General features: G+C 33.2%; 119 protein-coding genes and 1 tRNA gene (2 of these 120 running past the window's edge). 40 read left to right on the top strand and 80 right to left on the bottom strand.

All coding sequences use genetic code 11. The features are described 5' to 3' along the window. Nucleotides 1-113 carry the final stretch of a DUF481 domain-containing protein gene (locus Q0876_RS10780; RefSeq protein ID WP_299227598.1) on the top strand. It extends 640 nt beyond the left edge of the window, so only the last 113 of its 753 coding nucleotides appear in the window; its start codon lies off the left edge, out of view; its stop codon occupies nt 111-113. Between the two features lie 11 nt (nt 114-124). Here Q0876_RS10780 and eno read toward each other — a convergent pair whose 3' ends face one another. The 35 genes from eno to rpsL form a co-directional block, all read right to left on the bottom strand. After that, complete coding sequence (eno, locus tag Q0876_RS10775; protein ID WP_299227595.1) at nt 125-1,417, bottom strand: phosphopyruvate hydratase; 1,293 nt, start codon at nt 1,415-1,417, stop codon at nt 125-127. Between the two features lie 157 nt (nt 1,418-1,574). Beyond that, the gene (gene carA, locus Q0876_RS10770; protein WP_299227592.1) at nt 1,575-2,678 is read right to left on the bottom strand and encodes a glutamine-hydrolyzing carbamoyl-phosphate synthase small subunit; all 1,104 of its coding nucleotides are present in this window, start codon (nt 2,676-2,678) and stop codon (nt 1,575-1,577) included. Nucleotides 2,679-2,760: 82 nt separating this feature from the next. Then, nucleotides 2,761-3,471 carry a hypothetical protein gene (locus Q0876_RS10765; protein WP_299227589.1) on the bottom strand — a complete coding sequence of 237 codons (711 nt, stop codon included), beginning with the start codon at nt 3,469-3,471 and terminating at the stop codon, nt 2,761-2,763. A 91-nt stretch (nt 3,472-3,562) separates the two neighbouring features. Continuing rightward, nucleotides 3,563-4,036, bottom strand: coding sequence for a 50S ribosomal protein L17 (gene rplQ / locus Q0876_RS10760; protein ID WP_299227587.1), 474 nt, complete (start codon nt 4,034-4,036; stop codon nt 3,563-3,565). A gap of 60 nt (nt 4,037-4,096) precedes the next feature. Next, complete coding sequence (locus Q0876_RS10755; RefSeq protein ID WP_299227545.1) at nt 4,097-5,089, bottom strand: DNA-directed RNA polymerase subunit alpha; 993 nt, start codon at nt 5,087-5,089, stop codon at nt 4,097-4,099. Nucleotides 5,090-5,183: 94 nt separating this feature from the next. After that, the gene (gene rpsD, locus Q0876_RS10750; RefSeq protein WP_299227542.1) at nt 5,184-5,789 is read right to left on the bottom strand and encodes a 30S ribosomal protein S4; all 606 of its coding nucleotides are present in this window, start codon (nt 5,787-5,789) and stop codon (nt 5,184-5,186) included. 171 nt (nt 5,790-5,960) lie between these two features. Further along, nucleotides 5,961-6,344, bottom strand: a complete 384-nt coding sequence (rpsK, locus tag Q0876_RS10745) for a 30S ribosomal protein S11 (protein ID WP_040248564.1) — start codon at nt 6,342-6,344, stop codon at nt 5,961-5,963. An 8-nt stretch (nt 6,345-6,352) separates the two neighbouring features. Beyond that, nucleotides 6,353-6,727, bottom strand: coding sequence for a 30S ribosomal protein S13 (gene rpsM / locus Q0876_RS10740; protein WP_299227535.1), 375 nt, complete (start codon nt 6,725-6,727; stop codon nt 6,353-6,355). A gap of 2 nt (nt 6,728-6,729) precedes the next feature. Further along, complete coding sequence (gene ykgO, locus Q0876_RS10735) at nt 6,730-6,846, bottom strand: type B 50S ribosomal protein L36 (protein ID WP_008269159.1); 117 nt, start codon at nt 6,844-6,846, stop codon at nt 6,730-6,732. Nucleotides 6,847-6,903: 57 nt separating this feature from the next. Then, the gene (gene infA / locus Q0876_RS10730) at nt 6,904-7,119 is read right to left on the bottom strand and encodes a translation initiation factor IF-1 (RefSeq protein WP_026753784.1); all 216 of its coding nucleotides are present in this window, start codon (nt 7,117-7,119) and stop codon (nt 6,904-6,906) included. Nucleotides 7,120-7,127: 8 nt separating this feature from the next. Next, nucleotides 7,128-8,477, bottom strand: coding sequence for a preprotein translocase subunit SecY (secY, locus tag Q0876_RS10725; protein WP_299227531.1), 1,350 nt, complete (start codon nt 8,475-8,477; stop codon nt 7,128-7,130). 13 nt (nt 8,478-8,490) lie between these two features. Next, complete coding sequence (rplO, locus tag Q0876_RS10720; RefSeq protein ID WP_299227528.1) at nt 8,491-8,943, bottom strand: 50S ribosomal protein L15; 453 nt, start codon at nt 8,941-8,943, stop codon at nt 8,491-8,493. A gap of 9 nt (nt 8,944-8,952) precedes the next feature. Next, nucleotides 8,953-9,135, bottom strand: a complete 183-nt coding sequence (gene rpmD / locus Q0876_RS10715) for a 50S ribosomal protein L30 (RefSeq protein WP_299227525.1) — start codon at nt 9,133-9,135, stop codon at nt 8,953-8,955. 11 nt (nt 9,136-9,146) lie between these two features. Further along, a complete protein-coding gene (gene rpsE / locus Q0876_RS10710; protein WP_299227522.1) occupies nt 9,147-9,671 on the bottom strand; it encodes a 30S ribosomal protein S5 in 525 nt (174 codons plus the stop codon). Between the two features lie 6 nt (nt 9,672-9,677). Then, nucleotides 9,678-10,034, bottom strand: coding sequence for a 50S ribosomal protein L18 (gene rplR / locus Q0876_RS10705; protein ID WP_299227519.1), 357 nt, complete (start codon nt 10,032-10,034; stop codon nt 9,678-9,680). A gap of 10 nt (nt 10,035-10,044) precedes the next feature. Then, nucleotides 10,045-10,587: a 50S ribosomal protein L6 gene (gene rplF, locus Q0876_RS10700; RefSeq protein WP_299227516.1), complete on the bottom strand. Its 543-nt coding sequence runs from the start codon at nt 10,585-10,587 to the stop codon at nt 10,045-10,047. 17 nt (nt 10,588-10,604) lie between these two features. Then, nucleotides 10,605-11,003, bottom strand: a complete 399-nt coding sequence (gene rpsH / locus Q0876_RS10695; protein WP_299227513.1) for a 30S ribosomal protein S8 — start codon at nt 11,001-11,003, stop codon at nt 10,605-10,607. A gap of 88 nt (nt 11,004-11,091) precedes the next feature. Further along, the gene (gene rpsN, locus Q0876_RS10690; protein WP_299227510.1) at nt 11,092-11,361 is read right to left on the bottom strand and encodes a 30S ribosomal protein S14; all 270 of its coding nucleotides are present in this window, start codon (nt 11,359-11,361) and stop codon (nt 11,092-11,094) included. Nucleotides 11,362-11,364: 3 nt separating this feature from the next. Then, on the bottom strand, nt 11,365-11,916 hold the full coding sequence (gene rplE / locus Q0876_RS10685; protein ID WP_299227507.1) for a 50S ribosomal protein L5: 552 nt from the start codon (nt 11,914-11,916) through the stop codon (nt 11,365-11,367). Nucleotides 11,917-11,918: 2 nt separating this feature from the next. After that, entirely contained in the window at nt 11,919-12,230 is a 312-nt protein-coding gene (rplX, locus tag Q0876_RS10680; RefSeq protein WP_299227504.1) for a 50S ribosomal protein L24, read from the bottom strand. An 11-nt stretch (nt 12,231-12,241) separates the two neighbouring features. Then, nucleotides 12,242-12,610 (bottom strand): 50S ribosomal protein L14, encoded by a 369-nt coding sequence (gene rplN / locus Q0876_RS10675; RefSeq protein ID WP_040248536.1) that lies wholly within the window; start codon nt 12,608-12,610, stop codon nt 12,242-12,244. A gap of 2 nt (nt 12,611-12,612) precedes the next feature. Then, a complete protein-coding gene (gene rpsQ / locus Q0876_RS10670) occupies nt 12,613-12,870 on the bottom strand; it encodes a 30S ribosomal protein S17 (RefSeq protein WP_299227495.1) in 258 nt (85 codons plus the stop codon). An 18-nt stretch (nt 12,871-12,888) separates the two neighbouring features. After that, entirely contained in the window at nt 12,889-13,080 is a 192-nt protein-coding gene (gene rpmC, locus Q0876_RS10665) for a 50S ribosomal protein L29 (protein WP_299227492.1), read from the bottom strand. A gap of 11 nt (nt 13,081-13,091) precedes the next feature. Further along, nucleotides 13,092-13,517 (bottom strand): 50S ribosomal protein L16, encoded by a 426-nt coding sequence (gene rplP, locus Q0876_RS10660; protein ID WP_299227489.1) that lies wholly within the window; start codon nt 13,515-13,517, stop codon nt 13,092-13,094. An 18-nt stretch (nt 13,518-13,535) separates the two neighbouring features. Continuing rightward, on the bottom strand, nt 13,536-14,255 hold the full coding sequence (gene rpsC, locus Q0876_RS10655; RefSeq protein WP_299227487.1) for a 30S ribosomal protein S3: 720 nt from the start codon (nt 14,253-14,255) through the stop codon (nt 13,536-13,538). A 9-nt stretch (nt 14,256-14,264) separates the two neighbouring features. Further along, nucleotides 14,265-14,672: a 50S ribosomal protein L22 gene (gene rplV, locus Q0876_RS10650; protein WP_299227484.1), complete on the bottom strand. Its 408-nt coding sequence runs from the start codon at nt 14,670-14,672 to the stop codon at nt 14,265-14,267. 8 nt (nt 14,673-14,680) lie between these two features. Next, complete coding sequence (gene rpsS / locus Q0876_RS10645; protein ID WP_299227481.1) at nt 14,681-14,959, bottom strand: 30S ribosomal protein S19; 279 nt, start codon at nt 14,957-14,959, stop codon at nt 14,681-14,683. 10 nt (nt 14,960-14,969) lie between these two features. Next, nucleotides 14,970-15,797, bottom strand: coding sequence for a 50S ribosomal protein L2 (gene rplB, locus Q0876_RS10640; RefSeq protein WP_299227478.1), 828 nt, complete (start codon nt 15,795-15,797; stop codon nt 14,970-14,972). 10 nt (nt 15,798-15,807) lie between these two features. Further along, nucleotides 15,808-16,098, bottom strand: coding sequence for a 50S ribosomal protein L23 (rplW, locus tag Q0876_RS10635; protein ID WP_299227475.1), 291 nt, complete (start codon nt 16,096-16,098; stop codon nt 15,808-15,810). A gap of 6 nt (nt 16,099-16,104) precedes the next feature. Beyond that, nucleotides 16,105-16,734: a 50S ribosomal protein L4 gene (gene rplD, locus Q0876_RS10630; protein WP_299227472.1), complete on the bottom strand. Its 630-nt coding sequence runs from the start codon at nt 16,732-16,734 to the stop codon at nt 16,105-16,107. After that, nucleotides 16,734-17,351, bottom strand: a complete 618-nt coding sequence (rplC, locus tag Q0876_RS10625) for a 50S ribosomal protein L3 (protein ID WP_299227469.1) — start codon at nt 17,349-17,351, stop codon at nt 16,734-16,736. The genes rplD and rplC overlap by 1 nt, the downstream gene beginning before the upstream one ends. A gap of 141 nt (nt 17,352-17,492) precedes the next feature. Beyond that, complete coding sequence (gene rpsJ, locus Q0876_RS10620; protein ID WP_007650482.1) at nt 17,493-17,798, bottom strand: 30S ribosomal protein S10; 306 nt, start codon at nt 17,796-17,798, stop codon at nt 17,493-17,495. 12 nt (nt 17,799-17,810) lie between these two features. Beyond that, a complete protein-coding gene (fusA, locus tag Q0876_RS10615; protein WP_299227465.1) occupies nt 17,811-19,937 on the bottom strand; it encodes an elongation factor G in 2,127 nt (708 codons plus the stop codon). An 8-nt stretch (nt 19,938-19,945) separates the two neighbouring features. Continuing rightward, the gene (gene rpsG / locus Q0876_RS10610) at nt 19,946-20,422 is read right to left on the bottom strand and encodes a 30S ribosomal protein S7 (RefSeq protein ID WP_299227462.1); all 477 of its coding nucleotides are present in this window, start codon (nt 20,420-20,422) and stop codon (nt 19,946-19,948) included. A 22-nt stretch (nt 20,423-20,444) separates the two neighbouring features. Beyond that, on the bottom strand, nt 20,445-20,819 hold the full coding sequence (gene rpsL / locus Q0876_RS10605; protein ID WP_008269190.1) for a 30S ribosomal protein S12: 375 nt from the start codon (nt 20,817-20,819) through the stop codon (nt 20,445-20,447). Nucleotides 20,820-20,991: 172 nt separating this feature from the next. Here rpsL and Q0876_RS10600 point away from each other — a divergent pair, with 172 nt between their 5' ends. The 5 genes from Q0876_RS10600 to Q0876_RS10580 all read left to right on the top strand — a co-directional run bounded on the left by Q0876_RS10600 (nt 20,992) and on the right by Q0876_RS10580 (nt 30,336). Further along, nucleotides 20,992-22,680: a POTRA domain-containing protein gene (locus Q0876_RS10600; RefSeq protein ID WP_299227458.1), complete on the top strand. Its 1,689-nt coding sequence runs from the start codon at nt 20,992-20,994 to the stop codon at nt 22,678-22,680. A 158-nt stretch (nt 22,681-22,838) separates the two neighbouring features. Further along, a complete protein-coding gene (locus Q0876_RS10595; protein WP_299227455.1) occupies nt 22,839-26,054 on the top strand; it encodes a SusC/RagA family TonB-linked outer membrane protein in 3,216 nt (1,071 codons plus the stop codon). Between the two features lie 18 nt (nt 26,055-26,072). Beyond that, nucleotides 26,073-27,692, top strand: coding sequence for a SusD/RagB family nutrient-binding outer membrane lipoprotein (locus Q0876_RS10590; protein ID WP_299227452.1), 1,620 nt, complete (start codon nt 26,073-26,075; stop codon nt 27,690-27,692). A gap of 16 nt (nt 27,693-27,708) precedes the next feature. Beyond that, nucleotides 27,709-28,581: a hypothetical protein gene (locus Q0876_RS10585; RefSeq protein ID WP_299227450.1), complete on the top strand. Its 873-nt coding sequence runs from the start codon at nt 27,709-27,711 to the stop codon at nt 28,579-28,581. 114 nt (nt 28,582-28,695) lie between these two features. Further along, nucleotides 28,696-30,336 carry an aryl-sulfate sulfotransferase gene (locus Q0876_RS10580; RefSeq protein WP_299227447.1) on the top strand — a complete coding sequence of 547 codons (1,641 nt, stop codon included), beginning with the start codon at nt 28,696-28,698 and terminating at the stop codon, nt 30,334-30,336. A 20-nt stretch (nt 30,337-30,356) separates the two neighbouring features. On the opposite strand, the gene Q0876_RS10575 is transcribed toward Q0876_RS10580, so the two are convergent. Continuing rightward, entirely contained in the window at nt 30,357-32,099 is a 1,743-nt protein-coding gene (locus Q0876_RS10575) for an FG-GAP-like repeat-containing protein (protein ID WP_299227444.1), read from the bottom strand. Between the two features lie 83 nt (nt 32,100-32,182). Between Q0876_RS10575 and rlmB the strand changes: the two genes are divergently transcribed. Further along, nucleotides 32,183-32,917 carry a 23S rRNA (guanosine(2251)-2'-O)-methyltransferase RlmB gene (rlmB, locus tag Q0876_RS10570; protein ID WP_299227442.1) on the top strand — a complete coding sequence of 245 codons (735 nt, stop codon included), beginning with the start codon at nt 32,183-32,185 and terminating at the stop codon, nt 32,915-32,917. Here rlmB and Q0876_RS10565 read toward each other — a convergent pair. Beyond that, entirely contained in the window at nt 32,914-33,669 is a 756-nt protein-coding gene (locus tag Q0876_RS10565; RefSeq protein WP_299227440.1) for a rhomboid family intramembrane serine protease, read from the bottom strand. The two genes, rlmB and Q0876_RS10565, sit on opposite strands and share 4 nt — an antisense overlap. A gap of 88 nt (nt 33,670-33,757) precedes the next feature. On the opposite strand from Q0876_RS10565, the gene Q0876_RS10560 reads away from it, so the two are divergent. After that, nucleotides 33,758-35,038: a replication-associated recombination protein A gene (locus Q0876_RS10560; RefSeq protein WP_299227438.1), complete on the top strand. Its 1,281-nt coding sequence runs from the start codon at nt 33,758-33,760 to the stop codon at nt 35,036-35,038. Nucleotides 35,039-35,062: 24 nt separating this feature from the next. Here the strand turns inward: Q0876_RS10560 and Q0876_RS10555 are convergent, their stop codons facing one another. Genes Q0876_RS10555 through radC form a run of 4 tightly spaced genes read right to left on the bottom strand, consistent with a single transcriptional unit; the run spans nt 35,063 to nt 38,694 of the window. Continuing rightward, nucleotides 35,063-35,947, bottom strand: coding sequence for a hypothetical protein (locus Q0876_RS10555; protein ID WP_299227437.1), 885 nt, complete (start codon nt 35,945-35,947; stop codon nt 35,063-35,065). 43 nt (nt 35,948-35,990) lie between these two features. After that, a complete protein-coding gene (locus Q0876_RS10550; protein WP_299227435.1) occupies nt 35,991-36,680 on the bottom strand; it encodes a YjjG family noncanonical pyrimidine nucleotidase in 690 nt (229 codons plus the stop codon). After that, entirely contained in the window at nt 36,670-37,971 is a 1,302-nt protein-coding gene (locus tag Q0876_RS10545) for a polysaccharide deacetylase family protein (RefSeq protein ID WP_299227431.1), read from the bottom strand. Before Q0876_RS10545 ends, Q0876_RS10550 begins: the two co-directional genes overlap by 11 nt. 24 nt (nt 37,972-37,995) lie before the next feature. After that, nucleotides 37,996-38,694 carry a DNA repair protein RadC gene (gene radC / locus Q0876_RS10540; RefSeq protein ID WP_299227428.1) on the bottom strand — a complete coding sequence of 233 codons (699 nt, stop codon included), beginning with the start codon at nt 38,692-38,694 and terminating at the stop codon, nt 37,996-37,998. 77 nt (nt 38,695-38,771) lie between these two features. Here radC and Q0876_RS10535 point away from each other — a divergent pair, with 77 nt between their 5' ends. Then, nucleotides 38,772-39,365 (top strand): FMN-binding negative transcriptional regulator, encoded by a 594-nt coding sequence (locus tag Q0876_RS10535; protein WP_299227422.1) that lies wholly within the window; start codon nt 38,772-38,774, stop codon nt 39,363-39,365. On the opposite strand, the gene murC is transcribed toward Q0876_RS10535, so the two are convergent. Further along, nucleotides 39,362-40,717 carry a Mur ligase family protein gene (murC, locus tag Q0876_RS10530; RefSeq protein ID WP_299227419.1) on the bottom strand — a complete coding sequence of 452 codons (1,356 nt, stop codon included), beginning with the start codon at nt 40,715-40,717 and terminating at the stop codon, nt 39,362-39,364. The two genes, Q0876_RS10535 and murC, sit on opposite strands and share 4 nt — an antisense overlap. Nucleotides 40,718-40,739: 22 nt before the next feature. Beyond that, nucleotides 40,740-43,355, bottom strand: a complete 2,616-nt coding sequence (gene alaS, locus Q0876_RS10525) for an alanine--tRNA ligase (protein ID WP_299227417.1) — start codon at nt 43,353-43,355, stop codon at nt 40,740-40,742. Nucleotides 43,356-43,507: 152 nt separating this feature from the next. Here alaS and Q0876_RS10520 point away from each other — a divergent pair, with 152 nt between their 5' ends. The 5 genes from Q0876_RS10520 to Q0876_RS10500 are packed head-to-tail and all read left to right on the top strand — an operon-like array spanning nt 43,508 to nt 46,720. Continuing rightward, on the top strand, nt 43,508-44,479 hold the full coding sequence (locus tag Q0876_RS10520) for a M23 family metallopeptidase (RefSeq protein WP_299227414.1): 972 nt from the start codon (nt 43,508-43,510) through the stop codon (nt 44,477-44,479). Beyond that, nucleotides 44,479-44,808, top strand: a complete 330-nt coding sequence (locus tag Q0876_RS10515) for a MerR family transcriptional regulator (protein ID WP_299227411.1) — start codon at nt 44,479-44,481, stop codon at nt 44,806-44,808. The genes Q0876_RS10520 and Q0876_RS10515 overlap by 1 nt, the downstream gene beginning before the upstream one ends. 13 nt (nt 44,809-44,821) lie before the next feature. Continuing rightward, nucleotides 44,822-45,424, top strand: a complete 603-nt coding sequence (locus tag Q0876_RS10510; RefSeq protein ID WP_299227408.1) for a LemA family protein — start codon at nt 44,822-44,824, stop codon at nt 45,422-45,424. 2 nt (nt 45,425-45,426) lie between these two features. Next, complete coding sequence (locus Q0876_RS10505) at nt 45,427-45,864, top strand: TPM domain-containing protein (protein ID WP_299227405.1); 438 nt, start codon at nt 45,427-45,429, stop codon at nt 45,862-45,864. Between the two features lie 34 nt (nt 45,865-45,898). Continuing rightward, nucleotides 45,899-46,720, top strand: coding sequence for a YgcG family protein (locus Q0876_RS10500; protein ID WP_299227403.1), 822 nt, complete (start codon nt 45,899-45,901; stop codon nt 46,718-46,720). Between the two features lie 4 nt (nt 46,721-46,724). Here the strand turns inward: Q0876_RS10500 and Q0876_RS10495 are convergent, their stop codons facing one another. The 4 genes from Q0876_RS10495 to der form a co-directional block, all read right to left on the bottom strand. Beyond that, a complete protein-coding gene (locus Q0876_RS10495) occupies nt 46,725-49,505 on the bottom strand; it encodes an outer membrane beta-barrel protein (RefSeq protein ID WP_299227400.1) in 2,781 nt (926 codons plus the stop codon). Nucleotides 49,506-49,580: 75 nt separating this feature from the next. After that, nucleotides 49,581-49,781: a helix-turn-helix transcriptional regulator gene (locus Q0876_RS10490; RefSeq protein ID WP_299227398.1), complete on the bottom strand. Its 201-nt coding sequence runs from the start codon at nt 49,779-49,781 to the stop codon at nt 49,581-49,583. A 1-nt stretch (nt 49,782) separates the two neighbouring features. Then, the gene (locus tag Q0876_RS10485) at nt 49,783-50,256 is read right to left on the bottom strand and encodes a hypothetical protein (protein ID WP_299227396.1); all 474 of its coding nucleotides are present in this window, start codon (nt 50,254-50,256) and stop codon (nt 49,783-49,785) included. A 225-nt stretch (nt 50,257-50,481) separates the two neighbouring features. Next, on the bottom strand, nt 50,482-51,789 hold the full coding sequence (der, locus tag Q0876_RS10480) for a ribosome biogenesis GTPase Der (RefSeq protein WP_299227394.1): 1,308 nt from the start codon (nt 51,787-51,789) through the stop codon (nt 50,482-50,484). A gap of 133 nt (nt 51,790-51,922) precedes the next feature. Here der and Q0876_RS10475 point away from each other — a divergent pair, with 133 nt between their 5' ends. Beyond that, nucleotides 51,923-52,435 (top strand): GTP-binding protein, encoded by a 513-nt coding sequence (locus Q0876_RS10475; protein WP_299227391.1) that lies wholly within the window; start codon nt 51,923-51,925, stop codon nt 52,433-52,435. Between the two features lie 103 nt (nt 52,436-52,538). Here the strand turns inward: Q0876_RS10475 and era are convergent, their stop codons facing one another. The 3 genes from era to Q0876_RS10460 are packed head-to-tail and all read right to left on the bottom strand — an operon-like array spanning nt 52,539 to nt 55,816. Continuing rightward, complete coding sequence (gene era / locus Q0876_RS10470) at nt 52,539-53,423, bottom strand: GTPase Era (protein ID WP_299227389.1); 885 nt, start codon at nt 53,421-53,423, stop codon at nt 52,539-52,541. 27 nt (nt 53,424-53,450) lie between these two features. Next, nucleotides 53,451-53,909: an RNA methyltransferase gene (locus Q0876_RS10465; protein ID WP_299227387.1), complete on the bottom strand. Its 459-nt coding sequence runs from the start codon at nt 53,907-53,909 to the stop codon at nt 53,451-53,453. A gap of 50 nt (nt 53,910-53,959) precedes the next feature. Continuing rightward, the gene (locus tag Q0876_RS10460; RefSeq protein WP_299227384.1) at nt 53,960-55,816 is read right to left on the bottom strand and encodes an alpha/beta fold hydrolase; all 1,857 of its coding nucleotides are present in this window, start codon (nt 55,814-55,816) and stop codon (nt 53,960-53,962) included. An 82-nt stretch (nt 55,817-55,898) separates the two neighbouring features. On the opposite strand from Q0876_RS10460, the gene Q0876_RS10455 reads away from it, so the two are divergent. The 5 genes from Q0876_RS10455 (at nt 55,899) to Q0876_RS10435 (ending at nt 59,570) form a co-directional block, all read left to right on the top strand. Continuing rightward, nucleotides 55,899-56,330 (top strand): YciI family protein, encoded by a 432-nt coding sequence (locus Q0876_RS10455; protein WP_299227381.1) that lies wholly within the window; start codon nt 55,899-55,901, stop codon nt 56,328-56,330. A 108-nt stretch (nt 56,331-56,438) separates the two neighbouring features. Continuing rightward, nucleotides 56,439-57,629 (top strand): hypothetical protein, encoded by a 1,191-nt coding sequence (locus Q0876_RS10450; RefSeq protein WP_299227378.1) that lies wholly within the window; start codon nt 56,439-56,441, stop codon nt 57,627-57,629. 30 nt (nt 57,630-57,659) lie between these two features. Continuing rightward, nucleotides 57,660-58,004, top strand: coding sequence for a nuclear transport factor 2 family protein (locus Q0876_RS10445; RefSeq protein ID WP_299227375.1), 345 nt, complete (start codon nt 57,660-57,662; stop codon nt 58,002-58,004). 4 nt (nt 58,005-58,008) lie between these two features. Then, nucleotides 58,009-58,599: a DinB family protein gene (locus Q0876_RS10440; RefSeq protein ID WP_299227372.1), complete on the top strand. Its 591-nt coding sequence runs from the start codon at nt 58,009-58,011 to the stop codon at nt 58,597-58,599. Nucleotides 58,600-58,685: 86 nt separating this feature from the next. After that, nucleotides 58,686-59,570, top strand: a complete 885-nt coding sequence (locus tag Q0876_RS10435; protein ID WP_299227369.1) for a hypothetical protein — start codon at nt 58,686-58,688, stop codon at nt 59,568-59,570. A gap of 86 nt (nt 59,571-59,656) precedes the next feature. Here the strand turns inward: Q0876_RS10435 and Q0876_RS10430 are convergent, their stop codons facing one another. From Q0876_RS10430 to Q0876_RS10420, 3 genes are read right to left on the bottom strand one after another with little or no spacing between them, the layout of a single operon-like run. Next, nucleotides 59,657-60,535 (bottom strand): hypothetical protein, encoded by an 879-nt coding sequence (locus Q0876_RS10430; RefSeq protein ID WP_299227366.1) that lies wholly within the window; start codon nt 60,533-60,535, stop codon nt 59,657-59,659. A gap of 11 nt (nt 60,536-60,546) precedes the next feature. Next, nucleotides 60,547-62,163, bottom strand: coding sequence for a SusD/RagB family nutrient-binding outer membrane lipoprotein (locus Q0876_RS10425; RefSeq protein ID WP_299227363.1), 1,617 nt, complete (start codon nt 62,161-62,163; stop codon nt 60,547-60,549). Between the two features lie 11 nt (nt 62,164-62,174). Further along, the gene (locus Q0876_RS10420; RefSeq protein ID WP_299227360.1) at nt 62,175-65,402 is read right to left on the bottom strand and encodes a SusC/RagA family TonB-linked outer membrane protein; all 3,228 of its coding nucleotides are present in this window, start codon (nt 65,400-65,402) and stop codon (nt 62,175-62,177) included. Nucleotides 65,403-65,862: 460 nt separating this feature from the next. Between Q0876_RS10420 and Q0876_RS10415 the strand changes: the two genes are divergently transcribed. The 4 genes from Q0876_RS10415 to Q0876_RS10400 all read left to right on the top strand — a co-directional run bounded on the left by Q0876_RS10415 (nt 65,863) and on the right by Q0876_RS10400 (nt 69,591). Next, nucleotides 65,863-66,639, top strand: coding sequence for a LytTR family DNA-binding domain-containing protein (locus Q0876_RS10415; protein WP_299227357.1), 777 nt, complete (start codon nt 65,863-65,865; stop codon nt 66,637-66,639). 1 nt (nt 66,640) lies between these two features. Further along, nucleotides 66,641-67,783 carry a sensor histidine kinase gene (locus tag Q0876_RS10410; RefSeq protein ID WP_299227354.1) on the top strand — a complete coding sequence of 381 codons (1,143 nt, stop codon included), beginning with the start codon at nt 66,641-66,643 and terminating at the stop codon, nt 67,781-67,783. Between the two features lie 285 nt (nt 67,784-68,068). Beyond that, complete coding sequence (locus Q0876_RS10405; protein ID WP_299227352.1) at nt 68,069-68,554, top strand: carboxypeptidase-like regulatory domain-containing protein; 486 nt, start codon at nt 68,069-68,071, stop codon at nt 68,552-68,554. Between the two features lie 17 nt (nt 68,555-68,571). Next, on the top strand, nt 68,572-69,591 hold the full coding sequence (locus tag Q0876_RS10400; RefSeq protein ID WP_299227349.1) for a transglutaminase domain-containing protein: 1,020 nt from the start codon (nt 68,572-68,574) through the stop codon (nt 69,589-69,591). A 163-nt stretch (nt 69,592-69,754) separates the two neighbouring features. Here Q0876_RS10400 and Q0876_RS10395 read toward each other — a convergent pair whose 3' ends face one another. The 9 genes from Q0876_RS10395 to Q0876_RS10355 form a co-directional block, all read right to left on the bottom strand. Further along, on the bottom strand, nt 69,755-70,243 hold the full coding sequence (locus Q0876_RS10395) for a hypothetical protein (protein ID WP_299227346.1): 489 nt from the start codon (nt 70,241-70,243) through the stop codon (nt 69,755-69,757). A gap of 19 nt (nt 70,244-70,262) precedes the next feature. Next, on the bottom strand, nt 70,263-70,808 hold the full coding sequence (locus tag Q0876_RS10390) for a hypothetical protein (protein ID WP_299227344.1): 546 nt from the start codon (nt 70,806-70,808) through the stop codon (nt 70,263-70,265). A 262-nt stretch (nt 70,809-71,070) separates the two neighbouring features. Further along, nucleotides 71,071-71,841 carry a sterol desaturase family protein gene (locus Q0876_RS10385; protein WP_299227341.1) on the bottom strand — a complete coding sequence of 257 codons (771 nt, stop codon included), beginning with the start codon at nt 71,839-71,841 and terminating at the stop codon, nt 71,071-71,073. Nucleotides 71,842-72,132: 291 nt separating this feature from the next. Beyond that, on the bottom strand, nt 72,133-73,791 hold the full coding sequence (locus Q0876_RS10380; RefSeq protein WP_299227338.1) for a tetratricopeptide repeat protein: 1,659 nt from the start codon (nt 73,789-73,791) through the stop codon (nt 72,133-72,135). A 190-nt stretch (nt 73,792-73,981) separates the two neighbouring features. Continuing rightward, entirely contained in the window at nt 73,982-74,722 is a 741-nt protein-coding gene (locus tag Q0876_RS10375; RefSeq protein WP_299227333.1) for a hypothetical protein, read from the bottom strand. A gap of 467 nt (nt 74,723-75,189) precedes the next feature. Then, nucleotides 75,190-75,262: transfer RNA gene (locus Q0876_RS10370), tRNA-Met, on the bottom strand. 111 nt (nt 75,263-75,373) lie between these two features. After that, nucleotides 75,374-76,279, bottom strand: coding sequence for a Two component regulator three Y domain protein (locus Q0876_RS10365; RefSeq protein WP_299227330.1), 906 nt, complete (start codon nt 76,277-76,279; stop codon nt 75,374-75,376). A gap of 143 nt (nt 76,280-76,422) precedes the next feature. Further along, on the bottom strand, nt 76,423-76,605 hold the full coding sequence (locus Q0876_RS10360; RefSeq protein ID WP_299227327.1) for a CPXCG motif-containing cysteine-rich protein: 183 nt from the start codon (nt 76,603-76,605) through the stop codon (nt 76,423-76,425). Between the two features lie 17 nt (nt 76,606-76,622). Further along, nucleotides 76,623-78,530: an ATP-binding cassette domain-containing protein gene (locus Q0876_RS10355; RefSeq protein ID WP_299227324.1), complete on the bottom strand. Its 1,908-nt coding sequence runs from the start codon at nt 78,528-78,530 to the stop codon at nt 76,623-76,625. 112 nt (nt 78,531-78,642) lie between these two features. Between Q0876_RS10355 and Q0876_RS10350 the strand changes: the two genes are divergently transcribed. Continuing rightward, nucleotides 78,643-79,035, top strand: coding sequence for a DUF983 domain-containing protein (locus tag Q0876_RS10350; RefSeq protein ID WP_299227320.1), 393 nt, complete (start codon nt 78,643-78,645; stop codon nt 79,033-79,035). Here the strand turns inward: Q0876_RS10350 and Q0876_RS10345 are convergent. From Q0876_RS10345 to Q0876_RS10305, 9 genes are all read right to left on the bottom strand, one after another. After that, on the bottom strand, nt 79,032-80,081 hold the full coding sequence (locus Q0876_RS10345) for an FAD-binding oxidoreductase (protein ID WP_299227317.1): 1,050 nt from the start codon (nt 80,079-80,081) through the stop codon (nt 79,032-79,034). The two genes, Q0876_RS10350 and Q0876_RS10345, sit on opposite strands and share 4 nt — an antisense overlap. Nucleotides 80,082-80,150: 69 nt before the next feature. After that, nucleotides 80,151-81,050 (bottom strand): gliding motility protein GldN, encoded by a 900-nt coding sequence (gldN, locus tag Q0876_RS10340; protein ID WP_299227314.1) that lies wholly within the window; start codon nt 81,048-81,050, stop codon nt 80,151-80,153. A 41-nt stretch (nt 81,051-81,091) separates the two neighbouring features. Next, nucleotides 81,092-82,654, bottom strand: coding sequence for a gliding motility protein GldM (gldM, locus tag Q0876_RS10335; protein WP_299227311.1), 1,563 nt, complete (start codon nt 82,652-82,654; stop codon nt 81,092-81,094). A gap of 51 nt (nt 82,655-82,705) precedes the next feature. After that, nucleotides 82,706-83,338, bottom strand: coding sequence for a gliding motility protein GldL (gene gldL / locus Q0876_RS10330; protein ID WP_299227309.1), 633 nt, complete (start codon nt 83,336-83,338; stop codon nt 82,706-82,708). Between the two features lie 72 nt (nt 83,339-83,410). After that, a complete protein-coding gene (gene gldK / locus Q0876_RS10325; RefSeq protein ID WP_299227307.1) occupies nt 83,411-84,781 on the bottom strand; it encodes a gliding motility lipoprotein GldK in 1,371 nt (456 codons plus the stop codon). A 175-nt stretch (nt 84,782-84,956) separates the two neighbouring features. Next, nucleotides 84,957-86,123 (bottom strand): formimidoylglutamase, encoded by a 1,167-nt coding sequence (locus tag Q0876_RS10320; RefSeq protein WP_299227304.1) that lies wholly within the window; start codon nt 86,121-86,123, stop codon nt 84,957-84,959. Between the two features lie 6 nt (nt 86,124-86,129). Beyond that, the gene (topA, locus tag Q0876_RS10315) at nt 86,130-88,634 is read right to left on the bottom strand and encodes a type I DNA topoisomerase (protein ID WP_299227301.1); all 2,505 of its coding nucleotides are present in this window, start codon (nt 88,632-88,634) and stop codon (nt 86,130-86,132) included. 153 nt (nt 88,635-88,787) lie between these two features. Next, on the bottom strand, nt 88,788-89,228 hold the full coding sequence (locus Q0876_RS10310) for a hypothetical protein (RefSeq protein ID WP_299227299.1): 441 nt from the start codon (nt 89,226-89,228) through the stop codon (nt 88,788-88,790). 50 nt (nt 89,229-89,278) lie between these two features. After that, nucleotides 89,279-90,037 carry a hypothetical protein gene (locus Q0876_RS10305; protein ID WP_299227296.1) on the bottom strand — a complete coding sequence of 253 codons (759 nt, stop codon included), beginning with the start codon at nt 90,035-90,037 and terminating at the stop codon, nt 89,279-89,281. Between the two features lie 167 nt (nt 90,038-90,204). Between Q0876_RS10305 and miaB the strand changes: the two genes are divergently transcribed. The 9 genes from miaB (at nt 90,205) to Q0876_RS10260 (ending at nt 99,667) form a co-directional block, all read left to right on the top strand. After that, the gene (gene miaB / locus Q0876_RS10300; RefSeq protein ID WP_299227293.1) at nt 90,205-91,650 is read left to right on the top strand and encodes a tRNA (N6-isopentenyl adenosine(37)-C2)-methylthiotransferase MiaB; all 1,446 of its coding nucleotides are present in this window, start codon (nt 90,205-90,207) and stop codon (nt 91,648-91,650) included. A gap of 22 nt (nt 91,651-91,672) precedes the next feature. Continuing rightward, complete coding sequence (locus tag Q0876_RS10295) at nt 91,673-92,938, top strand: sigma-54-dependent Fis family transcriptional regulator (protein ID WP_299227290.1); 1,266 nt, start codon at nt 91,673-91,675, stop codon at nt 92,936-92,938. A 9-nt stretch (nt 92,939-92,947) separates the two neighbouring features. Continuing rightward, the gene (locus Q0876_RS10290; RefSeq protein ID WP_299227287.1) at nt 92,948-93,139 is read left to right on the top strand and encodes a hypothetical protein; all 192 of its coding nucleotides are present in this window, start codon (nt 92,948-92,950) and stop codon (nt 93,137-93,139) included. Next, nucleotides 93,139-93,645 (top strand): LptE family protein, encoded by a 507-nt coding sequence (locus Q0876_RS10285; protein WP_299227284.1) that lies wholly within the window; start codon nt 93,139-93,141, stop codon nt 93,643-93,645. The genes Q0876_RS10290 and Q0876_RS10285 overlap by 1 nt, the downstream gene beginning before the upstream one ends. Nucleotides 93,646-93,652: 7 nt before the next feature. After that, entirely contained in the window at nt 93,653-94,609 is a 957-nt protein-coding gene (locus tag Q0876_RS10280) for a hypothetical protein (RefSeq protein ID WP_299227281.1), read from the top strand. After that, nucleotides 94,609-94,962 (top strand): preprotein translocase subunit SecG, encoded by a 354-nt coding sequence (gene secG / locus Q0876_RS10275; protein WP_299227278.1) that lies wholly within the window; start codon nt 94,609-94,611, stop codon nt 94,960-94,962. Before Q0876_RS10280 ends, secG begins: the two co-directional genes overlap by 1 nt. Before the next feature lie 150 nt (nt 94,963-95,112). Then, nucleotides 95,113-95,388 carry a co-chaperone GroES gene (groES, locus tag Q0876_RS10270; protein ID WP_299227275.1) on the top strand — a complete coding sequence of 92 codons (276 nt, stop codon included), beginning with the start codon at nt 95,113-95,115 and terminating at the stop codon, nt 95,386-95,388. Nucleotides 95,389-95,407: 19 nt separating this feature from the next. After that, entirely contained in the window at nt 95,408-97,042 is a 1,635-nt protein-coding gene (gene groL / locus Q0876_RS10265; RefSeq protein ID WP_299227272.1) for a chaperonin GroEL, read from the top strand. A gap of 204 nt (nt 97,043-97,246) precedes the next feature. After that, nucleotides 97,247-99,667, top strand: a complete 2,421-nt coding sequence (locus Q0876_RS10260) for a hypothetical protein (protein WP_299227269.1) — start codon at nt 97,247-97,249, stop codon at nt 99,665-99,667. A gap of 103 nt (nt 99,668-99,770) precedes the next feature. Here Q0876_RS10260 and Q0876_RS10255 read toward each other — a convergent pair whose 3' ends face one another. The 6 genes from Q0876_RS10255 to xrtF all read right to left on the bottom strand — a co-directional run bounded on the left by Q0876_RS10255 (nt 99,771) and on the right by xrtF (nt 104,653). Next, complete coding sequence (locus tag Q0876_RS10255; protein WP_299227266.1) at nt 99,771-100,124, bottom strand: heavy-metal-associated domain-containing protein; 354 nt, start codon at nt 100,122-100,124, stop codon at nt 99,771-99,773. A gap of 25 nt (nt 100,125-100,149) precedes the next feature. Beyond that, entirely contained in the window at nt 100,150-102,390 is a 2,241-nt protein-coding gene (locus Q0876_RS10250) for a TonB-dependent siderophore receptor (protein ID WP_299227264.1), read from the bottom strand. A gap of 1 nt (nt 102,391) precedes the next feature. Continuing rightward, nucleotides 102,392-103,123, bottom strand: coding sequence for a heavy-metal-associated domain-containing protein (locus Q0876_RS10245; protein ID WP_299227261.1), 732 nt, complete (start codon nt 103,121-103,123; stop codon nt 102,392-102,394). 75 nt (nt 103,124-103,198) lie between these two features. Then, complete coding sequence (locus tag Q0876_RS10240) at nt 103,199-103,588, bottom strand: hypothetical protein (RefSeq protein ID WP_299227258.1); 390 nt, start codon at nt 103,586-103,588, stop codon at nt 103,199-103,201. Nucleotides 103,589-103,680: 92 nt separating this feature from the next. Then, complete coding sequence (locus Q0876_RS10235; protein WP_299227256.1) at nt 103,681-104,109, bottom strand: exosortase F system-associated protein; 429 nt, start codon at nt 104,107-104,109, stop codon at nt 103,681-103,683. Continuing rightward, nucleotides 104,102-104,653 carry an exosortase family protein XrtF gene (gene xrtF, locus Q0876_RS10230; protein WP_299227253.1) on the bottom strand — a complete coding sequence of 184 codons (552 nt, stop codon included), beginning with the start codon at nt 104,651-104,653 and terminating at the stop codon, nt 104,102-104,104. Before xrtF ends, Q0876_RS10235 begins: the two co-directional genes overlap by 8 nt. 88 nt (nt 104,654-104,741) lie before the next feature. Here xrtF and Q0876_RS10225 point away from each other — a divergent pair, with 88 nt between their 5' ends. Next, nucleotides 104,742-105,206, top strand: a complete 465-nt coding sequence (locus Q0876_RS10225; protein WP_299227251.1) for a GAF domain-containing protein — start codon at nt 104,742-104,744, stop codon at nt 105,204-105,206. A gap of 10 nt (nt 105,207-105,216) precedes the next feature. On the opposite strand, the gene Q0876_RS10220 is transcribed toward Q0876_RS10225, so the two are convergent. After that, nucleotides 105,217-106,470 carry an ABC transporter permease gene (locus tag Q0876_RS10220; protein WP_299227248.1) on the bottom strand — a complete coding sequence of 418 codons (1,254 nt, stop codon included), beginning with the start codon at nt 106,468-106,470 and terminating at the stop codon, nt 105,217-105,219. Between the two features lie 178 nt (nt 106,471-106,648). Between Q0876_RS10220 and purH the strand changes: the two genes are divergently transcribed. The 3 genes from purH to mreC all read left to right on the top strand — a co-directional run bounded on the left by purH (nt 106,649) and on the right by mreC (nt 110,272). Continuing rightward, nucleotides 106,649-108,181 (top strand): bifunctional phosphoribosylaminoimidazolecarboxamide formyltransferase/IMP cyclohydrolase, encoded by a 1,533-nt coding sequence (purH, locus tag Q0876_RS10215; protein ID WP_299227245.1) that lies wholly within the window; start codon nt 106,649-106,651, stop codon nt 108,179-108,181. Between the two features lie 215 nt (nt 108,182-108,396). Then, entirely contained in the window at nt 108,397-109,425 is a 1,029-nt protein-coding gene (locus Q0876_RS10210) for a rod shape-determining protein (RefSeq protein WP_033960946.1), read from the top strand. Between the two features lie 19 nt (nt 109,426-109,444). Then, nucleotides 109,445-110,272, top strand: coding sequence for a rod shape-determining protein MreC (mreC, locus tag Q0876_RS10205; RefSeq protein WP_299227228.1), 828 nt, complete (start codon nt 109,445-109,447; stop codon nt 110,270-110,272). Nucleotides 110,273-110,371: 99 nt separating this feature from the next. Here the strand turns inward: mreC and Q0876_RS15690 are convergent, their stop codons facing one another. Beyond that, a complete protein-coding gene (locus Q0876_RS15690; protein WP_367276650.1) occupies nt 110,372-110,515 on the bottom strand; it encodes a hypothetical protein in 144 nt (47 codons plus the stop codon). Nucleotides 110,516-110,767: 252 nt separating this feature from the next. Between Q0876_RS15690 and mrdA the strand changes: the two genes are divergently transcribed. Further along, the gene (mrdA, locus tag Q0876_RS10195; RefSeq protein WP_299227222.1) at nt 110,768-112,756 is read left to right on the top strand and encodes a penicillin-binding protein 2; all 1,989 of its coding nucleotides are present in this window, start codon (nt 110,768-110,770) and stop codon (nt 112,754-112,756) included. Nucleotides 112,757-112,758: 2 nt separating this feature from the next. Continuing rightward, the gene (rodA, locus tag Q0876_RS10190; RefSeq protein WP_299227219.1) at nt 112,759-114,039 is read left to right on the top strand and encodes a rod shape-determining protein RodA; all 1,281 of its coding nucleotides are present in this window, start codon (nt 112,759-112,761) and stop codon (nt 114,037-114,039) included. A gap of 243 nt (nt 114,040-114,282) precedes the next feature. Here rodA and Q0876_RS10185 read toward each other — a convergent pair whose 3' ends face one another. Further along, on the bottom strand, nt 114,283-115,343 hold the 3' portion of the coding sequence (locus Q0876_RS10185) for an NADP-dependent isocitrate dehydrogenase (RefSeq protein ID WP_299227216.1). 376 nt of this gene lie beyond the right edge of the window; 1,061 of the gene's 1,437 nt are visible here — the last part of the coding sequence; its start codon lies beyond the right edge, outside the window — the gene reads right to left on this strand; its stop codon occupies nt 114,283-114,285.

Here is a 115,343-nt window from a genome sequence, read left to right as displayed (position 1 = left end):
AAGACTTGGCTTTTAAAACGAATTTCAATTATTTCTTTGATGCGTTTCCAATAAGTCCAGAACTACCAAAAACCCAATTCGAACTAACGAATGGGCTTTTGTATACCTTTTGAATAAAAACCTTTTAGTTTACTTTAAACGCTTTTTCTTGTGGATAAAAAGCTACGGCATCTAATTCTTCTTCTATACGAAGTAACTGGTTGTATTTAGCCATACGGTCGCTACGGGATGCCGAACCGGTTTTAATTTGGCCTGTATTCAATGCTACCGCTAAATCTGCAATAGTATTGTCTTCAGTCTCACCTGAACGATGAGACATCACTGAAGTATACCCAGCGTTGTGAGCCATATTCACTGCCGAAATAGTTTCAGTCAAGGTTCCTATTTGGTTAACTTTAATTAAAATAGAATTTGCAATACCATTATCAATTCCTCTTGACAAGCGCTCAACATTAGTTACGAATAAATCATCGCCTACTAATTGCACAGTATCACCAATTTTTTCAGTAAGGTATTTCCACCCTTCCCAATCGTTTTCATCCATCCCATCTTCAATAGAGATAATTGGATATTTATCTGCAAGTGTAGCTAAGTAATCTGCTTGTTCTTTACTAGTTCTTACCATACCTGAATCACCTTCAAAAATAGTATAATCATACTTGCCATCTTTGTAAAACTCAGCAGCTGCGCAATCTAATGCAATCATTACATCATCACCTAAATTATAACCTGCATTACTAACAGCTTTAGCAATTGTTTCTAAAGCATCCTCTGTTCCACCTTCTAAATTAGGTGCAAAACCGCCTTCATCTCCAACAGCTGTACTCAAACCTCTATCATGCAGCACTTTTTTAAGGTTATGGAAAATTTCAGTTCCCATTTGCATTGCATGTGTAAAATTCTTTGCTTTAACTGGCATTACCATAAACTCTTGAAAAGCAATAGGTGCATCACTATGTGAACCTCCATTAATAATATTCATCATTGGTACTGGTAACGTATTCGCAGAGACACCACCAACATATCTATACAACGGCATACCAAGTTCATTGGCGGCTGCTTTTGCAACGGCAAGTGAGACACCCAGAATAGCGTTTGCACCAAGCTTAGACTTATTTGGTGTACCATCTAGACGTATCATGAGTTGATCTATTCTATTTTGATTAAATACAGACTCGCCAAGTAATTCTTGAGCAATTATAGCATTTACATTCTCTACAGCTTTAGATACACCTTTTCCCATATAACTATCACCTCCATCACGAAGTTCGACAGCCTCGTGTTCTCCTGTTGATGCTCCAGAAGGAACAGCAGCTCTACCCATAACTCCATTTTCTGTAATAACATCTACTTCAACTGTTGGATTACCTCTTGAATCTAAAATTTGTCTTGCATGAATATTGATTATAATGCTCATTATGTTCGGTTTAAATTATTAATGTTTAAAGTTCAAATTTACAAAATAGTTCACCTAAAATGAATTCATTAAATACAGAATTATAGATTATCTCAACTACAATGTTTTCGTAAAATAAAAAAAGCAATGAATTTTCAGTTTCATTGCTTTTTTACTATTAGTTTCGTTTCAGATTTTGAATAAACTCATCAAATAAATAGGTAGAATCATTTGGTCCAGGGCTAGCTTCAGGGTGATATTGTACTGAAAAACAGTTTTTATTTTTCATTTTAATTCCTGCTACCGTATCATCATTAAGGTGTATATGAGTAATCTCAATATCTGGATGTTTTTCGGTTTCTTCTCTATTAATTGCAAAACCATGGTTTTGAGATGTAATTTCGCCTTTTGTAGTAAGCAAATTTTTCACAGGATGATTAATTCCCCTATGACCATTATGCATTTTATACGTTGAAATCCCATTAGCTAATGCAATAACTTGATGCCCAAGGCAAATCCCAAATAATGGCAAATCTCTTTTAATAATTTCTTTTGCCACAGTTTGAGCTTCAATTAAAGGTTCTGGATCACCTGGTCCATTTGATAAAAAATACCCATCTGGTTTAAAGGCTTCTAAATCTTCAAACTTTGAATTGTAGGGAAACACCTTGATATATGCATCTCTTTTGGCAAGATTTCGTAAAATATTCTTTTTTATTCCAATATCTAATGCAGCAATTTTGTAGGTAGCATTTTCATCGCCAAAGTAATAGGGTGTTTTAGTAGAAACTTTTGAAGCAAGTTCTAAACCTTCCATACTTGGCACATCAGCTAGTTGCGTTTTTAGTTCTTCAATATTTTCGACTTCTGTAGAAATAACGGCATTCATTGCGCCATAGTCTCTAATATGGCTAACCAGTGCTCTTGTATCTACATCTGAAATTGCCAAAAGATTATGATCTTCAAAAAAGGCTTCTAAAGATTTATCTCCTGCTGGTCGCGAATAATTAAAACTAAAATTTTTACAAATCAATCCTGAAATTTTGATAGAGTCTGACTCTATTTCATCGGCTTTGGTTCCATAATTACCAATATGCGCATTTGTAGTGACCATTAATTGACCATAATACGATGGATCAGTAAATATCTCTTGATAACCAGTTGTACCAGTATTGAAGCAAACCTCACCAAAAGCAGTACCTTCTTTACCTATTGATTTTCCATAAAAAATTGTTCCGTCTGCGAGTAAGATTAGGGCTTTTTTGCGTCTTAAGTATGTCATTTTTTCGAAAAGTTTTACAAAATTGCATAAAAAAAAGGACAAACTAAAATAGTTTGCCCTATAAATATCAAATCCGTTTATTTTATAAAGTTTTAGACTTGAAATAAATCATTTTTAAATTTTCATCTCTTGCATACGATAACTTGTTTTCCTTTACATAAGTTTCTAATGCTTCTTTGTTTTCTGGAAAAAGATTAAGAATATATTTTTTGTTTAATTTGAATTTTTCAAGGTTTTCACCTTTTTTAATAAAATACCTAGAGCTAACAATAAACTCATTGGTGTTAGGTTTCAACATTAGTGGATCTGGATTATTTACTCGTAATTCAGATTTGTACACCTTATATATAGTAAAATTTTCATCCTCTAATACAACTTCACAAATTTTATCTTGTTGGTATTTTTCGATATAGACATTCTTAAACTTTCTATTATTAATAAGGAAATAATCAATTGAATGCGCATCGAACTTAAATATTGAATCTTGATTGATTCTTGCTTCAAAAAAATTGTCCTTTATATTAACATTAATATTACTTATCTTAAATTTTGACCCTTCACTTCCGTAAATAAACCCTTTATTATCCCAGTTATCGAAAACATAATACGATCCTTTAACTTGACGAGGTTGGTGCTTAATAAAACTGGCAATAGACTGCTGTTTACCTGTATTCATGGACTCTATAGCATTAATTAATTGATAGGAATTATTGTCAAGACCTACATTTTGAGCAAATGAAAATTGGACTATTGCGAAAAGAATGAGACTATAAACTATTGATATCCACTTCATAATAATAATTTATTGTTTCTATAAAGTTAATAAAAAAAATGGGTAACCTTTAAAAGGTTACCCATTTTTACTCACTTGAATCCTATCAGTTCTATTCTTCTTCGTTAGTTGCTTTAGTTTCAACCGGAGCAGCAGCTGCTGGCTTAGAACCACCTCTTCTACTTCTACGTGTTGATTTTTTAGCTGGCTTATTAGCGTTGTATAATTCGTTATAGTCAACTAACTCTATCATCGCCATATCTGCGTTATCACCAAGTCTATTTCCTAATTTGATGATTCTTGTATAACCACCTGGACGATCTCCAACTTTAGGAGCCACGTCTCTAAATAATTCAGCAACAGCATCTTTTTGTCTCAATTTAGAGAACACAATACGTCTGTTGTGGGTTGTATCTTCTTTAGATTTTGTGATCATTGGCTCAACGAACTGTTTTAAAGCTTTTGCTTTAGCAACTGTTGTGTTGATACGCTTGTGTTCTATTAACGAACATGCCATATTAGCTAACATCGCTTTTCTATGAGCGGTTTGTCTTCCTAAATGGTTAAATTTCTTTCCGTGTCTCATGACATTTTGTTTTAATCATCATCTTGCTACGACCCTTTTTGAGGAGCAAAATATGACGTATTAATCTTTATCTAATTTGTATTTTGCCAAATCCATTCCGAAGTTAAGACCTTTAACATTTACAAGCTCTTCGAGCTCAGTTAAAGATTTCTTACCAAAATTACGGAATTTCATTAAGTCATTTTTATTGAAAGATACTAAATCTCCTAGAGTATCTACTTCTGCAGCTTTTAAACAGTTTAAGGCACGTACAGAGAGATCCATATCTACTAATTTAGTTTTCAATAATTGCCTCATGTGAAGTGATTCTTCATCATAAGTTTCTGTCTGTGCAATTTCATCAGCTTCTAAAGTAATACGCTCGTCTGAGAATAACATGAAGTGGTGAATTAATATTTTAGCGGCTTCAGTTAAAGCATCTTTTGGGTGTATAGAACCATCTGTGATGATCTCAAAAACTAATTTTTCATAATCAGTTTTTTGTTCAACACGAAAGTTCTCAATACTATACTTTACGTTTTTAATTGGCGTGTAAATTGAATCCGTAAAGATCGTTCCGATTGGAGCAGAAGCTTTTTTGTTTTCTTCAGCAGGAACATAACCTCTACCTTTTTCAATAGTAATCTCCATATTGATATTTACCTTAGGATCCAAATTACAGATCACTAAGTCTTTGTTCAATACTTGAAAACCAGAGATGAATTTTTGAAAATCTCCAGCTGTGATTTGGTCTTGACCAGAAATTGAGATTGAAACAGATTCATTATCTACTTCATCAATTTGACGCTTAAAATTAACTTGCTTTAAGTTCAAGATCATTTCTGTTACATCTTCAACAACACCAGCTATAGTAGAGAATTCATGGTCTACACCTTCAATTCTTACTGATGTTATTGCAAAACCTTCTAAAGAAGATAATAACACACGTCTAAGCGCATTACCAACAGTTAATCCATATCCTGGCTCTAAAGGTCTAAATTCAAATTTACCTTCGAACTCAGTTGAATCAATCATGATTACTTTATCTGGTTTCTGAAAATTTAATATTGCCATACTTTTCTTCGTTTTAATTGTTATTTAGTTGCGCGATTTAAAAGTTTGAAGAAGACTAATAAATCCTTTGGCTAAATACCAACATGATTAATTATTATTTAGAGTATAATTCGACAATGAATTGCTCATTGATATTTTCTGGAATTTGGATTCTTTCAGGAATAGAAACATAAGTTCCTTCCTTCTTATCGTTATTCCAAGTAATCCACTCATATACATTACTTGAGTTTGCTAATGAATTTTGAATAGATTCTAAAGATTTAGATTTTTCTCTAACAGCCACAACATCGCCTGCCTTCAATTGGTAAGAAGGTATATTTACAATTTCACCATTAACAGTTATATGTCTATGAGATACTAATTGTCTAGCTCCACTACGTGAAGGAGATAATCCCATTCTGTAAGCTACATTATCTAAACGAGACTCACATAATTGTAACAATACTTCACCTGTAATACCTTGTGCAGCAGTTGCTTTTTTAAACATGTTTCTGAATTGCTTTTCTAATATACCATATGTATATTTTGCCTTTTGCTTTTCCATTAATTGGATTGCATATTCAGATTTTTTTCCACGTCTTCTGTTGTTTCCGTGTTGACCTGGAGGATAATTTCTTTTTTCAAAAGCTTTATCATCTCCAAAAATAGCTTCACCAAATTTACGAGCTATTTTAGTTTTAGGACCAGTATATCTTGCCATTTTAAAATTTGTTTTGAGAGTGTTTATGAATTAAGGTCTTAATCTTATCCTTCGATAAACGTCAATCTCTCGTTGATACTTGTTTGTTATTTTTTCAGTTTGCAAATTTACATATAAAAAACCAATATCAACCGTAAAAACGGTTGATATTAATTTCAATATATCATTTACTTAAACTCTTCTTCGTTTTGGAGGGCGACATCCATTGTGTGGTAAAGGTGTAACATCAATGATTTCTGTTACTTCGATACCTGCATTATGGATAGATCTAATAGCAGATTCTCTACCATTACCTGGACCTTTTACGTAAACTTTTACTTTTTTAAGCCCAGCTTCTTTAGCTACTCCAGCCGCATCTTCTGCTGCTAACTGAGCAGCATAAGGTGTGTTCTTCTTAGATCCTCTAAAACCCATTTTTCCAGCAGACGACCATGAGATAACGTCTCCTTTTTTATTAGTTAAAGAGATAATAATATTGTTAAAAGAAGCCGCTACGTGTGCTTCACCAATAGCATCTACTATTACTTTACGTTTTTTAGTACTTGACTTTGCCATACTATTTATTATTTAGTTGCTTTTTTCTTATTAGCAACTGTTTTTCTTCTACCTTTTCTAGTTCTAGAGTTGTTCTTTGTACGCTGACCTCTTAAAGGCAATCCAGCTCTATGACGAATACCTCTGTAACATCCTATATCCATTAAACGCTTAATGTTTATTTGTGTTTCAGAACGTAATTCACCTTCAATAGTGTAAGATCCAACTGCCTCACGAATATTACCTATTTGTTCATCAGTCCAATCTTGAACTTTAATGCTTTCGTCAACTTTAGCTGTTGCTAAAATTTCTTTAGCTCTACTTCTACCTACTCCGTAGATATAAGTTAAAGAGATTACTCCTCTTTTGTTTTTTGGTATGTCTACACCTGCAATTCTTGCCATAATTACCCTTGTCTTTGTTTGAATCTAGGATTCTTTTTGTTAATGACGTAAAGTCTACCTTTTCTACGCACTAATTTACAATCAGCGCTTCTTTTTTTAACTGATGCTCTTACTTTCATCTTGTCGTTTTTATTAACTACCAATGGAAGATGTAACCTTACGGTTTCATCATCATATTAGTATCTATAAGTTATTCGAGCCTTAGTTAAATCGTAAGGACTCATTTCTAATTTTACTTTATCACCTGGTAATAATTTTATATAATGCATACGCATTTTACCAGATATATGTGCAGTCACAATGTGACCATTTTCTAGTTCTACACGGAACATCGCATTTGATAATGCCTCAATAATTGATCCGTCTTGCTCTATTGCTGCTTGTTTTGCCATAGTATAAATTAAGCTACTGCTTTTCTATTTTTACCTGTTTTCATCAAACCATCGTAATGTTTGTTAAGCAGGTATGAATTAACTTGCTGCATCGTATCTATTGCAACTCCAACCATAATTAATAGTGATGTACCACCAAAGAATAATGCCCAACCAGCTTGAACATCCATAAGCTTTACAATAAATGCTGGGAACACAGCTATTAATGCTAAGAATATAGAACCTGGCAATGTTATTTGAGACATTATTTTATCTAAATATTCTGAAGTCTCTGTTCCTGGTCTGATCCCAGGAATAAAACCACCACTACGTTTTAAATCGTCTGCCATTTTATTGGTAGGAACCGTAATAGCAGTATAGAAATAAGTGAATATAATAATCAATAATGCAAATACAACATTATACCAGAACCCAAAGATATCTGTGAATTGTGCTTGTATCCATTGACCGGCTTCACTAGACCCTAATGATTTTCCAATCAAACTGGGAACAAACATAATTGCCTGGGCAAAGATAATTGGCATAACACCAGATGCGTTTAACTTTAATGGTAAAAACTGTCTCGATCCAAATACATTCTTCTCATAACCACCAGAAGCAGTTCTTCTTGCATATTGTACAGCAATCTTACGAACTGCCATTACTAACATTACAGAAGCCATAATTATGACGAACCAAATCACTAATTCAATTAAAATCATCATTAATCCACCATTTCCTCCTCCATCTAAACGTGAAGCTGCGTTTTGAATGAATGATAATGGTAAGGTTGCAATAATACCAACCATAATTAATAATGAAATACCATTACCAATTCCTTTATCTGTAATCTTTTCACCTAGCCACATTGCAAAGATACATCCCGTTACTAGTATAATAACTGAAGATATATAGAATGTTGGCCCAGTTCCTAATAGAAATGCTGAGGCTGGAATACCAAATGCAGGTTGCAAACTAGCTAAATAGCCTGGTGCTTGAAACAAACAAATGATAATTGTTAACCAGCGTGTTATTTGTGTAATCTTCTTTTGACCACTAGCACCTTCTTTTTGAAGCTTTTGTAGGTAAGGAATCGCAATTCCCATCAATTGTACTACAATAGAAGCAGAAATATAAGGCATTATACCAAGTGCAAATACCGAAGCATTTGCAAAAGCACCACCTGTAAACATGTTTAGTATTCCTAAGATACCATCACCAGCACCAGCTTGCAAATTTCCTAATTGAGAGGCGTCAATACCTGGAAGTACAACTTGTGCACCAAAACGGTATACCAAAAGTAAACCAAGTGTTAAGACGATTCTGTCTTTTAGTTCGGTAATTTTCCAAACATTTTTTAATGTCTCTATAAATTTCATACTCTATGTTTGTCTATAAAGTTACAACTTCACCTCCTGCTGCTTCAATTGCAGCTTTTGCAGAAGCAGTAAATTTATGAGCTGATACTTTTAATTTTGATTTTAATTCACCGCGTCCAAGAATCTTTACTAAATCATTCTTTCCTGCTAAACGTAAATCAATTAACGTTTCAAAATCAACTGCATCTTTTATTTTCTTGTCATCAACCAACTGTTGTAATGTATCAAGATTTACACCTTGGTATTCAACACGGTTAATGTTTGTAAATCCAAATTTTGGCACACGTCTTTGAAGTGGCATTTGACCACCTTCAAAACCTAATTTTTTAGAATAACCAGAACGTGATTTAGCTCCTTTGTGACCACGTGTTGCAGTACCACCTTTTCCAGAACCTTGTCCTCGACCTACTCTTTTACCTTGATTCTTTACAGAACCTTCTGCTGGTTTTAAATTACTTAAGTCCATTCTATATCGTTATTTTGTTTCTTCAACAGAAACTAAATGTGAAACTTTATTTACCATACCAAGAATACTTGGTGAAGCATCGTGCTCTATTGTTTGACCAATTCGTTTAAGTCCAAGAGCTTCTAATGTTCTTTTTTGAGTTTGAGTACGATTGATCGCACTCTTCACCTTTGTTACTTTAATCTTTCCCATTCTTGTAATGATTAACCGTTAAACACTTTTTCAAGAGAGACACCTCTTTCTTTAGCTATTGTTTGAGCACTTCTTAACTGAAGTAAAGCATCAAAAGTTGCTTTAACTACGTTATGTGGGTTAGATGATCCTTGAGATTTTGATAATACATCATGTACACCAACTGCTTCTAGAACTGTTCTTACTGCTCCACCAGCAATAACTCCTGTACCAGCCGCAGCAGGAATAATATTTACTCGAGCTCCACCATATTTACCTTTTTGTTCGTGAGGTAATGTTCCTTTAACAATAGGAATTCTTACAAGATTTTTCTTAGCATCTTCAACTGCTTTTGCAATTGCAGTAGCAACATCTTTAGACTTTCCTAAACCGTGACCTACAACTCCAGCTTCATCACCAACAACTACGATTGCTGAAAAACCAAAAGCTCTACCACCTTTTGTTACTTTAGTAACTCTTTGTACACCAACTAAACGATCTTTAAGATCTAATCCACTTGGTTTTACTAATTCTGCGTTTTTATATTTTTGATACATAATGTCTTAGAATTTAAGTCCGCCTTCTCTAGCACCTTCTGCTAATGATTTTACTCTTCCGTGATATTGGTAACCACCTCTATCAAAAGATATAGTATTGATACCTGCTTTTATTGCTTTTTCGGCAACAGCTTTACCAACTAAGGCTGCTTTTTCTGTTTTTGTTCCTTTTGCTGAAGCAACGTCTTTATCTCTAGAAGATGCAGCTACTATGGTTTTACCTGTAACATCGTCTACAACTTGAGCATAAATTTCTTTATTACTTCTGAAAACAGCTAAACGAGGTCTTGCTTCTGTACCAGAAACTACCTTACGTATTCTGCTTTTTATTCTTAGTCTTTTTTCGTTCTTTGTTAATGCCATAACTAATTTTTTAAGCTGATTTACCTGCTTTTCTTCTTAATTCTTCACCAACAAACTTGATCCCTTTTCCTTTGTAAGGTTCTGGTTTTCTGAATCCGCGAATTTTCGCAGCTACTTGTCCAACTAATTGTTTATCGTGAGATGTTAATTTAACTATTGGGTTTTTACCCTTTTCTGAAACGGTTTCAATTTTCACTTCTGGTGCTATATCCATAACAATGTTATGAGAAAAACCTAGAGCCAAATCTAATTTTTGCCCTTGATTAGTTGCTCTGTAACCTACACCAACGAGTTCTAACTCTTTAGTCCAACCTTTAGATACGCCTTCGATCATGTTATTTACTAAAGACCTGTATAAACCATGTTTAGATTTTTGCTCTTTATTATCTGCAGATCGAGCTACTAATACGTTTCCGTCTTCTACTTTTACTTCTACAGCGTCATAGCTTTGAGTTAATTCACCCAATTTACCTTTTACTGTGATTACGTTGTCTTTTACTTCAACTGTAACTCCCTCTGGGATTGCTACTGGATTATTTCCTATTCTTGACATGTTCTTTCTGCTTTAAATTAGTAAACGTAACACAATAATTCACCACCAACGTTTTCTCTTTGCGCTTGCTTACCTGTAATTACACCGTGAGATGTAGAAACTATGGCAATACCTAAACCGTTTAAGATTCTTGGCATTTCATTTGCGCCAGCATACTTACGTAGACCTGGTGTGCTTATTCTTTGTATCTTCTTTATTACCGACTCTTTAGTATCTTTGTTGTACTTCAAAGCAATTTTAATTGTTCCTTGCACAGTAGAGTCGTCAAACTTATAACTTAAAATATATCCTTGATCGAATAATATTTTAGTTATTTCTTTCTTTAGGTTTGATGCAGGAATTTCTACCACTCTGTGATTAGCTTTTACTGCATTTCTGATTCTTGTTAAGTAATCAGCAATTGGATCTGTATTCATTTATATTAATTTGCGGTAACGGTTTTCGATACATCTCGAACCTGAGACCAATTTATAATTCTTATATTTTCGCTTTAGCGATGGTATGTTACCAAGATGCTTTTTTAACACCTGGAATCAAACCTTGATTTGCCATTTCACGAAATGTTACACGTGAAATACCAAAAATTCTCATGTACCCTTTAGGTCGTCCTGTCAACTTACAACGGTTATGTTGTCTAACTGGAGAAGCATTTTTTGGTAACTTTTGTAATGCTTCATAATCTCCAGCTTCTTTTAAAGCTTTACGTTTTTCAGCATACTTAGCAACCGTTTTTGCTCTTTTGACCTCACGGGCTTTCATTGATTCTTTAGCCATATCTTAGTTCTTTTGAAAAGGTAAACCCAATTCAGTTAATAACGATTTTGCTTCTTTATCTGTGTCTGCGGTTGTTACAAAGGTAATATCCATACCAGATATTTTATTGATCTTATCAATATCTATTTCTGGGAATATGATTTGTTCTGTAACACCTAAGTTATAATTTCCTCGTCCATCAAAACCTGTTGCTTTGATACCATTAAAATCTCTAACGCGTGGTAAAGCTGAAGTAACTAAACGGTCTAAAAACTCATACATTTGCTCACCTCTCAACGTAACTCTTGCTCCAATTGGCATTCCTTTACGAAGTTTAAATGATGCAACGTCTTTTTTAGACATAGTCGCTACTGCTTTTTGACCAGAAATTTTAGTTAACTCATCAACTGCATGATCAATTAATTTCTTATCAGCAACTGCAGCTCCAACACCTTTAGATATTACTATCTTAGTCAATTTTGGAACTTGCATTACGTTTTTATATCCGAATTCTTCTGTAAGAGCAGAAACTACTTTGTCCTTGTACTCTTGTTTTAATCTTGGAATATAAGCCATAACTATATTACTTCATTTGATTTTTTAGAAAATCTCACTTTATTATCACCTTCCATTTTATAACCAACTCTTGTTGCTTCACCATTTGAAGTTAGCAATGATAAGTTAGATATATGAATTGGTGCTTCTTTCTCTACAATACCACCTTGAGGATTTTGTGCACTTGGTTTCATATGTTTTTTAACCATATTTGCACCTTCAACGATGGCTTTGTTTTTATCTACAAATACTTTAAGTACTTTACCTTCTGTCCCTTTATGGTCTCCAGCAATTACTCGAACTGTATCTCCTGATTTAATTTTAAGCTTTGTCATTTTTTTAGTCATTAAAGCACTTCTGGTGCTAATGATACAATTTTCATGAACTGTTTGTCACGAAGTTCTCTAGCTACTGGTCCAAATACACGTGTTCCTCTCATTTCTCCTGTAGGATTTAAAAGCACACAAGCATTATCATCAAAACGAATATAAGATCCATCTGGACGTCTTACTTCTTTTTTAGTACGAACCACAACTGCTGTTGAAACTGCTCCTTTTTTAATGTTTCCATTAGGTGTTGCATCTTTAACAGATACTACTATTTTATCACCAATAGAAGCATATCTTCTTTTTGTACCACCAAGAACACGTATTGTTAATACTTCTTTTGCTCCTGTGTTATCAGCTACCTTTAATCTAGATTCTTGTTGTACCATAATTATTTAGCTCTTTCAATTATTTCTACTAATCTCCAACATTTAGATTTACTCATAGGTCGTGTTTCCATGATCTTTACAGTATCTCCAATATTGCAGTCATTTGTTTCGTCATGAGCAACATATTTTTTTGTTTTCAAAACGAATTTTCCATACATAGGGTGTTTCACTTTTTTAACTTCAGAAACCACAATTGATTTCATCATTTTGTTACTTGTAACAACTCCTATACGTTCTTTTCTTAAGTTTCTTTTTTCCATCTTTCAGCCAGAATACAATTATTGTATATCTCTTTTAGTTAATTCTGTTGCAATTCTTGCTACTGAACGTCTAACGTTACGTAACTGAATTGGATTCTCTAATGGAGAGATTGCATGAGCCATTTTTAGGTCTGCATAACTCTTTTTGGTCTCGCTAAGTTTTTCTTGCAACTCAGCTACTGATAGCTGTTTAATTTCTGCTTGCTTCATAATTATTTATTTTAAGCTTCGCCTTCGTAATCACGAGCGATTAAAAACTTAGTTTTAACTGGTAATTTTTGAGCTGCTAAACGTAAAGCTTCTTTTGCAACATCCATTGGTACTCCACCAACTTCGAAAAGAATTCTTCCTGGTTTAACTACAGCTACCCAATACTCAACAGCTCCTTTTCCTTTACCCATACGAACCTCTAGAGGCTTTTTGGTAATTGGCTTGTCTGGGAATATTTTAATCCATAATTGTCCTTCTCTCTTCATGTAACGTGTCGCTGCAATACGAGCTGCTTCGATTTGACGTGATGTTAAGAAGTTAGACTCTAAAGATTTTATACCAAACATACCATAAGACAACTGATGTCCTCTTCCGGTATTTCCTTTCATACGTCCTTTTTGGACTTTACGAAATTTTGTTCTTTTAGGTTGTAACATTTTTCTTTGTCTTTAAAATTACTTTCTGCGACGAGATTTATTGTTCCCACCACGCCCTCCAGACTTGCCACCTTGTTTCTTAGACAAGCCAACTAATGGAGAAAGTTCTCTTTTACCATACACTTCACCTTTCATGATCCATACTTTTACACCTAATCTACCATAAGTAGTATGTGCCTCAACCAAAGCATAATCAATATCGGCTCTAAATGTTGATAATGGAATACGTCCTTCTTTGTAATGCTCGCTACGTGCCATTTCAGCACCATTTAAACGACCACTAATCTGAATTTTTATTCCTTCAGCATTCATACGCATAGCAGCAGCAATTGCCATTTTAATTGCTCGTCTATAAGAAATACGATTTTCTATTTGACGTGCAACACTAGATGCTACTAAATATGCATCAAGTTCAGGTCTTTTTATTTCAAAGATGTTTAACTGAACTTCTTTACCTGTAATTTTCTTAAGCTCTTCTTTTAACTTGTCTACCTCTTGGCCGCCTTTTCCGATAATAATACCAGGTCTAGCGGTAGTGATAGTAACGGTTACAAGTTTAAGTGTGCGCTCAATAATTACTCTAGACACACTTGCTTTAGATAAACGAGCGTGAACGTACTTTCTAATCTTATCGTCTTCTGCTAGTTTATCACCATAATCGTTTCCACCATACCAGTTCGATTCCCATCCTCTGATAATACCTAAACGATTTCCGATTGGATTTGTCTTTTGTCCCATATCTCTATCTTAGCTTTGTGTGTTATTTTTAGCTCCAATCACAACTGTAACATGATTAGATCTTTTTCTAATTCTATGTGCTCTACCTTGAGGAGCTGGACGCAATCTCTTTAACATTGATCCACCATCAACTCTAATCTCTTGTACGAATAAGTCTGCATCTTCAATAGAAGCATCTTCATTTTTTGCTTGCCAGTTAGAAATTGCTGATAATAACAATTTTTCTAATCGACGAGATGCTTCTTTAGGACTAAACCTTAAGATTTGAAGTGCTGCTTCAGCTTCTTTCCCTCTAACTAAATCAGCAACTAAACGCATTTTTCTTGGTGAGGTAGGACAGTTATTAAGCTTTGCAAAAGCAGTGTGCTTTCTCTCTTCCTTAATAGCGTCTGCCATTTGTTTTTTACGACTTCCCATAGCGCTTCTTATTTTTTACCTTTATTTTTTGCACCTGCATGACCTCTAAAAGATCGCGTTGGTGAAAATTCTCCTAATTTATGACCTACCATGTTTTCAGTTACGTAAACTGGTACAAACTGACGACCATTATGTACAGCAATTGTTTGCCCAACAAAATCTGGAGAAATCATAGATGCTCTAGACCAAGTTTTAATAACAGTCTTTTTATTTGAAGCTACATTTGCTGCAACTTTCTTTTCTAGTTTATAGTGGATATAAGGTCCTTTTTTTAATGAACGTGCCATACTATCTTAATTATTTCTTTCTACGTTCTACAATATACTTATTACTCGCTTTAGTCTTAGAACGTGTTCTATAACCTTTAGCAGGAATACCATTCTTAGATCTTGGATGACCTCCAGAAGACTTACCTTCACCACCACCCATTGGATGGTCTACTGGGTTCATCACTACTGGTCTTACTCTTGGTCTTCTACCCAACCATCTACTTCTACCTGCTTTACCAGACACAGTTAATTGATGATCAGAATTAGAAATAACTCCAATTGTAGCCATACACTCTGTAAGAATCATTCTTGTTTCTCCAGAAGGCAATTTAACAGTAGCAAATTTTCCATCACGTGCCATCAACTGTGCAAATGCACCAGCACTTCTTGCCATTACAGCTCCTTGACCAGGACGTAACTCGATGCAAGAAATAATTGTACCTAATGGAATCTCTCCTAATGGCATTGCATTTCCAATTTCCGGAGCAATCCCTTCTTTACCTGAAATTACATTCTGCCCAACTTGCAATCCATTTTGAGCAATAATGTAACGTTTTTCGCCATCTTGGTAATTCAATAAAGCGATAAACGCTGTTCTGTTTGGATCGTATTCGATTGACTTAACTTCAGCTGGAATTCCAGTTTTGTTGCGCTTGAAATCGATAATACGATACTTTCTTTTGTGACCTCCACCTCTATGGGTCATGGTCATCTTTCCTTGACTGTTTCTACCACCAGATCTTTTGTTCGGAACGAGTAAACTCTTTTCCGGCTTATCAGTAGTGATGGCGTCAAATCCATTTACTACTCTAAAACGCTGAGCTGATGTGATTGGTTTTAATTTTCTTACTGACATTTTTGTCTAATTACATGTTACTGTATAAATCAATAGTTTCACCTTCCGCCAGTTGTACAATTGCTTTTTTAACGGCATTTGTTTTACCATGTTGAATACCCGTTTTTGTATAACGAGTTCTTCGATCTGGACGGACATTTATAGTACGAACTTTTTCAACAGAAACGCCATAAGCTGCTTCAACAGCTTTTTTGATTTCAACCTTGTTCGCCTTAGTATTCACTTGAAACGTAAAGCAATTTCTCAACTCGCTATCGGTTGTTGCTTTCTCAGTGATTATCGGTTTAATTAAGATATTCATGACTTTCTATTTACTTAAATTCGATTCAATTCCTTCTAAAGAACTCTCTAAAAGGATTAATTTATTTGCGTTTAAAATTTTATAAGTACTTAATTCTGAGTTCATTACAACCTCAGACCTTTTAAAATTTCGTGATGACAAATATACATTATTATTTGACGCACCCAACACAAACAATGATTTTTTGTCTTGTATGTCTAATGCTTTCAAAACTGCTGTAAAGTTTTTCGTCTTTGGAGCATCAAAATTGAAATCTTCCAAAACAACGATATCTTTGTCATTTGCCTTCATGGTCAAAGCCGATTTACGGGCTAAACGTTTAAGGTTTTTATTCAGTTTAAAACTGTAATTTCTTGGTCTTGGCCCGAACATACGTCCACCACCTTTAAATACACCAGACTTGATACTTCCTGCTCTAGCAGTACCAGTACCTTTCTGTTTTTTAATCTTACGTGTACTTCCTGCAATTTCACCTCTCTCTTTTGACTTATGTGTTCCTTGACGCTGATTAGCTAAATATTGCTTAACATCTAGGTATACTGCATGATTATTAGGTTCAATAGCGAACACATCTTTAGAAAGCTCTGCTTTTCTACCTGTGTCTTTTCCGTTGATATCTAAAACTGCTACTTTCATTACTTTTGAATAATTACATAAGAGTTTTTGTGTCCCGGAACACATCCTTTAACGACAAGTAAATTCTTCTCTGGAACTACTTTATAAACTCTTAAATTTTCAACATTCACTCTTTCGCCACCCATTCGTCCTGCCATTTTCATTCCTTTGAATACTCTCGCAGGATATGATGCAGCACCAATAGAACCTGGAGCTCTTAAACGGTTGTGCTGACCATGCGTCGCTTGACCAACTCCACCAAATCCATGACGTTTTACAACACCTTGGAAACCTTTTCCTTTAGAAGTTCCTGCTACATCAACATACTCACCTTCAATAAAGTGCTCAACTGTTATAGCATCACCTAATTTGTAATCTCCTTCAAATCCTTGGAATTCTACGACTTTTCTTTTAACAGAAGTACCTGCTTTTTTGGCATGACCAATTTCAGCTTTAGTAGCACTTTTCTCTGTCTTGTCATCGAAACCAAGTTGAAGGGCATTGTACCCGTCAACCTCTTCGGTTCTGACTTGGGTAACGATACATGGTCCAGCTTCGATTACTGTACATGGAATGTTCTTCCCATTTTCATCGAAAATGCTGGTCATACCGATCTTTTTTCCTATTAACCCAGACATATTTATTAATTATTTATTATTACTATTTATTAAAATTCAAGGTCGAAAATACATTCGACCTTGAATTGTATTTTTACCGTTTTTCCTTTGCTCGCAGCTCCGGACATGTTTCGCTTTTATAACCTAAGCGATAAGTTTCACCTACACTTTAATCTCAACTTCAACTCCACTTGGTAATTCAAGCTTCATTAATGCATCAATTGTTTTAGAAGATGAAGAGTAGATATCTAATAACCTCTTGTATGAGCTTAATTGAAATTGCTCTCTTGACTTCTTATTTACGTGTGGTGAACGTAACACAGTGAAAATCTTTTTGTGAGTTGGTAATGGAATTGGTCCAGTAACAACAGCACCTGTACTTTTTACTGTTTTTACAATCTTATCAGCAGACTTGTCAACTAAATTGTGATCGTAAGACTTTAATTTTATTCTAATTTTCTGACTCATTTTCTTTTAGTTTTAAGCTTCTACGCCTTTAGCTGCTTTAATTACTTCTTCTGATATATTCGATGGTGTCTCAGCATAGTGTGAAAACTCCATTGTTGATGTTGCACGACCTGAAGATAATGTTCTTAATGTTGTTACATAACCAAACATTTCTGATAATGGTACTGTAGCTTTCACTGTTTTAGCACCTGCTCTATCACCCATATCACTTACTTGACCACGACGACGATTTAAATCTCCTACGATATCACCCATATTTTCTTCTGGTGTAATTACTTCCAATTTCATAATTGGCTCCATAATTACAGCTTTAGCAGCTTTAGCAGAATTTTTGAATCCTAATTTTGCTGCTAATTCGAATGATAATTGATCTGAATCTACATCATGATAAGAACCATCAGTTAATGTAACTTTCATTGCATCAACTTCGTATCCAGCCAATGGACCATTGACCATTGCCATTTTAAATCCTTTTTCAATTGATGGGATAAATTCTTTAGGAACGTTACCACCTTTAATTTCAGATACAAATTCTAAGCCTACCTTACCTTCTTCTGCTGGCTCTAAAGTAAATACGATATCAGCAAACTTACCACGTCCACCAGATTGTTTTTTATAAACCTCTCTGTGTTCTGCACGTTGTGTAATTGCTTCTTTGTACTCAACTTGAGGCTGACCTTGATTAACTTCAACTTTGAATTCTCGTTTCAAACGATCAACAATAATATCTAAGTGAAGCTCACCCATTCCAGAAATAATGGTCTGTCCTGATGCTTCATCAGTTCTTGCTGTAAATGTCGGATCTTCTTCAGATAATTTAGCTAAAGCCATACCTAATTTATCAACATCTGCTTTAGTCTTAGGCTCCACAGCAATACCAATTACTGGATCTGGAAAGTCCATAGATTCTAAAACGATAGGGTGTTTTTCATCAGACATGGTATCTCCAGTCTTAATATCTTTAAATCCTACTGCAGCTCCAATGTCTCCTGCTTCGATAAAATCGATAGCATTTTGTTTATTAGAGTGCATTTGGTAGATACGAGAGATACGCTCTTTTTTTCCTGAACGGTTGTTCAAGATATAAGAACCAGCATCTAAACGACCAGAATATGCTCTAAAGAATGCCAAACGTCCTACGAAAGGATCAGTTGCTATCTTAAACGCTAGAGCAGCAAATGGTTCTTTAACATCTGGCTTACGTAATATTTCTTGTCCTGTATTTGGATCTGTACCCTTAATACCTTCTTTATCTGTTGGAGAAGGTAAATAACGACATACAGCATCTAATAAAAACTGCACCCCTTTATTTTTAAATGCAGAACCACAAATCATTGGAATAATAGCCATATCCATTACAGCAGCTCTAAGTGCAGCATGCACTTCTTCCTCTGTAATAGAATCTTCATCTTCCATGAATTTTTCTAAAAGATTTTCGTCGTATGTTGCAACTTCTTCAATTAAAAGCGCACGGTATTTACGAGCTTCTTCTTTTAATTCTTCTGGAATGTCGATAACATCAAAGGTAGCACCTTGAGTTTCGTCATGCCATACGATAGCTCTGTTTTTTACTAAATCTACGATACCTTTGAAATCTGCTTCATCACCAATGTTCAATACAATTGGCACTGCGTTTGACTTCAGCATATCTTTTACTTGTTGACACACCGCCATAAAGTTAGAACCTTGACGATCCATTTTGTTAACAAATCCAATTCTAGGAACTTTATAGTTATCTGCAAGTCTCCAGTTAGTTTCAGATTGTGGCTCAACACCATCAACTGCACTAAATAAAAACACTAATCCATCTAATACACGTAATGAACGGTTTACTTCAACTGTAAAATCAACGTGACCAGGAGTATCAATAATATTGAAATGGTATCCTTTTGTATCTGGTGTTGGTTGCCCATTTTCCATTGGAAAATTCCATGTACAAGTAGTCGCTGCAGAAGTAATAGTAATACCTCTTTCTTGCTCCTGTTCCATCCAGTCCATTGTAGCAGCGCCATCATGCACCTCTCCAATTTTATGAGAAACACCTGTATAATAAAGAATCCGTTCTGTAGTAGTTGTTTTTCCTGCATCAATATGTGCAGCAATACCTATATTTCTTGTGAATTTTAAATCTCTTGCCATGTCGTTAATTAAAATCTAAAGTGAGAGAATGCTTTGTTTGCTTCAGCCATTTTATGAGTATCAACTCTTTTCTTAACAGCTGCGCCTTCTTCTTTTGCAGCAGCTAAAATTTCACTAGCTAATTTTTGAGCCATTGATTTTTCGTTTCTTTTACGAGCATAACCAATTAACCATTTCATTGCAGTAGAAACTTTTCTATCTGGACGAATTTGCATTGGAATCTGGAATGTTGCTCCTCCTACACGACGACTACGCACTTCTACGTGAGGCATCACATTAGATAAAGCATCTTTCCAGGTCTCTAAAGCAGTTTTCTCTTCATCTGTTTTTTTTGATTCTACAATATCAATTGCATCATAGAACACTTTAAAAGCTACAGATTTTTTACCGTCCCACATCATCATGTTAACAAAGCGTGTTACTAACTGATCGTTAAAACGTGGATCTGGTAAAAGCGGTCTTTTTTTCGCTTGTCTTTTTCTCATGTCTTCTTCTTAAAGTTTTAAATTACTTCTTAGGGCGTTTTGCACCATACTTAGATCTACGTTGTGTTCTACCTGCAACACCTGCTGTGTCTAAGGCTCCACGAACGATATGATATCTAACTCCTGGTAAATCTTTTACCCTTCCACCTCTAACTAATACTATCGAGTGCTCTTGTAAGTTGTGTCCTTCTCCGCCGATATATGCATTGACCTCGTTCCCATTTGTTAAACGAACCCTTGCCACCTTACGCATTGCTGAGTTTGGTTTTTTAGGTGTCGTTGTATAAACACGAGTACATACACCACGTCTTTGTGGACACGAATCTAAAGCAGCCGATTTACTCTTCTTAGTTATTTTGGCTCTTCCTTTTCGTACTAATTGTGAAATTGTTGGCATATATTTCTATATAAATTATATTAAACCCTCTCCTTAGAGGGCTGCAAAGGTAGAAATAAATATCAATTTTTCAAATGTAATATGATTAATTTTTAAAAGTTTGAGAAATTATTTTTAGCCTCACATATTTTTAATTATTAATTTCCGTTAGATTTGAAGAATAATACATGATATGCCTTTTAAACTGAGAGTCTACAAACTAATCTTCTTAATGCTATTTTTTGCCAATCTTAATTCGCAAAATATAGAACTGAAAGTCATCGGTAAATCTAACCTTGAAACTAAGGTAATAGATTCTTTAAATTTTAAAAAAGCTCACAAAAACTTTACCTCTCTTAATAGTGAAGTATTAGCACTAGAAAAAAAATTACAAACTCTAGGATATATTGATAGCGAACTAATTAAACTTGAAAAAGAAAATGACTCATTATTTCTAGCGCAATTCAGTTTGAAAAATCGTTTCGAAACCATCACCATATATTACAACAACATAATCAACAGTGATATCTTTAAACTTTCAGATATTGAATTTACCGATTCCTATTTTGTTGTTCCAATCAAAAATCTTGAAAAAACACTTGAATTCATTAATTCTGAGATTGCAAATAACGGTAGCCCATTTGCTACTCTACAGTTGAAAGAAATCACAAAAGAAAGTAAAAACACACTTGTAGCCAGTTTAGAATTAGTTCGTCCTGCTGGAAGAACAATCGACAAAGTTATAGTTAAAGGTTATGAAAAATTTCCAAAATCTTTCATTAGGCGCTATTTAAAGATTAAGCCTAAGCAAAATTTCAACTTAAAACGCATTAAAGAAAAGACGAATGTGCTTAACGATTTACGATTTGCAAATCAAATCAAAGATCCAGAAGTTCTATTTACAAAAGATTCTACCATATTATATATGTATATAGAAAAAAATAAGAGTAATTCTTTTGATGGCTTTTTGGGATTTGGCACTAATGAGGATACAAACAAAATTGAGTTTGATGGCTACTTGAATCTTATTTTAACTAATAACCTTAATTACGGAGAAACTTTAAGATTACTGTATAAAAGTGATGAAAACGATCAAAAGACGTTTGACGGTAATATTAATATGCCTTACTTATTTGCCTCCCCTCTTGGAGTTGAACTTAACTTAAATATTTTTAAAAAGGATTCTTCATTTGTAACCGTAAGTCAAGCCGCAAAAATTAATTATCAACTCGACCCAAACAACAGTATTGCAGTTGGTATAAACACAGTCAACTCTTCTAACTTGTTAGACGATGACACTTTCCTGATCAACGATTTTAAATCAAATAAATATTTGATTAACTACATTCATACCAGACGACAAAATTATGATTTCCTTTTCCCAGTAAATTTTTTATTCGATATATCTGCCGGAATTGGAAATAGAACATTTGAAGATACAAATGAAAACCAGACTAAATTTACTATTAACTCCTTTAAGATATTTAACTTAAATGATCGTAATAGTATATACACACGAGTAAATGGCCAATTGATAAACTCAAACACCTATCTAGAAAATGAATTGCCACGATTTGGTGGTATCAATTCAATTCGAGGTTTTGAAGAGAACAGCTTATTTGCCAATTTATTTGGTGTAATAAATACTGAATACAGGTATCGCTTGAATGGTAATATATATGTACACTCGGTTATTGATGCTGCTTATTTTGAAAATGAAGCCGTAGATCAAAAAGGAAAACTTTTTGGATTTGGATTTGGATTTGGATTATTAACAAAAGCTGGGCTTTTTAAATTTAATTATTCAAGCGGAAAAGTAGAAAATCAAAAATTCAAACTATCCGACTCTAAGGTACATATAAGTCTGACTGCCAATTTTTAAGATTCTCATTTTTTTTAAGTTTTTTTAGTTAAAATCTGTTTTTATTAACCTAATGTTAATATTTACTAAGTGTTTTTTTAAAATTTTAAGCAAATATTATTGTTTTATTAACTTTTTATTAAGACTTTTGATTCAGGCTAATTCAAATTAATTAAAATATGAAAACAAAGTATTGTAAAATACTCACGCTATTTATGGCGTTTGTTGTGCAACTCACATTTGCGCAAGAGAAAACTGTATCAGGAAATGTGACCGATGAATCTGGTCTACCGCTTCCTGGTGTTAACATTGTTGTTAAAGGAACTTCAAACGGAACCCAATCAGATTTTGACGGAAACTATTCTATCAAAACAAATGTGGGTGAAGTTTTGGTATTTTCTTTTGTAGGTTTAAAAACTCAAGAGATTACCGTTGGAGCTTCCAATACTGTAAATGTATCTATGCTAGAAGATGCTGAATCACTAGATGAGGTCATTGTAACAGCGCAAGGAATCAAAAGAGAGAAAAAAGCATTAGGTTATGCTGTAACCACTCTTGAATCTGACGCTGTAGAGAGTAGACCTGAAGCAGATATTGCCAGAGTTTTAAGCGGTAAAGTTGCTGGTGTAAATGTAGTAGGAACAGGCGGTCTCGCTGGTAGTGGTACCAACATTACTATTAGGGGTAACGTTTCTATTACAGGTAACAACCAACCTTTATTTGTAGTTAATGGTGTACCATTTAATACAAGTACAAATGCAGAGAGTAACGTCACTACTGGTAATGGCTCTGTTTCTGCATCAAGTAGATTTTTAGATCTAGATCCAAATAATATTGAAAGCATGAGTGTTCTTAAAGGACTTAGTGCAACTGTATTATATGGTGATGCTGGTAGAAATGGTGTAGTTTTAATTACAACAAAAACTGGTGCTGGTAATGCGGTTGACAAAGGTTTTGAAATCACGCTTAGCCAACAAGTATTCACTAACGAAATTTCTGCGCTACCAGATTATACTGATGTGTATGGACAAGGTGGAGACAACAGCGTGAATGTTGGATTTGTTGGAAACTGGGGTGGACGTTTTGATCAAAACATAACAGTAAGACATCACTATGATCAACCTCAATTTGCTATACCATTCCCACAATTTCAAGGTGTAACAGTACCGTATAGAGACTTTAAAGATAATGTAAAAGATTTCTTTAGAAAAGGATCAGGTCGGACAACAAATGTTAATATTGCTAAGTCTAGCGAAAATGTGTCTTTTAATGCTAACTTTGGGCATACAGATGAAGATGGGTTTGTTCGTGGTAACAATATTACGAGAACTAGTTTCGGTATGGGTGGCTCTGTTAAACTAAGTAATAAATTTAGACTTAACGGTTCATTTAATTACTCAACTAGTGAATTTACGACACCTCCTGTAGCCGCAAATAATGGTACAGGTAACTTTTCAATATTTACAAGAACATTATATACACCAAGAAACTTTGACTTGATGGGCTTACCTTTCCAAGACCCATTAACAGGTGCTAGTGTTTACTACAGAACTGATCAAGAAAACCCACGTTGGTTAACAGCAAATTCTCAAGAAAGTATAGATGTGAATCGTTTTTACAACTCCTTGAGTACAATCTTTGACTTTAATGATAAAGTTTCATTAACTTATAGAGTTGGTTATGATAGTTACACTGAAAAACAACAATTCTATGTTAACAAAGGTGGTGTGAGCTCATTGATTGCTCAACAAGGTTATCTAAAAACCACTTCAGGGACTAATACCATTTGGGATCATAGTTTAATTTTAGGTATTAATGGTGTTCAGCTTACAGATAAGATTGGTTTAAATAGTACTTGGGGTGTGAATACTAACTCTGAGACTTACGATAAATTTGGTATAGTTAGTACAGGTCAAGTTGTATTTGATTTTATCGATCACAACAATTTTGCGACACAAACAAACAATGATCCGCTTGGAAGTTCTCTAGATTTTAAACAAACAGAGAATACTATTGGTGTATATGGTCAAGCAGAATTTGAATATGACAATTTCCTTTACTTAACACTTGCTGCTAGAAATGACTGGACGTCAACTATAGAACAAGACAACAGATCGTTATTCTATCCTAGTGCATCACTGGCATTTATTCCAACGTCTGCTTTTGAAGGATTAACTTCTGATGCATTAAACTTCTTAAAACTAAGGTTTGGTTATGGTACCTCTGCAGGTTTCCCAACACCTTATAATACACGTCCACTATTAGCATTGTCTACTGCAGATTTTACAACAGGAAGCGGTGGTGTTAATACAAATTCAAACCTTAACGAATTTCCTAACCCAGACTTAAAAGCTGAGTTACATAAGGAATTTGAATTAGGTGTTGAAGCTAGATTCTGGAAAAACAGAATCAATTTTGAAGCTAGTGTATTTAGTAGAGTTTCTGAAGATCAAATCTTATCTAAAGGTTTACCACCATCATCAGGTTTCTTAAACACGTTTATTAATGCTGGTAGAATTGACACGCAAGGTGTTGAAATAGCCTTAGGGATCTCTCCTTTTAAAGGGAAAGATGGTTTCCAATGGGATTCAAACTTTATTTTCACAGCAACAGAAAACGAAGTTAAAGAATTACCAGGTGGTTCTGATGTATTTATTGCTGGGTTCTCTAACCTAGGTAACTTTGCAATCGAAGGGCTACCATTAGGTGTTATCAAAGGTAGTTATGCGTTAAGAGATGATCAAGGAAACTATTTAATAGATCCTCAAACAGGAAACATCTTAGATAGTAGTACATTAGGTCTAGATGATGCAGTAATTGGTGATCCAAATCCAGACTGGTTATTGACAACTATAAATACATTTAGTTATAAAAACTGGACGCTTTCTGCTCAAGTAGAATATAAGCATGGAGGCGATTTTTCGTCTAATACAATTGATAACTTATTAAGACGTGGTGTAACTAAAGATACCGAAGACAGAGAAGGTACTATTGTAATTCCTGGTGTATATGCTAACCCAAATACTGGTGTTCCATTAACAGATGCTAATGGAAATACAATTCCAAACAATGTACAAATAGGTGCGAATGAAGCTTATTTCTTAAATTTCTTAGATCCTGCTGGGCAAGCTATTTACGATGGTTCTGTTTTGCGTTTAAGAGAAATTTCATTAACTTATTCATTACCTAGTAAGTTTTTAGAAAAAACACCTCTAGGATCATTGTCATTTACATTACTAGGACAAAATATGTTCTTTTGGGCGCCTAACGTACCAAAATATACAAACTTTGACCCAGAGACTATTAGTACAGGTGTAGGTAATGGTGCTGGTTTAGAATTTCAAACAGCACCTTCATCTAAAAAATATGGATTTAGTGTAAAAGCTACTTTTTAATAAAAAAAAGAATAGAAAATGAAAACAATAAAAATTAAATTAAAAATTGCTGCTTTAGCTCTGCTTTTTATAGCTGTTGGCTGTGAAACAGCAGATTTAGAACAACTTGCTGACCCAAGTAATTTGACACCAGAAAGTGCAGACCCGCAACTTCTGATTAATAATGTGCAAATTCGCTTCATGTCTGCAATTGCATACAACGAAGATAATGAAGATGGTTTGAACGTAAGAGCTTCTGAAGCTGTAAGAATGCAGCATCTATTTGGAGCGTATTCTGGACCTTTTTCTTTATCAGCTACTTCTCAAGACGATTTTTGGGAAGACTTTTACAAAGAAACATTAATCGATATTAAATCTCTAATTCCAATAGCTGAAGCGGGAGATTTAAAAGGTGTTGTTGGTGTAGCTAAAGTTATTCAAGCTTATACTTATGTAACATTAGTTGATACGTATGGTAATGTTCCTTTTACTCAAGCTTTAGATGGTAATGAAAATGATGCTCCTGCAGCTGATGATGGTCAAGATATCTATACAGCAATGTTAGACGTTATTGATGATGCAATTTCAGACTTGAGCACTCCTGGTGTAATTATGCCTACAAATGATTTATTCTACGGCGGTGATGCTGGAAAATGGATCAAAGCCGCAAGAACATTAAAATTTAAAATGTATGCGCAAATGCGTTTAGTAGGTGATTTTAGTTCAGAAATCAATACATTGATTAGTCAAGGTATTATTGAAGATGCTGCTGATGACTTACAGTTCCAATACTCTACTAGTGCATTAGCAACAGGTGATAGTAGACATCCATATTATTCATTATGTTATGATGCAGATGGTTCAGATGACTATATGAATAATTATTACATGTTTTTATTGAAAGATGACAAAGGGTTTAACGATCCAAGGTTACGTTATTATTTTTACAGACAAATAGAAGAAACACCAACTGGTGATGATTTAGAATGTGAAGGTGAAGCTGGATTTAATTTCTGTCATATTGGTGATTTTTATTGGGGACGTGATCATGGTGATGATGATGGCGTGCCACCAGACCAGTTAAAAAGAACTACTTATGGACTATATCCTATAGGTGGTGCATTTGATGCTGATAACTTCCAGACAGTCATAAACAATCCTGGAGCAGCTGGAGCTGGTATTTTTCCGTTAATGTTGTCTTCTTATGTTAAATTTTTAAGAGCTGAATCTGCTTTAATGTCAGGAACAACAGGTAATCCACGTACTTTGTTTGAAGAAGGTGTTAGAGCTTCAATGACTAAAGTGTTGGAATTTAATCCAGGACAAGTTGACCCAGCATTTGCTGCAACTCAGGCTGATGTTGATAATTATGTTACCTTTGTACTCGGACAGTATGATGCTGCCGCAGATAATGAGGCTAAATTGGATGTAATCATGAAAGAATACTACATTGCACTTTGGGGTAATGGTATTGAAGCTTGGAACAATTACAGACGTACAAGCTATCCAAGTGATTTAGAACCTCATGTGAATGTTGCTGGTGAATTTCCAAGAACATTCATGTATCCTGCAGTAGAGGTTTCTTCTAACGAAAGTATATCTCAAAAGCAAGTTACTGAAAAAGTATTCTGGGATACTAATCCGGATAATTTACAATAACAAAAAAAAAATGATTATGAAGAATTTTAAAACAATTTTAAAAACAAAAAGCTTAGCTGTATTTGCTATGGCTCTTATGACCATTTTTGCAGTTTCCTGTAAAGATGAAGACAAAGACAAATTTGATGTTTTTGCTGATGGTGGTTTTGTAAGATTTGCACAACCATTTCCTAACGTAGTAAATATAAGTTCACTAGCTGAAGTTGCTGGTGTTGAAATCACGACTACATTGGAAGCTCCAGACGGCAATGTAGTAAGTTACAGAATGTCTGTATCTGCTATGGTTGCAGGTACTAGTTACGGGCCTGTAGATTTTGGAGATGAAGTTACTTCTTTTCCTAGAACTATTACTATCACAATGGCTGATCTATCAACTGCACTTGGAATTGATATTGCTGACATTGGTTTTGGTGATACCTTTAACTTTATTGGTACCGCTATTAATGACCAAGGTGTAGTATATTCTGGTGAGCGTTTAGATTTCGATGAGGAAACTGGTACGCGTAGTGGTGGAAATAATTCAGACGATCTATTAGATGAGAATGGATATAGAAATGCCTTTGAGTTTGGTTTTGCTATTCCTTGTCCTCCAATTAACAACCCTATGGCTGGTGATTGGACTGTTAACATGACAGATCTTTATGGAGACGGTTGGGATGGTGCTTTCTTAACTGTTGAAGTTGATGGTGTATCTGAAGATTATGATATTCCAGCTGGAGATTCTGCTGTTCATGTTATTAATGTTCCTGTAGGTACTGCTGTATTAAGATTGACATACACTAGTGGTAGTTGGGAAGAAGAACACATTTATGAAGTTGTAAACCCAGCAGGAGATACATTTGGTCCTTTCGGTCCTGAACCAGAAATGTGTCCATCATTAGGTATCTAATATCAGGTTATAAATTTATCAAAAAGGTCATCTAAATTAGATGACCTTTTTTAATTAATGCTTTTGTTTAACTTAAAAATACTAATTACCTTTAGAAATAAATTCATTAAAAGAATGAGAAATAAACTCTTATTTTTAATAGTTCTTTGCTGTGCTTATCTACTTAATGCTCAAAATACTATAGGCACTTTAACAAATGAAGAAGGTGTACTAAATGGTTATACTCTATTTACTTCGCAAACAGAAACCTATTTAATAGATAACTGTGGGCAAGTAATAAATCAATGGTCAAGCTCATATCCACCTGGAAATGCCGTATATCTCTTAGAAAATGGTAATCTGCTTAGAGCAGCAAAAACTGATAATCCTGATATAAATTTTGGTGGAAGAGGTGGTAGAATTGAGCTTTTTAATTGGGAAGGAACTTTAATTTGGGAGTATGATTATTCATCAAGTGATGAAAGTCAACACCACGATATATACCCAATGCCAAATGGTAATGTATTAATGCTCGCCGTTACAGTAATGGATTCGAACGAAGCTATAATGGCTGGAAGGAATCCTGCTAATCTTAGTCAAAATGAGCTATATAATGAACAAATTCTTGAATTAGAACCTGTAGGTACAAATTCAGCAAATATTGTTTGGGAATGGAATGTGAAAGATCACTTAATTCAGGATTTTGATAATACTAAAGCTAACTTTGGCATCGTTGAAGATAACCCTCAACTATTAGATATCAATTATATTGGTGGTTCCAATGGTAATGCAAATTGGATGCACGTAAACTCAATACAATATAATATCCAATTAGATCAAATTGTTATGAGTTCAAGACTTCTTAATGAATTTTATATTATTGATCATTCTACTACAACTATAGAAGCAAGTGGATCAACAGGAGGATTGAGAGGAAAAGGTGGTGATTTCTTATATCGATGGGGAAATCCGCAAGCTTATAAGCGTGGTACTGCTAATGATCAACAACTTTTTGGGCAACATTTTCCGTATTTTATTCCAGATGGGTTAACCGATGCTGGAAAAATAATATTATATAATAATGGGTTTGGAAGAACACCAAGGTTTTCAGAAGTTTTTCTGTTAGATCTACCTACCGAATCTGAAGGGGTGTATTCTTACACTTCTGGCACTAGCTATGGTCCTTCAGTACCTGAATACATATACTCAGACCCAGTAGATCCAACAAATTTCTATTCAGCTATTTTGTCAAGTGCACTTAGGCTTCCTAATGGAAACACTCTAATTTGTGATGGCGATTCTGGTTATTTTTTTGAAATAGATGTCAATGAAAACATTGTTTGGGAATATGTGAACCCAGTTGGTAATACCCAAATCTTAACTCAGGGTGATGATCCTTTAGGTTCAGGTAACACTTCTTTTAGAGCACTTAAATACGCTGTTGATTACCCAGCATTTATTGGTCGTGATCTAACACCAGGAAACCCTATTGAGTTAAATCCAGATTTGAGTAATTGTGATCTATTGAGTGTTAATGAATTTTCTATTAAGTCATCTATGCGCACTTACCCAAATCCTGTTACCACAAACCTTTTTATTGATAGTGAGAAAATGATTGAATCTATTTCGGTTTATAATCTTTTAGGAAAGAAAGTAATAGATGGGTTGGGTAATATTAAAACAATAGACTTCACCAATTTAGCAGATGGACTGTATATAGTTAAACTAGTTACTAGTGATGATATTCTAACCACTAAAAAAGTTATTAAAAATTAAAAGCTATTGACACTTTTCTTTTAGTCTTTTATAACTTTATAAGTCTGGCTTTTATTGGATAAAGATTGAACTTTTAAAAAATATACACCAGTATTTAAAGAAGAAAGATTCAGCTCAAAACTATCAAGTTTAGGTTCATATATAGCTATTTCTTTACCTAAAACATCAGTAACAGTAATCATATTAATAATCTCAACACTTTCAAAAGTAATGATATCCTTAATAGGGTTGGGATAAAAATTAACAAGACTTAATTCGTCTTCATCTACAGATAATCCGCCTTGACCATTATTTCCACTTCCAGTGCCTTCAGTAATTTCTAACAGTTGGTTAGCTGGAACGTCATAAAAATAATCTTCTTCTCCACTTAACCAAGTTACTTTAACATAATCAACCATAGTATTAGTTCCGAGACCAAAAGCTTCAGTAGCGGAGTTTTGTGATAAATAACCTTCACCACACAAGGTATATCTGTATTGCTTATTATTATTTACAGAAATTTCAATGATTGATCCTATACCGTCTCTATTACTGTTTGTACCTTCTAATTTTACCCTTAACCAATTATTAGAAGTTGTTGTAGAGTTATACCAAAGATTTACATTTCCATCATTTGTATTACTTACTATAATATCTTGCAGACCATCGTTATCAACATCTCCTATTGCGTTAGAGTGACTGGCTCTATTATCATTAAAAAAACCAGGATCTGTAGGTGTTAAAAAATCTTCGTTACCTAAGTTTTCATAAAACACTGATGAACTATAAATCGAAGCCCCATTTAGTGAGCTACTAACATACAAGTCTAAATCTTCATCATTTTCAGCATCAAGAAAAACGGCGCCCCAACATACACTGTTTAATAATGTTCCAGAAGCTATTGCTATATCTGTAAATGTTTCGTCTCCATTATTTCTAAAAAATACATTTCCATCGACACCATTTGTAACATATATATCTAACCATCCATCACTATTAAAGTCATCAATAGTAACTGTCATTGCATCAATGGTAACATCTGTACCTGAGGATGTGCTTACATCAGAAAAAGTGCCATCACCATTGTTCTTGTAGAGGATGTTTGGGTTATTGACTCGATCATTTGAAATATAGATATCTTGCCATCCATCATTATTAAAATCAAAAAACGCAGAACAAAATGACAAACTACCAGATGGACTTATCCCAGCAGTTGTACTCACATTCGTAAATGTACCATCACCATTATTCTTATATAAATAGTTAGGCACTATTCTGTCTGGATCAAAACTAGAAATAAAGACATCTAAGTTACCATCTTTGTCATAATCTCCCCAAGATGCTCCGTAAGAAAATATATTATTTGTAGGCAAACCAGAACCTACAGTTATATCGATAAAGTTTAAGCTACCATCATTTTCAAATAGTTTATTTCCATCTGTAAAACTAGTAATATATATGTCCTTATCACCATCATTATCGTAATCTACCCAAGTGACAGATTTAGTTTGATAATTAAGTACAGGAATATTCAAAGTTTGCTCAACAAAAGAACCGTTAACATTTTTATAAAATCTAACTGGCTGACCATCTTCAGTGGTAAACGTTAAGTCATCCCATCCATCATTATCATAATCAAAAAAGCTAACACCATTACCAATGTATGTTGTACCACAAGTAAAACCAATTCCTCTTGCAGTTGCTTGATCTTCAAAATAGATTTGAGCATTAACTTCTATATTAGCCCATAAAAATAAAAATAGTACTGTTAATAACGGTTTCATTTTGGTACAATTAATCATTTTGTAAATTTATAAAAAAATAGTCATTTAGCTTAATAACAATAGGTTTTTTATACCTTTATCGCATGGAAAAAGAGACTACAATTTTTGGTATCAGAGCTGTTATAGAAGCTATAAAATCAGGAGAAAATATTGACAAAATATTTCTTCAAAAAGGATCACGCGGAGATTTATTTAGTGAGCTAGAAAGCCTGTTAAGAAAAGAGCGTCTCAACGCATCATATGTGCCAGTTGAAAAACTAAATAAACTCACAAAAAAGAATCATCAAGGTGCTGTAGCACAAATAGCTCCAATCACGTTTTACAATATTGAAGATTTAGTAATGCATACAACTGAGTCTGGTAAAACACCCCTTTTTCTTCTTTTAGACCAATTAAGTGATGTTCGTAATTTTGGTGCTATAATTAGAACTGCAGAATGTACTGGTGTATCTGGTATTATAATACAAAAAAAAGGAGGTGCTCCAGTTAATGGCGACACTATAAAAACAAGTGCTGGAGCCATATTTAAAATTCCAATATGCAAAGTAGACCATATAAAAGATGCGGTTTTTTACATGCAAGCCTCTGGGATAAGGGTTATTGCAGCTACAGAAAAAGCTGAGCAAACTATTTATGATACATCATTTAAAGAACCTTGCGCAATTATTATGGGCTCTGAAGGAAAGGGTATTAATCCTTCGGTTTTAAAAATAGTAGACGAAAAAAGTAAACTTCCAATTTTAGGTAAGATCGCTTCATTAAATGTTTCTGTTGCTTGTGGTGCATTTCTCTACGAGGCAGTTAGACAACGTCTTTAATCTTTATCAGGTTTATAGATGTAATTTATTTTTTGATTTATTTCATTAGTCGCTTTTGTATAAGATGCTTCTCCAACTTCGGGGTCAAGGTTTTCTATAAAGTTTCCGTTTTCATCAAAATGCTTTAAAAATGGATCATCGTCTTCATTATAATCTGGTTGCTGCCAGACATAACGTTCAGGTTTAGCTACAGATTTTCTAAAAATGATAGCGAATACAAAACCAGAAATCAATCCACCTAGATGGCCTTCCCATGACATACCTTCCTTAACTGGAAAGACATACCAAATCATACTTCCATACAGAAAAATAATCATCAAAGACAATGCTACTAATCTGTAATGCTTTGCAAAAACGCCTTTGAAGAAGATAAAGCTAACCAAAACATAAATCAAACCACTAGCTCCTATGTGATTAGCGGGTCTACCAATAATCCAAGTGATCAAACCAGACAATACAATTCCATACAAAATAATTTTCCATGATATTTTCCGATAGAAATAAAATAATGCTACTGATAATATAAATAAGGGAATACTGTTATGATATAAATGCTGTATATCTGAATGTATTAATGGACTGGTAAAAACCCCTAATAAACCTTCAAGCTTTTGAGGATACACACCAAACCGCTTAATAGAGGGAAAAAATCGCACTTGCATCCAAAATACAATCCATATAGAAAGTACAAAAAAAATAGGATATGCTATAACTCCAGTAGAGTATTTAAAATGTTGTTGATCACTATTCATGACTAAATTTAAAACTTTATTATCAAAATACTATCCATTTATTAAAACTATGAAATATTGTCACATACGTTTTTTGTAATTTTACATCATGAATGAACCTCTAGCCGAACGATTGCGTCCACAAACACTTGATGACTACTTAAGTCAATCGCATTTAGTTGGTAAAACTGGCGTATTAACACAACAATTAAACCAAGGTGCAATAGCATCAATGATATTTTGGGGACCTCCAGGTACTGGAAAAACGACTTTAGCTAATATTGTTGCTACTACTTCTAACAGGCCTTTCTATACATTAAGTGCTATAAACTCTGGTGTTAAAGACATAAGAGAAGTTATAGATAAAGCCAAAAAAAGTGGAGGCTTGTTCACAACGAAAAATCCTATTCTTTTCATTGATGAAATTCATCGTTTTAGCAAATCTCAACAAGACTCATTATTGCAAGCGGTAGAAAAAGGATGGGTGACACTTATTGGAGCTACGACTGAGAATCCTAGTTTTGAAGTTATTCCAGCATTATTATCCCGCTGTCAGGTTTATATTCTCAATTCATTTGGAAAGGAAGATTTAGAAACACTTCTTGATCGTGCCGTAAAGGAAGATTCTATTCTATCTAATAGAAACATAACAATAGAGGAAACCGAAGCACTAATTCGCTTATCTGGTGGTGATGCCAGAAAACTCTTAAACCTATTTGAACTTATAGTTACTTCGTTTGATGAAAAGGAAGCAATTATAATTACTAATGATGTTGTAACAAAACGTGTTCAAAGCAATACTGTTAGATATGATAAAACAGGCGAACAACATTACGACATTATTTCAGCGTTTATAAAATCTATTAGAGGCAGCGATCCTAATGCTGCGGTATACTGGTTAGCAAGAATGATAGAAGGTGGAGAAGACGTTAAATTCATCGCTAGACGCTTACTTATATTAGCCAGTGAAGATATAGGTAATGCAAATCCTACAGCCTTAGTTATTGCAAATAGTACATTTCAGGCAGTATCCACAATTGGGCATCCGGAATCAAGAATCATATTAAGTCAATGCGCTACATATTTGGCAACATCTCCAAAGAGTAATGCTGCATACGAAGCTATTGGAAAGGCTCAGCAATTGGTTAAAGACACCGGAGATTTGTCTGTACCTTTATCTATACGTAATGCGCCTACTAAGCTTATGAAAGAATTAGGCTATGGTGAAGATTACCAATACGCTCATAAATATGAGAATAATTTTATAGTGCATGAGTTTCTTCCAGATGAAATTAAAAATACTAAGCTATATGACCCTGGAGAAAATGCTAGAGAAAATGTACAACGTGAGTTTTTAAAAGCTCGTTGGAAGGATAAGTACGATTATTAAACTGGATAACCCCTACTTCAATAATTAGAATTTAATAGTAACAACTTTTGTCTTCAATGTTTTACCATTATTTTCAGCATAAATCCAGTGCTCTCCCTTTTTGTAGACTATTGCATCTTCACCTTCAACTATAAATGTATCTGGTAGTCCTGAATAGAGTAACATCATTACTTTTTTAGGCTCGGTATCTATAATTTGAAATCCATTCTCTGTTGGTTGAGCATAAAGTAAATCAGCTTTTGTAGTAGTTTTAACAACTTTTTTTGTTGGCTCTAATGGTTTTATTGTTTTTTCAACTTCAACCATCTCTATTTTTTTATCTACGGCTTCTTCTGGAGCTTCTTTTTTCTTAAGTGTTTCTATTTCCTGTTTTAAACGCTCTATCTCTTTTTGTTCTTCTTCATCTTTTTTGATGTTGTTAAACTTATTTTCAGTTCTATCATTAAGTTGTCGGGAGAGAATATTAGGGTCAGGCTGATACTTATAATTAAACAATTTGAAGGTTTCAAAAGCTTTCCGCAAAGCAAGATTATAGGCTACCTTATATTCTTTTTCTTTACTTACACCTACTTGAGATGATGCTACAGTTTTGCCATCGCAATCAATAAGATGAATTTGTATCTTGCTACTTAAAAAACCTCCTTTAACTTTCTCTACATTAGCCTTTAAACCTAAACACCTATTGTCTCTTAAATCTAATGGTAAATCTTCGTCTTCAAAAAAAGCAGTATATCCATGTTTATTGAATAGAAATTTTGTCAAAGAGTTAATTTGAAATTTATCAGCTTTATTCAAGAAAGCAAATTTTTGAGGTACTACAATGTATTTATAGCTATTGATCTCCTCCTGAGAAGAACCTTTAAAAACAAAGACCAAAGCTAGTATTATAACTAAAAAAAGCTTATTCATTTTGAGGTTATATTAAATTGATATTTTGTTAATATATTATGTGCTAAAGATACATTTTTAAATCCAACAGTTCATTAACCTGTTTGATATGTGGTTCAGCTTCAAAGTTATGGTAATTGAAAAGAATTGCTTCAAAACCTACGTCTAGAGCACCTATGATATCGGCTTCAATATTATCACCTATCATAATACTTTCTTGCGGTTTTGCTTTTGCAACCTCTAAAGCATGTTCAAAAATAATTGGATTTGGTTTTTTAACACCCGCTATCTCAGAATTTGTAACCGTTTCAAAGTAATGCGAAATATTAGCATTATTCATTTTTTTATGTTGTGCTTCTTCAAAACCATTAGTTATAATATGCAATTCATAATTTGGTTTTAAATGTTCTAAAATTTCAAAAGTCCCTTCAAATAGGTGATTGAATGTTGTGAGATATGTAATATAATCTTCAGAAAGTTGATGTATTGTATCATCTGCTACTTTAAACTCGATAGCATCAAATGTATCTTTCAAGCGTTTATACCTAAGATTCTTCTTGTCTATCTTTTCTTCACGGTACAATTTCCAGTAATTGAGGTTTATGGGTTCATAAACAGATAAGAATTGTTTCACATCGAGATTGAGCTGGTGAACATCAAAAATTTTATAAAATGTAAGTGCTGAGTTTTTATCGAAATCCCAAAGTGTATGATCTAAATCAAAAAACACATGTTTAATTCCTTTAATTTTCATTGGCAGAATCTAATATAATTGTGAATAATTCTCTATAACCTTCCCATCTAGCATCATCACTAAAACTATAGTTATGAAATATTGGCGTAAATGTACCATTTACAAGTTTTACTTGATGTATTAAGCGTTGTAACTCTTGCTTTTTGTCTAATAGTGATTGTTGTTTGAGTAATGCAGCATCAATACAATGAAATGAATTGATTAGCAAAGGCGTTTGTACTTCATAATCAAGATCATAAAATAAAAAAGGAGTACACGTACCAGCTCTAAACCCTAATTCGTTTATATAACCCATCGTAAAATCTTGATTTACCTCAAGCTCTATTAAATTCCTATAGGATGTTGGGAGATTTAACTTAGAAAATGAATGACGTGTAGCTTGCAGCTCATAATTTGTGATAGATTCAATCTTCTTCTTCTCTTTCTTTAATACAGCGATATCATCTAAAGCAAAATAGGACGCTTTTAATCCAACATTGCAATAATCAGCAACGGATTTGATAAGCGATACGAATTGCTTTTTATTGATGTTTATATTCTTATCAAAAGTAGAGTAACCGCCTATTAAGAAGAATACCAGAAACTTAAATTGACTATGCTTTTGCTTGTTGATGATCCATTTGAAAGTATCGTAAGGGTCACGTTTAAAGCCAGACAACACCAAAAACCTTTGATAGAGTCGTCTTAAGCGCAGCCTAAACAAATCATTGAATATGCCTCCTATAGTTCTTATAAGTCCTTTTTGTCTAAAATAATAGGCCATAGGTACATCTACAACGGGTTGTACATTATAGACTCTGTTAGGAAAAGAAAAGTTTTCAAATTTGTCTTCGAGTAGTTCTTTCAGTTTATAAGCCCAAATATCTACTACTGGTTGCTTTAAAAATTGATGTTTAAAAGCTAAGCTTTCAGAAGCAGTAAACCTTCCATAACTGTCTTTAACGTGTGGAAGGTATTCTTCATAACGGCTTAACAAATAAAATGAAGCAGCAAAAATATCAAATGGCAATGCGCTTTTTTCTCCAGTGCTAAAAAACCCTTTTGTGTACTCCCAATTTTGTACATTAATATCGATATCAGAAAGCCCTTGTTCAAAAAGTAATTCGTGATTTTTTATAAATATCTCATTCCCCAAAGGTTGTCTTGTATAAGACATTTTCAAGCTGTCATGAGCAATGAATTCTTCTATAATCGTGGTAAAAGACACTGGGATACCTAAAATTCGAGTACATAGGTGTTTAAATGTATAACGTAATCTTGGTGTGATCTTATGGGTATATACTAGTAGCATTTACGTTTTTTATAAACTAATTGATTATAACATATTTTCATCAGCAAAACTAAAATAGGCTTTTTCAGTTATGACAAGGTGATCTAAAACTTTAATATCCATACTATGTGCAGCTCCTTTTAATTTTACTGTGATTGCTTTATCTGATTGACTTGGCTTTATCATTCCTGATGGGTGATTGTGAACTAATATCAAGCCCACAGCACCAACTTCAAGAGCTGTTTTAAGTACTAATCTAACATCTACTAGTGTACCTGTAATACTACCTTTACTCAATTGCTTTTTTTGTATGACCTTATTAGAGTTATTTAAATAAATGATCCAAAACTCTTCGTGAGACAATTCACCTATGATAGGTTGCATCAATTCAAATACTGAACTACTCGAGGTGATTTTATTTTTCTCTAGTACTCCTTCACTTCTGCGTCTTCGCCCTAGTTCTAAAGCAGCTGTAATTGAAATCGCTTTGGCTTCGCCAATACCTTTGAATGCCATCAATTGATTTAAAGACAACTTACCTAATTCGTTGAGATTGTTATCAACGGTAGCCAAAATACGTTTACTTAATGCCACAGCACTTTCATTTCGATGACCTGAACCAATTAAGATCGCAATCAATTCGGCATCACTCAAAGTAAGCCTGCCTTTGTCTCTGAGCTTTTCACGTGGTTGGTCATCTTGTGACCAATTCTTTATTGAAAACGAAGCTGTTTTATCGTGCATGAGATAAAGATATATATTGTAACTTTCAGGTGCAATAAATTTAGACGATTAAACCTTGTAATACACGAATTGTAGTTTTGAATTATCCACCAAAGTATCATCTAGACGACAACCAAGATCATCTTATAGAAGTTATAAAGGCTTATCCATTAGCAACACTCATCTCAGTAGATAAAAATGAGCCTTTAGTAACACATTTACCTTTGATCTTTGAAAACGAAAAACTTATAGGTCATATAGATATTTACAACCCTCAAGCAAAACTATTGAAAGGTAATAAGGAAGTGACTGTTATTTTTTCTGGTCCACAATGTTACATCTCACCAAGTGTTTACGGTACCACACAATTGCCAACGTGGAATTATATTAAAGTGCATTTAAAAGGAACAGTTCAAGCTATTGAGAGTAATGCGGCTTTAAAACAATCACTAATTACAATGACTGAATTCTTAGAGGCTCCAGATCATAAATATATCTTAGAACCAGACAATCCAAGACTTAATAGAAATTTAAACTATATAAAAATGTTTGAAATCTCCATTACTAATTGGGAGGGTAAGTTTAAATTATCTCAAGATAAAAAACCAAGCGACACCAAGGCAGCAAGGACTCAATTGATACAAGCAAATCAAGAAAGTATCAAACAGTTTTTAGATAAAGTATTTATCTAGTTTATCAATTGTTTTACTTCATCAAAGTTTAAACCACCATAGTTACCAGAACTCATGAGCAGTAGTGCCTTATCGTTAAAATTTTCAGAAAACAAGAACTGTTTAAAATCTTCAGGATTGGTATAGATGATCAAGTCATCATGCTCAAATGCAGCTGCTATTTGTTCATGTGTTACTTCTTCTAATTTTTTAATCTCGACTGCATGTGGTGAATAAAATACTACAGCAACATCTGCAGCATCGAGAGCACCTTTATACTCTTTTAAAAACTCAGCATTCAAACTACTATAGGTATGCAGTTCAAGACAGGCTACTAGAGTTCTAGTTTCATATTGTTCTTTCACTGCTTTTGTTGTTGCTTGTACTTTACTAGGAGAGTGCGCAAAATCTTTATAGGCAACACTTTTAGAATTCTCTGCAATTTTCTCTAAACGTTTACTTGCGCCTTTAAATGTTGATATGGCTTCATAGAAATCATCCTCATCAATGCCCATGTGCTGACAAATCCATTTGGCTCCGGCAAGGTTATTAAGGTTGTGTTTGCCAAAAACCTCTATAGGTAAATCACCTTCAGGAGTTTCTAATAACGTTTGTCCGTTTTCAACTCGATAGGCAGGTGTGTGATAAGCTAATTTTCGAATGGTATTTTCGCTTGCTTCAACTACGCGTTTCACCTCAAGATCTTCTTCATTGTAATTAATGCTTCCGCCATTGGTAATACTATCAACAAATATTGAAAATTGTTCTACATAATTGTCATATGTGGGAAACACATTGATATGATCCCAAGCAATACCACTCAGTAAAGCAATATTAGGCTTATATAAGTGAAATTTTGGTCGCCTATCTATTGGTGAGCTTAAATATTCATCACCTTCTAAAACAATAAAGTCATTATCCTCAGTAAGTTTCACCATCACATCGAAGCCTTCAAGCTGGGCACCAACCATATAGTCAACATCTCTATCATGATAGTGCATTACGTGTAAAATCATTGATGTGATAGTTGTTTTACCGTGGCTACCACCAATAACAACTCGGGTTTTATACTTTGATTGTTCGTATAGAAATTCTGGATAGCTATAAATTTTTAACCCTAGTTTTTGAGCTTTTAACAACTCTGGATTATCAGCTTTAGCATGCATACCCAATACAATTGCATCAAGAGATGTCGTAATCTTTTCTGGAAACCAGCCAAAGTTTTCGGGTAGTAATCCCTTTGCTTCTAATCTAGATTTTGAAGGATCAAATATCGTATCATCACTTCCACTAACATGATACCCTTTATTATGCAATGCAATGGCTAAATTATGCATTGCTGCGCCTCCTATGGCTATGAAATGTACGTTCATCCAGTTGATATTTTGACGATTCTTATTGTATATATGCTTTTACAGCTTGTAAAGCATCATTGATTCCTTGCGGTTTTTTACCTCCAGCTGTGGCAAAAAATGGTTGACCACCTCCACCACCTTGAATATACTTCCCAAGCTCTCTAACGATATTGCCTGCATTTAAATCTTTATTAGCAACAAGTTCTTTAGAAATGTAACATGATAAGATCGCTTTTCCGTTGTGTTCTGCTCCAAAAAGCAAAAACAGATTATCAAATTGGCTACCCAACTCAAAACATAAATCCTTGATACCTGACGCATCTAAATCTAATTGCTTAGCTAGAAATTGAACGCCATTTATTTCTGTGATCTCATTCTTCAAATCGCTTTTTATACTCTTGGCTTTCTCTTTTAACAAGCTCTCTATTTCTTTTTTTAGCTTAGCATTTTCATCTTGAAGGTTATGGAGTGCTTTAACTGGTTCTTTAGCATTATTAAGTAAATCTTTCATTTCAAAATACGCTCTATTGTTTTCGAAATAGAAATCTTTAACTGCATCACTAGTTATTGCTTCAATACGTCTAATACCAGCAGCTACAGCGCCTTCTGATACAATTTTAAAATGCCAGATATCTCCAGTGTTCTTGACATGAGTACCACCACATAATTCAATTGATTGGCCAAAACGAACGGCACGAACTGTATCTCCATATTTCTCACCAAATAAGGCTATGGCTCCTTCATCAATAGCTTGTTGCATAGGTATGTTACGCTGTTCTTGCAATGGCAATTTACCATCGATTCGTCTATTAACGAAATTTTCAACTTCCCTTAGTTCTTCAACTGTCATCTTAGCAAAATGAGAAAAGTCAAAACGCAAATATTTAGAGTGTACAGCTGAACCTTTTTGTTCAACATGAGTTCCTAAAATCTCGCGAAGTGCTTGATGTAATAAATGCGTTGCTGTATGATTACATTCGGTTCTGTAGCGTTGTTTTGCATCAACGGAAGCAGTGAACGTTTCGTTTAAGTGCTTTGGTAAGTTTTTTGCAAAATGAATTGAAACATTATTTTCACGTTTGGTATCAATGATGTATATCACATCTCCATGTGCGTCTTCTAAATAACCTTTATCTCCTACTTGACCACCACCTTCGGCGTAAAAAGGTGTTATATTAAATACCAATTGATACATTTCTCCATCCTTTTTAGATGTTACTTTACGGTATCTAGCTATTTTAACCTGAGCTTCTAAAGTATCGTAACCAATAAATTCTTGCTCTTCATCTTCCAATAAGATGGTCCAATCGTCAAATTGTATTGCAGTTGCACTTCTTCCATCTCCTTTTCGATCGTCTAGACGTTTCTGGAACTCATCTTTATTATATTCAAAACCGCGCTCTCTAAGAATTAATTCAGTTAAATCTTCAGGAAAACCATAAGTATCTTTTAATTCAAATACTTTAGCTCCAGAAATTTCTTTTGTTTCAGCATTCTCAATAATACGGTCAAGTAATACCAAACCTTGGTCCAGAGTTCTTAAGAAAGAGGTTTCTTCTTCTTTAATTACATTTTCTACAAGCTGACGCTGCTCTTTTAACTCTGGGAATGCATTCCCCATTTTTTTCACAAGTACATCAACTAGTCTATAGATAAAAGGTTCTTTCTTATCTAAAAATGTAAATCCATAACGAACAGCCCTACGCAAAATTCGGCGAATTACGTAACCAGCACCTGTATTACTTGGTAACTGTCCGTCTGCAATAGAGAAAGCAACAGCACGAACGTGATCTGAGATCACACGAATTGCAATATCGATCTTTTCTTGTTTTCCATAAGCACTGTTGGTTATGGTTTCAATTTCTCTAATTAAAGGGGTGAATACATCAGTATCGTAGTTTGACTGAACACCCTGTAAAACCATACACAAACGTTCAAATCCCATACCTGTATCGATGTGTTTATCAGGTAAATTCTCTAAACTACCATTTGCTTTTCGATTGTATTGCATGAAGACAAGGTTCCATATCTCAACTACTTGAGGATGATCCATATTTACCAATGTTTTGCCATCAACTTTGGCTTTTTCTTCATCAGATCGAATATCAACATGTATTTCGCTACATGGTCCACAAGGACCTTGGTCTCCCATTTCCCAGAAATTATCATTTTTATCTCCCATGAGAATACGATCTTTAGGAACCAACTCTTTCCAAAAGTTATAAGCCTCTTTATCCATAGGAAGGTTATCTTTATCATCACTCCCTTCAAAAACCGTAACGTACAGTACTTCTTTATCAATGCCATAAACTTCGGTAAGTAACTCCCAAGCCCATGCTATAGCTTCTTTTTTAAAATAATTACCAAAACTCCAGTTACCCAACATTTCAAAAAGTGTATGATGATAGGTATCATAACCCACTTCTTCTAGATCATTATGTTTACCAGAAACTCGTAAGCATTTTTGTGTATCAGCAAGGCGATTATTCTTAGGTTGTGCATTCCCAAGAAAATATTCCTTAAAAGGTGCCATTCCAGAATTAACAAACATCAAGGTAGGATCGTCTTTCAAAACTATAGGTGCAGATGGCACTATATTGTGCTGCTTTTGTTTAAAAAAATCTAAAAACGTTTGTCGAATATCTTGAGACGTCATAATGGTTGTTAAATGCTTGTTTATTATATAATTACAATGCTTATTTTAACGATTGGGTCTAAAACAAAAGTTAAGATAACATCAAAGTGTGAAACAATTTATATATTTGTGTTTCGTTCTATTATTCTTGCAAAAATAGAACTTTTTAAGATATGGCTAAAGTAAAATATTATTACGATTCTGAAACGCTTTCTTACCGAAAGATAGAGCGTAAAAAAAGAACTACTATAAAGTTTGCTATGCTGTTTATATTAGCATCAGCTTTGTTTGGTTTTTTATTTGTTTTTTTAGCGAGCCAATATATTGAGTCACCTAGAGAACGTGCTCTAAAAAGAGAACTTACCAACTTAGAATTACAATACAAATTACTCAATAAGCGTGTTGATAATGCTTTTGCCGCTTTAGAAAGCGTCGAAGAGCGTGACAATGCCATATATCGATTATATTTTGAAGCAAACCCGATTCCTATCGAACAGCGAAGAGCAGGTTTTGGTGGTATTAATAGATATAAAAAATACGAGGGTTTTGATAACTCAGAACTAATCATAGAAAGCAATAAGCGCTTAGATCGCTTGCAAAAAGCAATTGTGGTGCAATCAAAATCTTTAGACGAAATTGCTATCCTAGCTGAAGACAAAGAAAAATTCTTATCATCAATACCAGCTATTCAACCTGTTAAAAACGAAGACTTAAAGCACATGGCTTCTGGTTATGGCTACAGAACAGATCCTTTTACTAAAGTCAGAAAGTTTCATTTTGGAATGGATTTCACTGCACCTCGTGGCACTCCAGTATATGCTACAGGAGATGGCATCGTAACAAGAGCTGATAACAATGCTTCTGGTTATGGAAAACATATTAGAATAGACCATGGATATGGCTATCTTTCACTATATGCACATTTATATAAGTATAATGTGCGATCAAACCAAAGGGTTAAACGAGGTGATTTGATAGGTTATGTTGGAAGTACAGGACGTTCTGAGGCACCTCATTTACATTATGAAGTATTTAAAGATGATGAACGTATCAATCCTATTAATTTTTACTATGGCAACCTTTCTGCTGATGAATATGCAAGATTATTGGAGAAAGCTTCATTAGAAAACCAATCACTAGACTAATGCATTTAGACTTACCCGAAAAAAGATATTATGGTATTGGTGAAGTTGCCAAAGCATTTGGTGTTAATACCTCTTTAATACGTTTTTGGGAAAAAGAATTTGATGTCATAAAACCTAAGAAAAATGCAAAAGGGAATCGTAAATTCACTCCTGAGGACATCAAAAACTTACAATTTATTTATCATCTCGTCAAAGAGCGAGGGTTCACTCTAGAAGGCGCTAAAACACATTTAAAAGAAAACAAACAGCAAACGCTTAATACGTTTGAAATTATCTCTAAATTAGAAGGGATTAAAGCACAGCTTATTAAAATTAAAACACAACTTTAAAAACTATAATATCATGAAAAAATGGTTAGTTCCTGCAATTATAATTGCAATTATTATAATAGGTGGTTACTCATGGGCAAAAGGATTTAATAATACTGCTGTACAACTTAATGAGAATGTAAATGAGGCATGGGGTAATGTTCAAACTTCATATCAAAGAAGAAACGATTTAATTGGTAACTTGGTTAAAACAGTAAAAGGTGCAGCAGACTTTGAGCGTAATACACTGACCGATGTTATTGAAGCACGTTCAAAAGCGACTAAAACGACGATCGACCCTTCAAATATAACACCAGAACAATTAAAACAATTTAATGAAGCGCAAGGCGGTTTGAGCAGTGCTTTATCAAGGCTATTAGTCACTGTTGAGCGATATCCTGAATTAAAAGCAAATCAGAATTTCCTAAAGCTTCAAGATGAACTGACTAGCACTGAGAATACTATTCAAACAGCGAGAACACGCTATAACGAAGCCATTAAACCATATAATATTCATGTAAAAGAGTTTCCTAATTCTTTATTAGCTGGAGTTTTTGGTTTTGATAGTAAGCCATACTTTGATGCTGAAACTGGTGCAGAAAAACCTGTAGATGTAGAATTTGACTTCAATAATTAGATATGTCTAAAATAGAGGACTTTCTCACTGCTGAAGAAGAAAAAGAAATAATTGAAGCTATTCGATCTGCTGAAAGGAATACATCTGGCGAAATTAGAATACATATAGAAAAAACAGTTTCTATTGATCCTTTTGAGCGCGCGATGGAAGTTTTTCATTACCTCAAAATGGACAACACCAAACTACAAAATGGAGTATTGATTTATGTCGCTGTAGAGGATAGAACTTTTGTAATCTATGGTGATAAAGGCATTAATAATATTGTTCCAAACGACTTTTGGAACACTACAAAAAATACTATCCAATCTCACTTTAAAGATGGTCATTTTAAAGAAGGGCTGATAGAAGGTGTCTTGAAAGCGGGTAAGCAACTAGAGCAACACTTTCCATGGCTTCATGGAGATACAAATGAATTGCCTGATCACATTTCTAAAGGATAATAGTATGCAATTTTTGTTACATCATAAGAGATCCATGAAATACTATAAAATAGGATTTGATTTTGTATTAGCTTTAGTCTTACTTTTTATAGGTACAACAATATCATATGCACAATATAACATTCCGAATAAACCTAAATTTATTCCACCTGTTATTGATAGCACTGAAACATTATCTCAAACTGAATATAAGTTTTTATATGATAAGCTAAAAAATTACAATGACAGCACCTCAACTGAAATTTTAGTCGTCATAATTCCAACAACTAAAGGAGAAAATATAGGTTTGTTAACTCCAAAATGGGCACATAAATGGGAAATTGGTCAAGCTAAAGAAGATAATGGTGTTTTTGTATTACTGGCTAAAGATGATCGTAAAATATGGATATCGCCAGGTTACGGTGTTGAAGATAGACTTACTGCAGGAATTACTGGTGAACTTATAAGAAATGTGATTGTTCCAGAATTTAAAAAAGGAGATTATTATGAAGGTTTAAACAAAGGTACTGATGCAATTTTTGAAGTTTTAGCTGGTGCATACCAAGGTAAACCACAACACAGTAATGATCACTCATTCCCTATCGGGATCTTATTTTTCATGTTTATTATCTTTATCATCTTTCTTATAGCTATTTCTAAGAACAGACGTGGTGGTAAAGGCGGGAAAGGCGGTAGAAAATCTGGCGGATTTGATATTCTTGATGCTATTATTTTAAGCAATATGGGGCGTGGTAGTTATAGTCGTGGCTCGGGAGGCTTTGGAAGTGGTGGTTTTGGTGGCAGCTCTTCAGGTGGTTTTGGAGGCTTTGGAGGAGGAGGAGGATTCTCTGGTGGTGGCGCGGGAGGCAGCTGGTAAAATACTAATCAAGAAAGAAAATACCACTATCACGTGTTTCGCCTTTTGATCCCAAACTATTAAATTTCCAACTGAAACTCAACATAAAATATTGCTGCAATACAATACTCTGAGAATCTTGAATGTAGTTTTGTGTTGCTATTCGTCTCGCATTGTTATTTTGATTCAGAAGATCATACACTTTTAATGTAAGTAATGCCTTATCTTTCAACATAGAATAAGCTAATGTAGAATTCCAAAACCAGACACTTTTTTGAAACCCTTCTGCGACGTTTGGATTATAGCTAAAATCTACAGTGTTGGTCCATTCAAAACGTTTAGGAACAAATGTTATAAAATTTAAATTCAAATCATGTCTCAAAAAATCTACATCTTCAAAAGTATCTATATCATAAGTATTTCTAGTAAAAGCTAATCGATATCGTGGTCGAAACTCGATGACATCCTTTAAAATAAATCGCAAGCCTAGACTCGGTGTAAATGATGTAACATTACTTTGATATTCCACATCATTATTAAAATTTATATTTCTGTTTATGTTAGCAGTAAGGCTAACGTCATATTTAATTGTTTTAAGTGAATCGACTTTGATCGATCTACTGTAGTTTATATTTCCATAAACATCATATCCACCATCTACATTGGCATAAGTAGTTGTTCGCTTTAACGTTTCTGGATTAACTATCGTTCGTGCTACAACTTGATTTTCTATAAAATTAATACTTGCGTAACTGTAAACCCCTGTTTTTTTCTGAAAATTAAACGCGTTATAACCTAGATAAATGCGATGCCTGTTTGTTGGCTCTAAATTAGGATTACCTGTAATGGTATTTAAAGGGTTTGATACATCTTGAAAAGGTTGTAATTGATTTAAATTTGGAGGTATGTTATTTAATGAATACCCAGAGTATAATGATGAATTTTCGCTAAATCTATAACTAAAATAAGATCGCAATTCTATGGCATTAAAATCACGTTTTAAATTCAGTTCTGGTCTTAGAAAGTCTTTATTTTCTAAGGTTCTAATTACATAACGTGTAGTAAAACTAGTAGACCATTTCTCTTTTCTATAAGTTAACTTTACTGAAGGTTCATGTTCCTTATTAATGTACTCAAAATCAGTACTTAAATCAAGGTTAAAATCATCGAACGTATTGGTATTTGCATTGCGATCAAATGTACTTCTTAGATTGGTTCGTTTTTCATCTCTAAAACCATATTGTATATCAAAAAACAGCTCTTTAGCTAAAATAGGAATTCTATAAGTTGCAGTAGGTCTAAAAATACTGGTCTTTGTTTTTGATGTGGTTAATTGATCTCTAATAATATCTTCATCCGTTGAACTGAAAAAATTGGTTTCTGATGTTAATAAATCATCCGAATCATTCGCGTTATGTTCGTTAAATAACTGAAACTTAAGAAACCTACCATTAGAACCAAAACGCTTAGTTAAGTTAATGTCACTACTAAAATTTCTAGCATCGGTTTCTACAAAAGAACCAACTGTAGACTGATTGGTTAAATTATTACCTACATCACGTGTACTTTCGTCTTGCGAATATGAGGTGTTGCTAGTAGACCATCTAAATGATGGATTTATATTTATTAGGAAAGTTGAATCTATTTCTACGTCAAAACCTAAGTTAGCACTGTGATTTTGGCTCTCGTTAGTTGACTTCGATTTAGAATCTGTAAAAAATCGTGAATCTGGTAAAATATTTTCTCGCTGAGTAAGGGTTTCATTCTCAGAGTCACTTCCCGAATAAAAATAATCAGCATTCACATCTACCTGCTTACTAAGAACATCTGTATAATTAGCACCTAAGTTTTGAGATGTTGTTATACCTTCTCCTCCACCGAATGAACGACCATCAATTGAAAATGAACCATTTCTATTCATACGCATGCTATAACCACCACCAAACATTTTTTGTATTTCACCAAAACTGAATCCTGGAGAATTAGTATTGTTTCCACCTGCTAAAACACTAACTCGCCTATCATTGTTAAAAACGTTCACCATACCAGCAAACTCATAACGTTCATCAGTACCACCACCAGCAGCTAATCTGCCAAAGGCACCTTTATTATTTTCTTCTTTAATAGTTAAATTAATCGTTTTACTTTCTTGATCACCTTCTTCACCAGTAAAAGCTTCAGATTTTGATTTGGTATCTGTTATTTGAACTTTCTCAATAATATCTTTAGTCAAGTTACGAGTAGTGATCGTTGGATCATCTCCAAAAAATGGTTTTCCGTTTACAAGAATATTACTGACATCTTTACCATTGACTTTAATCTTTCCGTCTTCATCAACCTCAATACCTGGTAGTAATTTCAAAAGATCTTCAACATTAGCGTCTTTCTTAGTTTTAAACGATTTAACGTTAAACTCAAGTGTATCCTTTTTTATAGTTATTGGTGCTCTGGATGTGATGACAACTTCGTCCAATCTATTTCCTATGCCTAATTCTATAGTCTTTAAATCTATTCCTAATTTGTCTATACTTACTTGCTTGTAATACGTTTGATAACCAATATAATCCACATATAAATTTAATTTATCCTCATAGGTTTCGCTATCAATTTGAAATGCTCCATTTTTATCTGTAATAGTGTAAGTCACTAATGTGCTATCCTTAACACGTTCAAGATATACAGTTGCAGATTCTAAAGGCTCTTTGTTATCTTTAGCTACAACAACTCCAGTAATTTTGAAAAATTTGTTTTGTGAATACGTTAATAAACTGCATAGAAATGCTAGTAAAATGAAGTATGGCTTCATGTGATTAATTAATTGATGCTGGATTAGTTATGTATTTTAAACGAGTGGGATATGATTTTCGTGTGAATTTTCTTATTATTCTCCTTCTTCAAGAAAAAATAAATCTTCAACTGACAATTGGAATAATTTTGCAATTTTAATAGCTAATAAAGTAGATGGTATGTACTTTCCTTTTTCAATGGCATTAATAGATTGTCTACTCACACCTATCTTATCTGCTAAATCTGCTTGCGTCATATTGTGTCTGGCTCGTTCTATTTTTATGTTGTTTTTCATATTAAGCTTTGGCTTTTAAAAAATTGAAACGAATAATAAAAAACAACAATGGTGTAAACATGTTATAGACTAGAATATTAAAAAATGAAAAATTGTAAATAAAGATAACGGTTAACGCTAAAATGACATAATTAAAGATTATAGCCCATACTAATGAGTCTTTTCGCAATTTGTATATAAATTCATCTTCAACTTTTTCTTTTGAAAACCCAACGAATAAGCCTCCAATAATTATTGCTAGAGCAGAGATCTCGTCCATAACACTATTCTCAATTATTTTAAAGAATGAGTTTTTAGCAGCTGTACTTACGTTAAATACATGCAGGTCTCCAGAGAAAATTGCTAAGACTTTGGTTTTAAGAATATCAGATTCAAAATCTGAAAAACTAAGATAAACTCCCAAAACTAAGCCTAGAGTCAATAAAATCCACCCAGGAATCTTGTATTTGTTTGGTAGCAGGTAATTACTATTCATAAGAACTATTTTTCTTGTTTTACTTTACAAATGTATATAAAAATTTACAAAAAGTCAATTTTACTTTACTTTTTGTAAAAAACAATTTACTAATTACTTGTTATTCTACTATTTTAAATAAAGTAAATAAGTAATTATATTGAAGAAAGACAATCAGCTTTTACTAAGCAGAATTAACACAAATTTTTCTTAAGTGTCGTTTGTTTTCAGAATCTGAAATAGGACTTATTTTTTACGCATGTATACACTTATTGGTACACCGTTAAAATTGAAGTGGTCTCTCAATTGATTTTCTAAATAACGCTTATATGGTTCTCTAACATATTGCGGTAAATTACAGAAGAATGCAAACTGTGGTTGTGGCGTTGGTAGTTGCATAATATACTTGATCTTTACGAACTTGCCCTTATAAGCTGGAGGTGGATAATTTTCAATAATAGGGAGTAAGACTTCGTTGAGTTTGCTCGTTTTAATTTTTTTAGTTCTATTCTCGTAAACTTCAACTGCAGTCTCAATAGCTTTGAAGATACGTTGCTTATTCAGTACAGAAATAAAAATAATTGGAACATCTGTAAAAGGTTCTATTTCTTTTCTGATTTTTTTCTCGAAATCTCGAGTGGTCATAGTATCTTTTTCAACCAAATCCCATTTATTAACTAGAATCACAATACCTTTACGATTACGTTCTGCTAACCAGAAGATGTTTTGGACTTGTCCGTCGAACCCTCTTGTAGCATCCAAAACTAAAAGACAGACGTCACAATGTTCTATGGCTCTTACACTACGCATCACAGAATAGAATTCAAGATCTTCTTTAACTTTAGATTTACGTCGTATTCCTGCTGTATCGACTAAGTTAAATTCAAAACCAAAGCGATTGTATTTAGTATCGATAGAATCTCTAGTTGTACCTGCAATATCTGTAACGATATAACGATCTTCACCAATAAGTGCATTAATGAATGATGATTTTCCTGCATTAGGACGACCAACTACAGCAAAACGCGGCAATTCTTCTTTTTCTTCTACCTCCTCTTTTTCAGGTAGTGCAGCAACTAAAGCGTCTAAAAGATCTCCTGTTCCACTTCCATTTATACTGGCTATGGTATAATACTCACCTAAACCTAATGAATAGAATTCTACTGCATCTTCAGCACGTTTACTATTGTCAACTTTATTGACCGCTAGAAAAACAGGTTTATCAACTTTACGCAAAAGTCGTGCAACATCTTCATCCATTCCTGTTACGCCCGTTTCGACATCAACCATAAAGATGATTGCATCGGCTTCTTCTATGGCTAATTCTACTTGTTTATCAATTTCAGCTTCAAAAATATCGTCGCTTCCTTTGACGTAACCTCCAGTATCAATTAATGAAAACTCTTTACCATTCCAATCACTTTTTCCGTAGTGCCTGTCTCTTGTGACACCACTTACCGCATCAACAATAGCTTCTCTACGTTGAATCAAGCGATTAAAAAAAGTAGATTTACCTACATTTGGGCGACCTACTATGGCGACGATATTGCTCATAATTATTTAATTTCCTTTGGAATAGTCTGCAAAAATAAGAAATATGTCTGATGCAAGATCAATTTTACGGCAAAGATTAAATGTATTCGCTATATGAATAAAATTTAGTACTTTCAATTACAATCAAATTATCATGTCTACAACAAACGATATTGTTTTACGCCCGCGATTTCAAATGGAGTTTAATACCTCTAGCCAAATGCTATTAACCGCTTTTGAAATAGCTAAAGATGAACAAAAAGACTACGTAATTACAAGAATTGATGATCATGTTTTTATAAAACTTCCTAAGCACAAACAACATTTTTGGTCTCCTCAGTTGCATTTAGAAATTAATACAACCGAAAAAAATACGTCAAAATTATACGGTTTGTTTGGACCAAATCCTACCATTTGGACTCTATTTATGTTCTTACACTTTGTTGTTGCAGGATTTTTTATTGCTAGTGTAGTTTGGGCCTATTCAAATTGGTCTTTAAAATCATCCTATGCGTTACAGATTGGATTAATGCTTTTAATGATCGTAATATGGTTTGCTTTGTATTTTGCAGGTCGTTTAGGTCGTGTCTCAAGTAAAGATGAAATGCATCATCTTTATAACTTTATGAATTCTGTATTAAAAAAAGCCTCTGAAAAAATAAAATAATGTTTTTTTTAAATGACCTACTTGTTCGGTTTAATTGGTTAAACCGTATCATTGAAATACAAATTCAATTTAAGGTTAATTAGAAAAAATTATACATTACTAATTACTTCTGATTGTAACCAAAGCGTTTCAGCTGTCTTTGATTATTTCTCCAATTCTTATTGACTTTTACATACAACTCCAGGTGTACTTGCTTGCCAAAGAATTTTTCTAAATCTTTTCTCGCTTCAACACCAACACGCTTTAATGCAGAACCTTTATGGCCTATTATTATTCCTTTTTGCGTATCACGTTCTACCATTATAACTGATCGCATTCTAATAATATTTTCTTCTTCAAAAAACTCTTCGGTGTTTACCTCAACAGCATAAGGGATTTCTTTTTTATAATGCAACAATATTTTTTCTCTAATAGCTTCATTTACAAAGAACCGTTCAGGTTTGTCTGTTAACTGATCTTTTGGATAAAATGGTGGCGACTCTGGTAGTAATTCTATAATTCTATTAAAGACATTCTGAATATTAAATCCTTTTAGAGCAGAAATTGGAAAAAACTCGGCATTGGGCACTTTGCTTTGCCATAATTGCGCTTGCTCTTCAAGTTGTTCTTGATTTGAATTATCAATTTTATTCAGTAATAAAAGCACAGGAATCTTTGAATTTTTAATTTTATTAAAAAAAGCTTCGTCTTTTAGTTCTTTTTCGCCAATCTCTACCATATAGATAAGCACATCTGCATCTTCAAAAGCAGATTTAACAAAATCCATCATTGACTCTTGCAACTCATAAGCAGGCTTTATAATTCCAGGTGTATCACTTAAAATCACTTGAAAATCATCACCATTTACGATACCTAAGATACGATGTCTGGTGGTTTGAGCTTTAGATGTTATTATTGATAATTTTTCACCTATAAATGCATTCATAAGTGTTGATTTACCAACATTTGGATTGCCTATAATATTTACAAAACCTGCTTTATGACTCATAATATACTTTTAAAGTAGATGGCAAAGTTACGACCTTGATTTGTTTATTCCTCTATCATACATCACAATACTTCCAGCAACAGAAACATTCAAGCTTAATTGAGATTTGAATTTTATTAAAAAGTGACTCTTTTCAATCGCTTGTTTTGATAAGCCATGATCTTCAGCTCCTAATAGATATACGCATCGTCTGGGATGGTGAAATGTTTCTAAATCTTCAGCCGTATTTGTTAATTCTACACCTACTAGTCGAGCGCCTTTGGGCAAATTCTCAAAAAATGCATCAAAGTTTTCATAATGAAAATAAGGCATGGATTTCACTGCATTATGTGTATCACATGCTTGCTTTGCATAACGGTTTCCTATTGTGAAAATGAAACTTGCGCCCATATTCTGCGCAGAACGCCAGAGGACACCCAAATTTTCAGGTGTTTTTCCATTTTGAATACCTATTCCAAAGAATTCGTTCTTGAAATTATCTGTCATAACTTCAAAAATAAGTATTCTATAGTTTTTGCTTAAATATTAGTATTCTTTTAATGGTCTTTTAAAACCTTTATTATGGTATTATTGTTATTATGAATAGCAATATCTATTGGTTTCTTTCCTCTCTTATTTTCTTTATTAATTTCTGCACCTAAACTTAAAAGTAACTGCACCATTTCTAACTTATTATTTTCAACAGCATGATGCAGTGCTGTGAAACCTGTTAAATTTTGTCCATTGACATCTGCTTTATTGGCAATTAATAACTCTACAATAGCTGCATGGCCATAATAAGCTGCCCAATTGAGTGGATTTCTACCAGACCTGCTAGCTCTCGTATCTAAAGCATTTACATTGGCGCCTTCAGATATTGCTAACTTCACTTTTTCAACATCACCAGATTTACAGGCATCCCAAAGACTTTCTTGGGCTTGAGATACCACCTGAGGAAATTGGATTTTTGGTAATTTGATAGTCTTAGGAAAATTTACCTGATTACCAGTTATGTAATTAGCAATCATTTTAGAAAAATCGGGCACTAACCTATAGCATTCATAAAGTACGTTATGTGTTCCTGTTTCAACTTCAATTAAACGTCCATTGGTTAAAGTAGGCATAATATCATAAGCGTTTTCAATTGGTGTTGAAGTATCCCAATTACCATGAATAATCAAAATTGGTATATCTGTTTTTATATTTGTTCTAAATGATTTACCTAGATCGCTTACTTTCCAAGTTTCTTCTTGCATGGTATAATCAGAATTGATATTTCCTAAAACTTTGGTAGCATTGTCATTTTTTATTTTGAGTTTTCTTTTATCACTAATTCCCGATGAAAAATCCATTGCAAACTTCATAGCGTTAAGTCCTGATATTCTATGCATACCTACGGCTGCCTTCGCTGGAAATGTAAAATCTCCATTGTACATATCTAAAATTAAATCTGGCCATAGCAAGGGATCACCTCGCCTACCTGCTTTGTATGTAGCTACTCTTTTAACAATCATTTCATTAACGATAACATCTAGTGTTTGATCTCCTTTACTTAGTGTCACCAATTGTGGGTTTTCTTCTACTTTTTTAATAACTGATTGTAATGCATTAATGAGTCCACCTTCAGGTATTTTACCTTCATAGTAAGATGAAGCTTCAATAGTTTCAGCAATACGTTTTAATGTATTTAATGTTTGCGATGGGATATCCCAAGTGTGATCTGGCCCTTCAATACCATGAAACATAGCTTTTTCAATAGTTTTTGGAAATTTTCTAATGGTATGTAGCCCTAAATGAGACCCATAACTCCCACCAACAAGCATGATCTTTTCATAGCCCAAGGCTTTTCTCAAGTCGTTAATATCTGAAGCACTTTCATCGGTATTATAAGCCGACAGGTTTACGCCTTGGTTAACCCAGTAATCTTGACATTCAGCAGCAAATTTACTTAGTACTTCTTTTAAGTTATTAATTGTTAACTCATCTTGTAATGGAATCCTTTTTTTTTCATCACACATTAAATTAGGTACAGAATTACCTACTCCTCTTTGATCAAATAAGATCACATCAGTAAAATTACTATAGAATGTTACTTCATTGAAAAAATTTTCCTTGTGTATAGAGTTTAGATACGAACTTCCAGGCCCTCCCGCTAAAATAAAAATAGGCGCTCTTTTTGTTTTTGATTGTGATGTTAACCTATAATAGGCTATAGAAATAGTTCTATTTTCATCACTGTTTCTAGCTTCAGGTACGCTGAGCATCCCAGATTCTAGCGTAATAGCTTCTCCTTTTTCAGAAGTGATTGTTTTAAATTCTGACGTTAATTCGTATGTTTTATTAGTTTCTTGTGCTGTAATATTTGCAACTATTAAAACACATAATATGATCATGCAAGTTTTGATTAATTTCATTTCTAACCGTTTTTTAATTGATTTCCTTTTTTGACGACATAGCTCAAAAAAAGGTTACAAAGCACCTGCCGATTAGTTGAAAATGAAAGTGTACTCCTTTACTCTTAAAGACTTGTTAAAAGCATATATAATGTGGGTTTCAATGGCTATTTTTGAGTATCAACCTATACACTATAAAATGCAAGAATTTTTATTATTAATTCACGGAAAAGGCTATAAAGATGAGTCTCCATCAGCTTTAAAAGAACATCTAAAAAAATATGAAAACTGGGTAGATACGCTATTAAAATCTAATCAATACATAAAAGGTCAGCGATTAGCTAATTCAGGCAATGTTTTATTGAATAGAGAGACCGTATTAACCGATGGTCCCTATTTAGAATCTAAAGAAATTGTTGGTGGCTACATCCTTATTCGGGCCAAAGATATTGAAGAAGCAACATTTTTAGCGAAGCAATGCCCATTGAGCGAAGAATTACCAATATCAATTCGACCAATGTATACAAACGAATAGGAACGACACTATTATATAAAAATATCACAACTGTAAAAAATTATATAAAAAATTGTCCCCAGAGAGAACTACTGATTGTTTTTAAAATACAACCAAACTATTTTAAAAATGAAAAAAATTATTCTCCCATTACTATTAATTACAATTACTCTCCAATCTTGTGAAAAAAATCAAATAGAAGATAGTAATACAGAAAATAATAGCTACAACATTTCTGTATACGAAAACCGAATAGAAATTAACACGCTTGATGACAAGAAAGGAAATTTTCATTTTACTGAAAATGACATAAAAAAAAGTAGCAAAACTACTATAAACACAAATGCTAACCGTTTTAGAGTACCTGGTTTTTTAAGCTGTTTTTATGGGTTTCCTACAAACGTTATCAATTGCTTACAAGACTATGTAGGCACACCAGAAATATTATACAATTTTAATCCGCAAACTCCTGATAACCCTGAAAGTGTAGCTATTGATAGTCAAGGTAATTTCATAATTAGTATGGCCCTTTCTGGCGAGCTTATAAAAATTGATCCAGCTGGAAACCGAACGTTAATAACATTACTACCTATTGGAGATTTCATACCTGGTGCTTTTACAGGCTTACTAGGTGCTATTGCTGTTGACAATGATGATAATATTTATGTTAATGTGAATGCTTCAGAGCCATCAAATAGAGGTGTATGGAAAGTAAGCCCAACAGGAGTTGCTACACTAATTGGTTTACTTCCGCTTAATGCTGTTCCAAATGGCATTTCATTAAAAGACAACATGCTTTACATAGCAGATTCTGGCTTTGACGGGAAAATATGGCGTGTTTCAAAAGATGGCGGCACTCCAGAGATATGGGCCGATGATCCATTGTTGAAATTAATAAACCCTGGCGTTATGGCTCCTGGACCTAATGGTATACAATATTATAATGGTGAGTTTTATGTTTCAAACCCAAATCAGGGCTTATTGCTTGCAATAACACTCGATAATAATAGCAACTCTGGAGCTTTAAGAATTGTTTCAGACAATACTTTTTTTGATGATTTTGCAATTGATGCTCTGGGTAATATTATTGGTACTACAGACCCTTTCAATACTGTTGAAAAAATCTATCCTGATGGTACTAAAACCATATTATTATCTGAAGAAGATGGTCTTGACGGTCCTACAGCAGCAATATTTGGTACAAGAGGATTAGACAGATACAATCTATACATTACTAATGCTGCTTTTCCATTTTTTACTGAAAATTTTCAACCAAGCCTCATGAAACTAGAGCTTGGAATACCTGGTGCAGTTAGATAGTAAAAAACAATAGTATTTATAAAAAACGACATGACTGAAACCAAAAAAGATATTGCTAAAAAATATTTCGACGCCTTTCATAAAGGAGAACTAGATGTAGTTTTTTCTTGTTTATCAGCAAACTGTACAGTTCAATATGGAACAAATGAACCTGCTGAAGCAAAACCATTCTTTCTTCAATCGCTTGAAATGATCAAGTCACTTGAATTCACAACAAATGGCATTTATACTTCTCCTAAAAGCAATAAGGTATTGATAGATTTTACTTACGCTAATTCAAAGGACAAAAATAATACTGCAGTGCAAGCTATAGATATTATTGAATTTGACCTCTATAACCAAATATCAAAAATAACAGTAATACCAAACGAATAAAAACATGAAAGCAATTATTTTATTATTTATGACATTAAGTTCTTCCATAGGTTTTTCACAAATCGATAATGAAAGAAAATTAGCTTTAGACCTATTGAATAGATCTTTAGAAGAGATCGAACTAACCGTTAATTCTTTAACTGAAGTAGAATTGAACTACAAACCTAAAGATGGAGGATGGACCGTGTTAAACTGTTTAGAGCATTTATCATCGGTAGAACCTGCATTATTAATGAAAATTCAAAAAACAATTGATGGTAATGAACTTGATCTAAAAAAAGATTTGAGTTCTGAAGATGCCATTATCATTGCAAAAGTAACCGATAGAACCAATGCTGTAAACACACCTAAACCCTTTCATCCTAAAGAAGAAAATGCAAAAAAGACAAAAGAGGATTTCTTATCTGAAATCAAAGCAACTAGAGCAAAGATGGTAAAGATCTTAACGGAGTCTGAATCTAACCTTAGACATTTATTTGCACCTTATTTATATGGAGAAGCAGATGTAACACAGCATTTTTTAGTTGTAGGTGCACATTCATATAGACACTTAATGCAAATCAAAGAACTCATCAGTGAGATAAAAGAGTTGTAGTTTTTTTCATTAAAAGATGTAGTTTCTGTAAACCATTTGGCTCTCCTTGTTGAGAGTCAAATGGTTTTAAATTAGCCTATTAAATTATGCGCAATAAAAAGCTTTTTATTTTCTCAACCATAGCTGTTATTTTACTTACAATCATTATTGTATTATACAATCGTTTATCACTTCCAAAAGTAATTACCGTAGGACCATCATGGGATGCAAAACATGAAAATATGGTATTTGTATCTCAAGTAAATAATTGGTCTCAACTATTTATATATAACGAAACGTATTCGAATCCTAAGCAATTAACAAAGTCAAATTCTGCAAAACATTTTCCTAATTGGTCTCCTGATGGTTCCAAAATTATATTCTGTGAGTTATTGGATTTCAATTGGACAATCACCATTTATGATTTAAAGAATAACACATCAAAACCTATTATAAAAACACATACACCAGTACCTGTAGCTGCTGAATGGCTATCTAACAATGATATTATGTATTCGACTCTAAAAAATGGAGATCGAGAAATTGTCAAACTGGATCTTACAACCAATATTGAAAAGAACATCACTAACACTAAGGGAGACGATATCTCTCCAACATATTTAAAGCAATCAAATCGAGTAATATTCTCATCTAACAGAAATGGATTTCATGAGATTTTTATTATGGATATTGATGGTAGAAATCAAAAACAATTAACAAAAAATAAAAGCTATAGCTCACATCCAATTACAAATAAAAATGAGTCTAGAATATATTTTTTATCAAAAGAAGACACGCATTCACTTATATGTTCGATACAATTAGATGGATTAGACTATAAAATTCACAAAAAATTTGAAGAAAGGGTCTTCAGTATCGAAAATTATGAAAAGGGTAATAAAAGAGAGTTATTCTTAGTTACAAACAAGAGTAATCAACTTAATATTTATAAACTTGATTTAAAAAGCAACACAAGCCATCTATTTTTTTAAATTAAATTGATAACATTCCTTATAAAAAAAGACGTCTTCTTTTAGAAGACGTCTCACTCAAAGTAAAAAATTAATCAATCAATTAACTATATACCTATTTCTGGACACATGCCAGGTTCTGGGCCAAAAGGTCCAAATACTACACCATCTGGATTTATAATGGAATAAATATGTTCTTCTTCCCAACTTCCGCTAGTGTAGGATATTCTTAACACACTTGTACCACTCGGCACGTTGAATACATGAATTGCAGAATCTCCATCAACAATTTCATAATCAGTTTCTGTACCATCAATACTAACTGTAACAAAAGCACCATCCCAACCATCTCCGTAAAGATCTGTCATATCTATAGTCCAATCTCCAACTGTTGGGTTATCAAGTGGCGGACAAGGTATAGCAAAACCAAATTCAAAGGCATCTCTATAACCAATCTCATCAATTAGATCATCTGTATTGTTTCCACCGCTACGCGTTCCCGTTTCATCATCAAAATCTAAATCTTCAGAGGTATACACTATGCCTCTATCGTTAACAGCAGTTCCAGTAAAACTGAAGGTATCTCCAAACCCAATAGTATTTACGTCAAACCCGAAAAAGTCAGCTAAATCTACTATTGTGATAGTAATAGGAGTTGGAAATGACGTAATTTCTTCTCCATATGGTAATGGTCCATATGTAGTTCCTGCAACCATAGCCGAAGCTTCCATTCTGTAGCTAACAACATTACCATCTGGAGCTTCCAACACATTATTTATAACAACTCCTGGAACTTCAGATAAATCACTTACATTTACTACAGTTGGAAATGGTGTAGCAAACCTAACAAAACCACCTGAGTCGGCTAATATATCGTTAAGTGGATTTTTATCTTCATCCTCACATGAAATTGAAGCTACGGAAACTAAGATTAACATTAAGAATGCTAGTCGTTTTATCTTAAAAATTTGTTTTACAGTTTTCATAATTACTTTTTTTATTCAAGTACATCAGGATTTGCATCCCAAAACACTCTTTCTGTTACTTGTTTTTGACTTATGCTAGAATTTGTATTCACAACAATTGCAGGATACATAAATGTTCTCGGAAAATTACCAGCTACCACTACAGACGGTTCAATATCACTTGGATAACTTGTACGTCTGTAGTTGTTCCAAGCTTCAATTCCATTACCCCAAAGCGCTATGTAATATTCTTTCATTATTACATCCAGTTTTGCTTCGTTACCAGCAGCTGCATCATATTGTGCTAAAACAAAATCAACATAATTATCAACATCAGCTTGAGTTGCTGCAAAAGCTGGATCTACTTGTCCTGGATAGAAGTTCAATACTTTAGACATTGAGGCTCTTACACCTTCTTCGAACAAAGTACGCGGATTACCTGTTGTACCAGCCATTAATGCTGATTCGGCCTGTAAGAATTTAACATAAGAAGATAACATGAAAGGGAATATACCAGCACCACCAGCGCCCGAAGATGGTGTTACAGAAGTAAAATTATCTGCATCAAAAGCACCTCCAACTGGATAAAGGCCATATGCTGTACGTTTCAACATATCTGCAGGAACACCATCGTCATCGCCATGATCTCGTCCCCAATAAAAGTCACCAATATAACAGAAATTAAATCCTGGATCACCTTCACACATTAGCTCATCACCAACTGGTGGTGCTTCTACTTGTCTATAAAAGTAGTAACGCAATCTTGGATCATTAAACCCTTTATCATCCTTTAAAAGGAACATGTAATAATTGTTCATATAATCATCTACGCCATCTGCGTCGTAACATAGCGCAAAATTTGGATGTCTACTTTCTCCTGTTGAACTTGCTGTAGTAGAATATTGAAATTGAAAATCTTCACTAGAACTATCAATCAATCCTTGAGAAATTAACGTATTAATTTCGGTATTAAAGTTTCCAATTAAACGCATTTGCGCATACATTTTAAATTTTAACGTTCTTGCTGCTTTGATCCATTTTTCTGCATCACCATTATAAAACAAATCGTTAGGCATTAGAATATCTGGAGCACTTAGCGCCTCGATGGCTTCGTCTAAGGTTTCAAACATAGCATCGTAAACGAATTGTCCATCATCAACCGAAGGATTAGGATTATTATTACCTTGTAAAGCATCTGTAAATGGAATATCGCCAAACGTATCAACCATCGTTACTAAAGCATAAGCTTGAATGATTTTTGCTACTCCAATATGACCTTGTAGACCTCGATCTTGGGCTATGGGAATTAATACATTAATATCTTGCAATGCTTCTCGATACATCCTAGTCCACAATCGATCAATGGATGTTGAGCTTAGTGTATTCGGACTTGTATAAGCTCCAAACAAATGTTGCATACGTGCCAACTCAGAAGCTCTTCTATTGATACCATCTTCATTGGCTTCATTGTAAGCTATAGCATCAACAAATTGTAGTTGAGCATTGTTCAGTAACAAATCAGGGTCGGCACTGTCTACTGTTAAACTACTTGGATCGTTTAATTGTTCAAGATTTGTTGTTTCACAACTCAATGCCATAAATACTAGTAATATGGCTGCTATTTTAAATTTATCTTCAAATGTTTTCATACTATTCTATATTAAAATGTAGCTTTTATATTAAATCCATACTTCCTAGATGATGGTGCTGTTAAAAAATCTAAGCCAGCGCCATTACCCACTCCAGTACTTACTGTTTCTGGATCAAAATTGGTTCCTTCAGGAACATTAGGCGCCCAATAGAACATGTTTTGTCCTAACAGTGTAAATGATAGTGATCCAAAAGGCGTTTTTTCTAGAAACTTAGCTGGTAAAGCATAGGTCAAAGAAATCTCTCTTAGTCGAAATACTGAAGCATCATAAATTCCTTGACCTGTTGGATCAACAAAATTTAAGAAATAGGCTTCATTAGCACCTTGTTGGATATTATTAGGTATTTTATTTCCGTTAGCATCTAATAAAGGTTCTCCTGTGTTTGGATTTGCCAGAACTCCAGGGATGATAAATGTTCCTTCTCTATCATCAGTATCTGTTGTCACTCCTCGACGAAGTAATGACGTAATGGTACTTGACGATATATCGCCTCCGTGCGTATATTCAATTTGAGCAGATAAGGTCCAACCTTTATAAGAGAACGTATTGATATTTGTTAACTTCCAATCTGGATTTGGATCACCGACAACTCCATTTTCTATACCTAATACATCACTATCGATTATATTTCCAGTAGTTGGATCAATTAGATAATTACCTTCATCATCTCTAACTGCAAAATTTCCTTTTATAACACCCAAAGGCTGACCCTCGATAGCATAGTTACCGTTATTAGAAAATCCAGAAATAAAAACATCATCACCTCCTGGTAGGTCCTTAACAACATTCTCTGTAGCAGTAAAAATGAAATTAGAATCCCATTGAAAACCATCATTTCCTTTAAATGGAGAGATTCCTAAAGCTATTTCAATACCTTCAGTTTCAATTTCACCGGCATTGATAAATGTCGCATCAAATCCTGTAGATGGGTCTAACGCTTTTTGCAGAATTTGATCTTCAGAATTTCTTCTGAATACACTGGTTTCTAAGCTTATTCTATTTTTCCATAACCTTGCTTCAATACCTAACTCAAACTCCTTATGTAACTCGGCTTTTAAGTCTGCATTTGGAAACACATCTGTTCCAGTTGCTAAACCTCCACTAGAGTTTACATTTACCGAACCGTTAGTTCCTGTGTATGCTGCTGTACCTAACGCCAATGTTGGTCGAGTATTGTATGGGCTAGGAAAACCCGCTGAAGTACCATAACCAAATCTTACTTTTAAGAAATTTATGGCATCTGAAGATAAACCTTCAAAAGCCGACGTTGGAATAAACGATAAAGAGGCACTTGGATAAAAAAGTGATCTGTTATCTTGCTCTATAGTAGATGACCAATCGTTTCTAGCCGCTAAACTTAGATATAAAAAATTTGAATAATCAAATTCGAATTGGCCATACAAACCAATGGTATTTTCAACTTGTTTAAAATCTAACTCTCCTCCTAAAGGGTCTTGGTTACTTTGTGTAGCAAAATTATTGTGATCGATAAAATCAAACACAACCTGCCCAGTACTAGCAACACCAAACTTATCATATGATTCTGAATTTGTATTAACACCTACAGTAGAATTCAAATTGATCTTTTCAGTTAGCTTGATATTATTAATCCCTAAAATCACACTATGATCCCAAATGGTATTGGTACCAGAAGTCGTTTTTAAAAATCCTACTTGAGATATAAAACTATTAGTTCCTCCTTTATTTACATAGAATTGTTGTCGTTCTGTGTAGGTATCAAACCCAACTCTATAGGTCAAAGAAACATGATCGCTAAAATCATAGATGGTACTTAATGAATTGTAAAAACGATTTACGTTAATTGACTCTTGAGAATTTGCAACTAACCATCTAGGGTTTTCAGAGTCTGTTCTATAATGTACACTAGCTCCAGTTATTGGATCTTGAAATGGTAAGCCTTGCAAATCAAAATTTCTTGGAAGAAATAATGTTCTTTGAAAAACTGAAAAATTACCTGTACCTAAGTCGGCAGCAATTGGTGGCGTAGTAAAATCACTAGTAGAGAAATTGAATGATGCATTAACTCTAAACTTATTACTTAATTTTACAGAACCTCCAATACCAAAATTTGTTCTTTTTATATTGTTTCCAGGCACAAAACCGTCTTCATCAGTATGTCCAAAGTTAGCATTGAAAGACACATTTTCGCTTGACTTTGCTACGTTTATTGAAGTCGTAGTACCTATCCCTTTTCTAAAAAAGTCTTTTACATTATTCTCATAAGGCTGATAAAGTACATTGACACCTTGAAACTCAGGAAATGAAGCTGCTAATCTTGGTAAGTTATAATGGTGAGGTACTATAATGTTAGAATCGAACCTACTTCCCCAATTTCCAACAAATGTCACATTTGCATTGTTATTACTTCCTTGACCATATGTATTTTGATAATCTGGTAATCCAGCTATTTCATTTGTGAATAAAGCTTGACTGAATGTTATCTCAAAACCTTTGCTCACTTCACTACTAGAACCTGTTTTTGTTGTAATTAAAATCACACCATTTCTACCAGCATCACCATATAATACAGTTGCACTAAGTCCTTTAAGAACACTCATGCTTTCAATATTATTTGGATCGAGATCTAAAAATCTACTTGATGCAGAAACAGAACCATTACCAGTAGACACATTACTCTCAGCATTTGTACTTGTATTAAATGGTACACCATTAACTACAAATAAAGGTTGGTTGTTACCTGTAATAGAAACGTTACCCCTAATAGTAATGTTGGTACCACTACCAGCTATACCACCTGTTCCTACTACATTTACACCAGCAACTTTACCGCTTAAAACTCTGGCAATATCTGCTTCAGGTCTACTCTCTACAGCGTCAGATTCAAGAGTGGTTACAGCATAACCTAATGCTTTTTTCTCTCTTTTGATTCCTTGCGCTGTTACAATGACCTCATCTAGTGATTCAGCATCTTCTAGCATAGATACATTTACAGTATTGGAAGCTCCAACGGTAATCTCTTGAGTTTTTAAACCTACAAAAGAAAATACCAAAACTTCACCCACATTTGTTTTGATAGAATAGTTTCCGTCAAAATCTGATTGGGTTCCGTTTGAAGTTCCTTTAACAATAATGTTAACACCAGGAAGCGGTAGACCTGCCTCATCAGTCACATTACCAGAAATAGTCTTCTCTTGTGCTTGTAATAAACTTGCGTTTAATAATAAGGCACAAAGAAAAATGCAAAATTTTCTCATACATTGAATATTTTAGTTAGTTGTTAGCATCATATAAAAGGGTTCAAGAGTTATTTAATTGATGTGAAGGCTAATTCAGAATGTTAAATATGAAATCAAAGCTTAAAATTTATGAAGACTTGTAATTTCTTTCAATGAACCCTTTATATGTTTATTAAAAGCTAATGTATATGAATATAGGTCTAGTAAAATTGCATATGTACTAGAGTGTATGAATATTGTTTTTAACAGCACAATAATGTTTTGAAAAAATGTTAAAACACTGAAATCTTAAACTTTTCTTAATTTATTGCTAGTGATGTTAAAATAAAAAGATTTTGAATCGTATTAAAAATGTTTTTAACGACATTAATTATATTTTAAAAGGCATTATTTTGTTTTAAATACTATAAAATTATAAAAGAAAACTAATAGTTATTCTATATTTTTAACACAACAAACCTAGATTTAAACTATGAAAATGACTGTTTTAGTGATTGATGATGAATTATTGGCGAGAAAACGAATCATAAGTTTGCTTAGTAGAGTTGAAGACGTAGAAATCATTGGTGAATGTCAAAATGGGCAAGATGCAATTACATCTATAAACAATCTTAATCCTGATTTGGTTTTTTTGGATATTGAAATGAAAGACATGAATGGTTTTGATGTAATGAAAAATATTGATTCAGAACAAAGTCCTTTAGTAATTTTTGTTACAGCCTATGATGAATTTGCAATTAAAGCATTTGATATTTTTGCAATAGATTATTTACTGAAACCCTTTGAAAATTCTAGGTTCTATAACTCGGTTAATAAAGCCATCTCATTTTATAAAAGCCAAGAGCATTCTAATATAGGTTATAAGATTAATGAAATGATAGACTATGTCTCAAAGGTTTCACATGATCATGGGAATGATCTATTTTCGAAGAAGTTTCCTGTTAGAACTGGCAATAAAGTTAACTTCATTGATCAATCTTCTATAAAATATGTGTTAGCCTCTGGAAGTTATCCTGAAATTATTACTGAAGACAAGAAGATTGTCGTTAGAGACTCTTTGAACAATTTGCTTACATCTTTAAATAAAGACTTATTTATGAGAATTCATAGGTCTGTAATTATCAACATCGAATTCATCTTGGAAATTATTCACTCAAATCACACCGATTTTGATATAAAAATGAAAGATGGAAAATTATTTAGAGTAGGAAGATCCTATCGAAAAACTGTGAAAACCAGATTAAGACTTAAATAAGGTGAACGCTATTTTCAAAAACATCAATAATCCAAATTTTGTCAAGGTAGAAATTGATAAAACACTGGCAATCATCATAATAGTATATTACACACTTTTTGAAATATTTTCTGTTTTTAATGCGCTTTTTATTAATAAAGTGCGCCATTACAAAAACCCAGAATTACAATTACCTACATTCTTGATAGAAGTCTACATTATTGATTGGCTCGTCGTTTTAACCTTCATGTATCTAGTTGTCAAACTCATTAAATTATTTCGATTTTACAAAATACATGTCATCATACAGCTCTTGTTTCACGTTGTCCTTTCGATTTTAATAGGTGTTTTTATTAGTTATATTTCTTATTTGTTCCTACTAGCAACTAATAATTTACCTATAATTGAGAACGTTTCTCATTATATCATTTACAGGATTATATTAGTATCTCCAGATAACTTTTTAGTGTATTTCTCTTTACTAAGTATCATCTATTTATATAACTACTTTAAAAATCTGAGCACTTATAAATCACAGCAATCTGAGTTAAAATCGCAATTAACTCAAGTAAAAATGTCTTTATTGAAATCGCAATTAGACCCTCATTTTATTTTTAATACATTGAATAACATTTCTGCTTTAATAGATATTGATGCTGGCCAAGCCCAACAAAAAATTGCTAACCTTAGTAGCTTATTACGTGATATTATTAAAATAAAGACTGAAAATTTAATTCCGCTCAAGCTAGAATTGTCAATATTAGAGAGATACATAGATTTGATTTTAACTCGGTTTTCTGAAGATTTAATAATCAAAAAGCAAATAGATGAAGCCCTCAATGAGGTATTGATCCCAAATTTGATGATTCAATCAATTATTGAAAATTCAATAAAGCATGGATACTCTTATGAGATCAAAAATTTAACAATCTCAATTCATCTTTTCGAAACAAAAGAGCGATTGAATTTAATAATAAGAAATAATGGAAAATATCTAGAACAAACATTTGATAGCCTTTTAAAATATAGCGATGGTATTGGTATAAAAAATATTTTCAGCAGATTAGAGACCATTTACGGCTCTGGAAATTTTTCGATGTCAATGAACAACATCAATGATGCTCAAGGTGTAGAAACCAAAATATCAATTCCAATGCGTTATTGACAAAGTAAAGATATTTACATTAAACGTATTAAGAAAAGATAGATGTTATTAATGTTAATTAGCATCTAACTTTCAATTGGTTTCATAACAATTTGCTATCTTTAATTTGTAAAAAATAGCTTTAGATAAATTAATAATGTATTAGATATAAAATTTGCTATTTTAATTCTTTATGTTGTTTTAACTAAACAAAATATGCTTTTTACTCATTAGATCGTTGTCATAACTCAACACGAGTTGTAACTTTTAGATACAAACACTAGATTTAATAAAATTATTAAAATTATGAAAACACAGTTAACAATTACAAAGAGAGAATTTGGCTTTAACAGAGCTAAAAAAAATGACCTAACCACCAATAGTTTACCTAAAAAACTAATGATAACAGGGCTTAAAAGAACGCTTATCTTAATTAGCATCTTTTTTATGGGTGCTTTAGTTTCTAATAACTTATATGCGCAAGCTGGCGCATCTGCTTCTAAAGAAACCACAGTTAAAGGCATGGTGAGCGATGATTCTGGACCAATTTTAGGCGCTAATATTACACTCAAAGGCACTAAAGTAGGTACTTCAACAGATAAGGATGGTGCATTCATCTTCCCTAAAGCATTAACACCTGGAGACATTCTTGTTTTTAGTTACTTAGGGTATGAAACACAAGAAGTTAAAATTGAAGAAAACACAACATTTATCAACTTAGTTTTAACTACAGATCTTATAGAAATCATGGGAGCTGTTAACGCTGATACACCTTACAAATCAAAGCGTTAAGTTTCTAAACTCAGGTCTTGCCGAAAATAATTACATATCTGATAGTAGTCATCTTTGCATGCCAATCTAATGCTCAAATCTCTGATTTTGGAGCTATCAATTTCAAAAAAGCAGATAGCATTGCGTTGGCTTGCAAAACTGATGACGCAAGTAATTTACCTTATTTATCACATAAATTGACTTCAAATCTAACAACAGATGTGGAGCAATTTAGAGCCATATATATGTGGGTTTGTGGAAATATCGAAAATGATTATAGCTTATATTTAAAAAATAGTAGAAAACGACAAAAATTTCAAAACGACAGCGCAAAACTTAATGACTGGAACACTCGCTTTAACAAAGTTTTGTTTCGTAAACTTTTAAAGCACGAAAAAACCATTTGCACTGGCTATGCCTATCTGGTAAAAGAACTTTCGCGGTTAGCAAATATTAATTGCGAAATTGTTCACGGGTTTGGTAGAACAAGTACAATAAACATTGATAGACTTAATAATCCAAACCATTCTTGGAATGCTGTACAGCTAAACGACAAATGGTATCTCTGCGATCCTACTTGGGCTAGTGGTATTCCAAATCCTAAAACCTTCCAATTTAAGTTTCAATATAATGATGGCTTTTTTCTGGCAGACCCTCAACTATTTGCCGTAAACCACCATCCAATTGATGAAAAATGGTTTCTTTTAGAAGAGCATCAGAGACCTACATTTAATGAATTCATTGAAGCGCCTGTTATTTATGGAAAAGCCTACAAGAACTTAAGTACACATAGTGCTCCAAAAAAGATGCATAACATTATTACGAGAAATGAAAAAGTCATTTTTAAATATCAACTCTTAAAACCCATCTCAACAGACCAGGTTAGCTTGAAAATTGACAACGGTTTTAGAGATCGAAAAACCAAACCTACCTCTACGGTAATTAAAGGCAAATCTCTAACACTGGAATATCGATTTGAAGAAACTGGCTTTTATGATGTACATCTGTTAATAGGTGACGACCTGATTTCTACTTACACTTTTAAAGTGAAAGGTTGACTATTTTTATCAATTCATATTTAAAACTAAATAAATAGACATTGTAATTTTTCGTGGTTAGCCTTATTATTGAGTACTTCTTTTTGTACAAAAAATAATAAAGCCTATTTTGAACGATCTAAATAGGCTTTAATTGAATAATTAACTATTCCCCAACATGTTATTATTCAAAATTCAATTGTCCATAGTGCTCAACGATTTCAAAGGTTTGTTCAAAAATTGAGAATAATTGAGTTTCTATACTAAAGCGACCTTCTTCAACTTGAATATTTTGCCATATTTGTGGTGTGTTTGAATCGATATCAAAAATGATATCCTCCTCAAAAAGAGTCCATGTTCTTGTAATCTCACCAGAAATTGGATGATTGAGTATTACCACGCCATCTTCGGTGAACTCCATAATAAATCCAGCTAGCAATTCTGAAGTATAATTATTTATATCATCAGCTGTGATATTTTCATTTGTGGTTGATACAATTTCTAGCACCTCATAATTTGTAAATGACCAAGGACTAAATTCCACTAATAATTCTTCAAAAGTCGGTTCGGCTACAAGCTGCTCTTCAACAATATCATCATCATTTTTACTACAAGAACATATAGAAATGCTTATAATTGAAATACAGAATATAATACATAATGAATATCTCATGATTTTTATATTTTAACGGTTAATAGGTTAATTCTAGTTTGAATTCACAATTGAAAATGATGATATTGTCATCAAATTGGTTTAAATCGATTTCTCCGTTTAGAGTTGATTTACCTCGCACACCTTCAAATTCAAAGGTGCCATCAATGATATTGTTTTCTGTAGGTATAAAACTCGTAGTAAAGAATCCGTTCCCGGTAGGCTCTTGTAATACTATACTTTCTGAAGTGATTGTGCCTCTACCTGTAAAATTGAATACCGTTGTTATTTGAGAAATCAATGATCCGTCTTCAAGTTCAGTCGTGCCAGTATCACAATCTTCCAATGTGCCAATCACTTCACCTGTTTCAGAATCTATGAGGTTCATAAGAAAGCAAAATGCTGCACGCTCTTCTCCAGTTTGTGGATGAATGATGTTCTTTTCTTGGGCAACTGAAATTCCTCTTCCGATGATATTCAACTGAACAGTCTGTAGACTTGGTTCTGTAAAGTCATCATCGTCACTACTACAAGAACACGATAATAGGACTATACTTGTTAAAATGATAAATTTGATTGTTTTCATGATTAAAGATTTAATTTTTGATTAATGATATTGTTTTAGATTATATGATTATTAAAATTTTAGATATTCAATTTTTAATTTAGCTCTCGTGCAATTCCATCCCATTTTATTGTGCTTTAAGCCTCTAACTAAACATAAAAATCCAGTAGTTAATAAGATACGCACAGATATATCAAGTCATTTTTTTTGTTTTCACTGCGAGTTATAGCGTTACATATTGAAGTTCTAATAAGCTTATGGCTGGTCATACATTTTACAATTATTATTTTTGAGATATGTCTTTAAATAAAAACATCTCTATTACTTTGTTTGAGGCACCATTGTAGAAACCTGTTTCCTTATAAAAATGTGTTGGATTTTTAAAAGTCCCAAAAATCATATCAATGAAAGAGAGATCAGAATAGTTATAAGCATGTGTTCCTTTCCCGTGATGAACTGAATGCGACTCAGGTCTTTGGATGATATAACCAATCCATTTTGGTGTTTTAATATTGCTATGTTGAAAAATGGCTAAAAATGTTGTGATAAGAATAAATAGTGTTGTGGCTTCAACTGTGAAACCAGCTATAACTACTAAACATAAACTACCAAGTAATGTGAAGCCTATCATATCCATTAGACTAAAATAAAAAGCGCCATAGGCATCTAAGCGTTCTGCACTATGATGCATTTGATGAAACACTCTCCACAAATAATTACTTCGATGCATCATCCTGTGCCAAACATAAACCCCCAACTCATAGATAATTAAAGCTACAAAAGCACCTGTATAAGTTCCTAAAATGGATAGATCAAAAATTTGAAAATGGATTAAATACGCATCCCAAATGAGTGGAAAATAAGTTGATAAAAAAAAGAATATCGTAAAAGCTATAAACCCTTTCAACTTCCAATACTTAACTTGGGGAAGTACTTTAGCAGGAAAAAGCGCCTCCCAAAGCATAATAAAAGCATACATGATTAAAATCACAATAGATATTGGATCTGTAATAATCTCTAACGGACTAGGCAAGTTCATAATTATATCTTTCATTTTAATAGATTTTAGATGATTGTATTTTTTTGATTTTTAAACACCTTATACTGTTCGGTTTTTGATTTTTGATGATAGTGCAAATCTAAATGGGATACTTTAGCACTAAAAAAAATGTAGGTATACAAAAAGTGGTCTACCAAAGTATTTTAGATAGACCATTTTGATTTTTCACTTAAAAAAGAGTAAACATTAGGTAGACATTCATTAAAAAATTACTGAATATCAGGTGATTAAATAAAACAAGATTTAAGAAAAGTAATACTTAAAAAAGGAAAATAATTTTAGTTTTTAGTTTTCTAAACTTAAAAAATAACTCAAAAGTTCTTGATTAGCATCGAGATTGAGTTTTTTTCTAAGTCTATAACGAGCCGTTTTAACACTCTCTGGTGTAATTCCTAGTACAGAGGCTGTTTCTTTGATATTAAGATTTAACCTTGTTAATGTACATATACGCATATCATTAGCACTTAAATCTGGATGCCTAGACTTCAGTTCTTTAATGAAATCTGTATGAACATCTTCAAAATAGCGTTTAAAGTCTTCCCAATCTCTATCAATATTAATGTGCTGTTTAATTATTCGGCTAAGCTCGTTTATAATGGACTGTTGTGTTTTAGGTGTTGCTGATTTGAGCAGTTCTATTTTTTCTTTTAAGTCTTGGAATAACTCACTTTTTTGAACAAAATTCAACGTATAAGACGTTAGCTCTTTATTTCTAAAATCTAATTTCTGTTTTAACTCTTGTTGCTTGAACTTGGCATTCTCTAATTCGGCCTTATTATACTCCTCCTTGGTGGTCTGTAACTCACGTCTTTGAGAAATACGCTTTTTTAAATTCATAAGGTAAAGAGTGGCTATAAACATAAAACACAAAACACCAATAATCAAACCCCATTTAATGATGTCGTCTGTCTTTTTCTTTTCTTGAAGTAATGCTAATTCTTTTTCTTTATTATCTAATTCATTTTCGAACTCAATTGTGGCAATGCGCATAGTTTTTTCAGAATTAAAAACACTGTCTTTTAAAGCAATATATTTATCATAGTATACTAATGCCTCTTCAGGTTTATTCGCTTTTAGTTTTAGATCTTTAAGTATTTTATAAGATTCCAATTCGTATCGTTTCAAATTGTTCTTTTTTGCTCTAGAAATTGCTAATTCCAAATGTTGTTGAGATACGTCAAACTTCTTATCTAGTAGGAGTAATTTACCATATTGAATAAGGTTATTGATCATTCCATCAGTATCATGAACTGCTCTGCTTTTCATAATGGATTGCTCAATATGGTAATAGGCTTGCTCTTTTTCATTGAGTTTAATATATAATTGCCCTAGCCTATTATGTACCTCACCAATACCATAAGTAAAGTTAGCTTGATCGTGCATTTTCAAAGCATTTGTTAAATAATCTTTTGCTTCATACAATCTATCTTGATCAATATAAATTGTGGCAATTTTAGTAAAAGTAGTGGCAATTCTAGATTTTAGATCGAGAGCTGTAAATTGATCTATTGCATCTTGATACATCTCCAAAGCTTTATCTTCTTCATGTAATGCAGCATATAGCATACCTATGTTTAATGTGCAATTAGCAACTTCTTCTAAACTGTTTAGGGTCTTGTATTGCTTAAGGGCGCTATTCAAAGCTTTAAAAGATGCTGTATAATTGCCTCTGGTCCAAAATGCCACGCCAATCACACGACTAGCTCTAGCCTTGCCTTCTAAATAATTCAAACTATCTGACAACATTAAAGCTTTGTTGCCATAGTCTAAAGACGCATTTGAGTCTACTATCCAATAACTATAACCTATTTCATTCAATAGGTCGATATAAGTGGTAGACTTAGGCTCTGTAAATTCAAGAACTGCTTTAAGACTATCAATCTGTTTTTGAGAAGAAGAAAAGAATGTGACAAAAAAGAAAACTAAGCAATAAAAAAACTTCATATCTGCTTGATGCAATTTGTTATTCAGGATATAAAGTTAAACTTTTCATAGCAATGTAAAGTCTGAATTGCATTAATTAGAATAAATCGTAGCTTAGGACGTTATGTTCATAAAAGAAAAAGAGAAATGTGTTCTATAGTATTTTTCTAACTAAAAATACTATTATTTAAGACGATACCTTAATTGTATATCAAGTTTTATTTGAATTCTTAATTATGTCCTCTTTCTCCTCTGAGGTATATATAGGAGAAACGTTAAAGAATTTTGATTTTTTTGACTTATAATATTTACGGTTTCTAAGCTGCCTTTTCATAAACTTTTTTCTGTTATAGATTTCATAAACAAACAACTTATTGTATTGTCCAACTTCAGATTTTAACTCCAATTTAATTTTAGAAATCAAATCTTGTATCTCATCAAAATATTTCAAACCCATAGTTTTATTCGAAGAAAATGGCGAATTACTTTCATAAACAACCCAGTAAAGGGTGTTTTCTTTGAAGCGAACCTCATTCGGGTTGTCTTCAAGAATGACCGCGTTTTTAATTACGTTTTCGTCTTTACTTTCATTAACTTTAGTTTCGGTTAAACTAGCATTAATTGGTTCTTTTTTCTCTAAGTACATCACAATCCAATGCCTTCCTAAGTTAGCTTGTACCACATAATTACCTAAAGGTAATTTTTTAAGATTGATTTTTCCTGCGTTACTATTAACATCTATACTTTCTAAATAGGTATCGTTTAGAATGTCTACTTGTCGTATTTGCTTTTTCTCACTTTCTAAGATCAGGCTATCACCACTTGCATTCAGTTTTTGTATCAATTTTAATTTTCGAGCAGCATAACTTGTATTCTTTTGAAAAGTAATTTCCTGACCGAATAGAGATACAGTAAACAGCATAAATAATTGTAGGCAAAAATGTTTAAACATGATTTTGGCTTATTTGATGTTACAAAATTAGTTGTAATTGGTCTTGTAGGTTGACGCTATATATACAAATCGTAATCCATTTCATAACACTTACAGCAAATATGATTAAACATTTTATCTAAAATTATCACGATATTTTTGTATCTGTGTATGTTGAATTACATGTTATATTGAATACAATAGAAACTCTTTCAATTAATTCTATCTCGAATAAAGATAACTCACAAAAGAAAAAGGTTTAGCTCACAAAATTCATTAATTTATTTTGTAGAGCAAACCTACCAAAGCTTTGATAAGTCATTATAGATATCTTAAATTTTTGCTTATAAAAATGGTTTGACGTGGTCAGGTTCGTGTTCCAAATCGTGTTCATTTTGAACTTCTAAGGTAACTAAATCATAAATAGTTTTCATAAAAAAACGGCTTAGCGTGAACTAAACCGTTGATTTAAAATAATTTATATTTAGTAGCGGGAACTGGACTCGAACCAGTGACCTTCGGGTTATGAGCCCGACGAGCTACCTGCTGCTCTATCCCGCGATATTGGACTGCAAATATACAACGCTTTTTGATTTCTACAAACATAATAGATAAAAAAACTCCTAACATCTAAATGAAAGGAGTTCGATAAAAACAAAACTATAAAAATAACTAGTCTTCTGTATCTAGAGTAGCAATTGTACCTCTTTCATTAGTATTTACAAAATCGAATTGTTGCAGTTTTGGAAACTTAGCTTCCAATCCTACTAATTCACCTTTAAAACCATTGTTTCCTAACATCAAAACTTTTAAGTTAGATAAGTTTGCCAGATCAGATGGCAGATTACCATAAAATGCATTATTTGCTAAAACTAATTCTTCTAAGTTTGTTAAATTAGAAACTGAACTAGGTACTATACCTAATAGGTTATTATCAAACACACTTAAAATTTTTAAGTTTTTTAAGTCTCCTATTGTTGATGGCAATTTTCCTGTGAGCTTATTACTACTTACCAATAATTCTTTCAAATTATATAACTCTCCTAGTGTAGAAGGCAAACTTCCTGTTAAATTATTGCTATATAATTCTAATGTTTGCAACTGAGATAATTGTCCTATAGAAGCTGGGATTGAGCCTTCAATTGTATTCATAAATAATTGTAAGGTCTTTAAAGATGATAATTCGCCAAGGCTTGTTGGTAATTCACCACTTAATTTGTTAAATGCGATATTGATTTTTGTTAAAGCTTTCAAGTTTCCAATTGAATTAGGAATAGCTCCAGAAATGTTATTTCTAAAAAAGTTCATTTCTTGAAGGTGTATCAAGTCGCCAATTGCTTCAGGTAGTTGACCCTCCAAATTATTGAACTCTAAATTTAAAGCTACAACTTTTTCATCTCTTACCGTAACACCATACCAACTATCAACTGGATCGGACAAATCCCAAGTTGTAGCCCAAGTAGAACCATTCGTAGCATTGTGTAAAGCTATAAGAGCTTGTTTTTCTTTTGAAGATACATTGGCAAAAGCAACCAATGTTACCAAACATAGTAATAATGTAATTTTAGCGGTTTTCATAAAAGTAGATTTTTGCGAGGGAGCATATTTACTATAACGAAAATAACAAAATACCGATAATATGCGAACTTTTTTCGATGAAATGCAATGTTGTTTATCGAAAAAAAATATAAATAATTGAAAATCAAATACTTAAAATATTACTACTGCTCTATGTTTTGGGCTAGGAAATTGATAATTTCTTGATTCTCTGTGGTTATATGTAATTGAATTGGGTTACAACACACCTCACAATCTTCAATATAAGACTGCTTTATTTGTGAAATATCTATTAACATTGAAATGGTTTCCCAACAATATGGACATTGAAAAAAGTGTTCTTCCACAACTTAATTTTAGTTAATCAACAAAGCTCTTCTAGCTGTAATTGTATCGTTTCCCAATCTTTCATAAGCTTTTTAAGTTGTTGTTTTTTTGCTTGATAATTATCAAAAAAACTAACATCTGCAACAGTAGCATCGTAATTAGTTGCTAATTCTATGTCATGGGTCTTTATTTCCTTCTCCAATTGACTAATTTTAGATTCTACATTACTTAATTTATTATTAAGTGACTTAATCTTTTTTTGATCTTGGTATGACTGCTTGTTACTTGATCTTGGTGATTCTTTTACTACTGTTCTTCGTTCTACTTCTCTTAAATTCTCTACATTTCTTTGTTCTAAATAAAAATCAATATCACCCAAATATTCTTTTATCTTTTGATCTTTAAACTCATATACTACATTTGCCAAACCTTGTAGAAAATCTCTATCGTGAGAAACTAAAACTAAAGTCCCTTCAAACTTTTTTAAGGCTTCTTTTAAAACATTTTTAGACTTAATATCTAAATGATTCGTAGGCTCATCCATCACCAAGACATTTAATGGCTGAAGCATCAATTTAGCTAAAGCCAATCGGTTTCGTTCACCACCAGAAAGTACTCTAACATATTTTTCTACCTCTTCGCCTCGAAACAAAAATGACCCTAAGATGTCACGAACTTTACTTCTATTCGATTCATTTGCAGCATCAATCATGGTATCCAAAACAGTTTTGCTTCCATCAAGATATTCAGCTTGGTTTTGAGCAAAATAGCCTATTTGTACATTATGACCTAGTTTTAAATTTCCGCTATGTTTGAGCTCACCAACAATAATCTTTGCTAATGTTGATTTCCCTTGACCATTCTGACCTACAAAAGCAGTCTTACTATCTCGCTCTATCATTAAATCAATATTGGATAGTACATGGTTATCATCATAACTTTTCGATATGTTATGGGCTTCAACAACTACTTTTCCTGGTGTTACTGAAACAGGGAAATTCAATGTCATAACACTATTGTCATCTTCGTCAACTTCAATGCGCTCCATCCTGTCTAATTTTTTTATAAGTGACTGAGCCATTGTAGCTTTACTGGCTTTTGCTCTAAATTTCTCAATGAGTTTTTCAGTTTGTTCTATTTGCTTTTTCTGATTTTTTTGAGAAGCTAATTGCTGTGTTTTTATCTCTTCACGTAATACCAAAAATTTTGAATACGGTTTTGGGTAATCATAGATTCTTCCTAAGGAAATCTCTATAGTACGATTTGTAACATTATCTAAAAACATTTTATCATGAGAAACGATAACTACAGCTCCTGAATAACTTTTTAAAAAACTCTCTAACCAAATTATAGATTCTATGTCCAAATGGTTGGTTGGCTCATCTAATAATAATATATCATTGTTTTGAAGAAGTAATTTAGCCAATTCAATACGCATACGCCAACCACCAGAAAATGTGTCGGTCAATTTATTAAAATCATCTCTTTTAAAACCTAAGCCCTGTAGTATTTTTTCGGTTTCACCTTGATAGTTGTATCCACCAATTATTTCATATTGATGTTGTACATCGTTTAAATCTATCATTAATTGATTGTAGGTTTCACTTTCATAATCGGTTCGTTCGGCTAATTGCTCATTGACATGCTCCATTTGAGTTTCTAGCTTTTTAATTTCTTCAAAAGCCTCATATGATTCTTCTAAAACAGTCCTACCAAAAACAAAATCTATATCTTGCTTAAGAAAACCAAAGCTCAAATTTTTATCTGCAGCAATTTGCCCAGAATCGGGTTCTAATTCTTTTGAAAGAATTTTAAGCATGGTCGATTTACCAGCACCGTTTTTTCCTATCAAACCAATTCGATCACCTGGACTTAACTTAAAAGTAATGTCTTCGAATAAGTATTCGCCTTGAAATGAGATAGATAAATTATGAATGTTAAGCATAGTTTTTTCAAATATTACAATTACAATAAACATTATAAATGTTAGTAATATTAGTCGTAAATAAACTAATTTTACTTTTAGTAAAAGCAACAAAAGTAAACAATTTTAAGTCATGCTAAAAGGCACTAAAGTATATAGTATTTTTACTGGAACATGTCCAAAATGCCAGCAAGAATCAATGTACGAAACAAAGAATCCTTATATATTGAGCGATGTTTTAAAAATAAACAAAAAGTGTTCTTACTGTAACACTACTTATAGAATGGAACCTTCCTTTTTTTATGGTTCGATGTATGTTAGCTATGGTGTTGGCATTGCCTTTGCTGTAGCCACTTTTATAATTAGTTATCTCTTTTTAAGATCCTCACTCTTTACAGCTTTTATAGCAATCGTGATTACAACTATAGTATTTGGTCCAATTATAATGCGTCTTTCAAGAAATATTTGGATCAATCTTTTTATGAACTATGACAAGACATTAGTTAATAAAAATAGAAGTTCTTAATCTTGTTGATACCGTTTGATATCAATTTCCGAATCTAATCGGTTTAACTTATTTATATGATTGAAAAGCTGGTCTGCTACATATGGCGAAAGCATAACACCTCTTGTTCCTAAACCATTTAAAACATGAATGTTATTATAGCGTGGATGCGTTCCTATTAAAGGTCTTCTATCTTTAGTTGTAGGTCGTATACCTGCGACTTGTTCAACAACTTGAAACTTACAACTGATAATAGTTTTTAATTTTAAAACTAGCTCTTCTTTTGCTTTTTCTGTAATTTGGTGCGTTTTGTCTTCCCATTCATAAGTTGAACCAACCCAATAAAGATCATTACCTAAGGGAACAATAAATACTGAAGACTTTAAAATAAAGTTTATTCTTAATTTTGGTGCTTTTATTGTTAGCATTTCTCCTTTTGTACCATTTAATGGTAAATAATTAAAAAATGGATTTCTAGATAGCCCATAACCTTCTGCAAAAACTACATGCTTAGCTATGATATTTTTATATTGAATGATGCCAGATTCTATGTTTAATAAATCATATTTAAAAGAGTCTTTCTTGAGTTGACCCTCGCTATCTAAATATGAATTGTAAGCATTTACTAGTCTTGATGTATTTATTCTTCCTGAATGCAATACTTTTCCAAAACCAAAATCTGCAGTTATAAATGCATTTGAATTTTTTATAAGTTCTGTAGATAAAAAATCTCTCAAGACCGGTTTTTCGGAGGCTAAAAACCAATTGTTTTGTTCTTCAATAGAAGTAAATTTTCTATAGATTGGTAACCTATAGTTAAGTTTTATCTTTAAAAGTTTTTCAAGTTCTGTATAAAATGGTATTGCAATCTCTAACTGTGATTTTGCGTCCCAAACCTTTGTAAATCGTTTTAAGATTACCGGATTATATAATCCTGCTGCTACTCTTGAAGATAATTGAGAGGCATTATCGAAAACAATAAAAGACTTTTGGTTTGCTCTTAATTTTTCACAGAATGCAATTCCTGCTAGTCCACATCCTACAACGATATAATCTATGGTTTTCATAGTTCTAAAATAATGTAAATAAAAAACGCTCACTAGTTTTAGTGAGCGTTTTTATAAGGGTTTCTTTACTTAGTAAGACCACATATCTTGTTCAAAGTTGCGTATTTTATCCTTAATACGATCAGACTCAAGCAATTGCATCAAAGCGTTATCTGCAACATATTCTTTGACTTCACGATCTCCATATACGTTTTCTTCTTTATACATGTACCCATTAAAACGTCTTGAGTTTAACAAATGGTCAAATGATAATGGCATAGCACTATTTTTATTATTAAATGCTTTAGCTTGGTGAAGCACTTCTCTTGCTTCTGGGAAAAATACCCAAAATAATGCATTAGGCACTCTATTAGCTTCATCATTAGAATCGATAAAGTTAATATCTGGTGCAGCTGGTGCAATACCTAATACTCTATATTTGAGTTCGCCATGACGCTTGTCAAAGTACCAAAGCCCTTTTACTAAATATGCACTAATATCAAATGCTTCTATATTTCTCGTTGTGATATACTCAGGATCTACATAACCATCAGCATTTAATTGGTCATAACCAATATCTAAAGTATCAACCTTAGTTGTGATGTCTTTAAGCTCCTTCATTGTTCTTTTCTCAGTAAAGTAAGAATCATTATAAACATTTGTGATTTTTCCATCTTTGACAGCTTTAATCAATGTATGATAAAGCGAGCGTCTTTCCTTGCCAATATTATTAGTGTCAACAGGGAAATATAACGGAAAGTTAACACGCTCATCTAAAACAACTTTTTCCCAAGTCATTTTAGAGAACAGTATGTCTCTATCATCAACATAGCCATACTCCAAAGGCTTGTCATTATCAAGCGCCAACTGTGCTTCGGTTTTAACACCAATTTCTTGTGGTGTTTGCGCATTTAAAATATTTGCCTGAGAATGTATACTAGATGTAATACTAATAGTGGCAATTATTGATAATAAAAATTTATAATTCATCGTCTTTAATTTTTAAATTTGGGTTATTCTATAACAATAGGTTAATTAGATAACTCGATAACAACTGGAGTTGCTGGTTTGATAATTGGACCATTACTTCTAGCCTTGATATCAAAGATTTGAATTGCAGCTCCTCGCTTCGCTTTACGTAAAGCACCTTTAGCTGTTCCATTCAATCTGTTTCCAGAACAGGTTACAGATGGTTGTCCTGGTACTTTAATTTTGAAGCTTGTTACAGTTAATGGTAAGTCAAAATCGAAATCTTCTAATACTGATTCTACTTTACCAATTTCTACATTATTTCTAGGAAGTTTACCTTCACTCTGTCCATTAAGTTTACCTGTTGGTTTAGGAATATCTTTAATTCTAAATATAGCTTTATCACTTACTTTAGAACCGTCATCTAATGTTGCTGTTACATTAATAGTTACTTCTCTTCCAGATGTTGGCACCATAGTATATTTACCCATTCCAGAACCTTTTTTCAAACCAGCTCCAGTAGCAGAAACTTTATTGTCTGGTACACCGGCAAACGATATGGTCATTGGATTTACAACTCCACGATACACTACATTCATCTTGTCTGCAGAAATAGTTGCTGAATTTGGTCTTGGTACTACTACATAGTTACCTTTGATAGGGATCTCTAATGGCTTTCCATCTTCCATAAAAGTAAATGTACCATCGATTTCATGTTCACCTACACCACCAACGTTAAAATCTAAACGCGCAGCTCCAGTAGAGTCAATCGCCTCATTTAAATCAATAGCTTGACCTCCAATGCTTAATCCTGTTGGTGGCACTTTTGCATATTTACCAATCACTACTCTTCCTTGGAATTTTTCACCTGCGAAAAATGCTGACTTATCAGCTAAAATGATAGCTTTATACTTATCTAAAGATACTGCATCAGTTAAAACATTACCTAAATAGTAGTTAATAATGTTAGCCTCAGTTACCTCAACATCGTTTTGGAATGCTGTTAACTTAGTAAAAGAAGCAATAGCTGGGAATCCTTTGAAATGGTAATCTAACCAGTCTATCTTCTTACCGTCTTTATTTTCTACTTTTTCAGTACTGAACGTTTTGTCAAAATTTGCTAAAACTTTTTGAGCTTTTATATCCTTTCCTAGTATTCTTCTAATTTCAGATTTATACTCTTCTATTTTAGACATAACTTCCTGACCTTTTTTGGTCATTCTATCACCTGTAAACCATGCTTCATCAAGGATATCTGTTTTATCCATTGCCTCGAAAGGTAATTTACCGGTTTCAGGGTCAATTTTATAGTCGCCTTGCTTAAGAAGGTCATTCTTTAAAGTTTCGATATATCTATAAAATTTATCTGATGCCGCACTAACTTCTTTTGCTTTAGCTGCTGGAATCATGAAATCTTCAGGCTTTTCTTCAGATTTTTTATCAAGATCGGCTAGTAATGCTTCATTTCGCTCACTAGTTAATGCGTTTGAATCAGCAAACTTTGCTTCCATCAAACCAAAAGCGGATAGTACTTCTTTTGACATATTCATAGCCATCATCGCGATGAAGACCAAGTACATCAAGTTAATCATTTTCTGTCTTGCAGATAATTTTCCTCCTGCCATTTTTAATTAGTTTTTAGTCGTTAATAATATACTTATAGTTCAAAAAACTAATTAGTTTTTGTTCATTGCAGATAACATGCCACCATAAACACCATTTAATGATGAAAGGTTAGATGCTAGAGATTGCATTTGTTCTTTTAACTTAGTTGCATTTTCAACAGCTTCCTCATTAATAGCTGCTTGACGATTAGCACTTTCCATTTGAACTTTGTAAAGGCTATTTAACGATTCCATTTGAGCTGCAGCTAAAGACATTTCTTCACTGTATTTCTTTTGTGCATTCATAGCGTCAACTGTAGGACTGATTCCTTTCGCTGCACCTTCAAAGTTTTTAATACTATCTCCAAGACTTGCCATTAACTCACCGTCAATTTTTGCTTCTTTTAAGAGGTTATCTAATTTTTTAGATAATAATCCTTCTGCGTCCTTAGGCTCTTCTTTTTTCTTCTTAGTTGAAGTCATCCCTCCTGCTAATTCAGGATATACTAATGACCAATCTAATTCTGATTGTTGTCTTTCAAAAGCTGAATATGTAAATACCAAGGCCTCTACAATCATACCTACGGTTAAAATTTCAGAACCATAAGGCCAGTGCTGGATTTTAAATAAAGCCCCAACAATTACGATTGCCGCTCCTAATCCGTAGACCATGTTTGTGATTGTGATGTTTCCTTTCTGTGCCATAATTTTTGTTTTTAGTTTTAAGTAGTTGAATACTTAAGTAGATTAAATATTTAGTTTAGTTAATTGTTTTAATTAGTTAGTTGCTGCGTTTTGTGTTACTTCTGTTCCCATATAATCTTGAACAGTTCTAAAACCTATGTAACTTCTTGCTGAATCTGCATACTCATAATCCCTTGAGCTAACTTGTAAGAAATACGCAACATCTTTCCATGAACCTCCACGAACGACTTTACGTTCGTTATCTGGATCATTCACGGTTGGGTTGAATGAAGCTGAATATTCATAAGATGCTGGATCATAAGAGCCTTGCACCCACTCTGAAACATTACCAGCCATGTTATATAAATCAAAATCATTTGGCTCATAAGCATCAGCTTCTACAGTGTAGAGTGCTTGATCTGCAGCATAATCACCTCTTAAAGGTTTAAAGTTGGCCATAAAACAACCTCTGTCATTTTTAGCATACGGTCCGCCCCAAGGGAATGTAGCTCCTTGAAGACCTCCTCTTGCTGCATATTCCCATTCTGCTTCAGAAGGCAATCTAAACTTATTAACAAATTGTCTTCCTTTTTCTTTTTGATAGATATTCTTTTTCAATGTTCTCCATTGACAAAATGCATTTGCTTGTTTCCAAGATACACCTACAACTGGGTAATCTCCATAAGCATCGTGCCAGAAGTAATCGTTGTGCATTGGCTCATTATACGAGTAAGAAAAATCTCTAATCCAAGCCGTAGTGTCAGGATACACTTCAATCTCTTCAGTGATAATAACATCTCTACGTCTTAAATTACGATCTTTAGCAGCTTTTTGGATATCCATATACTGGTACTGAAACTTAAATTTAGTTACATCCCAAGTGCGTTGACCGTTGTATGATTCTTCAATTGGAAGATACATAGTATCCATCACTTCTGCGTAATATTCATCTGGATAATCTGCGGTATCAAAAATTAAATCAACTTCGCGATTTAGTTTCCTACCTTCATAACCAGTTGGTCCTAGACCACTATAGTTATCATACATGTATTTTTCATACACAGACATGTTTTCTGGATCAGCATCATTGAACGCAAACTCTCCAATACCTCCACTTCCTGGAGTTTCACCAATTTCATCGGCTAAAATGGCAAGTTTAGTTCTTAAGATAGAATCTCGAACCCAATATACAAACTCGCGGTATTCACTATTTGTAATTTCAGTTTCATCCATGTAAAACGCTCTTACAGTAACTGTACGTGTAGGTGCGTCCTGCACACCTGCAAGGTCATCATCAGATTTACCCATAATAAATGCTCCTCCAGGAACAAGTGTCATACCATATGGTTTTTCTGGATGCCATTTCTTTCCTCTAACTCCAACCAGTTCTCCTCTGTCACCAGAGCCACAACTGACCAATAGAGCTAAAACAGCGGTTAATAAAGCAAACTTCTTAATATTCATAGAAACTCGAGGTTAAATTATTTAGTTGTAATTGTATACTTAATTTTTTTAAGGCAGTAAACATATCCATATATTTTGTAAAAAACAATTTTTTTTTAAGTTTTTTGACACTTTATCCTAAAAACTTAACATTTCATCGATTAAAACAATGTTAAAATTTTAGACCATGAATATACTAAAAACTGTTCTTTTTATACGCTTTATACCATCTTTCTGGTATCTTACCATGGCTTGCTTCAATATAATCTTCATGCGTGCAAGGTAATAACGTGTGCTTTTTTAATTTATTATTAACATTTGGTAAAAAAGGTATTTCAATCCACCAACGTCCCGTTTTAATACTTTTATAGAAAATCAACTCCTCATCTTCTATTAAAACATTATACTTTTGGTAATTATCTTCATTATTAAAATCGTCATCCTCTACTCGACAATTGACTCCTTCAATGAAATACCATATCATTTGCGAAATTAACATTGGTGTTGCTTCTAACTCGTTGGTAGTTTTATACTCATAAATACCAAAAGAAGATACTTTATTACTAATGCCAGCATACCTTGAAATTGTACAAATCTCTTTCCCGTCAAATCCGTTTGGTGAATATTTTTGCTTAGCACCAACTTCTGCTGCTCGTACAGACTTTAAATCCATAGTAACAATATGAGCATCACGCATTACAGGTTCAACCATATTAATATTATGCGTAATCTCTCCTAATCTGTATGCCTCAAAATACAACTTCTCCATCAAGTCAATTTCTTCTTGAGAATTAAAATAGGTTTGATATCCAATTGCAGAGTAATTGAATAGATTGTATGGTTGCTCTAATATAATTTTACCCAAAAAGCTATTATTCTTCATTTCAACCGATGCGTCTCCAAGATCAAAATTACTATCTACATTGACAATATTGACCATTGGAGCCATGGTATCATAAGCACGATAATTAGCATAGGTAATATCTTGGCTTCCACCAAGTATAATTGGTATTACTCTGTTTTCAATTAAAACTGAAATTAGCGTACGTACTGCATAATAAGTGTCTTCTGTTGAAGCACCTGCTGGAATATCTCCCAAATCTGCTATTGTAGTATACCAATTTCCAGGAAACAGAGAATACAAGGATGTTCTTATGGTATCAAAACTAAGTTCTTCTCCCATATAATTAACATCATTCCTATTTTCTTTTACGCCTAGTATAGCTAATTTAACACCATCAAGGTCAGGTATGCCATGTTGTGTAGAGTGAATTCTTATTCTTTTGCCAAGCGCTTGTTCAGACAATAGCTCGTTATGAGCTAATACTGAATCTGAGACAGGAGACAAAAAATTAAAATTCATTAAAATTTATTTTTTAGTAGTAGTTTTCTTTTTGGTGGTTCTTTTTTTGGTTGTCGCTTTTTTCTTTGGCGCCTTCTTTTCTATTTCAGCTTGAGCTTCCTCTAAAGTCATATCAGAAACATCAACAGTCTTTGGCAACTCAACTTTTACTTTCCCTTTAATAATATGATGTCTTCCCCATCTAGCTTTCTCAATACGAATACCTTCATCTTCCCAATGATGAATCAACTTATCTTTTTCTTTCTGAATTTTATCTTCAATCAATTCTACAATATCTGTATCAGACAAATTGTCCCAATCGTATTTTTTATTGACGTTGATAAACATGTTGTTCCATTTAATGAATGGTCCAAATCGTCCTTTCCCTTTTTGAACAGGTAAATCCTGATACATATATATAGGAGCATCTGCTTTTTGCTTCTCTTTTATGAGTTCAATAGCTTGGTTCATTTCTACGTCAATTGGGTTTGTTCCGGCTGGAAGTGATACGAATTTTTTTCCAAATTTAACATATGGTCCGAAACGACCGTTATTAACTTCAATTACTTCCCCTTCATAAGTGCCTAATTGCTTTGGCAATTTAAACAATTCCATTGCTTCTTCATAAGTAATGGTTGTTAATTGTTGGTCAGGGGAAAGACTTGCGAACTGAGGCTTTTCCTCATCATCAACAGTTCCTATTTGTACCATTGGTCCAAATTTACCTAACCTTACACTTACCTGCTTACCTGTTTTAGGGTCTGTACCAAGAATTCGCTCTCCTGATTCACGTTCGGCATTGGCAGCTACATCTTCAACTTTTGGATGAAAGCTTTTATAAAAATCTTTCATCATTTTAGTCCAATCTTCTTTACCTTCAGCAATTTCGTCAAAATCGGCTTCAACTTTAGCTGTAAAATTATAGTCTAAAATACTTCCGAAGTGATTGACCAAAAAATCTGTTACGATCATACCAATATCTGTTGGTATCAATTTACCTTTATCACTGTTAACTTTTTCTGTAAGCGTATGATCTTTGATTCCACTATTTTGAAGTATTAACTGGACGTAATCTCTTTCAACGCCTTCGTTAGAACCTTTTTCTATATAATTTCTATTTTGAATCGTTGAAATTGTTGGTGCATAGGTAGAAGGACGACCAATACCTAACTCTTCTAACTTCTTAACCAAAGAAGCTTCGGTATATCTGTAAGGAGGTCTTGAAAAGCGTTGTGTAGCTGTGATGTAATTATTCAACAAAACTTCATCTATTTGCATAGCAGGCAACATTCCTTCTTGTTCTGTATCTTCGTCATCAGTACCTTCAAGGTAAACTTTTAAAAAACCTTCAAAAGTAATTACTTCTCCACTAGCAGTGAAAGTGTTGCTATGAGTAGAGGCACTAATTTTAATATTGGTTCGCTCTAATTTTGCTTCACTCATTTGTGAAGCTATAGCGCGCTTCCAAATCAAATCGTATAAACGTGCTTGGTCTCGCTCTACGTTAACAGAATGTCTAGAAAAATCTGTAGGGCGTATTGCCTCATGCGCTTCTTGAGCCCCTTTAGATTTACCCTTATAATTTCTAGGTTTACTAAACTCTGAACCGTAAGCGCTTTCTATTGCAGCTTGCGCTCCTTTTCGTGCTTCATCAGATAGATTTACACTATCAGTTCTCATGTAAGTAATAAGTCCTGCTTCATACAACCGCTGCGCATTACTCATTGTTCTACTTACTGAAAATCCTAATTTTCTTGAAGCCTCTTGCTGCATTGTAGATGTTGTAAATGGTGCTGCTGGCGATTTCTTAGCTGGTTTTTTTTCTAAATCTGAAACTTTAAAGCTTGCGTTAATATTAGACTCCAAAAAGCCGTAAGCATCTTCTCTTGACGAAAAATTCTTAGGAAGTTTTGCCTTGAATGTTTGTCCGTTCTCATTTGAAAACTCAGCATCTATTCTAAAAGACGCTTCAGCATTGAACTCATTAATTTCTCGTTCTCGTTCAACTATCAAACGTACTGATACTGATTGGACTCGACCTGCAGACAAACCTCCTTTTACTTTTCTCCAAAGTACTGGAGATAACTCATAACCTACTATTCTGTCTAACACGCGGCGAGCTTGTTGTGCGTCAACTAAATCGTAATCTATACCTCTTGGGTTCTCAATAGCTTTTTTTATGGCAGATTTTGTGATCTCATGAAAAACTATACGCTTGGTTTTTGATTTATCTAGCCCTAAAGTTTCAGCCAAATGCCACGCAATAGCTTCTCCTTCACGATCTTCATCACTAGCGAGCCAAACCATTTCTGCTTTTTTGGCTAAATCCTTTAACTTCTTAACGACATCTTTCTTATCTTTTGAAACCTGATATTTGGGTTTAAAATCACCATCTACATCAACTCCTAATTCTTTTGAAGGCAGGTCTGCAATGTGACCAAAACTTGACTCTACTTTGAAATCTTTTCCTAAAAACTTCTCTATGGTTTTGGCTTTTGCTGGTGACTCTACAATGACTAAATTCTTCGGCATATTTGATTTTTTCAGGCTACAAATGTATGTGAAAAAAAATTTATCTTCCTAATTTTTAAAAATTTCAATAGTATTTTAACCTTATTATCATAAAGTTCGTCTATAAAAAAAGCCTGAAAATTTCAGGCCATGCATTCTATTCTAAATTTAATGTTATGGATACACGTAGTTAATAGCTTCGGGGAAATCTTCAATATTTAGAACGACTTCGTTTGAACCATCAACACGTAAAGATGTAAGATCAAACACTCTGCTCTGTTGGAATACTGCCAAGCATGCCTCATCATTTGTGAAAACAAATTTTAAAAATCGCTGCTCAGGAGACGACTCTGCTACTTCGCCAGAATCTACAAGTACCATACTCCATGATGTTCCATTACACCCACTGGAAGACACTTCAATTGTCAAACAATCATCATTAATATCAAAACTCATAAGATCATAGAATCCTGAAGTTGCAGACTCATAAAACACATTATCTATAACAACAGGTTGACCACAATTACTAGTTTCCATATCGTCATCATCACATTGCGTGTTCATAAACAACAATGCAAAACAGATACAACTAATATAAATTTTTGACAATTTCATGAATGATATTTTTAATAAGATGATTAAACTTCCAAATGGTTGCGTTGTGTTTAAACATTTTCTTCTATCTGTTGTGTTTCAGCATTATCAAAGCCAATAACTTCTTTATAAATGAAATATAGCGGAATACCAACAAACGAAACCGTAGCTAAAATACCAATAAAACACAATAAGAAGCCTACCATTTCTGCTAGAAAGGATGCTACTAAAGTTAACCCAAATGTTATAAACCATTTTTTATTACCAAGATCAAAACTTACCTTAATCAAATTAGATAATGTAAAATCTGGATTAAATGCATAGATAACAATTAATAAGTTTAAAGGAACCATGACATAAATAAGTGGGAAAAAACACAATAATGTTGCTAATACACTAATTCCAATATAAGCCAATCCTACAGAAATTGTTTTAGAGAGGTATGTTTTTTTTAGAAAATAAAAATAATCTTCTTTTCCTAAAACATTCATATCATACTGAAACATGATGCGATACAAAGCAGCCTTAAGCGCAATAGTTATAGTAGCTACTGCAATAATTAAAATTAAATAGGCTAAAACAAAAACCAAAAGTAATAATGGTGCAGCTGTATCTATCATACTAGGATTGCTTGCATCAACAACTCCTAAAAAAATAAGAGGCAGATATACTATGATCATAAATGGTATTGCTAAAGCTACCGATAGCAAGACTGTTACAAGCCCTTGAATCCATATCTTTTTGAACAACTCAATACTTTGATTAAAAATAATACCAAAATCTAACATTTTGGCATTTTGGATTTTAAGTTGAATCTCTGCAAATAACATAAAAAATCTAATGATGGTTAAGTTATCAAAGGAAGTAAAAAAAATTGCTTTCAAATCAAAATCAACTCTGCCACTTTGTCATAATCTTTAAAATTATCATATCTTTGCATGCTAATTGATTATTAAATCTCATCCTTAATGGATTACCGTAATAAGGGAAGATATAAATGGAAAAAACAATAGACGAAAATAAACAAGGGGAAACACTAATTTTGACACCTAAACATGGTAACAATCGTAAGCTTTTTATAGAAAGTTATGGTTGCGCCATGAATTTTAGTGACAGCGAGATTGTAGCTTCTATATTATCTGATCAAGGATTTAATACCACTCAAAAGTTAGAAGATGCAGATTTAGTTTTAGTTAACACATGCTCAATAAGAGATAAAGCAGAACAAACTGTTAGAAAACGTCTTGAAAAATACAATGCTGTTAAACGCATTAACCCTAAAATGAAAGTTGGCGTTTTAGGCTGTATGGCTGAACGTTTAAAAACTAAATTTTTAGAAGAAGAAAAAATTGTTGATTTAGTAGTTGGACCTGATGCCTATAAAGATTTACCGAATCTTTTAGCAGAAGTTGATGAAGGTCGTGACGCTATTAATGTTATTCTTTCAAAAGAAGAAACTTATGGCGATATTTCTCCCGTACGATTAAATAGTAATGGCGTCACTGCATTTGTATCGATAACTCGTGGTTGTGATAATATGTGCACATTTTGTGTAGTCCCTTTTACTCGTGGAAGAGAACGAAGTAGAGATCCACAAAGTATCATCGAAGAAGTAAACAACTTATGGAATAAAGGTTTTAAGGAAATCACACTCTTAGGCCAGAATGTTGATAGTTATTTATGGTATGGTGGTGGACTCAAAAAGGACTTTCAAAAAGCAAGCGATTTACAGAAGGCAACAGCTGTTGATTTTGCTCAATTACTAGAATTATGCGCAAAAGCACAACCAAAAATGCGTATTCGATTTTCTACAAGTAATCCTCAGGATCTGACTTTGGATGTAATTGAAACCATGGCGAAATTTGATAATATTTGTAAGCACATTCATTTGCCTGTTCAAAGTGGAAGCAATAGAATTTTAAAAGAGATGAATCGTTTACATACGAGAGAGGAATATTTTGACCTCATTGATAATATTAGACGAATTCTTCCTGAATGTGCTATAAGTCAAGATCTAATAGCTGGTTTCCCAACAGAAACTGAAGAAGACCACCAAGATACTTTGAGCCTCATGGAATATGTGAAGTATAATTTTGGTTATATGTTTACCTATTCTGAACGACCAGGCACCATGGCAGAACGCAAAATGGATGATGATGTTCCTGAAGAAGTTAAAAAGCGACGTTTGGCAGAAATTGTTCAATTACAACGCGAACATAGTGAGATACGAACTAAAGAATACCTTAACAAAACAGTTGAAGTTTTAATCGAACGCGAATCAAAAAAATCTAATAACCAATGGTCTGGAAGAACATCCCAAAATATAGTTGCTGTATTTCCTAAAGAACATTACAATATTGGAGATTTAGTTAATGTAGATGTAAAAGATTGTACCAGCGCAACACTCATTGGTGAGGCTATTGGCTATTCAAAAAATAATTAAAACCACTTAGCAGGATATAACTATGGAATCAATTCAAGCCATAAAACAACGTTTCGGAATCATCGGTAATGATGCCAAGCTAAATCGCGCTATCGAGAAAGCGATACAGGTGTCACCGACAGACATCTCAGTATTGGTTACTGGTGAAAGTGGCGTTGGCAAAGAAAGTATTCCTAAGATCATACACCAACTATCACACCGCAAACACGGTAAATATATTGCTGTAAATTGCGGTGCCATTCCTGAAGGCACAATAGACAGCGAGCTTTTTGGTCACGAAAAAGGCGCCTTTACTGGAGCAACACAAACCCGTTCTGGCTACTTTGAAGTAGCTGATGGCGGAACCATTTTTTTAGATGAAGTTGGAGAATTACCATTAACCACACAAGTACGCTTATTACGTGTGTTAGAAAATGGCGAATTTATTAAAGTGGGTTCAAGTAAAGTACAAAAAACCAATGTACGAATTGTCGCAGCTACAAATGTAAACATGTTTGAAGCTATAAAAAAGGAGAAGTTTCGTGAAGATTTGTATTACAGATTAAGCACAATAGATATTAATATTCCGCCTCTAAGAGAGCGTAAAGAAGATATCCATCTTTTATTTAGAAAATTTGCTAGCGATTTTGCGCTCAAATACAAAATGCCAACAATTAAGCTAACTGAAGATGCTGTAGCCATTTTATTAAAACACCGCTGGAACGGAAACATTAGGCAATTGCGAAATGTTGCTGAGCAAATTTCGGTCTTAGAACAAAACCGAACAATAAGCGCTCAAACCCTTAGAGGTTATTTACCAAGTTCTTCGAATAATTTACCTGCTGTTATTAATACATCAAAAACTGAAAGTGATTTTAGTAACGAACGAGAGATTTTGTATAAAGTGCTTTTTGATATGAAAAATGATCTTAACGATCTCAAAAAGCTAACTATGGAATTAATGAAAAGCGGTAATGCAAATGAGGTACAAAAAGATAATGAGCACCTTATTCAAAAAATTTACGGCACAAATGACAATGACCATATAGAAGCTAATATTGAAGATTTAGAGGTCTTACCTATTTCAGATGAAAGCAAAAGCATTGATACTGTAGAAGATAATTCTCAAGATAAATACCATTTTGCTGAAGAGATTGAAGAAGAAGAAACATTATCTTTACAAGACAAAGAGCTTGAGTTGATAAAAAAATCACTTGAGCGCCATAATGGCAAACGAAAATTAGCAGCTGCAGAACTTGGCATTAGTGAACGTACTTTATATAGAAAAATCAAACAATACGATCTTTAAGAAAAGTTTATGAAAGCAGTAGAAATATTTAGATTAAGAATGACGTTTGGACCTAACAGTTCTGAAGCCATTAGAAAAGAGGCTGAAGATTTAATCAACGACAAACATTACCAAGGCTATCGCTTGATTACCACGTCTTTTACGATTGAAGCAGGAAAGATTTACGCTTTTATAACAATGAAACGTCCAAATACATACTAATGAGATTATTTAAACACCTATATTTATTTTGTTTACCAATATTATTCTATGGCTGCGGACCATATTCATTTACTGGAACATCTATAAAAGACAATATCGAAACCTTTCAGGTTAATTATTTTCAAAACTCGGCTAATTTAATAGAACCTGGTTTTGATAGAGATTTTACACTAGCCTTACAGGATTTAATTCTTAATCAAACCAATTTAAATCTAACAAATAGTAATGGCGACCTAGTGTATGAAGGTGAAATTACAGACTATCGTATCTCTCCTACAACAGCTCAAGCTAATAGTACAGCAGCACAAAACAGACTAACAGTTTCTGTTAATGTTAGATTCTATGATAAGAATGAACCAGACGAAGAGTTTGAACAACGCTTCTCTTTTTTTTACGATTATAGTGGAAATGCTCTATTACAAGGCGCACAAAAAGATACTGCTCATGAAGAGATATTTGAGCGTTTAACACAAGATATTTTTAATGCAACACTAGCCAAATGGTAATTTAATTTTGAATACAGCAGATTACACATACATACTTCAAAACCCTCAGAATATAACTGTTGCCCAAACCAATAGCTTACAAGAACTTATTACTGAGTTTCCTTATACACAATCGGCAAGAGCACTCTATTTGAAAGGTTTAAAGAACAAAGAAAGTTACAGGTACAACCAAGAGTTAAAAACTACAGCTGCCTTTACTACAGATCGTAGTATTCTATTTGATTATATTACCTCGAAGACGTTTAATCAAAACGAAATATCACAGTTGATAAAACAAAACTCTGAGCACCTCAAGACCATTATTGTTAACGATATTGATGACATATCAGTAAATAGAAGCGTCACTATAGACGATGCTTTAAAAGAACACATAAAGAATACTGAAGGCGTTCTTGATCCGCATCTTTTCGAACAAAAAGTGAAAGTTGAAGACGTTGCCAATTTTTTATCGCTTCAAGATACCACTCCAGAGCAGGTTATTTTAGATATAGACACAAAAAATATTGAGCAAACACCTGAAGTAACATTAAAAATTGGAAAGCCACTTGAATTTGATGCTTCAGAAACACATTCTTTCACTGAATGGTTAAAAATAACGAGCTTTAAACCTATAGATAGAACTGACAGTTCGGTTGTTCCAGAAGAAAAAAGCAGCACTTTAGAATCACAAAAAGTCAGTACAACTAATGAGAGGTTTAAATTAATAGACAAATTCCTAGAAAGCAACCCGAAAATTGTTCCATCAAAAGATACTCCAAAAATCAATGTAGACACAGATGATAAAATTATGCATGATGGTTTAATGACCGAGACTTTAGCTAGAATTTATCTTGAGCAAAACAATTATGAAAAAGCAATTCAATCTTATAAAATTTTAAGTTTGAAATATCCAGAAAAAAGTGGTTTCTTTGCAGACCAAATTAAAGCGATTAAACAATTACAAGAAAATAATACACAGAAATAATGAATACGTTTACTATATTTTTAATACTTATCGTACTAGTAGCATTCTTGCTAGTGGTCGTTGTTATGGTACAAAACCCTAAAGGTGGTGGGTTGTCATCTTCTTTTGGAGGCGGAGGCACTCAGCAATTAGGTGGTGTTAAAAAAACAACAGACTTTTTAGATAAGAGTACTTGGGCATTAGCTACTTTGCTTTTAGCTTTGATACTTGCCTCAAACTTTGCCATTCCTGGCGCTGGAGGTCAAACCGAATCTAAAATCATAAATAATGACGAGACATCAACTAACGTTCCTGCAACTCCAGTAAATACATCTTCAGATGATACTGCAACTCTAGGCGACTCTATAAACTAGGAATTAGATAAATAACTTATTAAAAATGTCAACTAAGATTAGTTGGCATTTTTTTATTACTGAAACTTTGTCATGTATCATCTATTGGCACATTTTTAGCATAACGCTAAAGCGTTAATCATAAACAAACAACAAAAAATTTACATAACAATGAGCTTAAACATTAAACCATTAGCAGACAGAGTTCTAATTGAACCTGTAGAGGCTGAAACCAAGACAGCTTCAGGAATTATAATTCCAGACAATGCCAAAGAAAAACCTCAAAAAGGAAAAGTTGTCGCTGTTGGTAAAGGGACTAAAGATGAACCTATGACTGTAAAATCTGGTGACACAGTACTTTATGGAAAGTATTCTGGTACAGAATTAAAACTTGAAGGTAAAGATTACCTTATTATGCGTGAAAGTGACATATTAGCAATTGTTTAATTAAGAAATAAAAATAAAAATGGCAAAAGACATAAAATTTGATATTGAAGCACGTGACGGATTAAAACGTGGTGTAGATGCATTAGCAAATGCAGTAAAAGTAACATTAGGACCTAAAGGGCGTAACGTAATCATTAGTAAATCATTTGGCGCACCTCAAGTTACTAAAGATGGTGTCTCAGTAGCAAAAGAGATTGAGTTAGAAAATGAGCTTGAAAACATGGGAGCTCAAATGGTTAAAGAAGTCGCTTCTAAAACTAACGATTTGGCTGGTGACGGTACAACTACAGCAACTGTACTAGCACAATCTATCGTTAAAGAAGGTTTAAAAAATGTTGCTGCTGGTGCAAACCCAATGGACTTAAAACGTGGTATTGATAAAGCAGTTGAAGCTATTACTGAAAACTTGGACAAACAATCCAAAAAGGTTGGGAACTCTTCTGAAATGATAAAGCAAGTGGCTTCAATTTCAGCAAATAATGATGATACTATTGGCGAATTAATAGCACAAGCTTTCGGGAAAGTTGGAAAAGAGGGTGTTATCACTGTTGAAGAAGCAAAAGGAACTGATACTTATGTTGACGTTGTTGAAGGGATGCAATTCGATCGAGGTTACTTATCGCCATACTTTGTTACCGATTCTGACAAAATGATCGCAGATTTAGAAAATCCTTACATTTTATTATTCGATAAAAAGATTTCAAACTTACAAGAGATTCTTCCAATACTAGAACCAGTAGCACAATCTGGTCGTCCGTTATTAATTATTGCTGAAGATGTTGAAGGTCAAGCTTTAGCTACTTTAGTGGTAAACAAATTACGTGGCGGATTAAAAATAGCTGCTGTTAAAGCTCCTGGTTTTGGTGATCGTCGTAAAGCTATGCTAGAAGATATCGCTATCTTAACTGGTGGCACTGTTATTTCTGAAGAGCGTGGTTTCTCACTTGAAAATGCAGATTTAAGCATGTTAGGAACTGCTGAGTCTGTAATGATTGATAAAGACAACACGACCATAGTTAATGGCTCTGGTAAATCTTCAGATATCAAAGCAAGAGTTAATCAAATTAAAGCTCAAATCGAAACGACTACTAGTGATTATGACAAAGAGAAACTTCAAGAGCGCCTAGCAAAACTAGCTGGTGGTGTTGCTGTACTTTATGTTGGTGCTGCTTCTGAAGTAGAAATGAAAGAGAAAAAAGATAGAGTTGATGATGCGCTTCATGCTACAAGAGCAGCCGTTGAAGAAGGCATTGTTGCTGGTGGTGGTGTAGCTTTAGTTAGAGCTAAAAAAGTTCTTGAAAAACTAGCTACAGATAATCTAGACGAAACTACAGGTGTACAAATTGTTAATAGAGCTATAGAGTCTCCTTTAAGAACTATAGTTGAAAATGCTGGTGGTGAAGGTTCTGTAGTAATCAATAAAGTTTTAGAAGGTAAAAAGGACTTTGGGTTTGATGCCAAAACTGAAACTTACGTAGATATGCTAAAAGCTGGTATCATTGATCCTAAAAAAGTAACACGAATTGCATTAGAAAATGCTGCTTCGGTTTCTGGAATGATCTTAACTACTGAATGTGCTTTAGTAGATATTAAAGAGGATGCACCTGCTGGTGGAATGCCTCCAATGGGTGGCGGAATGCCAGGCATGATGTAATCCTAATTATCATGTATTATTTAAAAAGAGACAATCTGTACAGGTTGTCTCTTTTTTTTAACTTCAATCTATATAACATTTTATCTTTCAAAGTATTTAAGTAGCTTACAGTAAACAAATTATCGGAAATAATTAAAAAACAATTAACTTTTATTTTTTTATATCCTAGACAATATTACTTAAATTTATAAAAAACCATTGTCTATGAGAAATTGTTTACTCCTCACTTTTCTTTGTTTCTTTACACTTTTATATTCTCAAGAAGAGAAACCTATTGAGCAACAATACAAAAGCTATTTTGAGCTTCCTAGAGAAACCATCTATACGCATCTCAATAAAACAACCTTTATTTCAGGCGAAGAGATCTGGTTTAAAGCTTATGTTTATGACAGACATAACAACTTGCCATCTAAAGCCACAACCAATGTTAATGTTGGACTTTATGACGACAAAGGAAAGCTTATAAAAAACCATTTATGGCTAGCTGTTAATAGTGGTGCTAGTGGAAATATTTTAATAGACTCTACATTAACCTCTGGTGATTATTATATAAAAGCATCTACCAATTGGATGAAAAATTTTAAAGAGAGTGATGCTTTCGTACAAAAAATAAGAATTATAGCTGAAGATTATAACGAAACAAAACCTAAGACTATTGAAAACACCTATGATTTTCAATTCTTACCTGAAGGAGGTCATCTAGTTTATGACGTTGCCAACTCTTTAGGATTTAAAATTATTGATAGTAATGGAAAAGGTGTTCAAATTAATGGAACCATATATGACGACTCTAAATCTGAAATGACCACTTTTAAAAGCAATTCCTTTGGTATTGGTAAATGCATGTTTACACCTACTCAAGGCAAGAATTATAATGCAGAGATTCAATTAGAGAACGGTAATATTATTAGCCACCCTATTACAGACATCAAATATCAAGGTATCACAATAAATGTAAACAATCTTAACACTGAAAAGGTTTTCGTAAATATCAGTACCAACGATAAAACACTTAAATCTATTGGAAACAAAACCTACAGATTGGCTTTACATAAAGATGGTTTTTTAAGAAGTATTCCTTTTTCTTTTGAAACTTCAAAAACAAAATTATTTGTTATTCCAAAGTCTGATTTATTTAAAGGCATAAATATTTTAACCCTTTTTGATGAGCAAAACAATACAATAGTTGAACGCATCATTTATAATAGTAAGAGCACACATACTTCTAAAACCAATTTTGCTATAAGCAAGATTAAAACTAAAAACGATTCACTTTATTTTTCAATTCATGCTGTAAATAATAAATCTACTGTAAATAATCAAGCACTTAATAATCTTAGTATTTCAGTTTTACCCGAGTCTACATTAAGTTACGATCCAGATCACAACATATTATCTGCCAATTACTTAAAACCTTACGTTAAAGGACATATTGAAAAACCAATCTATTATTTTACTAATGTTGATAATAAAAAAATATACGAATTAGATGTGCTTCTCCTTACTCAAGGTTGGAGCAGATATAATTGGAACAATATATTTGATAACCCTCCACAAAGTCTCTACGAATTTGAAAATGGTATTACACTTGAAGGTAAAATAAACTCAGATGAGACTATTAAAAAACTAAGACTACAAGACCCTCAACTCAAAGGTTTTGGATGGTCTAATATTGATGTTAAGGATGACCATACATTTACTGTTGAAAAGTTCTTTCCAATCAAAGGTGAGACTATTAGAATCTCTTCATTTGATAAAGAAGGAAAGCTAATAAAGCCTAACTTATATGTTAATTGTAGATTGAATTCTTTTGATGATTATATCGCTGAAGAAGACTTAATAACCAATAATTCAATATTAGTAGAAACTCCCGTTTCTAATAAAACTAATTTGAAAAATTTCTTCTATGAAGATGATATTGAGCTAGACCAAGTTCTTGTGAAAACAAAAGTTAAAGAACAGAAGTTTGAAGACATAGGTCTAAAGATCAATGGACTTACAGGAAAAGACAATTATGTAACAATTACTCAAAGTGAAGCAACGAGATTTCCAACAGTTTTAGATTATATCTCCGCTAATGGATATCGTGTAACTCGTCAGCAACAATCTCGTGGTGTAAGAATTGAAAATATGGTACCTCTAACTATTCAAGCAAATAATTCTCCTCTTGTATTTTTCGATGGTGCTCCAATAACAGATTTTGATTTCCTGCTGACCGTTCCAACAGCAGATATTGAAGGCATTATGATAGATAAATCAGGTTTTGGTTCTGGTATTTCTGGTGCCAATGGCGTAATAAGAATATATTCAAGAAGAACTCCCTTAAAAGGGTTTTTAGAAAATAAACCAAGACCTTTTGCGCATGCAAGTATAGCTAGAGTTGGTTTTTCTGAATCAAAAGACTTTTACACTCCTAAATATAGTAATTACCGATCAAAGCTATTCAGTCATTATGGTGCAGTTAGCTGGTTTCCAAACATCTTTTTAGATAACAACAAATCGCAACTATTAAAAATAATAGATACAGATACAGATACATTAAAATTTTATATTGAAGGTTACGATAGTGATGGTAATTTTGTTTCTCAAATAAAAACAATAGACACCACTAGTCTTAATAATTAGTTGTAAATAGTATTACCAAATTCCTATATCATAAAAAAAGTAATGCCACATGATGATGTGGCATTACTTTTTTTGAAAACTTTATAACTATAGTGAGAAACCACTAGTTTTTGTGGTCTGCTTGAACCTCTTTATCTCTGTATTTACAACATGGGTGAACTGTATTATAAGCTTCATCAGTTGCTTTTAACTCTTTAGTATCATGCCCAACAGCAGCAATATGTTGTCTTATTGTATCTAAATTGGTTTTTCGCTCATCAAAAATTAATTTAAGCTCATGTGTTTCTACATTCCAAATCGCAGATTTCACACCTTTTGTTCTGATAGCAGCCTTCTCTATTCGTTCTTTACACATCAAGCATACGCCATCAACTTCAATTGAAGCCTTTGCATTTTTGTCTTGAGCAAAAGTTAATGTTGTTAGCAATACCATTGCAATCATAATTATATTTTTCATGTTTCTTAATTTAATTCTATAATATCTATTTTATTTTATATCGTAATCCAGCATAATACAAACTGCCAAAAATTGGACCATATACAAATGTAGTATCAAAATTTGAACCAAAAGGATCATTTGCTCCTAAAATTGGATCTTCTTGTCTTACATTGGTAATATTCTCTCCTCCAATATAAATCTCAAACTTAGGAGAAAATACTTTTGTCACTTGTGCATTTAGTGTCCCTACTGTAGGAGATTCCTCTGGTAATCTAAATTCTACTGGGTTGCTAGATGTAGATGCAAAACGCTGCTCACTTAACCAATTATATGTTACATCGAATTTCCACTTTGAATTTTCGCTTTCATTTGTATGAGTTTCATAAGAAGCATTGGCAAAAAAACGATGTTTTGGGATTAGTGGTTTTGATAACTTTCCGGTTAAATATTGTGTTTGCACATCGTAATATTTATAAGCTGTTCTAAGATCAAAACGTTCAAAAAGATTATAATTCATTTCTATTTGAAAACTATTCGCATAGCTGTCACCTTGTAAATTATAAAAATTTACTTCTTGAGGGTTTTCCCAATCAACCACAACTTGGTTTTCAAAATTAGTTCTGTAATAATCTAAAGTGACATCTCCTTTTCTACCAAAAAGATTGAATCCTTGTAAATATGATACACCATAATTCCATGCAACCTCAGGATCTAACCCATAAATATTACCATTGGTATTTAAAATATTTATCTGTCTTGAAGTTGCAAACATACTTTGATTCTCTGAAAAAATATTAGCGCTTCTAATCCCTCGTCCTATAGAAAAGCGCAATGCCGACTTTTCCCAAGGTGTATATCTTGCATGCAAACGAGGCGTCATGAATTCGCCAAATAGATTATGAGTATCAAAACGTAAACCAGCAGTAACAGTTAACTTGTCTAAATCGTCATAAGCATATTCAAAAAAACCGCCAAACGATCGTTCACTTCGTTCATAATTAACTCCAATGGCGCGCTCGTCATAATGATCATAGGTAAAACTAGCACCAGTTTTTATTTTATGCCTAGAATCGCTTATAATAGAATTGTACACTAGATTAGAATACACGCTATTATGTCTAATGTCATATTGATTCAAGCCATAATATGAATTTTGATTATGATTGCTATATGCGAACTGTAAGCCTAAGCTTTGCCATGGGATTTCTGGATTAACATAGCCTAATTTTGTCGTGATTTCAAAACGTTCAGTATCAATTTCACTTCCCCAAAAATTTGTTGTCATTCGATCTCTATCAGGGTCAAACTCTACTTGTCCTGCTTGTTTAGCATCATTTAAATAACGTAAATTAATGAAACTTACCAATCCTTTTTCTGGGTTGATATATTGCCAACGATTCATCACATTGATTTGATTGTACAAAGGCATGTCTAAAAAGCCATCATCATTAACATCATGATTTCTTTGATGTGTATTACCATGAATATAAAGACCAGTACTCCATTTGTTACTCACCTTTGTATTGATATGAGTGTTCAACTCCATACGTTGATTACTCGCAGCATAAAAATTTACAAAAAACTTATCATCGGTTGTTGGCTTTTGAAGCTCAGCATTTATTTGCCCTGCAATACTTTCAAAACCATTTACTACACTTCCAGCTCCTTTTGTTATTTGAATGCTCTCTACCCATGTACCAGGTATAAAGCTCAAGCCAAATGCTTGTGAAGCACCACGAATTGAGGGAATGTTTTCTGTTGTAATTAAAATATACTTACTCGTTAACCCTAACATTTTAATTTGTCTAGTCCCTGTAAGCGCATCAGAGAAATTAACATCAATAGAAGGGTTAGTTTCAAAACTCTCAGACAAATTACAACATGCTGCTTTTAGTAATTCGTCACTGCTAACTGTAATTATATTAGCTGCATTTAAAAACGATTTACTAGTGGTTTGCTTTCTTGCAGTAACCGTTACTTCATCTAATTTACTTGTAGGTTGTAAATAATGAGTTATATATTTAGGTTCAGTAACATCAATTGTATCTGTTTTGTAGCCTACATAACTAATGATAAGTTGTTTGTAACTCTTCTGATATGGAATGGTAAATTTTCCATTAATATCTGTAACTGTACCAACAGTCGTATTAATCCAAAACACATTAGCGCCAGCTAAAGGTATGTTACTAACTTCATTATTGGCTTCTCTTATTTCTCCAGATAGTTGGTCTTGTGATAAAGCCAAAAACGGAAGTAATACCAGTATATATAATAATTGTTTCATCTTAATTGTAGGTTTTTAAAAGCATAATAATGGCCATAATGATCATAATACTATTTTCAATAAATGTAGCTTTGGTCATTGGGAGTTTAAGCGCTGTTCCTAAGCATGCGCATTGAATTGCTTTTCTATTTAACAAGGTATTTAATACGCCAACGGTTGTAATTCCTAAAATGACTAGAGTGACAATTAAAGCAGTATTAATTCCAATTCTCATTAAAAAGAGTAAGCCGAGTGTCAACTCAATAAATGGGTAAATCCAACCATAGATTGGCATAACATTGGCTAACGGATCATACATTCGAAACGATTTTGGAAAGCCTTTTAAATCAAGTAGCTTAAAAAAGCTAAACACGATATAAAACAAACCCATAAAATCGAGCATAAAGTTTTCTAAATCCCATGGATTGCTATTTAAAAGTGTCGCAGCAGCACTTATGTATATAAAGATTAATAATAAGGGGAACAGTTCTTTTATATCATTCTTGCCTTCTGGTTTAGGAGCATAATTTTCCTGAAAGACTTGTTTATTGTCAATTTCAGACAATCTATATTTAGCAGATAAAACCTCTTGAAATGCAGTTATAGAAATAGGCTTATCAGCTATAATTTCTACAGTTGAAGTTTCAAAATTAACCTCAGCTTGTTTAACATCTTCAATAGACCGCAAAGCATTTTCTACTGATGCTTTACAATTGTTACAAGTCATTCCTGTAACTGTATATATGTATTTCATTTTTATTTTTTTAGAATTGAATAAGTGCATAAGCCCTTTAGAACTTATGTGATATGACTTAAAAAACTAAAAAAATCAAATTAAGAATACTTGATCGATCACTTGAATATCCGTGACTAGGTTTGGTGGTGAGTAATTTTTGTGAGGAACGATAAGTTTAGGCAACTCACTCAACAGATCTATATAACTAACAACAAATGAAGTAATAAAGACTTGATCATCTATAGAAAGCTCTTCAAATTTTGATTGCTTTAATTGATCTTGCCCCTTTACGATCTCCTTTACGTCTTTACAGCAGCTCTTCTTTGTTATTTTAGATTGCTCTATCTCGAAAGCTTCCATCTTGCACTTTTGGGCTTCAGTAAAAACGGCAGCATCTATTAAAACATCTCCACAAAAATGCTTTTCAACAGTAAAAGATACGGTTGAAAACAGCACTAAAATTGCCATTAGTACAGAAAACATATTATTTAAGACACGTTTTATCATATATAAATCAGCTACAAAATTACAAAAAAGAAGGAAACTGGTATTTAATTTATTAAACCATTAACATCTTATTGCTTCAACTTGTAATAATAAAATGCAGGTAATAAAAGTAATAACAGAATAGGTTGAATAAGAAAACGCCTAAAATTAAAGAATAAATAATAATCTTCTTGTCTAGGATTAATGACAAAATACAGAAACAAAATCAGCAAAATGATATAGGCAACACTAAATATTAGTATCGAAAATTTCACAATGGATTTATCTTTGAAAAACAGATAAATAATACCTATAGAAATAGCAGAGTTCAATACGTAACGTAATGATGTGAATAAGGTTAATTTCATCACTTCTCGTCTTGGAAAATCCATGTGTAGGTAATCACTTTTGAAAAATAAGAGATATGGATCATAGAACAGCTCATCTTCGAATACTCGTATAAGCACCAGTAATCCAAACAATACCAAAACCAATATGTAAATAATTGGGTTACGCATCGTTTTGTTTTTGCTTAGAAAATCGATTCACCCAGAACATCCAAAGTAAAAAGACCATACCATAAATAATCATTGGAAAAATAACAGTATGCAAAATTTCACGTCGCCAAGGGTAATTATATAAACCAATAGACAAAATTGCTATGCGCAATAGATTAACTGAATAAATTAATATGCAGCCAGCAACCAAATAAAAAAAAGTGATTTTAAATTGCCCTGAAAAAGCAATAATGAATGATATAAAGAGAATAAGTACACTTATAGAATTACAGCCTTCAACTACTCTAGCTACGAACTTTTCATTAATAATTACTTTCATTGAAGGTTCACTTGGATGCCGCACTACTTTGGCCTGATATCCAAAGGCATCAATTAAAGCCTCACTTTGATTGGCTACAAGATTAGTAAAATAGTCTGGGTAATAGGTTGACCCATCTGAAAAATCAAGATAGAACTTATATGCAAAAGTTAGTACAAAATAAACCGTAAGAAAGGTTAAAATAAACTTTACGACAGATTTATATTTAATAAAAAGTGCTTTCAAATAATATCTATTTAACTCCGTTAAAATTATATAAAATGAATCTAGAAATGGTACTTTTTAAATACTTTTACCAAAATTTTTAAGCTTTATGACTTTTGATGCCCTCAAACCACAAATAGAAGAACTTTTTTCTAACAAAAGACATTTATTAAAATTAGACGACTGCTTATTGCAGGTTTGTAAAATTTTACACGAAAATGTGCCTCATTACGACTGGGTAGGCTTTTACTTCAAAAACGGCAATAAAAATGAGCTTAAATTAGGCCCTTATGTTGGCGAACCAACTGATCATACAATTATTCCGTTTGGAAAAGGTATTTGCGGACAAGTAGCTGTTTCCAATAAAAATTTTGTGGTTCCAGATGTGTCTGCACAAGACAATTATATTGCATGCAGTATTACCGTAAAAGCAGAAATTGTAATCCCAATTTTTGTGAATGGGAAAAACGTTGGACAAATAGATATTGATTCTAATACACCTGATCCATTTACTGAAGAAGACGAACGCTTTTTAGAATTCGTATGTGAAACGGTAGCGAAGATTTTAAGTTAAAAAAACACCATTACATTCCTGTTCTAATAGCTTCAACAGGATCTAATTTAGAGGCTGAAACAGCAGGAACAACGCCAGATATCAACCCAATTAGTGTAGATAGAGCAAATCCTAAAAAGATATTGTAAACTGATAACACAAATTCAAAATCTCCTGACAAAGTGGAGACTATCATGGCTAGTATCCAAACTAAAATAATCCCTATGATACCTCCAAGAATAGATAAAATTACAGCTTCAAATAAAAACTGAAATAAGATGAATCTGTTTTTAGCTCCTAATGACTTTTGAATACCAATAAGGTTAGTTCGCTCTTTAACACTTACGAACATAATATTAGCAATACCAAAACCACCAACTAGAAGAGAAAAACCACTTATAACCCATCCAACTCCATTCATAAAACTAATAATTTCATCTATCGCATCTTGCAATCCAGAAATTATACTTATAAAAAATGGATTTATTTCATCGGCTTTCACACCCCTTTTATTCCTTATGATTTGAACCACATCTGCCTTCAACTCATCAACATCTGATCCATCTTTCGGTTTGATAATGATAATATGATTCATATTTGAGTTATTATCACCATAACGGTTTCTTACATAATTTGCAGGAAGAAAAATTGAAATGTCATTACTATCTCCAAACAAACCAGAGCCTTGTTTACTAACAACACCTATGACAGTAAATTTCTGGCCATAGAGCCTTACCTTTTTTCCTATTGGATCAAAATCACCAAAAAGTGTATTGGCAATTTCATCTCCTATTACAATAACTGGCTTACCAGAGTTAGATTCTGATTCATTATAAAATCTCCCTTTTGAAAAATCAAGCGCTTGAATATCATCAAATTCATGACTTACAACTACAGTATTAACACTACTTACAGATTTTGACTCATAACGAATAGTTTCTCTCCTAACAAATAGTTGATATGCCACATGCTCTGCATCAGTTAGAGACGATTTTAAATGCTTATATTCATCATAAGACACTTCGGGAAATTGCAAACGTTTCCATCGAGGAACAGTTGTTGGAGCAAAAGAAAATTTAGCCAGATACATGGTGTTGCTTTCTAAACCACTTAGTTTTTCTTTGATATTTCTATCTAAAGAATCAACAGCAGCCAAAACTGCAATAATGGAAAAAATACCAATAGTAATACCCAAAAGAGATAAGAATGTTCTAAGCTTATTATTGCGTAACGCATTAATGGCGAACGAAAAACTCTCTTTGAATAACCTCAGATAAACGAGCATGAAATTGGCTTAGATTTTGGCAAATATAAAGATAGGACGTTTTCAACAATTTATTGTTACAAAAAACTTAAATAAACTATCTTTTGAACTTATAATAACTCTTGATATTATGTATTTTTGAGCTTTATTTTTTTCAATATCGTTTCTTATAAAGAAATACCAACACAACAACACAATAATGAGCAACAACAAAACCATTAAATCTGCATTAATTTCAGTATTTAGCAAAGAAGGATTAGCGCCAATTGCCAAACAACTTGATGCACAAAACGTAACCATTTATTCTACAGGAGGTACCGAAAAATTTATTAAAGACCTAGGAATTGAGGTTGTTCCTGTAGAAGATGTAACCTCTTACCCTTCTATACTAGGTGGTCGTGTTAAAACATTACACCCAAAGGTCTTTGGAGGTATTTTAAATCGTCAAAATAACGAAAGTGACATTGAAGAGTTGGTGGATTTCGATATTCCTCAAATTGATCTGGTTATCGTAGATTTATACCCTTTTGAAAAAACAGTAGCCTCAGGCGCATCTAACCAAGATATTATTGAAAAGATTGATATTGGTGGTATTTCACTAATTAGAGCAGCAGCAAAAAATTATGCAGATGTAACTTGTGTATCATCTGTTGAAGACTATTCAGAGTTTTTAGAGCTACTAAAATCTAAAAATGGGGAAACATCTGAAGAAGATAGAAAGCATTTTGCTGCTAAAGCCTTTAATGTATCATCTCATTACGACTCAGCTATTTTCAATTATTTTAATGCCGATCACCTAATTGCCTCGCTTAAAATTAGCGAAACCAATGGTAAAGTTTTGCGTTACGGCGAAAACCCTCATCAACGCGGGTTTTTCTTTGGGAATTTTGATGAAATATTCACTAAACTCCACGGAAAGGAATTAAGTTACAACAATCTTCTAGATGTTGATGCAGCTGTTAATTTGATGAATGAGTTCAAAGGAGAAGCGCCTACGTTTGCCATTTTAAAGCATAATAATGCTTGTGGTTTTGCTCAACGAAAGTCCATCTACCAAGCCTATGTTGATGCGCTAGCAGGAGATCCTGTTTCAGCATTTGGTGGTATTTTGATTGCAAATACAGAAATAGATAAAGCCACTGCAGAAGCAATTCATTCGTTATTTTGTGAAGTAGTTATTGCGCCTTCATTCTCCGCAAATGCTATTGAAATCTTAAAAGGAAAGAAAAATAGAATCTTATTAATACTTAAGGATGTAGAGTTCTCTCAAACCACAGTTAGAACATGCCTAAATGGAATATTAGTTCAAGATAAAGATAATAAAACAGATCACCTTGAAGGTTTAACCAATGCAACTGACACAAAACCTACGGCTAACGAATTAGAAGATTTAATATTTGCATCAAAAATTTGCAAGCATACCAAATCTAACACCATAGTTTTAGCAAAGAACAAACAGCTATGTGCAAGTGGTACTGGGCAAACGAGTCGTGTAGACGCATTGAATCAAGCTATACACAAAGCGCAATCATTTAATTTTGACTTGAAAGGTGCTGTTATGGCTAGTGATGCCTTTTTTCCGTTTCCGGATTGTGTGGAAATTGCAGATAATGCTGGCATCACAGCTGTTATACAACCTGGAGGCTCTATAAAAGATCAACTAACCATTGATTATTGCAACGCAAATAATTTGGCAATGGTAATGACAGGAACGCGTCATTTCAAACATTAGGTCAAAACTGAACCCTTAATTGTTTTAATTTGTAAAATAAATTTTCAAATCAAACATCCAAAGCCAAAAAATAAACGTTTAAATGTAAAAAGTTGATCACTTAACTTTCATGTAAATTGAAATAGAAATAAACCTTAATATTAGGTAAGTTTTACTACATTTACAAAAGACCAAAAACTTAGTATAACAACGACCTCAAAATATTAGAATAACGAATGGGATTTTTTGATTTCTTAACCGAAGAAATAGCCATAGATTTAGGAACTGCTAACACCCTTATTATCCACAACGACAAAGTGGTTGTCGATAGTCCATCTATAGTTGCAAGAGATAGAATTTCTGGAAAAATAATTGCTGTTGGTAAAGAAGCCAACATGATGCAAGGTAAAACTCATGAAAACATTAAAACGATTAGACCTTTAAAAGATGGCGTGATTGCAGATTTTGATGCTTCAGAACAAATGATTAGCATGTTTATTAAAAATATTCCTGCTTTAAAGAAAAAACTGTTTACACCAGCATTACGAATGGTAGTTTGTATTCCTTCAGGTATTACTGAAGTAGAAATGCGGGCCGTAAAAGAATCATGTGAGCGTGTTAATGGAAAAGAGGTCTATTTAATTCATGAGCCAATGGCCGCCGCCATTGGTATTGGCATAGATATCATGCAACCAAAAGGAAATATGATTGTTGATATTGGTGGTGGTACAACTGAGATTGCTGTTATTGCTCTTGGCGGAATTGTTTGTGACAAATCAGTAAAAGTAGCTGGTGATGTGTTTACAAATGATATTATTTATTACATGCGTACTCAACACAATCTTTATGTAGGAGATCGAACCGCAGAAAAAATAAAGATTCAAATAGGTGCTGCAACAGAAGACTTAGATCTCCCTCCTGAAGAAATGAGCGTTCAAGGTCGAGATTTGTTGACAGGAAAACCAAAACAAGTTCAAATTTCGTATCGTGAGATCGCTAAAGCTTTAGACAAGTCTATCTTGAGAATAGAAGACTCGGTAATGGAAACTCTGTCACAAACACCACCTGAGTTAGCGGCAGACATATACAACACTGGTATTTATTTAGCCGGTGGAGGATCTATGTTAAGAGGCTTAGATAAACGTTTGTCACAGAAAACAGATCTTCCTGTCTATATCGCTGAAGATCCATTAAGAGCTGTTGTACGCGGTACAGGGATTACACTTAAGAACCTTCCAAAATTTAAAAGTGTATTGATTAAATAACTGAGAATACCTACGCAACATGCAACAGATCATAAACTTTGTCATTAGAAACAAAACCTCCCTTTTGTTTCTTCTGTTGTTTAGTATTTCGATAGCATTAACCATTCAATCGCACACATATCACAAAAGCAAGTTTATTAATTCAGCAAATTTTTTGACTGGAGGTATCTATCAAAGTGCTAGTAATGTTTCAAATTATTTTGATTTAAAGACGCAAAACGAAATTCTTATTGAAGAAAACAATAAGTTGCGTTCACAAATTTTAAACAGTTTAGATTCTTCAACAGTGTTAGCGGCAAAAATTGACACCATAACATATGGCGGTCGTTATAGAATTCAATCAGCTAAAGTTATCAATAATAACTATGCTTCATCAAAAAATTATTTAACGCTCAATAAAGGCGAAAAAAATGGTGTTAAAGAAGATTTAGCCGTAATCACCTCAAAAGGTATTGTTGGTATTATTGATAATACTTCAAAGGGTTATGCTAGAGTACTTTCAATTTTAAATACCAAGAGTAGAATAAATGCACAATTAAAAACTACTACACATATTGGTTCATTAGAATGGGACGCTAAATCATCGGCTATTGTTCAATTAACTGATATTTCAAAATTTGCTCCTGTCAAAGAAGGTGATACTATTGTTACTGGAGGACAATCTTCTATTTTCCCTCAAGGTGTTCCTATAGGTACTGTTAATAGTTTTGTATTAGATATTAGTGGAGACACTTACACTATTGACATTAAACTATTTAATGACATGACAAACTTATCTCATGTCTATATCATTGAAAATCTAGATATTGAAGAGATAAAACAATTAGAAAATCCAATAAATGAATAGCCTTAACTTCAATAGCATTTTAAGGTTTATTGTGCTAATATTAGCACAGGTATTGATATTCAATAATATCAATTTCATGGGTTATATAAACCCTTACCCTTATATCTTATTTATTTTACTCTTTCCTGTGAACAATAACCGTACATTATTTCTATTTTTAAGTTTTATGTTAGGGTTATTTGTAGACATTTTTTCAGACTCAGGAGGTGTTAATGCAGCGGCTTGTGTTACTATTGCTTTCATAAGACCTGCCGTTTTAAAGTTTACGTTTGGAATGATTTACGAGCATCAAAATATTAAATTCAATAATACAGAATTTGGTAACCGTATCATTTACTTTTCAATCTTAACAGTAATTCATCACTTTGTTATGTTCTTGCTAGAGGTTTTTAACATTTCTAACATAATTTTAATATTACAGAAGACGTTATTTTCAAGTATTTTCACCATTATACTCTGTATATTGATTTCTATACTCTTTAGTAACAAGCAGCGATGAGAAAACTTTTACTTTTATTAACAGTAATTACAGTAGGGCTTTTATTTATAGCTCGATTATTTTATCTGCAAGTTTACAACAAAGAAGCCTATAGCTTATTTGAAGATAATGCCATAAGAAAGGTTTACGACTATCCTAAACGCGGTTATGTATATGATAGAAACGGAAAACTCTTAGTTGCCAATCAACCGTCTTATGATGTAATGGTTATTCCAAGAGAAGTTGAACCACTCAACGACACTCAATTAGCAGAGTTTTGTAATCTTTTAAAAATCACCAAAGAAGATTACCAGAAGAAATTTGAAAGAGCTAAAAATTACTCACCGCGGTTACCTTCAGTTTTTGTACCTCAATTATCAAAAAAAGATTACGCAGTATTACAAGAAAAAATGCGAAAATTTGAAGGTTTCTATATTCAAAAGCGTTCGTTAAGAGATTATCAGACCACCATAGGAGCTAATGTTCTAGGTGATATTGGAGAAGTCAATAGAAGAATTATTGAAAAAGAACCCTATTATAAAATGGGTGACCTCATAGGTAAACAAGGAGTAGAATTATCTTATGAGAAAGTTTTAAGAGGTGTAAAGGGCATCAAATTTATTCAAAAAGACCGATTTAATAAAAATATTGGTCCTTATAAAGAAGGAAAATTTGATACATTGCCTCAACCTGGAAAAGACATTACTATCACTATTGATTCAGAACTTCAACAGTATGGTGAATTGCTCATGACTCACAAAAGAGGTGGTATTGTTGCTATAGATCCAAGTAATGGTGAAATTCTTGCTTTAGTTTCTGCCCCAAGTTACAATCCGAATATATTGGTTGGTAGAGGACGCTCTAAAAATTTTACAAAATTATTTCGAGACAGTATAGCTAAACCATTATTTGACAGAGGCTTACAAGCTCAATACCCTCCAGGATCTCCATTTAAAGTCATCAATGCATTAATTGGACTACAAGAAGGTGTAGTAGACACAAACGACAAAGTAGCTTGTAGAATGGGTTACTATTATGGTAGTAGACGACTCACAGGATGCCATCATCACAAAAGTCCTGTAGATATGAATAATGGAATAGCGCAGTCTTGTAATGCCTATTTTGTAAATATCTACCGAAGAATTATTGATAATTATGATGATGCTGGAGAAGCTATGAATATTTGGGCTGATCATGCTAAAAGTTTTGGTTTAGGCAATTTTCTGGGTTATGATCTTCAAGTAGGTCGTCCAGGACGTATACCTGATGGAGATTATTATGACAAAGCCTATGGTGACAATCGTTGGGGCTCAACCTATATAGTATCTAATGCTATTGGTCAAGGTGAAGTAGAAGCCACTCCGATACAACTTGCAAATATGGCTGCTGCAATTGGGAATCGTGGTTATTATTACACACCTCATATCATAAAGGGAATTGAGGATGATACCATTCCAAGCAAGTATACAACCCCAAAGTATACAACTATAGATAAGAGGCATTTTGAGCCTGTAATAGAAGGCATGTTTGATGTGTATAATAAAGGAACGGCCGCAACTTTAAGAATTCCAGGTATTGAGATTTGCGGGAAAACAGGTACAGCAGAAAATTTCATGAAAATTGATGGTCAAAAGACACAATTGACCGATCATTCTATTTTTGTTGCTTTTGCTCCTAAAGACAACCCAAAAATAGCTATTGCAGTTTTTGTAGAAAATGGATATTGGGGAAGCCGTTTTGCTGGCCGAATGGCAAGTTTAATGATTGAAAAGTATCTCAAAGGTGAAATCACAAGAACTGATATGGAGAATTGGATCTTAACACATAGCCTAGAGAATGAATATGCAAAGCCTTATTCTGGCGAGCCATTTAAAATCAATGGAGAAACAACCTTACAACTCATAGATAAAGTTAATATTCACAAAACAGAGAACATTAATAATTCTGAAGACAAAGATATTCAAAACAGTTCAATACGAATAGATCAAAACACTTCAAATCAATAATTATGAATAGAGAAAACCATAGAGGATTTAGATTTGATTGGATTACTATTATTCTGTTTTTATTGTTAGTCGTTTTTGGGTGGCTAAATATTATGTCTGCTTCTCATGTAGGAGAAATAGAAAGCTATTTTGACATGAATCAACTTTACGGAAAACATCTTGTTTTTCTCGGTCTAACGTTTGTCTTGATACTATTGATTCTATCTGTTGAAGCAAAATTTTATGAACGCTTTGCAAGCATCATATATATTGTAGCGATGTTATCACTCGTGGGTTTATTCATTTTTGGAAAAGACGTTAATGGTGCCAGATCCTGGTATGGCATTGGCAGTATGACAATACAACCTAGTGAATTTGCAAAATTTGCAACCGCCTTAGCAGTAGCTAAATATATGAGTGATCTTCAAACTAACATGAATACGTTAAAAGATCAGCTTAAAGCTATAGCTATAATTATTGTTCCTGCTGTACTAATCTTATTGCAAAATGATGCTGGTAGTACATTAGTTTACGCTTCCTTCTTTTTTGTTTTCTACAGAGAAGGTTTACAGCAAATCTATTTAGCGATAGCATTATCCACTATTATACTTGCAGTACTTGCTTTAAAATTTGGCATCCTAATTACTGCTGCAATAGTGACAATTGTGATCTTTGGCGTTTATTTTTTTAAACGGAAAAAACAATTTTCTTTGGTGCAATCTATTGTTATCCTTTTAATAAGTATTTCTTTTTCTTATGGTGTAAAGCTTTTTTACCAACACGGATTAAAAGTTCACCAGCAAAACAGAATTAGTTTATGGCTACGCCTTGAAAAAGACCCTTTAAAGCTTGAGCAAATGAAAAAAGAAGAAGCTTACAACCTTATTCAATCTGAAAAAGCGATAAGCTCAGGAGGTCTCTATGGAAAAGGATTTTTACAAGGAACCCGAACTACTGGGAAGTTTGTGCCAGAGCAGCATACCGATTATATATTTAGTACCGTAGGTGAAGAATGGGGATTTTTAGGTAGTACATTTGTTGTTATTCTATTCATGGCCTTGATCATACGTGTACTCTTTCTAGCCGAATCACAAAAATCACAATTTAGCCGTGTTTATGGTTATGGAGTTGCCTCAATATTGTTCATCCATTTTACTATAAATACAGGCATGGTAATGGGATTAATTCCAACGGTAGGTATCCCTCTCCCCTTTTTTAGCTATGGTGGCTCTGGACTTTGGGGATTTACAATACTACTATTTATCTTTGTGAAATTAGATAGTAACAAAATCAATGAATGGTAATAAAAAAGCGACCAGTAATAAGTTGATCGCTTTTTAGGCATGAAGTTTTGTGCTATGAATCAATTTACATAATATTAAGAAGGACACTAAGCACTATTTCGCTAACACTTAAAATAAGTTCCATTACAACCAAAACTAATCAGTCTATTTATAATACCTAGTGCCTTCTTTGAACCCATATAATAACAAATTGAAGGCTAATTCAAATCAATTAAAATATAAGTATTCCCTTTTATCAAGTTATTACTGTCCTTGACCTAAAGAGTAGCCTCTTACACCATCAAAAGTGTATAAGTTTTCTGTTTTAATCGCATCAATATCATGCTCTAAAGCAGATTTTAAAATTTCAATAATTTTTCTTTTTTGCAATACTTTCCCATCTTTTGCTGCGTACCTACATCTCCAATGATCAGTACAGAAGGTTTCTTTAAACCCTTGAGGCCAAACCTTTACACCTCTATTGGTTATTAATACAAGCTCTAACTCGTCATTATTTAACTTTTGTAGTTTTGATGCTAGCATATTTGCATCTTCGCCATGCCAATCTACAAATAAATCTACACCAACAATTTTCTTATTTTTAGCTGGCTTACGTTGGTATTTAGGCAAAACTAGTGGTGAATTGTCTTCAAATGTAACTGAAGGCAATTGTTTTGGTAGATTACCGAGGTTAGCAATTACAGCCTCAGCAAACGCCCTAGTACCAACACGTTTAGTACTCATTACCTCATCATAAATATCATTAGTATGAACACCATCTTCAATAGTTCTCAACCATGCATTTTGGATATTTTCAGCTACTTTGTTTTGTCCAATATGGTTCAACATCATTACTGATGCATTGATCAAACCTGAAGGGTTGGCAATATCCTTTCCTGCGATATCAGGTGCAGAACCGTGGATGGCTTCAAACATAGCACACTCTTGACCTATATTTGCTGAACCTCCTAAGCCAACAGATCCTGCAATTTGTGCAGCGATATCAGACATAACATCTCCATACAGATTAGGCATTACTATTACATCAAAAGATTCTGGTGAGTCTGCTAATAATGCTGCACCTATATCAACAATCCAATGTTCATTTTCAATTTCAGGATAACGTAATGCTACTTCATTAAATACATCATGAAACAAACCATCTGTCTGTTTCATGATGTTATCTTTCGTGAAACACGTTACCTTTTTTCTACCATAACGCTTAGCATATTCAAAAGCATAGGTGATAATTTTCTCGCAACCTGGTCTACTTATAAGTTTAAGACACTGAACGACCTCATCTGTTTGTTGGTGCTCTATACCTG

Source organism: uncultured Psychroserpens sp. (assembly GCF_947503375.1).
Classification (GTDB): domain Bacteria; phylum Bacteroidota; class Bacteroidia; order Flavobacteriales; family Flavobacteriaceae; genus Psychroserpens.
The sequence above is the reverse complement of the archived record's forward strand: the minus strand, read 5'-3'. Positions and strand labels throughout refer to the sequence as shown.

Coding starts and splice junctions, on each gene's coding strand:
- eno (WP_299227595.1), bottom strand. CDS start 1,417: ATGAGCATTATAATCAATATTCATGCAAGACAAATTTTAGATTCAAGA.
- carA (WP_299227592.1), bottom strand. CDS start 2,678: ATGACATACTTAAGACGCAAAAAAGCCCTAATCTTACTCGCAGACGGA.
- Q0876_RS10765 (WP_299227589.1), bottom strand. CDS start 3,471: ATGAAGTGGATATCAATAGTTTATAGTCTCATTCTTTTCGCAATAGTC.
- rplQ (WP_299227587.1), bottom strand. CDS start 4,036: ATGAGACACGGAAAGAAATTTAACCATTTAGGAAGACAAACCGCTCAT.
- Q0876_RS10755 (WP_299227545.1), bottom strand. CDS start 5,089: ATGGCAATATTAAATTTTCAGAAACCAGATAAAGTAATCATGATTGAT.
- rpsD (WP_299227542.1), bottom strand. CDS start 5,789: ATGGCAAGATATACTGGTCCTAAAACTAAAATAGCTCGTAAATTTGGT.
- rpsK (WP_040248564.1), bottom strand. CDS start 6,344: ATGGCAAAGTCAAGTACTAAAAAACGTAAAGTAATAGTAGATGCTATT.
- rpsM (WP_299227535.1), bottom strand. CDS start 6,727: ATGGCAAGAATTGCAGGTGTAGACATACCAAAAAACAAAAGAGGAGTA.
- ykgO (WP_008269159.1), bottom strand. CDS start 6,846: ATGAAAGTAAGAGCATCAGTTAAAAAAAGAAGCGCTGATTGTAAATTA.
- infA (WP_026753784.1), bottom strand. CDS start 7,119: ATGGCAAAACAAGCAGCAATAGAGCAAGACGGATCAATTATTGAGGCA.
- secY (WP_299227531.1), bottom strand. CDS start 8,477: ATGAAATTTATAGAGACATTAAAAAATGTTTGGAAAATTACCGAACTA.
- rplO (WP_299227528.1), bottom strand. CDS start 8,943: ATGGACTTAAGTAATTTAAAACCAGCAGAAGGTTCTGTAAAGAATCAA.
- rpmD (WP_299227525.1), bottom strand. CDS start 9,135: ATGGGAAAGATTAAAGTAACAAAGGTGAAGAGTGCGATCAATCGTACT.
- rpsE (WP_299227522.1), bottom strand. CDS start 9,671: ATGTATCAAAAATATAAAAACGCAGAATTAGTAAAACCAAGTGGATTA.
- rplR (WP_299227519.1), bottom strand. CDS start 10,034: ATGGCATTAACAAAGAACGAAAAAAGACTAAGAATAAAAAGCAGAATA.
- rplF (WP_299227516.1), bottom strand. CDS start 10,587: ATGTCAAGAATAGGAAATAATCCAGTAGCAATCCCAGAGGGAGTTACA.
- rpsH (WP_299227513.1), bottom strand. CDS start 11,003: ATGAATACAGATCCAATTGCTGATTACTTAACAAGAATCAGAAATGCA.
- rpsN (WP_299227510.1), bottom strand. CDS start 11,361: ATGGCTAAAGAATCAATGAAAGCCCGTGAGGTCAAAAGAGCAAAAACG.
- rplE (WP_299227507.1), bottom strand. CDS start 11,916: ATGGCTTATATTCCAAGATTAAAACAAGAGTACAAGGACAAAGTAGTT.
- rplX (WP_299227504.1), bottom strand. CDS start 12,230: ATGACAAAGCTTAAAATTAAATCAGGAGATACAGTTCGAGTAATTGCT.
- rplN (WP_040248536.1), bottom strand. CDS start 12,610: ATGGTACAACAAGAATCTAGATTAAAGGTAGCTGATAACACAGGAGCA.
- rpsQ (WP_299227495.1), bottom strand. CDS start 12,870: ATGGAAAAAAGAAACTTAAGAAAAGAACGTATAGGAGTTGTTACAAGT.
- rpmC (WP_299227492.1), bottom strand. CDS start 13,080: ATGAAGCAAGCAGAAATTAAACAGCTATCAGTAGCTGAGTTGCAAGAA.
- rplP (WP_299227489.1), bottom strand. CDS start 13,517: ATGTTACAACCTAAAAGAACAAAATTTCGTAAAGTCCAAAAAGGACGT.
- rpsC (WP_299227487.1), bottom strand. CDS start 14,255: ATGGGACAAAAGACAAATCCAATCGGAAATCGTTTAGGTATTATCAGA.
- rplV (WP_299227484.1), bottom strand. CDS start 14,672: ATGGGAAGTCGTAAAAAACAAATGGCAGACGCTATTAAGGAAGAGAGA.
- rpsS (WP_299227481.1), bottom strand. CDS start 14,959: ATGGCACGTTCATTAAAAAAAGGACCTTATATCCACTATAAACTAGAA.
- rplB (WP_299227478.1), bottom strand. CDS start 15,797: ATGTCAGTAAGAAAATTAAAACCAATCACATCAGCTCAGCGTTTTAGA.
- rplW (WP_299227475.1), bottom strand. CDS start 16,098: ATGAATATCTTAATTAAACCGATAATCACTGAGAAAGCAACAACCGAT.
- rplD (WP_299227472.1), bottom strand. CDS start 16,734: ATGAAAGTAGCAGTTTTAGATATCAACGGAAAAGACACAGGTAGAAAA.
- rplC (WP_299227469.1), bottom strand. CDS start 17,351: ATGTCTGGGTTAATAGGAAAAAAGATCGGTATGACCAGCATTTTCGAT.
- rpsJ (WP_007650482.1), bottom strand. CDS start 17,798: ATGAGTCAGAAAATTAGAATAAAATTAAAGTCTTACGATCACAATTTA.
- fusA (WP_299227465.1), bottom strand. CDS start 19,937: ATGGCAAGAGATTTAAAATTCACAAGAAATATAGGTATTGCTGCACAT.
- rpsG (WP_299227462.1), bottom strand. CDS start 20,422: ATGAGAAAAAGACAAGCGAAAAAAAGACCGCTTTTACCAGATCCACGT.
- rpsL (WP_008269190.1), bottom strand. CDS start 20,819: ATGCCAACAATTTCACAATTAGTACGAAAAGGAAGAGCCAAAATAACT.
- Q0876_RS10600 (WP_299227458.1), top strand. CDS start 20,992: ATGCCTTTTAAACTGAGAGTCTACAAACTAATCTTCTTAATGCTATTT.
- Q0876_RS10595 (WP_299227455.1), top strand. CDS start 22,839: ATGAAAACAAAGTATTGTAAAATACTCACGCTATTTATGGCGTTTGTT.
- Q0876_RS10590 (WP_299227452.1), top strand. CDS start 26,073: ATGAAAACAATAAAAATTAAATTAAAAATTGCTGCTTTAGCTCTGCTT.
- Q0876_RS10585 (WP_299227450.1), top strand. CDS start 27,709: ATGAAGAATTTTAAAACAATTTTAAAAACAAAAAGCTTAGCTGTATTT.
- Q0876_RS10580 (WP_299227447.1), top strand. CDS start 28,696: ATGAGAAATAAACTCTTATTTTTAATAGTTCTTTGCTGTGCTTATCTA.
- Q0876_RS10575 (WP_299227444.1), bottom strand. CDS start 32,099: ATGAAACCGTTATTAACAGTACTATTTTTATTTTTATGGGCTAATATA.
- rlmB (WP_299227442.1), top strand. CDS start 32,183: ATGGAAAAAGAGACTACAATTTTTGGTATCAGAGCTGTTATAGAAGCT.
- Q0876_RS10565 (WP_299227440.1), bottom strand. CDS start 33,669: ATGAATAGTGATCAACAACATTTTAAATACTCTACTGGAGTTATAGCA.
- Q0876_RS10560 (WP_299227438.1), top strand. CDS start 33,758: ATGAATGAACCTCTAGCCGAACGATTGCGTCCACAAACACTTGATGAC.
- Q0876_RS10555 (WP_299227437.1), bottom strand. CDS start 35,947: ATGAATAAGCTTTTTTTAGTTATAATACTAGCTTTGGTCTTTGTTTTT.
- Q0876_RS10550 (WP_299227435.1), bottom strand. CDS start 36,680: ATGAAAATTAAAGGAATTAAACATGTGTTTTTTGATTTAGATCATACA.
- Q0876_RS10545 (WP_299227431.1), bottom strand. CDS start 37,971: ATGCTACTAGTATATACCCATAAGATCACACCAAGATTACGTTATACA.
- radC (WP_299227428.1), bottom strand. CDS start 38,694: ATGCACGATAAAACAGCTTCGTTTTCAATAAAGAATTGGTCACAAGAT.
- murC (WP_299227419.1), bottom strand. CDS start 40,717: ATGAACGTACATTTCATAGCCATAGGAGGCGCAGCAATGCATAATTTA.
- alaS (WP_299227417.1), bottom strand. CDS start 43,355: ATGACGTCTCAAGATATTCGACAAACGTTTTTAGATTTTTTTAAACAA.
- Q0876_RS10520 (WP_299227414.1), top strand. CDS start 43,508: ATGGCTAAAGTAAAATATTATTACGATTCTGAAACGCTTTCTTACCGA.
- Q0876_RS10515 (WP_299227411.1), top strand. CDS start 44,479: ATGCATTTAGACTTACCCGAAAAAAGATATTATGGTATTGGTGAAGTT.
- Q0876_RS10510 (WP_299227408.1), top strand. CDS start 44,822: ATGAAAAAATGGTTAGTTCCTGCAATTATAATTGCAATTATTATAATA.
- Q0876_RS10505 (WP_299227405.1), top strand. CDS start 45,427: ATGTCTAAAATAGAGGACTTTCTCACTGCTGAAGAAGAAAAAGAAATA.
- Q0876_RS10500 (WP_299227403.1), top strand. CDS start 45,899: ATGAAATACTATAAAATAGGATTTGATTTTGTATTAGCTTTAGTCTTA.
- Q0876_RS10495 (WP_299227400.1), bottom strand. CDS start 49,505: ATGAAGCCATACTTCATTTTACTAGCATTTCTATGCAGTTTATTAACG.
- Q0876_RS10490 (WP_299227398.1), bottom strand. CDS start 49,781: ATGAAAAACAACATAAAAATAGAACGAGCCAGACACAATATGACGCAA.
- Q0876_RS10485 (WP_299227396.1), bottom strand. CDS start 50,256: ATGAATAGTAATTACCTGCTACCAAACAAATACAAGATTCCTGGGTGG.
- der (WP_299227394.1), bottom strand. CDS start 51,789: ATGAGCAATATCGTCGCCATAGTAGGTCGCCCAAATGTAGGTAAATCT.
- Q0876_RS10475 (WP_299227391.1), top strand. CDS start 51,923: ATGTCTACAACAAACGATATTGTTTTACGCCCGCGATTTCAAATGGAG.
- era (WP_299227389.1), bottom strand. CDS start 53,423: ATGAGTCATAAAGCAGGTTTTGTAAATATTATAGGCAATCCAAATGTT.
- Q0876_RS10465 (WP_299227387.1), bottom strand. CDS start 53,909: ATGACAGATAATTTCAAGAACGAATTCTTTGGAATAGGTATTCAAAAT.
- Q0876_RS10460 (WP_299227384.1), bottom strand. CDS start 55,816: ATGAAATTAATCAAAACTTGCATGATCATATTATGTGTTTTAATAGTT.
- Q0876_RS10455 (WP_299227381.1), top strand. CDS start 55,899: ATGAAAGTGTACTCCTTTACTCTTAAAGACTTGTTAAAAGCATATATA.
- Q0876_RS10450 (WP_299227378.1), top strand. CDS start 56,439: ATGAAAAAAATTATTCTCCCATTACTATTAATTACAATTACTCTCCAA.
- Q0876_RS10445 (WP_299227375.1), top strand. CDS start 57,660: ATGACTGAAACCAAAAAAGATATTGCTAAAAAATATTTCGACGCCTTT.
- Q0876_RS10440 (WP_299227372.1), top strand. CDS start 58,009: ATGAAAGCAATTATTTTATTATTTATGACATTAAGTTCTTCCATAGGT.
- Q0876_RS10435 (WP_299227369.1), top strand. CDS start 58,686: ATGCGCAATAAAAAGCTTTTTATTTTCTCAACCATAGCTGTTATTTTA.
- Q0876_RS10430 (WP_299227366.1), bottom strand. CDS start 60,535: ATGAAAACTGTAAAACAAATTTTTAAGATAAAACGACTAGCATTCTTA.
- Q0876_RS10425 (WP_299227363.1), bottom strand. CDS start 62,163: ATGAAAACATTTGAAGATAAATTTAAAATAGCAGCCATATTACTAGTA.
- Q0876_RS10420 (WP_299227360.1), bottom strand. CDS start 65,402: ATGAGAAAATTTTGCATTTTTCTTTGTGCCTTATTATTAAACGCAAGT.
- Q0876_RS10415 (WP_299227357.1), top strand. CDS start 65,863: ATGACTGTTTTAGTGATTGATGATGAATTATTGGCGAGAAAACGAATC.
- Q0876_RS10405 (WP_299227352.1), top strand. CDS start 68,069: ATGAAAACACAGTTAACAATTACAAAGAGAGAATTTGGCTTTAACAGA.
- Q0876_RS10395 (WP_299227346.1), bottom strand. CDS start 70,243: ATGAGATATTCATTATGTATTATATTCTGTATTTCAATTATAAGCATT.
- Q0876_RS10390 (WP_299227344.1), bottom strand. CDS start 70,808: ATGAAAACAATCAAATTTATCATTTTAACAAGTATAGTCCTATTATCG.
- Q0876_RS10385 (WP_299227341.1), bottom strand. CDS start 71,841: ATGAAAGATATAATTATGAACTTGCCTAGTCCGTTAGAGATTATTACA.
- Q0876_RS10380 (WP_299227338.1), bottom strand. CDS start 73,791: ATGAAGTTTTTTTATTGCTTAGTTTTCTTTTTTGTCACATTCTTTTCT.
- Q0876_RS10375 (WP_299227333.1), bottom strand. CDS start 74,722: ATGTTTAAACATTTTTGCCTACAATTATTTATGCTGTTTACTGTATCT.
- Q0876_RS10365 (WP_299227330.1), bottom strand. CDS start 76,279: ATGAAAACCGCTAAAATTACATTATTACTATGTTTGGTAACATTGGTT.
- Q0876_RS10355 (WP_299227324.1), bottom strand. CDS start 78,530: ATGCTTAACATTCATAATTTATCTATCTCATTTCAAGGCGAATACTTA.
- Q0876_RS10350 (WP_299227320.1), top strand. CDS start 78,643: ATGCTAAAAGGCACTAAAGTATATAGTATTTTTACTGGAACATGTCCA.
- Q0876_RS10345 (WP_299227317.1), bottom strand. CDS start 80,081: ATGAAAACCATAGATTATATCGTTGTAGGATGTGGACTAGCAGGAATT.
- gldN (WP_299227314.1), bottom strand. CDS start 81,050: ATGAATTATAAATTTTTATTATCAATAATTGCCACTATTAGTATTACA.
- gldM (WP_299227311.1), bottom strand. CDS start 82,654: ATGGCAGGAGGAAAATTATCTGCAAGACAGAAAATGATTAACTTGATG.
- gldL (WP_299227309.1), bottom strand. CDS start 83,338: ATGGCACAGAAAGGAAACATCACAATCACAAACATGGTCTACGGATTA.
- gldK (WP_299227307.1), bottom strand. CDS start 84,781: ATGAATATTAAGAAGTTTGCTTTATTAACCGCTGTTTTAGCTCTATTG.
- Q0876_RS10320 (WP_299227304.1), bottom strand. CDS start 86,123: ATGAATTTTAATTTTTTGTCTCCTGTCTCAGATTCAGTATTAGCTCAT.
- topA (WP_299227301.1), bottom strand. CDS start 88,634: ATGCCGAAGAATTTAGTCATTGTAGAGTCACCAGCAAAAGCCAAAACC.
- Q0876_RS10310 (WP_299227299.1), bottom strand. CDS start 89,228: ATGAAATTGTCAAAAATTTATATTAGTTGTATCTGTTTTGCATTGTTG.
- Q0876_RS10305 (WP_299227296.1), bottom strand. CDS start 90,037: ATGTTATTTGCAGAGATTCAACTTAAAATCCAAAATGCCAAAATGTTA.
- miaB (WP_299227293.1), top strand. CDS start 90,205: ATGGAAAAAACAATAGACGAAAATAAACAAGGGGAAACACTAATTTTG.
- Q0876_RS10295 (WP_299227290.1), top strand. CDS start 91,673: ATGGAATCAATTCAAGCCATAAAACAACGTTTCGGAATCATCGGTAAT.
- Q0876_RS10290 (WP_299227287.1), top strand. CDS start 92,948: ATGAAAGCAGTAGAAATATTTAGATTAAGAATGACGTTTGGACCTAAC.
- Q0876_RS10285 (WP_299227284.1), top strand. CDS start 93,139: ATGAGATTATTTAAACACCTATATTTATTTTGTTTACCAATATTATTC.
- secG (WP_299227278.1), top strand. CDS start 94,609: ATGAATACGTTTACTATATTTTTAATACTTATCGTACTAGTAGCATTC.
- groES (WP_299227275.1), top strand. CDS start 95,113: ATGAGCTTAAACATTAAACCATTAGCAGACAGAGTTCTAATTGAACCT.
- groL (WP_299227272.1), top strand. CDS start 95,408: ATGGCAAAAGACATAAAATTTGATATTGAAGCACGTGACGGATTAAAA.
- Q0876_RS10260 (WP_299227269.1), top strand. CDS start 97,247: ATGAGAAATTGTTTACTCCTCACTTTTCTTTGTTTCTTTACACTTTTA.
- Q0876_RS10255 (WP_299227266.1), bottom strand. CDS start 100,124: ATGAAAAATATAATTATGATTGCAATGGTATTGCTAACAACATTAACT.
- Q0876_RS10250 (WP_299227264.1), bottom strand. CDS start 102,390: ATGAAACAATTATTATATATACTGGTATTACTTCCGTTTTTGGCTTTA.
- Q0876_RS10245 (WP_299227261.1), bottom strand. CDS start 103,123: ATGAAATACATATATACAGTTACAGGAATGACTTGTAACAATTGTAAA.
- Q0876_RS10240 (WP_299227258.1), bottom strand. CDS start 103,588: ATGTTTTCTGTACTAATGGCAATTTTAGTGCTGTTTTCAACCGTATCT.
- Q0876_RS10235 (WP_299227256.1), bottom strand. CDS start 104,109: ATGCGTAACCCAATTATTTACATATTGGTTTTGGTATTGTTTGGATTA.
- Q0876_RS10225 (WP_299227251.1), top strand. CDS start 104,742: ATGACTTTTGATGCCCTCAAACCACAAATAGAAGAACTTTTTTCTAAC.
- Q0876_RS10220 (WP_299227248.1), bottom strand. CDS start 106,470: ATGCTCGTTTATCTGAGGTTATTCAAAGAGAGTTTTTCGTTCGCCATT.
- purH (WP_299227245.1), top strand. CDS start 106,649: ATGAGCAACAACAAAACCATTAAATCTGCATTAATTTCAGTATTTAGC.
- Q0876_RS10210 (WP_033960946.1), top strand. CDS start 108,397: ATGGGATTTTTTGATTTCTTAACCGAAGAAATAGCCATAGATTTAGGA.
- mreC (WP_299227228.1), top strand. CDS start 109,445: ATGCAACAGATCATAAACTTTGTCATTAGAAACAAAACCTCCCTTTTG.
- Q0876_RS15690 (WP_367276650.1), bottom strand. CDS start 110,515: ATGAAAGCAATAGTAACACAAGCCGCTGCATTAACACCTCCTGAGTCT.
- mrdA (WP_299227222.1), top strand. CDS start 110,768: ATGAGAAAACTTTTACTTTTATTAACAGTAATTACAGTAGGGCTTTTA.
- rodA (WP_299227219.1), top strand. CDS start 112,759: ATGAATAGAGAAAACCATAGAGGATTTAGATTTGATTGGATTACTATT.